This is a genomic window from Algoriphagus boritolerans DSM 17298 = JCM 18970, assembly GCF_900108085.1.
Classification (GTDB): Bacteria; Bacteroidota; Bacteroidia; order Cytophagales; family Cyclobacteriaceae; genus Algoriphagus; species Algoriphagus boritolerans.
On the sequence record NZ_FNVR01000001.1, the window covers coordinates 62712 to 178054 of the forward strand.

Sequence of the window (115343 nt, forward strand, 5' to 3'; positions counted from 1 at the left end):
TCTAAAATGTAGGAACGATGGACCAAAAAAGTAAGAACGTTCCTCTAAAATGTAGGACGATGTACCTGGAGTAAGAACGTTCCTCTAAAATGTAGGAATGATGGACCAAAAAAGTAAGAACGTTCCTGTAAAATGTAGGAACGTTCTTGCTGTAGCTAGACGATTGCTACAAAAAATAGAAATCACGTTACTGTAGCAACGAATAATTCTATTTTTCGAAATAATATGCTGTGTTTGCCGAAATCCGGTAAAACAAACCTATCCCGGCACTTAGGATCTATTTTTGCTTTTTGGGATGTTTGATTTTTCTCATAGCTAGTTAAATCCAACCTGCCCCCAATGCAAGGGAGATCAGGATCAGGAGGATGGCGATGAATTGTTGGAGGAATTTTAAAGTGACCTTTTTAAGCAGCTGATTTCCGATAACTGCCCCCAAGATAGCCGACACGGTGGCTATTGTAACCAACGGCAGGTTTTGGATCAGGCCGGACTCTAAAAAACGGGAGGAATAAACCGTCAGTCGGGAGAAATCAATGAGCGTTCCGATCACTACACCGGTACCAATAAAAGCCTCTTTGCTCAGTCCGGCTTTGATCAGAAAGGCAGATCGAAGTGCTCCCTGATGACCGGATAGGCCGCCAAAAAAACCACTCAGGAAGCCTCCGAATGGCAGGTGTTTTCTCTCAAGTTGGATTCGATCAAAAAACGGAATCAAATCCATCAATGCAAAGCCAATCAGAAGCAGGGAAATAATCAGGTTGATGGGTGTGACTTCAAAGTCATAACCGAAAAGCGGATAGGTAAAAAGCGGCTTCAGGTCGGTAATTTGTAGCAAAATCCACGCTCCGAGAAATGCGGCAAGAATAGCCGGAATACCAAATCGAATCAGAATGGACCGATTAGCGTCTCGGCCTACCAGAAATAGTTTGAAAATATTATTAAAGAAATGAACCACGCCGGTCAGCGCAATGGCCAGATCAATCGGGAAAAAGACGGCAAAAACCGGCGTAAGGATAGTCCCCAGGCCGAAGCCTGAAAAGAAGGTCAGGATGGCAGTAAGGAATGCGGCCAGTGAAATGATTACAATCTCCATCTAGTTCTTGATAAGCATATATACCTGTGGAAAATAACCCGGGGTACCTGTTGCAACCTGAAACAAAACATCCCGGATAAACCAAAAAAAGACCAAAACAGCGGTTAGAAATGCCGCAAAGAAGGTGAATAAGGATCCAAAACTAACCCATAAGATTTTTTTTAGCTACTATAAACAGCAAAAGCTCGTGGCTTTGTCTGATTTGAAAAGTATGACAAATCCCTTTGCAATTGCTGTAAACTGCCAACAATCCACCTGGTTTGGCTTGAGGAAGTATAAATCCGGAGTCTGAATGGGCTACGTTTCCATTTCCACTGGGTGAAATTCTTCCCCTTCGACGATGCAAATCAGCTCAAAATGCCCGTTATGCTTATGCGGTTTGGTTCGCTTGATTACTTCCTTAAACCGGGACACTTTAAATAAACCTTCCGATCCAAGTTTGTCTTTGAGGGTTATTTCGCTTTGGGACATGGGTGTAAAGTTAATTTTCCCACAACTTATCAATCCATTGGGTAAAAATGGAAATTAATTGAGGAAGGGGGAGTTTTGGCTTGTTTACAGAGACTGCATCTCTGAAAGCTTTTGGGAATTTTTTATTTGGCAATAAGGCTATGAATGGGAATGCGGCTTTAGCCCATTCCTAAAAAAACATCCTGAAACAAGTCCGGGCTTTAGCCCAACTGAAAATCTAAATGATTTGGCTGAAGCCGGATTTTAATTCAATCCTTTTTTATCCACCTGCTGAAGCAGGAGGCAATTCAACTGAAAATCTAAATGATTTGGCTAAAGCCGGATTTTAATTCAATCCTTTTTTATCCACCTGCTGAAGCAGGAGGCAATTCAACTGAAAATCTAAATGATTTGGCTAAAGCCGGATTTTAATTCAAACCCTTTTTATCCACCTGCTGAAGCAGGAGGCAATTCATCTGAAAATCTAAATGATTTGGCTGAAGCAGGAGGCAATTCAACTTCTGCCAATAATTCACAAAAGACCTTTTTTCACCAATTCACTTTTTATCTTTAGTGCTCAATTCAGGGATATGTATCGAAAGAATAGAAATAGTCTGTTTGCCATGAGTACAGGTTTATTGCTCTTAGCCTGTCAGGCCGAAACCAAAGTAGAGGAGAAAGTTGCTCCTGTCAAGAAAGTAGCGATTGCTGAAATCGAAGAGGGAATCAAGGATTTTATCGCTCAGAAGACAGAAGAAAATGGCGGTTTTTTTCCGGTCAAAGATGAAAACCACGACCTCAAAATGAAATTGGTTCGGGTGCATACCGAATACCTTTCCAATTTGGGACCCAAGCGGCATTTTGCCTGTGTGGATCTGGTCGATGAAAGCGGAGAGGTGTATGATGTGGATTTTTTTATGGAAGGAGAACCCGGGGCAATGACCGTAACGGAGACGACAGTGCACAAGTTAAACGGAAAGCCTTTTTACAGTTGGAAGCAAAACAAAGAAGATAAAACCTGGTATCGCGTGCCGCTAGAACAATCAAACAACAGCCTACTTGGCGTGGTAGAAGGAAGAGATTCCTTCGAATTTTATTATTCAGTACAGGTTCCCAAGCTGAGCGGACCTGCGAAAATCTGGATTCCGCTCGCTGAATCTGATGATTTTCAGCAAGTCGAAATCCGCTCGATCGACCTTCCCGGAAGTCATCAGAATCTGAAGGAAAAGGTCAACGGCAATACGATCCTTTTTATGGATTTGGGACCGGAGGACAGTGGCAAATCGATTGACATCAGCTACTCCGTCGACCGAAAGGAGAAAGGACCCTATGATGCACCTGCCCCTGATCCGGAGGTTTTCCTGGCATCCAATATCCTGATGCCAAAAGGGGGGCGATTTGAGGAAATTGCCAAAGAAGCCTTGGGTCCAAAGATCCGGGAGAGTCATTTGATTCAGGCGAGAGCCCTGTACGATTACATCATTGACAACATGCGCTACATGAAGTTTGGGGATTTCGGGCGCGGAGATTCCAACTATGCCTGTGATTCCAAGACGGGAAATTGCACGGAGTTTCATTCCTTCTTTATTTCCCTGGCCCGATCGGTGAATATTCCCGCAAGATTTGCGATTGGGGCATCCATTCCCTCAGACCGAAATGAAGGTGGAATCGACGGCTATCACTGTTGGGCGGAGTTTTATGCCGATGGCAAATGGTGGCCGGTGGATATCAGCGAGGCGAATAAATACACCGCTTTGGCTACGTATTATTTTGGACGTCATCCCGCCAATCGGATCGAATTGAGTCGTGGCCGTGACTTGCAAGTCAGTCCCGGACCCGCATCAGGCCCCATTAACTTTCTGGCCTATCCCTATTTGGAAATTGACGGCAAAGAAGTGAAAGCCCAGTCTACCTTTAGCTTCCAGCGATCCTCAGATTTGTAGATGACTTGGTAAAAGAATCCTCTGAAGCGGAGAGATCTCACTTAAACGACGAAAGGCTGTCAATTTTTGACAGCCTTTCGTTTCGATGGGGAAAAATTAATGCTTGTTCTTTGTTTAGTTGTCCGGATTAGCAGGATGCTCCGTGCTGTCACTTGCCGGATGTTCGCCTCCTTCAGCAGGATGTTCGCCCTCTGCTTGTTCGGTGGTTTCTTCGGCACCTTCTTTTTTACCTCCACAGGAAGTGAATGTCACAGCGGCTAAAAAGCCAAGGGCAAATGTCAGGGTGAGAATTGATTTTAGTTTTTTCATTTTTGATTATGTTTTAGGGTTGGTTTTCGATGGACAAGTTAAGAATATTTAAATTAATCGACTTTCAGGTTCTGTTTTTTTGGGCATCCTGAAATGGATGACCAGCGATGATCCCACTGTGATCACTCCTATGAAAACTATAGCAGACTTTAGTCCAAAAATATCAGCAGTAATACCGGATACTATGGCACCGACAGCATATCCCAGATCTCTCCAAAGCCGAAATGTACCGATGCTTTCAGCACGGCGGTTGGGGTGGGTGGCACTTGCAATGGCTGCCAAAAACGTAGGATAAACGATTGCTGTACCTAATCCTAAGCTTACAGACACGGCTACCAGTAAGGGATAAGTCCCGGCAAGCGGAAGAAAAATAATTGCAATTCCCTGCACCAGCATTCCCCAAAACAAAAGTGCTTTCTTGGGAAATAGGTCAGCCATTTTGCCGGTAACTAGTTGGCTGATTCCCCAGACTGTTGGGTAAATCGCAGCTATCAAACCCACTTCATCCAGCCGGAAATCCAGCGAAATCAGCAGCACGGGCAAGAGTCCCCAGATCATACCATCGTTCAGATTGTTGACAAGTCCGGCTTGAGTGACGGAGCTCAGCGTTTTGTTTTTGAAGGTGGTTTCCCAAAAGATTCCCTTCAAGCTGACTTCTGTATGCTTTTCGGATTCTTTCTGGACGTGTTTTCGGGTGTCTTTTACAAAAAACACGGTAAGTACCAGTCCAAGGACTGCGACCAAGGTTCCTAGCAGGAAAGGATAGGGCCTAACCCCAAATTCCTGAGCAATATAGGCACTGATAAAAGCAAAAATACCGACGGCAAAGTAGCCTGCAAACTCATTTAAGCCCATGGCAAAGCCCCGGTCTTTTTCCCCGATCAGGTCAATTTTCATCACTACGGTGCTACTCCAGGTCATTCCCTGACTGATTCCAAGCAGGATATTGGAAGCGATTACCCAATTCCAATTCCCTGTAAACGCCAGAATGAGCGGGACAGGCAGGGCAATTATCCATCCTATAATCAGGAGGTTTTTCCTACCGACCTGATTGGCAAGTTTTCCGGAGAAGTAATTTGCAGCTGCCTTACTAAACCCAAAGGCGGTAATAAACGATAGAATGGCGAGCTTGGACTCTAGACCAAATACTTCGGAGGCGAATTGCGGGAAAATGGAACGTTCCAGTCCGATCATCGCCCCCACAAAAGCATTGATCAGGACGAGCAGTCCAAACTGTCGCCAGTTTTGGCGTAAGCCCAGGACGATCGGTTCTTCCTTATTTTTCACCAGACAAAGGTCACCAGGTGAATTTGCCCGTCCTTTTACAAATGTTAAAAAATCAACGTACAGCAGCCCTGATCCTACTTAGACTCACTTGCGTAATCCCAAGGTAGGAGGCGATGTGTTTTAGGGAAATTCGCTGGATCAGGTTTGGTTTTTCGGCGAGAAGCTGGGCATAGCGCTCTTCTGCAGGATGAAATTGTATGGCCTCCATTCGTATTACCGTATTCACATAGGCTTGTTCGATGATTTTCCGAAAGAGCCGTTCGATTTCAGCAAATTGATCAAAAAGTGAGAAGAGTGCTTCGGCCGGGATGCCTATGAAAACGGTGTTTTCCAATGCCTGAATGGCTTTGGTACTGGGTTTGTCTCGGAAAAGACTTTCCGCCCGGATGATCAGGTCGTTTTCAAAAGCAAAATATTCCGTGACTTCTATTCCGTCTTTTAGGTAAAAGATCCTGGCCAAACCTTCCTTTACGAAGTAGATCGTGTGGCATTTTTGCCCAATATCCTGGAGATTTTGATTCTTGGCAATAGGTACCTGCGAACAAAGCGATAGGATCGCATCCTGCCCTTCGGGAGACAAAGGCTGGATCTTGCACAAAAAATTCAGGAAGCTGTCCAAATCGTTCATAGCCAGGGAATCAAAACGAAATGCTATTTCAAGGCTTGTTTGATCAGTTTCCTTTTGACAAAAACTATGAAAAACCAGGAAATCCATGCTACAATGGTCCCAATAGTAGCGCCGAGTAAAATGTCAAAGGGATAATGGACACCGAGGTAGATTCGCGTATAGCTGACTACTACAGCATATAAATACAGCCAACGGAGGTGCTTCATTTTTCCTTTCAGCTTACGGTTGAGAAATACCGCCAGTCCAAAGGTGTTGGCTGCATGGGAGGAGACGAAACCATAAAGTCCCCCGCAACGACCGTAATTGTGGATGGTTCCTTCCCACCTCGGGTCATGACAGGGTCTCAATCGCTCCATGAGAGGTTTGAGAAATCCCGAGGTAAATTGGTCTGCCGCCAAAATAGTCAGGGCCACACCACCTAGAACCCACCAGGCGTTTGCCCGGTCTACTTTGAAAATCCAATAAATCAAAAAAGCATAAAGTGGAATCCAGGTGACTGTCTCCGTCATCTGAAACATAATAGGATCCAACCAATCGGCATGGAAGGAATTAAGCCAGAGGAAAAGGTCCTCGTCCCATTTTTTCAGCGTTTCGATCATACCTGATAAGTTAGCCAGTCGATGTCTTTTTTCAAGTGCTTGAGTGTGAATTCTTCAGGACTGCCGGCTTTGGTTTCTTGCATATAAGTCCATTCGGCCTGTGGAGGCATGCTCATGAGGATGCTTTCGGTTCTCCCGTTGGTATCAAGCCCAAACTTAGTCCCCGCATCCCACACCAGATTAAATTCCACATAGCGACCTCTTCTGAGATTTTGCCAGGCTTTTTGTTCCGGTCCGAAAGGGATTTTGGAATTTTTCTGCATGAAATAGGAATAGACCCCGGGCAAGAGCCTTCCGATTTCTAGACTAAAGTCCAAAATCTGTTGAAACTGCCTGTCGGAATCTGCACTGAGTCGATCATAGAAAATTCCACCGATACCACGGGTTTCATTTCGATGTTTGATAAAAAAGTATTCATCTGCCCATGATTTAAATTTTGGATAATATGTTCCATCAAACTGATCGCAGACTTTTTTTATTTCCCCATGGAAATATTTTGCATCCTGAGGGTCAAGGTAATGCGGAGTCAAATCTATCCCACCTCCAAACCAATGTACGCCATTTTCCATCTCGAAATACCTGATATTCATATGAATGATCGGTACCATTGGACTGAAGGGGTGAAGTACGATGGATACTCCGGTGGCAAAGAATTCGGCTTGTTCCAACTCTAATTTTTGGAGGATTTTCTCTGGAGTAGAACCATGAACAGCCGAAAAAGCAACGCCTCCTTTTTCTATTATGGCTCCGCCCTCCATTATCCGGGTTCGACCCCCACCTCCGTCTTCCCGAGTCCAGATATCTTCTTTGAATTTGCCTTGTCCATCTCCCAGCTCAAGACCAGCACAGATATGATCCTGTAATTGCTTGTAGATTTCCGCGATTTCGGCTTTTGTTTTTCTACTCATGACGTAATTAGAATGGGTATCCTATCCCAAAATTTAATACGGTTTGTCCTCTCACTCCAAAAGGCCTCCTGAAACTCACGTTGTCAAAAACCCACCGTTCACCGAGCGGCTTGGAAGGGTCAATAGCTTTTGTTGCCAAATCAAGCCTGATGACCAAAAAGTCAAAGTCCATCCGTAGGCCAAATCCTGCTCCAACGGCAATTTCCCTGTAAAACCGATCGTATCGAAAATCAGCTCCAGGTCTGGAAGGATCATAGCCGATCATCCAGCTGTTGCCTGCATCGATGAAGAGTGCCATGTCAAAATAGCCAATCAGTTTTCTGCGGTATTCCAGCATGGTTTCCAAGATCATTTCGGCCGGTTGCTCATTGGTGTAGTCGTATTCTCCTCCTTCTCCAGTCTGGGGAGTGGAGCTTCCCGGCCCGAGTCTCCTTGCCTGCCAAGCGCGGATACTTGTGCCTCCGCCGGCAAAGAAGTATTTTTCATAGGGTAAAATGCCCGCACTTACGCCGTAGGGTTTTGCCCATCCAAAGTTGAATCGATAGGCAAAAGTCTGTTTTTCATTGACCGGATAATACCTTCGGAAATCTACCTGAGTTTTCAGCCACTGAAAGTTTGCAAATTCGATGTCGGGTTCACTGTTGCTCTGGACGTCCATGAAGTTCAGTGTGGTTCCGCCACTTTCGGCAAAGAGCCGCAAAAGCGAAGCTTTGTTTGTGGTGAAATTTCCGTATTTGTTAAAATTGATGATGGTCTGTCCGGACATGCTGCTGATGAACGAAGGGAGAAATGACCAGATCAGGTTATTTCCTTCATTTTGTAAGTCTGTGAGGATCGATAGAAACTCATCCTGAATTTTTGGGGTACGGATATAGCTCAGATCGGCAGCATTGAAGGTATAGAAGATCCGATTATTCGAAGTTGCCCAGGTATAGGAGAGGAGGCTGTTAATAGAGTTTCGGGTATATTCCGGACGATTGGTGTAGTTAAATCCGACTCTTACCCGTGTATTTGGATTATAGCGTCCATATTTCTGGAGTGATCCTGGAGCGAAAGGAATCAGAAACCTGGGAAATATCAGGGTTACGCCAGTATTGATTTCGGAGCTTTGATAGACTCCCTGACCTGTGGCGGATGCCACACCTTCGAGACCGGCACGAAAATTAAATTCCAAAATCTCACCAGCCCGAAAGAAATTTCGGTTTCTAAGCGCGGTACTGAAGAATGGCCCGGGCAATTGTTCAGTGATCGTCATACCGATCTGATTGGTCAGTTGGTATTTTTGGTTAGGCTGTGTGAAAATATTGGCGGTCAGTGAGGTGCCGAGGGTATCGAAGGAAATATTCACAAACCGAAACAAGTCCAAATTGCTGAGCTGACGCTGGGTTTCGATCGCCGAAACTCTACTATAAGCTTGTCCTGGCTTGAAGAAAATACGTGAAGCGAGTAGTTTGGCCGAGTAGCGGTTCCGATAAAAGAAAAAATTGATGTCCCGGAATTTTTCCTGAATTCTCCGGTCAGCAAATTCGTTGCTCGGAGGATTTATTCTAAAAGTAATCGAATCAATAGTATAGATTTCGTGAATTTCAGCAAATGTGGGCTGTTGGATGACTTGCTCGAGTTTGACAGTTTTGGAGGCAGTATCCTTATAGGCGATGTAGTTGATATAGGATTTAGAAAACATGAAAAAGCCGTTGTTTTTCAGTAGGTCTTCGATCCTGTTTCGTTCTGCGGAAATATTATCCTGATTATAGCTGTCCCCTTTTTTGATATGAGAATCTTTAGCTGTTTGGTTGAGGAGTTTGATGATCTCAGTATTGGCTGATCGGGTATAAACAGAGTCCAGCAGGTAAGAACTTTTTTCTGATATCAGGTAGGTTACAAAGGCTTTTTTTTCATTTGTTTCTACCTCATACTGTACTCCCGAGTCAAAAAAGCCATGATTTACTAGGTATCCCTGTAAATTGTCAACTGTGGTCTCTGTCTGAATGCTGTCTAGGAGAACAAGGGGATTTCCGGTCCGCATCAAGGCATTACCGAATTCCAGTTTTTTTTTCAGGCCCTCACCTTTGGAAATCAGTTTGTCTGCTCTTTTTCGGAGTTTGCGATCGTTGGGAATAGTGTCAAGCGCGAGCCTTATTTCTGATAATTCTGCATCAACCAATCCAAGTTTGCTCACCAAACTGAGACTGTCATAGAATTTTTCTCCGAAACGGTAGATTGTGACTCCAAGTGAACTTCCCAAAAATCGGGTATTTGGCTCCTGTTCGATCAGACCGTAAAGTTCCTCTTTGTCAGCTTGATCGATCCCTTTGATCTCATTTTCATAAAGAGCATACTGCCCTTCTTTAAGATTTTTGGTCAAGGAGCAGCCCATGCAAAACCCCAGAAACGCTATAAAAAGTATATATTTGGAGGATTTCAAATCGGAATAAGCTGAAGGGATGCTGAGCAAAAATACGGTTAAGTTTATAAAATCCTTACATCAAAAAAAATACCGAAGTGAGATCGGGAAGTTCTTTGTGGAGGGGGAGAAAAGTGTTCTGGAAGTGCTTCAATCCAATTTCACGGTAGATCTCTTGCTGTCGACAGAATCCTTTGCTCAAAAGAATTCCGGTATGCTTCGAACTTACCGGGGTGAGCTGATCCAAGTGACTCAGAATCAATTGGAGCAAGTCGGTCAGTATCAGTCTAATGATGCTGCATTGGCAGTGGTGAGGATGAAGGAGAATAGCGCATTTGAACCCGCAAATGAAGAGCTGATCCTTGCCCTTGACGATGTTCGTGATCCCGGAAATCTTGGGACAATCATCCGGGTGGCGGATTGGTTCGGGATCAAAAAGCTGGTCTTTTCACCCCAAACTGCGGAATTTTATAATCCCAAGGTGATCCAGGCTACCATGGGGTCATTCACCCGCGTTCAGTTTTTTTATGAGGATTTGGAACGTGTATTTAATCGTTGGCAGGTCCCGGTATATGGAGCTTTTTTGGATGGGAAAAATATTCACAAGCTGGGAAGGCCTAGTCCGGGAGTGCTCCTGATGGGTAATGAAGCCAAAGGGATTTGTGCTGAACTGGAAAAACTTGTGACTCAAAAAGTGACAATTCCGGGCTTTGGAATGGCCGAATCACTCAACGTGGCCATTGCCACAGCCATCCTCTGTGATAATTTCAAACGACTGATGAGCTTATGATTCACAGATTGATTCACACGCTACAGCGAGTAGGAATCAACGGTTTTTTGCTTGGGTTATTTTTTGCAATCGGTATGGCTGCAATTTTTCCTGAAATAGGTGCTGCCGACTCGGGAATTCCTTGGACACCCCTTATTAATTTTGGAATTGCATTTGTGTTTTTTTTCTATGGGGTGAAGCTTGATCCCCGGCAGCTCCGATCCGGACTTTCCAATTGGCGGCTTCACTTATTGATTCAGCTTTCTACTTTCCTGATTTTTCCGGTAATAGTCTTCGGATTGCTCCGATTCATGCCTTGGGTAGACTCAGATTTCAAACTTGGAATAAGTTATTTATCCGCTTTACCCTCCACCGTCAGTGCTTCGGTGGTCATGGTGTCCATTGCCGGTGGAAATTTACCGGCAGCGATTTTTAATGCCAGTATATCCAGTCTGTTGGGGGTGATTTTGACTCCGGCTTGGATGGGGATTCTCGGAACTGGGTCAGAAGGGGAAATTGATTTTTGGTCCACACTCGGTGAACTCACTCTAAAAGTAATTTTACCCGTGATTCTTGGGACTTTAGCGCATGGATGGCTTTTTCCAAAAATAAAAGCAATCCTGCCCAAACTTAAATATGTGGATCAGACAGTAATTATGATCATTGTCTTTACCTCCTTTGCCGAGTCATTTGGTCAAAAACTATTTACTGCCTACCAACTATCAACTCTTGTGACAATCGCGGCCACGATGTTGGGGATTTTTATTTTAATATGGTCCATACTGGAATTGGTGTCCAGATTTCTTCGATTCTCAATTCAGGATAGAATTACCACTTTGTTCTGTGGTTCAAAAAAATCATTGGTTCACGGTGTGGTTATTGGCAAAGTTATTTTTCCGGATGCCGCAGTTTTAGGTTTGGTATTACTTCCGGTGATGCTATATCACATTCAGCAATTAATCTTAGGGAGCGTCTTTGCCGGGTATTTTGGAAGAAGGACTTCCGATCTGAAATAGCGGCCATAGTTCTGAAAAGCAAAAGCCTGAATCATCTTAGGCTTTTGCTTTTCAGGTAAAGGATTTAAGGATTTGAGTTAAATGTACTTTTCCGAAAGTTGGTCCACCAATTCCAAATAAAGCTCAGTTGCTTCTGCTTTACTTTTGCCTTTATAAGTCAGCCAACTGTTGTATTTGGCGGCGGCTTTGAAGTCAAATCCTCCGGGTCTTTCGGCTTCATTGTCTCCTTCAGTTGCCTGCTTGTACAATCCGTATAATTTGAGCAACTCTTCGTTGCTGGGTTTGGAAGTGAATTTTTTTGTCAGCGCGATAGCTTCCTCAAGTGTAGTTGATTTCATTAAAAACTCATTTATTCGATTTCAGTTTCCAAAAATGGTGCTAGCTAGGTTAGTTTGGAAAAATGTGAAAGGAAAAAGCCACCCATGAGGGCGGCTTTTTGATTTTTATCAATTTTTTTACTTATCGTTTGTTCATGCTGACGTAGTCACGCTCATTTTCTCCCACATATACCTGACGTGGACGGCCAATTGGTTCGTTGTTCTCCCGCATTTCTTTCCACTGTGCGATCCAACCCGGAAGTCTACCCAATGCAAACATCACGGTAAACATATCGGTAGGGATGCCCAATGCACGATAGATAATGCCGGAGTAAAAGTCTACGTTTGGATAAAGTTTTCGATCGATAAAATATTGATCATGCAATGCTGCATATTCCAATTCTTTGGCAATTTCCAAAATAGGGTCTTTCACGCCCAGCTTACCCAATACATCGTCAGCTGCTTTTTTGATGATTTTCGCTCTTGGATCAAAGTTTTTGTACACCCGATGACCAAATCCCATCAAACGGAAGGAATCATTTTTATCTTTTGCTTTATCCAAATACTTCTTTGCGTCGCCGCCGTCAGCTTTGATAGCTTCCAGCATTTCGATAACTGATTGGTTTGCACCTCCATGGAGTGGTCCCCAGAGTGCATTTATTCCTGCGGAGATTGATGCGTAGATCGAGGCTTGTGAGGATCCTACGATTCTTACTGTAGAAGTAGAGCAGTTTTGCTCATGGTCTGCATGGAGGATCAATAGTTTGTCCAAAGCAGCCGAAACGATTGGATCCACTTCATACTTTTCAGCTGGAAGTGCAAACATCATTTTCAGAAAGTTACCGCAGTAATCCAAGTTATTGTCCGGGTAGTTTACCGGATGTCCCATTTCATTTTTGTAAGCCCAAGCGGCAAATGTTGGCATTTTGGCCAGCAATCTGATGATGCTCAAGTCTATTTCTTCTTTACTTCTGTTGGGATTGAGTGAATCCGGATAAAAGGCTGTCAATGAGCAAATCAAAGAAGAAAGTACGCCCATTGGGTGCGCATTGGAAGGGAAGCCTTCGAGGATTTTCTTGATATCCTCGTGAACCAGGGTGTGGTGGGTGATTTCTATATTGAATGTTTCATATTCAGACTGGGTGGGCAGTTCCCCGTAGATCAAAAGATAAGCTACTTCGAGAAAGGTGGATTTTTCGGCAAGGTCCTCGATTCGGTAGCCTCTGTATCGTAGTATTCCCTCTTCACCATCTAAAAAAGTTATAGCACTTTTAGTAGCTCCGGTATTCTTGTATCCAGGATCAAGAGTGATCAATCCGGTGGTGTCACGGAGTTTACCTATTTCGATTGCACTTTCGTTTTCTGTGCCTGTGATGACAGGGAATTCGTATTCTTGCCCTTTGTAGGACAATTTGGCGGAATCAGACATATTGCGTTTTTGGATTACTTTTTTATTGAACAACTTCAAAAGATGCCCGAAGTTAATAAAATGGAATCTTTTTCAAGGATATTATTATGTGAGTTGACAGAATATTATTTCGAAAGCTTTTTCGACAGTTCATTGAATAGCAATGACACTATTATTAATAAGGAAGAAGAAAGAAATTGACCTCCAGTCTGTTGTGGATTTGAAACAGCAAATTTTTGGATCAAAAAAAAAGCCCAAAAGGGCTAATATGTTTAATCACAAAAATGTTCGAAAACTTCCACCAAGTGGTCGCCGATCATTTTGGCATTTCTACCTTCGATGTGATGCCGCTCAATAAAATGAACAAGCTCCCCATCTTTGAACAGGGCCATTGCGGGGGAGGAAGGAGGGTAGGGTAGTACCAATTCTCTCAGCTTGGCAACTGCTTCACGGTCATTCCCTGCAAAAACGGTTGCTAGAGTGGTAGGCTTTTTATCAGCGTGCTCTACTGCATACCTCACCCCTGGTCTAGCAGCTCCTGCGGCACAGCCGCAAACAGAATTGACTACAACCAAAGTGGTGCCTTTGTGATTTGGTCCCAAGTGCTCAGCAACCTGCTCGGCTGTTCTGAATTCTTGGAATCCTAGATTTGAAAGTTCTGCCCTCATGGGAGCAATTAGCTCTTCAGGATACATATTGTTGTGTTTTTATTAGTTCAGTATTATAAGAAACCCAGTTCAAGTTTGGCCGCTTCAGACATCATATCCTGGGAATAAGGAGGGTCAAAAGTCACTTCAACTTCGACATTATTCACACCTTGGATTTGCTGAATTTTATCTTTCACCTCTGAGGGGATAAATTCCGCTGAGGGACAATTGGGGGAAGTCAATGTCATCAGAACGTAGATGTTATTAACAGGATATACGGTAATTTCATAAATCAATCCCAAATCATATATGTCCACAGGGATTTCCGGGTCGTAGACTTGTTTGATTGCCATGACTACCTTATCTCTTAGACTGGTGCTATGGCCGTTTTCAGTATTTGTTTGTTCTTCCATTTTAGGCGTTTTGCTTAGTTTGGAATGCAAATGCATACAATTTCATCTGCTTGATCATCGCAGCTAATCCATTGGACCGTTGACTTCCGATGATACTTCCCATTCCAATTCGATCAATAAAATCCAATTGTGCATTTAATATCTCCTCGGGACGGCGATGGTTTAATACTCGAATCAAAAGTGAGATCAATCCTTTGGTAATGTCCGTATTGGAATCTGCCTGATAGTGAATTTTACCACCTTCTTCGTTTGCTACCAACCAGACTTTGGATTGACAGCCTTTAATGATGTTTTCTTCTTTTCGCTCAGCTTCTGGAAATTTCTCCAAACCTCCGCCAAGTTCCATAATGTAAAATATGGTAGACTCCTTGTCATCACCGAGGATTTCAAATTCAGAAACGATCTCGTCTTGTATTTCCTTGATGCTGCTCATTTGTTTTTAAATCTTGCAATTTGGGCTACCCCTTCCGCCAGTTTTTCGATCTCTGATTTAGTATTGTAAACTGCAAAGGAGGCTCTGACAGTTCCTTCGATCCCAAATCTTTTCATAAGGGGCTGCGTACAGTGGTGGCCTGTCCTGACAGCAATTCCTTTTGCATCGAGCAATTGGCCTACATCAAAAGGATGCATTCCATTGATATTGAAAGACAGGACCGAAACTTTATCGGCTGCGGTTCCGACAGGAATAAACCCCTGGATATCCAGCATCGTTTCGTTGGCGTAGGCTAACAATTCGTCTTCGTGTGCCTTGATAGCCGGTTTTCCATATTCGTTGATGAAATCCAAGGCAGACTTGAAAGCGATCACATCTGCGATATTCGGAGTTCCCGCTTCAAATTTGAATGGAATGTTGTTGTAAGTGGTCTTTTCGAACGTCACTTCCTTGATCATCTCCCCACCACCCAAGAAAGGAGGCATGGATTCCAAGACTGCTCTTTTTCCATACAAAACTCCCAGTCCAGTTGGTCCATAGAGCTTATGCGCCGAAAAAGCCAAAAAGTCGCAATCCAGATCCTGGACACCAATTTCTAAATGCGAGGTAGATTGGGCACCGTCAAGCAAAACTTTTGCTCCAACAGCATGCGCAGCATCAATTACATTCTTGACCGGATTGATCGTTCCGAGTGCATTTGAAGCATGAACGATGCTCACCAGCTTGGTTTTCGGTGAAAGTAATTTTTCGAATTCTTCGAAAAGAATTTCTCCTTTCTCACTGATCGGTATGATTTTAAGAATTACGCCTTTTTCCTCGCATAGCATCTGCCATGGCACAATGTTGGAATGATGTTCCATGGTAGAGATGATGATTTCATCATCTTTTCCAATGAATTTCCTTCCAAATGTCTGAGCGACCAGATTGATGCTTTCCGTAGTGCCTTTGGTAAAAATGATCTCGGCAGACTCCCTGGCATTGATAAATTGCTGGACCGACTCCCGCGTACTTTCATAGTAGCGTGTTGCCCGATCTGCTAGCGCATGTGCACCACGGTGAATATTGGAATTGTCATGACCATAATAGTTGGTCAAGGCGTCCAAAACCGCTTGCGGCTTCTGAGTTGTTGCTGCATTATCAAAATAGATCAAAGGCTTCCCATGGACTTCTTGATGAAGCACCGGAAATAAGCCTCGGATCTGATCGATGTTTAAGCTCATGGCTTTAGAATTTGCTGCCTAAGCGCTCCTGAATGAGCGTGTCGCAATAAGTTCGGAAACTTTCTTCTTGTATTTTTTCCAATACTTCTCCTGCGAATGCATAAAGCAAAAGACCTTTTGCCTGCATTTTGTCAATGCCCCTGGCCTGAAGATAGAAAAGTGCCTCTTCATCAAGTTGACCTACCGTACAGCCGTGAGAGCACTTGACATCATCTGCCCAAATCTCCAATTGCGGCTTGGTGTTGATAATGGCATCATCTGAAAGGAGGATGTTATTATTTTGCTGGAAAGCATTAGTCTTCTGCGCATCCTGGCGGACAAAAATCTTCCCGTTGAATACTCCACGACTCTGATCTGCTAAAATTCCTTTATAAAGCTCATGGGATTCAGCATGCGGAATCGTATGATCTACGTTGGTGTGATTGTCAACATGCGACTTACCATTGAGCAAATAGATTCCGTACATGTTTCCCTCAGAATTGCTTCCAAGGAGGTTAAAGCTTAGGTTGTTTCTAACCAAATCTCCTGAGAGGGAAATAGTTACAGAAGTGAATCTCGCGTCCTTTTGAATGTCCGATTCGATGTTGCTTACTTCAAGAACAGGCTTTCCTTCGTTCTGAAGTCTGTAGTAGTGTAGTTGGGTATTAATTCCACCTTTCAACTCTACTACTTTGTTGACAAAATAGGCTGTTTCACCAAGGCTAACGCTCTGTTCGATGAACGTCACTTCCGCAAAATCACCTGCTTCGATCCAAACTCGAGGTTGAATTACTTGACCTTCATTAGCTTGGTTAAAGAAAAGTAAAAGAATTGGCTTTAGGATCTGTGCTTTCTTTGGAATGGAGATAAAAATCCCATTTTCAAAAGAAGCCTGATTTAAGGCAGCAAAGGGATCCTTCTCAGGTTTTGCGATGGATCCCAATGCCAAATCAGATTTTTCGGATAGCACAGAAACTTCTATGCCTTTAATTTTGGCAGAATGAGCTGGTAGGAATTTTCCGTTGGAAAACACCAATACATCTCCTTTAAAACCTTCGAAAATGGAAGATTTTATCAGTTCTTCCGAAACTTCAAAAGAGTCTGCGTTGAAGAAGTTGGTGATGTTTTGCTCCAACTTCTTCCCGACGTTGGTAAACTTATATTCTTCAGCTTTAGCGAGGGGTATACCCTGGGCTAAATAGCATTCTTTTGCCAATATTCTGGCAGCTGTAAAGTTTGTGGGAGCTGACTCTAAAAGACGGCTAAATGGATCTTGTTTTGTCAAGGTACTCATGTGTGTTGGTGTTGAGTTTAGACGGTGGCTGCGGAATCGACTTCTTCTTTGATCCAGTCGTAGCCTTTTTCTTCGAGTTCCAAAGCCAATTCTTTTAACCCGGATTTTACGATTCGTCCATTATAGAGCACGTGCACGTAATCCGGCACGATGTAATCAAGAAGACGCTGATAGTGAGTGACTAAGATCGTCGCATTTTTATCTGATTTCAATTGATTCACACCGTTGGAAACGATTCGCAACGCGTCGATGTCAAGTCCGGAGTCAGTTTCATCCAAAATAGACAGACTCGGATCCAACATTGCCATCTGGAATATCTCGTTTCGCTTCTTTTCTCCTCCGGAAAAACCTTCATTCAGCGATCTGCTGAGTAGTTTCTGATCAATTTCGACAAGTTTCATTTTCTCCTTCATCAAGGTCAAAAACTTCACTGCGTCCAAAGCTTCCAATCCTCTGTATTCACGCACCTGATTCACTGCTGTTCTTAGGAAATTGGTAGAAGAGACTCCGGGAATTTCTACAGGATATTGGAAAGCCAGGAAAACACCTTCGCGAGCGCGATCCTCAGGAGCGAGATCCAATAGATTTTTGCCTTTAAAAATCACTTCTCCTTCGGTCACCTCAAATTCCTCCCGTCCGGCAAGTACAGAAGCTAAAGTTGACTTTCCCGAACCATTGGGTCCCATGATCGCATGCACTTCACCAGCTTTAACTTCCAGATTGATTCCTCTCAGGATTTCTGTTCCTTGGATGGATGCGTGTAGATTTTTTATACTTAACATAATTCGATATTTGACATTTGAAATTTGAGATCGGGTAGCGTTCTATTCCGTTTTGAATTTTTTGCCACGAAACTCACTCTCTTTTAAATATTTAATAAAGTCCGAAATTGATTTATAAATTTCAGAACTGTTAGTTCCCATTTCGTGAAGTTTTCTTCACTAATATCTATTGTCTATCAAAGGTCCTATAGAGTTGCGACCTAGTTTCTCCTGCGGAGCCTTTTGCGATGCTGAAGAAATTGATAAATTTTTTGTTCCCTTCTCTTTCGAAACCTTCGGCGATGTAATCCGGCACAGATCCGGATGAAGAATTTATTTGATTTCTAAGGCTGAAATCCTTTTTAAAACCATTTATTAAGGATAATTCCCAGATTTCTTTGGCAAAGCTTCTGGCCTTTTTCCAAATTTCAACTGCTTTTAGCCGACTGACCCTTCAAGCGTCAACGCCAACAACTTCTGTGCTTCGACTGCAAATTCCATTGGAAGCTGATTAAGGACCTCTTTGGCGTAGCCATTGACGATCAGGGCTACTGCATCTTCAGTGGCGATTCCCCGCTGGTTGCAGTAGAAAATCTGATCTTCTCCAATCTTCGAGGTGGTTGCCTCGTGTTCCACTTTGGCACTGGTGTTATTGATATCGATGTAGGGGAAGGTATGTGCTCCACAGCGATTACCCATTAATAATGAGTCACATTGTGAGAAATTTCGAGCGTTATCGGCTCGCTTCATTACTTGCACTTGGCCCCGATAGGAGTTTTGTGATTTTCCGGCAGATATTCCTTTGGATACGATTCTTGACTTGGTGTTTTTTCCAATGTGAATCATCTTCGTTCCGGTATCTGCCTGCTGATAGTTGTTGGTCACCGCTACAGAATAGAATTCACCGATCGAGTGATCTCCTTTAAGAATACAGGAAGGATACTTCCATGTCACTGCAGAACCAGTCTCTACTTGTGTCCAGGAGATTTTGGAATAGTCACCTGCGCAGATTCCTCGCTTGGTCACGAAGTTATAGATACCGCCTTTACCGTTTTTGTCGCCTGGAAACCAGTTTTGAACGGTTGAATATTTCACTTCTGCATGCGCTCCGGCGTAGATCTCTACCACAGCGGCATGAAGTTGATTCTCGTCACGCTGAGGAGCGGTGCAACCTTCAAGGTAGGAGACATAAGATTCGTCTTCCGCTACGATCAGTGTACGCTCAAACTGACCCGTATTCGCGGCATTGATTCGGAAATAAGTCGAAAGCTCCATTGGACAACGTACCCCCTTTGGTATGTAGCAAAATGACCCGTCAGAGAAGACTGCTGAGTTCAACGCCGCATAATAATTGTCCGTCATCGGTACAACTGAGCCCAGGTATTTTTTCACCAATTCTGGATGCTCTTTGACCGCCTCACTGAATGAGCAGAATACAATACCAAGCTTGGAAAGTGTACCTCTAAAAGTCGTCGCTACAGAGACAGAATCAAGTACCGCGTCTACGGCAATCCCTTCCAATCTCTTTTGCTCGTTGAGGGAGATTCCCAATCGCTCATAAATTGCTATCAATTCAGGATCAACTTCATCCAGGTTTTTTGCACTCTTTTTTTGTTTTGGAGCAGAATAATAACGGAGTGCCTGAAGATCGATTTTTGGATAATGGACATTTGCCCACTTCGGTTCGGTCATGGTCAGCCACGTCCTAAAAGCTTTTAACCTCCATTCCAATAGCCATTTAGGTTCTTCTTTTTTCGCAGAAATCCATTGGATGATTCCTTCATTAAGACCTAGCGGGGCTTCATCGGCCTCGTAATTGACCGACCAGCCATGTTCATATTCCTTGGATGTTAATTCCTCTAAAATCGTGTTGTCTTTGCTCATGGTCTGAGTTATTTAGACTAATTACATTTTAAATGCGAAGGTATAACATTATATCAAAATATTATGTTCGCAGCGATTCGAAAAATCTATGAGAGATATAAAAACAAATCTAAAAATAGCCTAAAATCCCCCATTTAGCCGTTTTTAGAAATAAAAAAAATATGAATCCGGCTTAGGCTGAATTCATATTACGATATGCTATTGGCAATAATTTATTTATCTAGATTTAATCTAAATAGTGTTATTTCTCTTTATCAAAGAATTGAATCGGTCTATTTATACTTTCTTCCAAAACAATTAATGTTTCGGTTCTGTCGATTCCTTCTACTTTTTGGATACTATCGAGTACCAAACGCAGGTGGTTGGTGTCTCTGCAGATGATCTTAGCGAAAATGGAATAATTTCCAGTCGTGTAGTAGCCGCTCACCACTTCTGGAATTTCTTTCAGTTTCTCGATGACATTATCGTACAAAGAACTCTTTTCGAGATAAATTCCCAGAAATGCTGAAATGTCATAGCCAAGCTTCGAAAAGTCAATGTTTAAAGTCGCGCTTTTGACTATACCCATGTCCTCCAGTTTTTTCATTCTCACATGGACAGTACCTGAGGATACAAATACCTTTTTGGCGATTTCGGTGTAAGGAGTTTTCGCATCCTCATTTAACAATGAGATTATTTTCAAGTCTACGTTGTCAATATCTAAAATTTTGTCCATTTTCTTGCAGAGGATTTAGATGATTTATAATAAATGAGCCTGTAAATTAGAGATTGTTCAAAATATTGCAAAATTATTTTTTCAATTTGTAATTAATCTCAAAATCCATTTACTTTGGGCTATCTTATTAAATACGATTGAAAATTTGGTTTTGAAATAATTAATTTGTATTTAAGTTTATAATTGCTTCAAAAACCGAAGATTTAATTTTAAGTTCGAAAACTTTTAATCTCTAAAGTTATATTTGGGTTTATATTCTGAAAAGAGTCTTGTCTTTGGCAAGACTTTTTTGTTTTCAGAAAAAAAATTTAAAATACAAAAAATTGCATTTTAAATTTTTAAAAACGCATAATTCATTCTACTTTTGGTTTATGCAAAAAATGTTGCTTTTCAAAAGACTAATTGCCTGTGCTATTTGGGGTTTTGCAATGACTTTTCCCAATGGGAACGGTGATGCGAGGGCGCAGCAAAATTCCGAATCTGCTGAATATTTGGGTTTTGTTCAGTTTCAAAGACTCACCATTCACAAGCTTCTGTCGGTTGCTCATTCGGAGGATTTTTCCAGGCCCGAAGAATTGAAGCGCTCTCCCCTATCCCAGTTAGAAGAAAATAATGCCAAAAACCTTAACTCGCATTGGGCATGGCCTGAGCAAACACTGGAGATGATCGATAGCTATTCTCCCTTTTTGTTCAGAACTAAGAAAAGCCAGGAATTGGACGAGGTTAAAATTTTGCTGGACGTGAACTCAAAAGGACGAGTCTCCGGTTTTGAAGTTTTGGGTGAAGTGGACAAAGGGCTCAAGGAACGATTGGACCACATGATCCGCAAATTACCGGATTGTAAGCCTGTTCCGGGATATGAAAACTACAGATCGGAACGATTTGAGTTAACAATAAAAAAATAGTTAGACTGGTTAATCCGGTCTTTTTTTTGAGCGGTTGGTTCTGCATTGTGGAGCTTTCTTATTTTTAAGCTTACAATTCTATCCAGCCATGAGAAAAACCACCATTTTACCAATTCTATGCTTCGCTTCGGGTATAACAATGGCTCAAGTCCGAAGCTTTGAAGCCGAAAAACTTTTTCCCGAGAAAAATGAAAAATTGAAGTTCCATACGGTTTCTGGAGAGCGCCACGGTCCCTCATTTTTCAAAAAGTTCGTTTTTCCCGAAGTAGAATATACACCGGGTGAAACACTCACCTTTGAAAAATATCATACGGTGGATGTGATGTACGCCTGGTATGAAAAATGGGCGACCCAATTTCCTGATATAGTCGACTTGTATGTGATTGGGGAGTCCTTTGAAGGACGGCCGGTCTATCAAATGACCTTGACCAATAAAAAAACAGGAAAAGATACAGACAAACCTGCGGCCTATTTTGAAGGAGGAAGACATTCCGGTGAAATCACCTCCAGTGAATCCATCCTCTGGCTGACCCAGCATTTGCTGGAGAACTACGGCAAAGATCCGGAAATCACTGCCCTGATTGATACCAAAGCAATTTACCTCCGTCCTCAGAATAATCCGGATGGATCTAACCTTTATTTGTTTACAGAGCAGCGGAACAGAAGTACCGTGCGGCCTTACGACAATGACCGAGATGGGCTTTTGGATGAAGATCCTGAAGAAGATCTGGATGGGGATGGAATCATCTACCAGATAAGAAAAAAGGCCATCACTCCTGAGGAGAAAGAAAAGGCCAATTTCATTATTGACCCAAAGGATTCTAAAGGCAGATTAATGAAGCGGACTTTTCCCGGAAAAGGGGAATATTTGGGTTATACAGAGGGAATTGACAACGATGGTGACGGCAATTTCAATGAAGATGGTATTGGTGGGCTGGACTTACACAGAAATTATCCCGAAAACTGGAGGCCCAACTCAGGTGGAGATCTTACGGGTAGAGGATATACGCAAGGCGGTGCTGGAGAATACCCCCTCAGTGAGCTCGAAACACGATCCACAGCACTTTGGATGCTCAGCCACCCGAATATCTCAGTGGTAAATTCCATGGACACCCGAGTGCCTATGCACCTTCGTCCACCATCCACCTCCAAGTCTGAAGAACGCATGTACCCTCAGGATCTTGCTATATATAAAGAGATGGATGAGCTGGGACTTTCTTTTACCGGATATCCTTGGGCCGGTGATGTATATGAGACTTATTCCACCCGATACAAAGTCAATTCCATGACTGGAGATCCATTGAAGCCCGAACCACTTTTTGGGCATGGACCCGATTTTGGGTACTTCTATTATGGTAGTATTTGGTATGGGGATGAACTCTGGAACGGCGGTGCGATGAAAGATTATGACAGCGATGGCATTTATGACGAATACGATGGACTGATGTGGGATGACGAAGAAAATGGAAGCCGAGGATTCAAGCCATGGACTTCATTCAATCATCCTCAGCTGGGAGAAGTAGAAATCGGCGGGTTTCACCCCAAGTTTTTTGCACAGAATGGTCCCGCCTGGCAGTTGGAAAACTGGGCGAAAAAGCAAGCGCTATTCAATCTCGCCATGGCCAAAAGACTTCCTCAGTTGACTATTTCCGATCTGAGAGTAAAGAAACTATCAGAAGGTGAATTTGAAGTCACACTCGAATGGACCAATTCCGGTCAATTACCTGTGGCATTGGAACAAGCCAAATTGGTGAAAATTGTGCAGGAAGACAGAGTGTCACTGGATTTTGACAAAGAATGGACCAAAGGCTATGAAAATGCCAAAGTAAAAATCACGACTCCATCCCTCTACGATAAGACCATTTACTCCGGTTACACTGAAGTTGGAGAGAAAAAGACAGCCACATTTAAGGTTAAAGTGGAAGGAAATGAAGCTGTAAAAGGTAAAATCAGACTTTCCTCTACCCGAGGTGGCTATTTTGAGAGAGAATTTACCCTAAACCAATAAGTGAATATTATTATGTTATTAGTGAAGCGATGGACTTGGGTTTTTGGCTTGGTTTTGTCGGTGCAATTTTCTTTTGCACAGCAAAAACGGTCCTTGACCCATGCAGATTATGATGGATGGGAGAGTCTTTCTTCTGTAAAAATCACCAACAACGGCCAATTTGTCGGCTACCAGATTTCCCCTCAGGATGGAGATGGTCGATTGGAAGTGTTCCCGTATCAAACTCCCAATCAAAAGACCATCATCCCAAGGGCTTCGGGCTTCAACTTTACTCCTGATGATGCCTATGTTGTCGGCAAGATTGTCGCTCAAAAAGATTCCGTCAGAGCACTGAAGCTTCAAAAAAAGAAAGCGGATGACTTGCCAAAAGACAGTTTGTTCATCATGAACCTGACCTCTGGAAAAGTAGAAAAACTTCCTCGGGTGAAATCTTTTGCGATTCCTACCGAAAAGGGAAACTGGATTGCCATTCATTTTGAAAAAGAATTGCCCAAAAAATCCGATCCTGCCGACTCTTCCGCAAAAGCCGAAAAACCTAAAAAAACTGACGGGACCAAGCTGCTGGTGCGGAACTTGGAGGGCACCAAATTCTGGGAGTTTGATCGGGTGAAAAGCTTTGGTTTTGCTCCAAATGGAGATTTTTTCCAGTACACCTTGGCAGAAGAAGACACCTTGGACAACGCAGCGATTTATATCCTGAATCTTACTTCCGGAGAAAGTAAGTTGGTGCATGAAAAGATGACCACTTACTCGAATGTTGCTTTTTCCCCGAAGTCCAAGTATTTGTCTTTCATTGCCACAGCTGATTCTCTGAAGTCTAAAAAACCGGTTCATACACTTTATTTGTATCAGATTTCATCAGGGTCTTTTTCTCATCGGATAGAGAAAACTACCCCGGGAATCCTCGCTGGAGGCAGAATAAGCCCGGATGGTAATGTTCGATTTTCTGAGGACGAAAGCAGAATGTTTTTTGGCGTAGCCAAGGATTATGTAGACTATGCCTATGCCAACGATACCACGATTTTGGATGAAGAGCGTGTGAGCTTGGATATTTGGGGTTGGCAGGACTCAGAGATTCAGCCCATGCAGCTGGTCAATCGGTCATCTGAAGAGAAAAAGACCTTTACCGCAGTCTTGGAAACCGGTACAGGAAAAGTCATCCAACTGGCCACTCCCGAACTGGACAATGTCATGCTGGAGAATAAAATCACCAAAGGCATCGCTTTGGCCTGGACTAATGATCCTTACAGACGAGCCTATAGTTGGGATATTCAAATCGGTCGTGATGTCTATTGGGTCGATTTGAAAACAGGAGCAAAAACGCTTATCGAGAAAAATGCCTCCGGATCGCCGAGGCTTTCTCCTGAAGGAAAATATGCTTATTGGTATGATTCAAGAGACAGTTCCTGGGTGGCCTTTGACATCCAATCCAACGCGAAAATCAATCTCACCAAAGCCCTACCTGTTCCTTTTTTCGAAGAATTGCATGATTCACCCTCTTTACCGGGTAGTTATGGAAGTATAGGCTGGTTGGCAGGTGATGCTGCGATCCTGATCAATGACCGCTTTGACATCTGGAAGATCGATCCTAAAAGCCCTTCGGAAGCCATAAACTTGACCCTGGGGGAAGGCCGAAATAAGCAAATCACTTTCCGAAGAGAGCGCCTGAAAGCAGATGAAACGTCCATCGATCCGAATGAGCCTTTGATTCTTTCAGCTTTTAATGAAGTGAACAAGGACAATGGCTTTTTTACAAGTTCTTACGATGGAAAAACGGCTCCCAAGCAATTGATTATGTCGGCACATCGCTACATGGGGTTGACCAAAGCCAAAGAATCCAACCGGATTTTGGTAAGAAGATCAACTTACCGTGAAAATCCAGATGTCTACCTGACTGATCTGACATTCAAAAACCTTACAAAGGCCTCCAATCTCAATCCACAGCAGGCAGGAATAAATTGGGGAAGTGTGGAATTGATTTCTTACCTGGCCAATGACGGGACTCCGCTTCAAGGATTGCTTTTCAAGCCGGAAGGATTTGATTCTTCCAAAAAGTACCCCATGATGGTGTATTTCTATGAGCGAAACAGCGATACCTACCACAACTATCGGGCTCCTGCACCAAGTAGATCCACAATCAACATTCCTTTCTTCGTGAGTAATGACTACCTGGTTTTCGTGCCGGATATCAAGTATGACCTCGGCCTACCGGGACCAAGTGCCTACAACTGCATCATTCCTGGAGTACAGGCTGTGATTGCCAAGGGAGGAGTGGATACCGAAAATATGGCGATCCAAGGCCAAAGTTGGGGAGGGTATCAGGTTGCTTACCTCATCACCAAAACGAATATGTTTAAAGCCGCAGGTGCCGGTGCGCCGGTAGTCAATATGACATCAGCCTATGGTGGAATCCGTTGGGGAACAGGAATGAGCAGGATGTTCCAGTATGAGCAAACTCAATCCAGAATTGGGGGAACCCTCTGGGAAAAACCGCTTTATTTCCTCGAAAACTCTCCTCTGTTCACAATGGACCGGGTGCAGACGCCCGTATTGATCATGCACAATGATGCCGATGGGGCGGTGCCTTGGTATCAGGGTATTGAGATGTTTATGGCTTTGAAGCGATTGAACAAACCGGCTTGGTTGCTTCAGTACAATGGAGAGGATCACAATTTGACACAGCGAAAAAATGCCAAAGACCTCTCCATCCGTTTGAGTCAATTCTTTGATCATTATCTCAAAGGTGCACCTGCTCCGCTTTGGATGACCGAAGGGGTTTCCGCTGTGGAAAAAGGGAAAACCCTCAAATATGAGTTAGGAAACTAAAAGGCAAAAGCCCCGGATTTTAAACAATTCGGGGCTTTTCATTTTTGGGGAAAGCTTTTTATTTCAGGAAAAATCCTCAATTTCTGAAATTTTTGAATCTGTAAATTTGAAAATCGATTTCCCTTTTAACTCAATCTCTTGCCCTTTATTGATTCCATTTGGAAAATCTACTGCTGCAATCGCCCAATAGGAAATACGAACTTCACTTTCACCTTCCCGGTGAGTAATGAACTCAACAGTTTGCTTCCGTTCTGAAAAATAATCCAAGGCCTCTTCTGCCTGCTTTTTGAATGCGTTTTTCCCTTCAAAAAAATGTGTTAACGCTCCTGACGAAAAATTTTTAAAGACAACACGTTCATCCAAATGCTCGATCATGCCTTTTACATCCTTGCTATTGTATGCTGCAAGGTAAGCCTCGATCAGTTTTTCCCGTTTTTCATTTTCCATAGCTAAAACAGTTAATGGCTTAATGACCTTCGCGGCCATAGGGTTATTTGTCGGTGAATCTTTGGTAAGTGAAAACCATTCGTAGTGGCTTGGGCTCAGTGGATACCCGATTTCAACTAAAATTTCAAATTATAAATTCCCTTTTTATCAAACCGCCACTGCCGCTTTGATATGCGGATGCGGGTCATAATTGAGGAGTTCGAAATCCTCATACTTGAATCCGAAAATATCCTTGACGTTGGGGTTGATTTTCATGGTGGGCAGGGGACGGATGTCCCTGCTGAGTTGAAGTTCTGCCTGCTCCAAATGGTTAAGATACAGGTGTGCGTCTCCAAATGTGTGGACAAAATCTCCGGGAATCAAGTCACAAACTTGTGCCACCATCATCGTGAAAAGTGCATAGGAAGCGATATTGAATGGCACTCCCAAAAACACATCGGCACTGCGCTGATAGAGTTGGCAGGAAAGCTTGCCGTCTGCCACATAAAACTGGAAAATCGTATGGCAAGGAGGTAGGGCCATGTGATCCACATCGGCTACATTCCATGCGCTGACGATGTGCCGTCGGCTATCCGGCTTGGTTTTGATTTGGTGGATCAGATTTTTGATCTGGTCGATTTCACCGCCTTTTCCGTCAGGCCAGTGTCTCCACTGATAGCCATAGACAGGTCCGAGATCCCCATTTTCATCAGCCCACTCGTCCCAAATGGACACGCCGTTTTCTTTGAGCCAGGTGATGTTACTTTCTCCTCTGAGAAACCAAAGTAGCTCCACAATGATGGAGCGGAGATGTAGCTTTTTGGTGGTCACTACCGGAAAGCCCTCGGCCAGATTAAACCGCATCTGATGTCCAAAAACAGAGATGGTTCCGGTTCCTGTTCGGTCTGATTTTTTAACTCCTTCAGCGAGGATTCGCTTCATCAAATCGTGGTACTGCTGCATATTTCGAGCGGAAATTCTTTGTTGGCAAGTTAAGTGATTCGAATAATTTATAAACAATTTGTGTGCTTTGCTTTTTTAAAAAAGTACCTTCATAAAACCGATAATTTACATTCCCTGCACCCGAATGTTCAGAAAACAACCTGCTTTTGCCCTCCTTGGATTTGGGGTTTTATTGAGCATTTTTATTTTGGTTTTTCCGCCGATTCCTTCCTTTGATTACGATTTTGAACAGTTTTTTCCACAGGATGATTCGGATTTAGCTTTCTATCAACAGTTTGAGAAAGACTTCGAAAGCGATAATGACTACTTACTCATTGCACTACAGAATGAAAATGGAAATCTGATAGCAAAATCTTTTCTCGAAAAATGTGACTTGATAAAGGAAGGCATTTCACAACTCAGCGGTGTGGATACCTTGATTTCTATACTGGATTTGGAGCTGCCGGTGATTGGTCTTTTCGGTATCAGTTATTCCAAAGTCTTCGACTGGGAAAATGAAGATAAGTTAAAGCAGACTTCGACTAAACTGAGTCAGTTCAAAGGTTCACTTATTTCCAGTGATGGGGAAAGTTTGCTTTTTTTGATCAAAAATGATTCAAATCTCAGTAAAGAACAGGGAGATACGCTCTATCATCAGATTCAAGAAGTCTTTAGAGCGAATGAAATTATTCCTAAAGCAATTGCAGGAAAAATTCAAACTCAGGGCGATTTTGTGACCCTGATGCAGGCAGAATTTGGACTTTTTCTGGGGGCATCACTCGTGTTGATTTTGCTGACACTGGTTTTAATATTTCGAAGTGGGTGGGGAGTGATCGTACCGATTTTGGTTTTGGGTATGGGAATTTTGTGGACATTTGCCCTGATTCTCTACGCCGGGAGATCACTCGATATCATGTCAGTCATGCAGCCGACGATATTTTTGATCGTGGGATTAAGTGCTTTGGTACATTACTTCACCCAACTCACAAAAAAGCTCCGCGAAGGCTATCCAAAGGACGTGGCGATATTCGAGACATTCCAGGAGCTCACATTTGCGGTGGGGTTGACGATTTTGACGACTGCAGTCGGTTTTTTGTCACTTTATTTCACTTCGATTCCAGCTCTGAAAGGGTTTGGCCTATGGACAGGAATCGGAATTTTGCTCAACTTTTTGGTCATACTTCTTCTCACTCCCGGATTACTCTATCTTTTTCCCCTTTCTGGCAAACAAGCGACCCAAGCGAAGTCATTTTCAACACTGAATGGATTGTTCTTGTGGATTTTAAAACATAGGAGGTTGGTGCTTTCCGCTTTTTTTGGTGTGACAGTATTAGCCGTGATATTCGGTGGGCAGCTTAAGGTGAATGGTTTTCTCTTGGACAACCTTCCGACTGATCATCCAATACAGGAGAATTTCAAGTATTTCGATAGCGAGTTTGGCGGATCTAATCCGATGGAGATTTACCTGGAAGCAGGACAGCGTGTGTCCTCACTACTTGACTTCGAAGCATTAAAAGAAATTGAAAAATTGGAAGGGAAGCTTTCGGAAACATTGGGTGAAAGGCAATATGTCTCCCCACTGAGCCTCATCAAAACGCTGAATCAAGCTCAAAACCAGGGAAGCACCGCTGCATTTACTTTTCCATCTCAGGGACAATACCTCAGAATGCGCCGCTATTTTGATCAGCTAGTCAAAATAGAGGGGCCAAAAGTGCTGAGTTCTGATCAGCAATCTGGCCGAATCAGTTCAAGAGTGGAAGATCTGGGAAGTCTGGAAATGGGAAAAAGACGAGCTGAAATCCTGGATTTCGTCCAAAGAGAAATCAACCCTGATTTCCTGAAAGTTAGATGGACAGGAACAGCCTATCTGATCGACCGGGGACACGAATCGGTGACAAAACAAATGCTGCAAGGGCTAATAGTCGCATTTGCTGTGGTGGGGCTGATCGCAGGATTTTTGTTTCGTTCTTGGAGACTTTCCTTTATTCTCCTGATTCCCAATGTCATCCCATTAGTTTGGATGCTGGGGCTGATGTATTTGCTCGGCATTGAATTCAAGTTGACCACTTCGATACTTTTTACCGTTGCATTTGGTATCGCGGTGGATGATTCCATCCACTTTATGGCTAAGCTAAAGACAGAATTGGACAGAGGGAAAAACTTACTTTACGCCATCAAGCGCACTTTTTTGGAGGCTGGACGTGCCATTTTCCTTACCACAGTTATTCTGGTCGTGGGTTTTGCATTACTGAGTTTCAGCCAATTCGGAGTGACACACTTTACGGGATTACTGATTAGTGTAACCTTGATTTTTGCGCTTTTGGCTGATTTATTTCTTTTGCCAATTCTACTTTTCCCGCTGAAAAAAGCTTGGGATAAGAAGTCCAAAGCAAGAATTAAGGATTGAACCCTTCCCAGGTAAATGTGGCTGTCACCGGATAATGATCAGAATAGTCTACTTCCCGATGGGTATTGAAATGGACCGGAGTCAGCGATGGATCAGCGAAAATATGGTCTATACGAAGAAAAAATAGGACGCGATTATAGGTGAATTCAAATCCTCTTCCGGCTTTTTCGAAGGCATTGACCAATTTTTGGCTCAGTTTGAAATACGCATACGAATAAGGAATCTCGTTTAGATCGCCCATTAGGATTACCGGATGCGGACTGTTGTTGAGGTGCTCAAAAAGAATGGAAAGTTGCTGGGATCGGGCAAGACTCCCTCGATGTAGTTTTCCTAAAGTTTGTCTGTAGACAAGCTTCGCCTTTTCATAACTTTCCAGCGACTCGGCCTCGATAGCCATGGACTGCAAGTGGGTATTGTAGATGCGGATCGTGTCTCCTCCCACTTGGATATCGGCGAAAATCGTCCCGTTGTTTCTCTGGTTGTCAAATATCACCCCCTCATTTACAATTGGGTATTTGGAAAAAATAGCCATTCCAAAGGATCTTCTCTTTTTGTTACCATTTACAATATGATAAGAGTGCTCGTATTCTCCATTTTTACCGATGATTTTGATTGCATTTCTACCGGCAGAAGTATGGTCTTGATAGAATTCCTGGATTGCTTTCACGTCAGCAGGATGGTCTGCCAGCCAGGTAAAGACGTTGGGTTCTCCTTCCGTGGTTTCTTCTTTTTTATAGAAAAAACCGTGTGCATTATAGCTTAAGACTTTCAGCCCTTCGGCTTGGTCATCTTTTGTATGATACTGAAAAGTGATTAGTAAAAATCGATAACCAATGATCAGAGTAATAAGTGGTAAAAATGCCAGTCTTCTCCAGGCTAAAATCAAAATTGCCAAAAGGAAAAAGTTGACAATAAGGATAGGAGGAATAAGGAAAGGGAGTAATCCTGCATAAGGAAATACCTCCGGCGAAATAAAAACACTCAAAAAAAGAAGGAGAGATATCAAAAATACCAGTCCGGTTACAAATTTCATTTGAATAGGGTTGAGTGCATGTAAACGATCCTGAAACCAAAAATGGCAATTTTTGAACCAAATTCCCCATTTAGAATCGGATTTAGGATCAAAATCCGTACAAAGGGATAAACTTTCTCAGGTTATCCTATCAATCAAATAAAATCAGAAAAAGAAAAAACCAATTCGTGTCTATTATTTGGAATCAAGCGAATTGGATTATTTTTACGTCCTTACCTACTCATTAATCATCTACTCTATGAAAAAGCTTTTCAATATCTGGTTGATCGCCCTGGCTTTCGGATTATTTTTAGCCTGCCAGCCAAAAACTCCTGAAACCTCGGAAGGATCTTCAAACGAAGGGGCCGTTTCTACGGAAGTTGCTTCGGAAGAACAACGTCCAAGTCCTCTGGAAATCAAAGAAGGTCAAATAGCCGGCAAAAAAATAAGCATTCACTATGGATCCCCTTCCGTGAAAGGCCGGACAATTTGGGGTGATCTGGTGCCCTACAATGTTGTATGGCGAACAGGTGCAAATGAGGCGACCTACATCGATATTCCTCAGGATATTAGTGTCGAAGGCAAAACACTTCCTGCTGGAAAATATTCCCTTTTCACCATACCAAAAGAAAGCGGGCCTTGGACCGTGATTTTTAACTCTGACTGGGAGCTTGAACATGGTCACTTTCAATACGATGAAAAAAATGACGTCCTAAGAGTACAGGTTTCGCCAACTTGGGAAAGCTCATCGGCAGAGAAACTGTCCATCGACATTGAATCTCCGGGATTAGTAATTCGATGGGAAAAACTCAAGTTACCGATTGCTGTTCAATAGTCTTGACTGTTAAGAATCAGGCTGTATCAAAAGGACCGAATGTCACATAGGGCGAAGTCGAAATGTCATCCAATTCCCTCGAAATGGCCTTTGCCTCCACTCAGGCTCACACTGAAATTTCTTTTGAGACAGCCTCATTTGTTTTGGTTTTATCGTAGAGCTAAACCTTCCAATCCAAACGTGTTTTATTATTCAGTGCCTCCTTTATCAATCATTTATCCAAGTCCATACTCCGATGAAGTACGTTTCATTCTTTTTGGTTTTGGCCATCAGCATTTCTTTGGCAGTAATTGTTTCAATTCCCATTGGTCAAATCCCACCGATTGCTCCATTGCTCGATCCTAATCATGGTTTTTGGCAGAATACGCTAAGTGAAGATCAGCTTGCCAGGAATGAGATGCATCTGGCAAATCTCAATGGCCCTGTCGAAGTGGTATATGATAAAAATCTGATTCCGCACATTTTTGCCGGAGATGAGTTGGATCTTTATCGGGCTCAGGGTTATGTGACGGCCCAGCACCGACTTTGGCAAATGGAATTTCAGACGATGGCTGCTGCCGGAAGAATTTCTGAATTTGTAGGTCCCATTGCTCTGGAGTTGGATCGGATGACCCGTAGAAAAGGGTTGACCTATGGTGCCGAAATGGGGTTGCAGTATATCCAAGAGAATGATCCGGAGACACTACGACTGATAGAAGCCTATGCAGATGGGGTAAATCAATACATCGCGGAGCTTTCAGACGCGAGACTTTCCGTGGAATATAAAATCCTAAATTATCGACCGGAATCTTGGTCTGCCTACAAAACGCTCCTGCTTCTCAAATATATGTCTGATATGTTGGTAGGAGATCGGGATCTTGAGTATACCAACCTTCGAAAAATTCTTGGCGAAGCGGGTCTGAACAGGCTATTTCCTGAATTTCCCTCCGAAAATGATCCTATCATTGAGGCTGAAAAAGTATGGGATTTTACTCCGGTTCCAATTTCAAAACCTGACTCCCTTAATTATCCCGATGAAACGCTCCTGATCAATCCGCTTAATCAGCCCATCGAAGGAACAGGTTCCAATAATTGGGCTGTAGCGGGTAAAAAGACCAAGAATGGGAATCCCATCCTGGCAAATGATCCTCATTTAAGTTTGAATTTACCTTCGCTATGGTATGCGATGCAGTTGAGTACTCCCACGCACAGTGTAAAAGGAGCCACACTTCCCGGTGCCTTGGGCGTGATCTCCGGTTTCAATGAGCATATTGCCTGGGGTGTAACCAATGCCACAAAGGATGCGCGGGATTGGTACAAAATCACTTTTCAGGACGATACCCGAAAAGCTTATAAATACGGGAATGAATGGAGACAGTCGTCCTACAGAATTGAAGAAATAAAAGTAAAGGGACAGGAAGTGTTTTTGGACACGGTGATCTATACCCATCATGGTCCGGTGGTCTATGACCGAACCTTTGGAAGCGAAAGACAGGATGTGAATTTCGCATTGAAGTGGACTGTCCATATGGGTTCAAATGAGCAAAAAACATTCATTCTCCTGAATAAGGCCAAAAATTTTGGTGACTATAACTCCGCTCTGGATTATTATACTTCACCGGCTCAAAACTTTGGATTTGCCTCCGTATCCGGAGATATCGGGATGCGGATTCAGGGTAAATTTCCCCTGAAATGGACCGAACAAGGCAAGTTTTTTATGGATGGAGCCAATCCACAAATGGAATGGCAGGGATACATTCCAAACGAACACAATCCGGCCACCCTGAACCCCGAGCGTGGGTTTGTATCTTCAAGCAATCAGCATCCCGTCGACCCCTCCTATCCGTACTATGTTTTCGATAATTCTTACGAGCACTACAGAAATAGGCGACTAAACAGTAGACTTCGAGAGATGGAGCAGATTACCGTTGAGGATATGAAAACCTTACAATTCGACGATTTTAATCTTCAGGCGGCAGAAGCACTTCCGGTGATGATCAACTTGCTCGGTACGCATAAGGTGGATGATCCCGCGGCAGAAAAATACCTTCAAGAGCTGAGATCATGGGATTATTTTGCAGATCCAAATCAAAAGGGGCAAACATTATATTCGATTTGGTCTTCGGAAGTATTCGAAAGTATCTGGAGGGAATTTAGGGAAATAGGGGTTCCAGTTGTCCTGCCAAACAGTTACCAAACTGTGGAATTATTGACCAAATCTCCCAACGATTCAATCTTTGATATAAAATCAACAGAAGGCATCGAAACAGCGGCAGATCATGTTAAACGTGGTTTTGATTCCTTACTTGTTGCCATGAAAAAGTGGGAACTTGAGGAGGGAGATTATTCTTGGGCTAATTTCAAAAAAACCACCATACAGCATCTGGTTCCTAATTTCAACTCATTTTCTGTTACCAATGTCTACACCGGAGGAGGCTCCGGTATGCTAAATGCAACGGGAAGTAGACATGGGGCAAGTTGGAGAATGATCGTGGAGTTGGGGCCGGAGATCGAAGCCATTGGAGTCTATCCAGGTGGTCAATCAGGTAATCCGGGAAGCAAGTTTTACGCTAATTTTATTCCCATCTGGGCAAATGGTGAATATTTGAACTTTAACCTTAGAACCATAGAAAATCAAGAAGATATCCTTTTCAAAACTTCCTTAAAGTAAACAGCGATGAGATTTATATTTTTAACACTATTGACAGCGATTGTGGTTGTGTTTCTGAATCCAATTGCCCCCTTTTGGGTAGTGATGATCGCAATTGGGGCGTTAAGCGCATTGGTCTACCCCAATGGCATTGGTGGGTTTCTGGGAGGTGGACTCGGAATGGGACTTACCTGGCTTGGTCAGAGCATCTATCTGGGAGTCACCACAGGTAGTTCATTGCCGGATAGGATGGGGGATTTGATGGGGCTTGGTTCAGGGATGACTTTGGTTGGAATCACCGGTTTGGTCGGGTTTATTCTTGGGGCATTTAGTGGATGGACTGGGGTATTGTTTCGTATTATGCTCCGGAAAACCCCTCAAAATGTGTACAAGGGCTAATTGAAGTCAGGCTGAAAAATCTTCGTTTTATTAAACGAAAATATCCTTTTTATTTTCTCAGTTAATCGGAATGAGTACCTTTGTTACTCATTATTTAACCGATTTTTTATGCTTGAATCTTTAATCACATCCAAGACCCGACTACGGCTCTTGATTAAATTTTTCGTTAATTCCCAAAACCACAGCCATCTCCGTGGTTTGGCGGATGAATTTGGTGAATCTACCAATGCAATTAGAAAAGAGCTTAATAATCTTACCGGTGCAGGGATTTTGATCAAGCATTCCGATAAAAATAAGATAGAATACCAAGCGAATATCAGACACCCGTTTTATACCAACATTCGAGATATCATCAGAAAATATCTGGGACTGGATATGCTTTTGGAACAGATTCTGGAAAGAATGGGAGAGGTGGAGCAAGTGGTGTTAACCGGAGATATTGCCAGAGGTAGCGATACCGGTACAATCGACGTTCTGGTCACGGGAGCTAATCTCAACGATGATTACATCAATTATCTCACAAATCGTTTGGAGCAATTAATTGAGCGAAAAGTGGTCTTCACTTTGGCTACCGGCCGGATTTCATCCGGCGGATTGATTCTTTTTGACCGAGAGGCAGGGATTTAATTTTTTTTAACTGTTAAATTAAAAAATGCTGTATGCTAGGCACACTATGTGACTGACTGGGCGAAGCTGTATCCAGTGCAAAGAATTAAAGTAAAAGATGCAATTTTGGCATCGCTAAAATGAGAATCTGTTATTTTCAAGAAAAAAAAGTGAAAGACTTTCATAATCAATATATACCCAGAATTCTGGTTCTTTGGATTATCTTCTTCTTTATGTTTTTGGGCGCTGCGTCAGCTCAAAACCTAAGTGATTTAAGAAATTTAGAAGTCGATAAATTATCTGATGCGCAGATTGAGCAGTTGATCAAGCGAGCTGAAGGAAGTGGAATGACCACCGCCCAGCTGGAAGCTATGGCTCGAGAGCAAGGACTGTCTCCCATTGAAGCGAACAAGCTGCGCCAACGGATTTTGCAACTGCAGGATACTGTGAATCCTCAGAGTGGCATTTCAGGATCACAACAGGGAAGGGGCGCCGGTGATCAAACGCAAAATGATTTGTTTGATTCCTTGCGTAGATCAGATCCGTACTATGATTTGACTCCCTATCAAAAGAAGATTTTTGGGTTTAAATTGTTTCACAACAGAGAATTGGATTTTAATCCCAGCCTGAATATCCCCACGCCGCAGGGATATATAGTAGGATCAGGCGATCAGCTTTTAATTGATGTTTATGGAGCTTCCCAGCAATCATTTGATGTAAATGTTTCTCCAGAAGGCATGATTTTGATTCCAAATGTAGGTCCTGTTCAAGTGGGAGGAGCATCTATTGAAGCAGTTTCAGCAAGATTGAGGTCATCCCTTGGTCGGATTTATTCAGGGCTTTTAGGATCAAATCCCAATACATTCCTTCAAGTAAGGTTGGGAAATATTCGCTCCATCAAAGTTTCAATGGTCGGAGAACTTTCCCGACCCGGAACCTATACTTTGCCTTCTTTTGCATCTGTTTTCAACGGACTTTTTGCAGCAGGTGGGCCGAATGAAAATGGGTCTTTCAGAAATATCCAGGTTTATCGGGATAGCCGGCTAGTAGCTTCAGTTGATATTTACGAGTTCGTTTCCAAAGGAAATTCTCAGTCCAATATTACACTCCAGGATAACGATGTCGTTATTGTTCCTCCTCTTCAGGCTCGTGTAGAAATAATAGGGCCTGTGCGCCGAGAGGGATTTTTTGAAGTAAAACCCGAGGAAACTCTTTCAGACTTATATGTTTACACAGGTGGATTTACCAGTCAGGCATACCGGGATCGTCTTACAGTCAGAAGAATTGAAAATAATGAGCGAAAAGTAATTGATGTCCAGCAGGCGGATTTTGATTCATTCAATCCCAAAGATGGCGATGAGATTCTAGTGGGAGAATCATTGGACCGGTTTGTCAATCGGGTACAAGTCTCAGGCGCAGTCAATCGTCCCGGTGAATATGCCCTTGAAAATGGTTCCTCGGTAAAAAGCCTCATTGAAAAATCTCAAGGACTTAAGCCGGAGGCTTTTCGTACTAGGGCAACGCTGTACCGTACGAGTGAGGATTTGACTTTAGCTGCCACTACCTTGGATCTGCAGGGCATTTTGGATGGTTCTGAGGAAGATGTCCAGCTGAAAAATGAAGACTTGCTATTCATTCCAAGTCGATATGATATTCAGGAAGAAACCTATGTGAAAATATCCGGAGAGGTGAATATTCCGGGGACTTTTCCTTACGCAGCCTCAATGACCGTTGGCGATTTGATCCTTCAGGCAGGCGGCTTACTCCAGTCAGCATCAAATTCATCTATTGAGATTGCCAGAAGGGTAAGGGATGCGAGAACGGGTAGGTTGGCAGAATTGTACACACTGACAATCGACCCGGATTTAAAGCTTTCTGAGCAGGAAAGTAATCAGCCGCTGATGCCGTTTGATCATGTGTTTATCCGAAAAAGTCCCGGTTTTGAACGAGAGCAACTGATCAAAGTCGAAGGAGAGGTAAACTATCCCGGGGAATTTGCAATTGCATCAGCAAACGAGCGGATTTCCGATGTGATCAAACGTGCGGGTGGCCTGAATCAATTTGCCTATCCCAAAGGAGCTAGCTTGGTGAGAAGAACCATTTATTTTGAAGAACTCTCTCCGGAAGAATTGAAGGAAAAAAACTTAAGAGACATTCGTGAAAAAGTTGACCCCGAGAAGAGGGCACAATTGAATCAAGCTGAATTGTTGCTATTTGAGCGATTGGATGGAAAAGTAAATGCAATCGAAGAAAGAAAGCTAATTGAAGAACAAAAGAAAATTCTGGAAAATCTCTCCGAAAGTTCCGATTTTGATTCGGTTTTTACAGATACAGTTTTCAATAAGGTAAGATTTAAAAAGCAAGATGTAATCGGGATTAACTTAGAGGAAATCTTAAGAAATCCAGGTACCGGAGAAGACTTGATTCTAAGGGAAGGAGATATTTTAAGGATCCCCAAAGAACTTCAAACTATCCGTATGGTAGGAGAGGTGCTGATGCCCACCACCACTCGTTTTGTTCGAAATAACAACCTAAAAAACTATATTTCTCAAGCCGGGGGCTTTACCGAAGATGCGAGAAGAAGCAAATCCTATGTGATCTATGCAAATGGTGACGCAAGAAGCACGCGTTCTTTTTTAGGTATAAACTTTTATCCCAAAATTGAGCCGGGTGCTGAAATCGTTGTTCCAAAGAAACCACAGCGTGAGAGAATCACACCGGCCACTTGGATAGGGATTGCCTCGAGTTTGGCCACATTGGGGATTTTGATTGAACGTTTAATACAATAACACTCTAATTAGTTAAAATTTATGAAAATTGCCGTAATAGGAACAGGTTATGTAGGCTTGGTATCCGGTGCTTGTTTTGCTGATGTTGGGATCGAAGTCACCTGTGTGGACATCGACCAGAAGAAAATCGAAAAACTCAAAAACGGTATCATGCCGATTTATGAGCCAGGTTTGGAAGAATTGGTTGTGAGAAACTTCACTAGTGGCCGCCTTCAATTTAGTACCGATCTGGGTGAGTCTATCCAGGGTGCCGAAGTTGCGTTTATTGCCGTTGGGACACCTCCGGGTGAAGATGGCTCAGCGGATTTAAAATATGTGCTGGCAGTCGCTGATGAAATCGGTCAAAAAATGACTGATTATATTGTTGTGGCTACCAAAAGTACGGTGCCTGTGACTACCGGTGAGAAGGTCAGGGCGGCAATCAAAGCTGCTTTAGATAAACGGGGTTCTGACCTTCCGTTTGCCGTGGCCTCCAACCCTGAATTCTTAAAAGAAGGTGCAGCCGTAGAAGATTTTCTGAAACCTGATCGAATTGTAATTGGAGTGGATGATGAGCGAGCCGAAGAAATTATGAGGCGGTTATACAAGCCGTTCCAATTAAGTGGGGATCGGATGATCTATATGGACATTCCTTCTGCTGAGATGACCAAGTATGCTGCCAACGCCATGCTGGCCACCAAAATCTCCTTCATGAATGACATTGCCAATCTTTGTGAAAAAGTAGGGGCGGATGCAGCTATGGTTAGAAGAGGCATCGGCTCAGATTCAAGAATTGGCAATAAATTCATCTATCCCGGTGTAGGATATGGTGGCTCATGCTTTCCAAAGGATGTGAAAGCCATCATCAAAACAGCCAAGCAATATGGCTATGATCTGAAAGTCCTTCAGGCAGTGGAAGATGTAAATGATGCCCAAAAACATGTCTTGGCCAACAAAGTGAAGGCTTATTTTGGGGATGATCTGAGCGGAATGACCTTTGCCATGTGGGGTTTAAGCTTCAAACCGAACACAGATGATATGCGTGAGGCACCTGCAGGTATCATCATAGATGAACTAAGAGCCGCGGGGGCTACAGTTAGAGCCTATGATCCAGTAGCTATGGAAGAAGCCAAAGCACATTACCTCTTTGATAAGGTGACTTATTGCAAAGACGCTTATGATGCCTTGGTAGATGCGGATGCATTGCTTTTGGTCACCGAATGGTCAGAATTCCGAATCCCTAGCTGGGATGTGGTTGGTAAACTCCTGAAAAATAAGGTGATTTTCGATGGAAGAAACATCTATGACAAAAAATACCTTGAATCTTTAGGCTTCAACCACTTTGGAATCGGGGCTAAATAGTGGGTTACTTCAGGTAAAATAAGAATTCTATGCTGATAGCAGGAGCAGGAGGTCATGCACAGGAAATAAAAGACGAATTGGAAAGGCAAAATCCTTCTCTTCTTTTTGAGTTTTTTGATGATGCAGATTACAAGGACAATTCGCCCTTAAAATCCTACCCTTTGATTCAGGATCTGAGTTCTTTGAGTTTTAGGTTTCAATATAATCCCTCGTTTGCTTTAGGTGTGGGTAGACCCGAGTACCGGGAAAAATTCATCAACAACTTTGAAGCAAATGAGGGTAAATATTTTCCGGTTCATTCCGAAACTGCTCAGATAAGTAACTCAGCTGAGGGCTTGTTCGATGCCATGGCCTTTTCATTTGTGGGTCCAAATACAAAAATTGGAAAAGCCGTTTTAATAAATACCCGTGCAAATGTTCATCACGAGGCCGAAATTGGTGATTTCACAGAAATAGGGCCCGGAGCTTTGATTTTGGGACAGGTTAAGATTGGTAAAAAATGCAGAGTCGGTGCCGGAGCTGTTCTACTTCCGGGTGTTCATATCGGCGATTTCGTCGTAGTTGGAGCCGGAGCTGTGGTGACAAAAAACGTGGAGGATAATCAAACTATCATCGGGGTTCCGGCAGCACCAATTAAATAATTAGAGTCGCCATGTCTATTAACTCAACCGGTAATCTATCTTCTGAAACTATGAATTACCTGGCATTGATCCAGTCGATTTTCCGTAAAAAAAGGAATCTGTTGACTTTTGGTGCAATAGGTTTGTTTCTGGGAATTTTGATTGCTTTTACTACACCTAAAGAATACCAATCCTCCTCCTATATTCTACTGGAATCAGAGGGAGGGGGAAGTTCATTAGGACAAATGGGGGCATTGGCTGGATTAGCCGGTATTAACATGTCCCAGCTTCAACCGGATCAAATGGCCTTGACCTCTGAGATTTTTCCTGATGTGATCCATAGCAGAGATTTTCTGAGAGAAATTTCAAAAGAGGAATTTAGGTTTGAGTCCAAAGCAGGTCAAGTCCAAACTTTGGGTGAATATTATCATCAAGAAAGACCCTCAAACATTGTAAAGAAAACTCTTAATTTCATCATTAATTTACCCGCAATGGTGTCGGGATGGTTTGCAAAACCTGATCCCCTACCTTCTAATTTAGCCGATGCGGTTGATTTACAAGATGATTTTTTGCGTTTGACTAGCCAGGAGTTATTTGCAATTGGTGAACTAAAAAAAAGAATTCTTATTGAGCAAAAAGGAAAACTGATTCGCCTGAATGTTTCCATGCCTGAACCTTTGATCGCTGCACAAGTCAACTCAATGGTGTTGGAGCGATTAATCGCTTATGTGACTGAATACAAAGTAGGTAGGCAGCGAAAGAATATAGAATTCATCGAAGAGCGGGTTATGGAGATGGAGCAGAAATTCAATGAAGCTCAAATGAAACTTGCGTCATTTAGGGATTCCAATCAAGGTCTGGTATCACAGCGGGCGAGGACACGCGAAGAGCAACTTCAGTTTGAATTCAGCATTGCATACAACGTCTACAACTCCCTCAAGCAGGAATTGGAGCAGGCAGCCATTCAGCTTAAAAAAGAGACACCTATTTTCACAGTTTTAGAAAAAGCCGCCATACCGATCGGTCCATCAAAACCCAACAAACCGCTGATACTTATTTTCTCTATTTTCCTTGGGCTATTCATGGGAGTCCTTTTTAATCTGTATAAAATTTTAACAAGCCAAATCAACTTTAGCAATAAATGAAATCTATTCAAATGGTTGATCTCCGTACTCAGTATGACTGTATCAAATCAGAGGTCGATCATGCCATCCAGCAAGTATTGTCCAGTACGGCTTTTATCAACGGACCTGATGTCAAACAATTTGCCGAGGAATTAGCTCATTATACCGGTGCAAATCATGTGATTCCCTGTGCCAATGGAACCGATGCCTTGCAAATTGCCATGATGGCACTAGATTTTGAGCCAGGTGCCGAAGTGATTGTCCCTGCCTTTACCTATGTAGCAACTGTTGAGGTGATTTCGTTATTGGGGTTGAGGCCGAGATTCGTTGATGTTTTGTCAGATACCTTTGAACTGGATCCCGAGTCATTGGAAAAGGTAGTAAATCCAAAAGTAGTCGGAATAGTACCTGTCCACCTTTTTGGACAGTGTTCTAATATGGAGTTCATCTTGAATTTTGCACAGAAATATGATTTGAAAGTAATTGAGGATACAGCTCAGGCAATTGGTGCTGTTTATACTTTTTCTGATGGAAGAAAATCACAGGCAGGAACAATGGGTGCTGTCGGAACAACTTCTTTTTTTCCTTCGAAAAATCTGGGATGCTATGGTGATGGAGGAGCCATGTTTACCAATGACTCTGAGTTGGCTGAAAAGCTAAGAATAATTGCCAACCATGGCCAAAGGAAGAAATACTACCATGAATCAATCGGTGTCAATTCCAGATTGGATACGCTTCAGGCAGCGATATTAAGAATAAAACTCAAACACCTGGATAAGTATTCCGCTTCCAGAAACGAAGTGGCTGACCGATATGATCAGGCATTTTTGGATCATCCAAATATTAAAACACCCAAACGAGCAGCTAATTCTACCCATGTGTTCCATCAGTACACAGTTCAGGTCGAAGGCTACGCCCGGGAGGAATTGAAAAATTACCTTCAGGAAAAAGGAGTGCCCACGATGGTTTATTATCCCGTTCCCCTTCACCTTCAGCAGGCCTATGTGCAATATGGAAATCAGGAAGGTGATTTTCCTGTGGCGGAATCACTTTGTAAGAAAGTTCTGTCCCTTCCCATTCATACCGAAATGGAAAAAGACCAACAGGACTATATCATTGAAACAATAAAGAGTTTTTTCAGACAATGAAAGAATATTATTCTCACGAAACAGCCATCATCGATGAAGGCTGTGAAATCGGAAAAGGAACCAAAATCTGGCACTTTTCCCATATAATGCCCAACTGCAAGCTTGGTGAAAACTGCAACATAGGCCAAAATGTGGTGATTTCTCCCGAAGTGGTTTTGGGTAAAAATGTGAAAGTTCAAAACAACGTGTCCATTTATACCGGAGTCACTTGCGATGATGATGTTTTTTTGGGACCGTCTATGGTTTTCACCAACGTGATCAATCCAAGAAGTGCAGTAAATAGACGTGGTCAATATTCAAAGACGCATGTCGGTAGAGGTGCGTCTATTGGAGCCAACGCGACGATTGTATGCGGACATGATATTGGGGAGTATGCTTTTATCGGTGCTGGAGCAGTGGTGACCAAAACGATCCCTTCCTATGCACTGGTGGTGGGTAATCCTTCCCGTCAAATCGGCTGGATGAGTGAGTACGGACATAAATTGGTATTTGATCAGGAAGGGTTTGCTACTTGTCCGGAGTCAGGAGAAAAATATCAACTCAAAAGCGGAACAGTGTCCAAAATCAATTAATTAAACGAAGGTTTTTTGAAGTAGAAAAAAATCCCTTCAGTTGAATTTCAACTAACTAAATAATGAAAAATTTCGCACTAATAGGCGCTGCAGGCTATATCGCTCCACGACACATGAAGGCAATAAAAGACACCGGAAATAGACTGTTGGCTGCCTTTGACAAATTTGACAGTGTTGGTGTAATGGATAGTTATTTTCCTGACGCTGATTTTTTTACCGAATTCGAACGTTTTGACCGCCATGTGGAAAAGTTGAAGCGAACTGAAAACAAGATTGATTACGTCAGTATTTGCTCCCCCAATTACCTGCATGATTCTCACATTCGATTCGGACTCAGAGTAGGAGCAAATGTGATCTGTGAGAAGCCTTTGGTATTGAATCCTTGGAATATTGATGCGTTGAAAGAGGTGGAAAAAGAGCACGGGAAAAAAGTTTACAATATTCTTCAGCTGAGACTTCATCCATCTATTATTGCTTTGAAGGAGCGGATTCAAAACGGTCCGAAGGACAAAATCTATGATATTGATTTGGCCTACATCACCTCCAGAGGACATTGGTACTACACCTCCTGGAAAGGTGACGTGAGCAAATCAGGTGGTATTGCGACCAATATCGGGGTACATTTCTACGATATGCTGACTTGGGTTTTTGGCCCAGTCAAAACCAATCAGGTCCACATTCATACCCATGATCGTGCTGCAGGATATCTGGAACTCGAAAAGGCCCGCGTGAGATGGTTTTTAAGTATCAATGCAGACACCCTACCCGATTCGGTAAAAGCCAAGGGAGGAAGAACTTTCCGTTCCCTCTCTTTGGAAGGAGAAGAGATAGAGTTTAGCGACGGGTTTACGGAGTTGCATACCCACAGTTACCAGCATATTTTAGATGGAAATGGTTTTGGCTTGGATGAAGCCATGAATAGTATCCAGCTGGTTCATGATATCCGACACATGAAGCCACTAGGCCTGGTGGGAGAATATCATCCTTTTGCCAAACTTAATTTGGCTAAACATCCTTTTGAAAATTAATTAAGAACATATATAATGGAATTGAAAGATTCAAAAATCCTCGTAATTGGTGGGGCTGGTTTTATTGGCAGTTTTGTCGTTTCAGAACTTTTAAAGGAGCCAGTGGCTGAGGTAGTTGTCTATGATAACTTTGCCAGAGGAAAGAAAGATTATTTGGTAGAGCAATTAAAAGACCCTAGATGCAGCATTTTTCCAATAGGTGGGGATGTGAGAGAAATTGACATTCTCGACACCGCCATGCAAGGAAAAGATTATGTGGTTTGCCTGGCGGCTATGTGGTTGCTTCACTGTAAAGATTATCCAAGAACGGCCTTCGAGGTAAATATTGCCGGAACCTTTAATGTCTTGGAGGCTTGTGTGAAGCACAAGATCAAAAAGTTAATCTGGTCTTCTTCAGCCTCTGTTTACGGAGATGCCGTAGAATTGCCGATGACTGAATCTCATCCATTCAACAATAAGAATTTTTACGGTGCAACAAAGATTGCCGGTGAAGCCATGGCTACAGCATTTCATGACCGCTATGGACTTCAGGTGATAGGATTACGCTACATGAATGTCTATGGTCCTCATCAAGACCAAACTGCCGCTTACACCGGTGTCGTTCCCATTATGTTAAATAAAATCGAGTCCAACGAATCTCCGGTAATTAATGGTGATGGAAGTCAGGCTTATGATTTTATCTATGTGGAGGATGTCGCAAGATGTAATGTTCAGGCATTGAAAAGTGATATGAAGTTTGGAATGTACAATGTTGGCACAGAAGTCCAAACCTCCATCCGGGAGCTTTGCAACCTGATTCTTGAGCTTAAAAATTCCAAACTGGAGGTTACCTACAAGCCGTATTCTGCTGATGATGCCAGAGCTTTGGTGCAAAATCGAATTGGTTCTAGAAAAAAGGCGGAGGAAGAACTGGGCTTTTTGTACAAATACACCTTAAGAGAAGGTCTGCTTAAATTGATCGATTGGAGAATTGCCACTGGTGTTGACAAAGCAAAAGTTTAGAAATAAGTCAGGGTCAAGGAGAATTTACTGAAAAATGAGTCTTGTAGAAAAAAGAAATATACCCATTTCACTTCCTGTAACAGGATTAGAAGAATGGGAAGCAACTAAGGAACCGCTAATGAGTGGCTGGATTACATCCGGTCCAAAAGTAAGGGAGTTTGAGCAGCTTTTTGCCGAAAGACATCAAGTCAAACACGCCTTGGCAGTCACCAGTGCGACGACGGCTTTGCACTTGGCTCTAGTCGCTTTGGAAGTAGGACCAGGTGACGAGGTCATTGTTCCTGCATTTACTTGGGTTTCTACTGCAAACGTAGTCTTGTACTGCGGAGCAAAAGTGGTTTTCGCGGATATAGATCCATTTACTTTTAATATTGATCCCAAAGACCTCGCTAAGCGAATTTCCTCAAAAACCAAAGCGATCATACCTGTCCATTTATTTGGACTGTGTGCCGACATGGATGAAATCAAGCGGATTGCAGGGAATATTCCCTTGGTAGAGGATGGGGCCTGTGCAGCTGGTGCTGCATATAAAGGAACTCCTGCCGGAGCTTTGGGTACCATCGGATGTTTCTCATTCCACCCCAGAAAGTCCGTGACCACCGGTGAAGGTGGGATGCTTACTACCAATGATGATCACTTAGCAGAGTTGATGGGAATGCTTCGCAATCACGGAGCGTCCATCTCAGAGGAACAGCGCCACCATGGGCCTAAACCGTATATCCTTCCGGATTTCAACCTTTTGGGTTATAACTATCGAATGACTGACCTCCAAGGGGCTGTCGGTGTGGTTCAAATTAAAAAATTGGATCAATTCATTCAGGAAAGATCCAAATGGGCGGCCTATTATTCTGATCAGCTTAAAGACTTGGATTGGTTGAGAACTCCTTCTTTCGGTTCTGATTACCACCATGGCTGGCAGTCTTATGTCACTTTTGTGGACGAATCCAAAGCTCCTGCTTCCAGAAATCAAATCATGGAACTGCTGCAGGAAAGAGGAATCTCTACCAGACCTGGGACCCATGCCGTTCACATGCTCAACTTTTATAAAGAAAAATATCAAATCCAGCCATCTGACTTTCCAGGTGCACAGGCGGCCAATGACTTCTCTATGGCAATTCCATTGCATAATAGAATGTCAGAAGAGGATTTTAACTATGTGGTTCAGGTTCTAAAAGAACTATGATAAAAGTCAAGTTTTCCCGATTAAAGATGAGTTTGGTTTATTTAATCGGAAGTATTGTTTTTTTTTCATGGGGACTTGGTGTAGGTAAATTCCAGGTGTTTCCCTACCAATATCTCGAAGAGGTAAATGCCCTATTATTACCACATTCCCAAGAACCTCCGGGTCTTGGAAATGAAGTAAGTTTATTGGACTTAGCTTTTACAGATGAGATCATCGAGTCTGAGTTGCTTTATAGCCCTCTAACAACAATTGAAGGTATTCAAGAAAAAAATAGCCAAATTTTTGTTGAATTAGATAATTTTGAGTCTATCTATGATGATATTGAAGTAGTTGATGCTCAGCTGCTTTCATTAGATAGTGGGGCGACTTCTATACAAAAGGTAAGTTTTAACTTCAGAGGGAAACACTTTGATGCTTTTGCTTATGCTTTGATTAATCAAGAAGGAGGCTCAAAAACTTCAACTTTGGTCATACCGGGAAGTGGATTAAATCAAGCCTCCATGATTTTCAAAAAAAATCCGAATAATTACCATTTCAGTCTTTTTGAAATTTTGGCAGAACTGAAAAATAATGATTCTTATATTTTTATTCATCCTAATGAGGGAGTCTTGGCTTTCCATAATGGTAGCCATAAGTTAAATTATAACTTCATTACCAATTATCAAATAAATAATGGAGGCTCATATTCTGCGAGTTATTTAATACAGACAATTGCATTTGAAAAATACCTGAAGCTTAAATACTCTCAAACAATTATAATGGGCTTATCTCAAGGAGGATTAGCTACGATGATTAATGCGCTGGAATCTGAACCAGATATCGCAATCGTATCTTCGGGATATTCTGTGTTAAATGAGAAAATTGAATGGAGTGGACACGATCAGATTATTATTCCTGGAATATCAAAGAGGCTTAGGGCGGAGAATGTGAAAGATGAATTGGCTCAAAGTAAAACCTCCTGGCTTTTTACATATGGATTAAAGGAAAAAGGAATTTATAAAATGGAAGCAAATCAATCGTTAACTGCTTCATTAATAGATGATTTACCAAATGTTGATGTAGATATCCATCAGGAAGGTCATCAGTTTCCGGTAAAAGAGATAAATAGATTTTTACAGAACAAATTGAAATAAATGTGTGGGATAGTAGGGGTATTTAATCTTGATGGTCAACCATTTTCCAGAAATCACATCCAGAGAATGAATGATTCTTTAGCCCATCGTGGACCAGATGGTGAGGGTTATTTTATCAAAGAAAATATTGCTCTGGCCCATAAGAGACTAGCAATTTTGGATACATCCACTAAAGGATTACAACCCATGACTTCCAAAAATGGCAATTGGGTAATAACCTTCAACGGATGTATCTATAATTATTTGGAATTGAAGCAAGAACTAAAAGCTAAAGGTCATTCATTTGTTTCTACTACTGATACAGAGGTAATCGTTGAAGGTCTTGAGGCTTATGGTCCTACCTTTTTTGAGCGGTTGGATGGAATGTTTGCAGTAGGTGCATGGAACAAAGAGGAAAAGACAATTTATTTAAGTAGGGATAGATATGGTATTAAACCTTTGTACTATTGGTTTTCCGGAAAAACATTAGTTTTTGCTTCAGAAGTAAAAGCTATACTTGCCCATCCAGACTTTTCATTGAAATTGAATTTTTCTGCCTTGAATGAGTATTTCTCATTTCAAAATATGTTCTCATACAATACACTTTTTGAGGGTGTAATTATGTTGCCTCCAGCCAATACTGTTAAAGTTTCGAGTACCTCAACCTTTGTTAAGCATTATTCTTGGTGGGATTATGACTATTCAAATCCTGACGAAACAATGTCTTTCGAAGAAGCGAAAATTGAAACTGAGAGACTTTTTAAAAATGCAGTAGCCAAACAGATGATATCCGATGTGCCTGTTGGTTCGTATTTGTCTGGCGGAATGGACTCAGGTTCCATTACAGCACTTGCTTCAAGGCATGTAGATCGACTTTCTACTTTTACTTGTGGTTTTGACATGAGTGAAGTCACCGGTGTCGAAGCCAATTATGATGAAAGAAGGGATGCTGAGTTAATGGCAAATTATTTCAAAACCGAACACTATGAGCAGGTTTTAAACGCAGGTGATATTAAATGGTCACTCCCTAAGCTCGTGTATCATTTGGAAGACTTAAGGGTGGGCATGTCCTATCCCAATTATTATATTTCTAGACTTGCTTCCAAGTTTGTCAAAGTTTGTCTCCAAGGCACTGGAGGCGATGAATTGTTTGGTGGCTATCCTTGGCGATATTACCGGATTTTTAAATCCGTCAGCCAAAGAGAATACTTTGACTTATATTATCAATTTTGGCAGCGACTTGTCTCTGATCATCAAAAAAAAGACTTATTTAACCCAAATGTATATTCCAAAATTAACACGGAAGAACCCAGGGAAATTTTTGAGCGAGTTTTTACGTTTAACAAAAAGTTAAATTATGAAAGCCCGGAACAACATATAAATAACTCACTCTATTTCGAAAGCAAGACATTTCTTCCAGGGCTTTTATTGGTAGGCGATAAGCTTTCCATGGCAAATGGACTGGAAGAGCGATTCCCTTTTATGGACAATGATTTGGTTAATTTTGCACAAAAAATTCCTGTTCGCCACAAATTGGGAAACCTGGAGCAAATGAAGAAACTAGATGAAAATGTCTTCGGTAATAAGCGGAAGCAGTACCAGGAATTTGATGATGGCAAAAATGTTTTGAGAAAAGCAATGATGGATTTTATCCCTGAGAAAATTATCAAAAGGAAAAAGCAAGGGTTTTCTGCTCCAGACGAAAGCTGGTACAGAGGGGAAAATGCAGATTATATCAAAGAATTGCTGTTGAACAAAAAAACCGTTTCCTCCGAGTTTATTTCTCAAGATTTCATCAAGAAAATTGTTGATGAGCATATCAATGACAGAATAAACCATAGGCTGCTCATCTGGAGCTTTATGAATTTCGAATGGTGGTGCAGAATCTTTTTAAATAATGAAAAACTGGATGGACAGAGATAAAATAGAATTCAAATCAACCGAACTCAGAGAACTTTATGAAAAATTAGTCGATATAAAGACAACTTTTGATCAGGAGTTCGTTGCGCAATTCAAGCGGTCTCTTCCATTTGCAGAACTGTTGTTTGATCGATGGGAAAGAGCTAAGGCCTTGGGTTTTGGTATCGGTTCTTCTATTTATGATTCCAGTCTGGTTATTGGAAAAGTTGTGGTCGGTGAAAATACATGGATAGGTCCAAACACGATTTTGGATGGCTCAGGTGGGTTGAAAATTGGAAGCTATTGTTCTATATCTGCAGGTGTCCAACTTTATTCCCATGACACGGTGGAGTGGGCAATTAGTGGTGGTGAGGCTGAATATAAATACGCAGAGACTAGCATTGGGGATAACTGTTACCTAGGACCGAATGTGATTGTTTCCAAAGGTGTGACCCTAGGCGAAAAGACAATAGTTGGGGCAAATAGCTTTGTGAATCAATCATTTCCTCCAAACTCAAAAATTGCGGGCAATCCTGCAAAACCAATTTGAATCCTTATATTCTTTATTCCTTAGATCAACAGGCTTTGACCTGTTTAAAGTGACAATTTTTAATCCAAGCATTCTGTGAAAGAAAAAAAAGTTTTTATTGGCATGACTGAGATTGCGGGTTACTACCATAACCTGGCGATAGGACTTCGTGAAAATGGGATTTGTGTATCCGAATTTTATTTAAGCAATCATGCTTTTAAATACAATGAAGAAAATTCAACATCACCTTTATTATTTCGAATTTACCGACGACTTAAATTAAAAAGAAAGGAAGTTCGGTCAAATGTGATCTCGAGAATTTTTTATTATTCATTTGGGAGTTTAATATCCTACTGTTTTCTTTTTTGGGCATTATTGAAGTTTGATATCTTCGTATTTGGTTTTGGAACCTCAATACTAAACGACAACAAGGATTTAAAACTTCTCAGAAAGCTAAACAAAAAGGTGATTTCAGTCATTATTCATGGTTCTGAATCAAGACCTCCTTATATAAATGGTGCTAAGAGATTACCCAATGGTAATTTTTATTCACCTAGTGAACTGAGTAGGATGAGTCAATTGATGAAAGCTCAATTAGAGGTCATTGAACAAAACTCTGATTTTGTACTTGCGGCTCCATTCACCAGTCAATTTCTAGAAAAACCCTTCATTAATCATTTTTGTATCGGGTTGCCTTTTAAATCCAAAATAACCCATTTGTTAAATAATGATGTCACTGGTGATTCCTCAGTAAGGATCTTGCACTCCCCATCCAAACCGGAGGCCAAAGGAACATTTGCCATTAGAGAAATTATCCAGTCATTGAAGGACAAAGGATACAACATAGATTATATTGAAATCATAAATAAGCCAAATTCAGTTGTTATTGATGAGTTGCAAAAATGTGATTTTGTAATTGATCAATTGTACAGTGATACACCATTGGCTGGATTTGCTACAGAGGCAGCATTTTATGGGAAGCCCGCAATAGTTGGTGGATATGGATGGGAAACGCTAAAATCGTTGTTGCCTAGAAATATTTTTCCGCCCAGTGAGATCTGCCAACCCATGCAGTTGGAAGATTCAATTATCAAATTAATAGTCAATAAGCAATATAGATTGGAATTGGGGAGACAAGCTTTTGAATTTGTAACCGAACATTGGGAGGCAAAAGTGGTATCCGCCAAGTTTGCTAAACTTTTTTCAGGAGAAATTGATCCAGATTGGTATATAAATCCTTCAGAAGTAAATTATGTATTCGGAGCGGGGGTATCAGCGTCCGAAGGTAAATATTTGGTTTCCGAGATTATAAAGCAAAGAGGGAAAGAGGGGCTTTCATTGAAAGGCAATAAATCCTTGGAATCTGCTTTTATAAATTTTGCAAATGAAAGAAGTCAAGTTGATTTATCAGAGTCGACTTTTTGATCGGATATGCTTAAAAAACTTCTTGGCGAATCCGCCATTTACGGAATATCATCAATTATTACCAGATTTATCAGTATTTTTCTTGTTCCAATATATACTCAGGTTTTTTCTCCCAGTGATTATGGTATTATCGCACTCACGATAGCTTCATTTTCTTTATTAGGGTTATTTGTTGTTTTTGGTTTGGATAGTGCTTCGGCCCTATATTTTTATGAATTTAAAGATCCTGAGGAACAGAAAAAACCAATCGCTACTTGGTTTTGGACTCAACTCACTATATCTATTTTTTTTTCAATGGTTATTATTTCATTTTCGAAATCATTATCTGCTATTCTTTTTGATTCACCTAATTATTACGGTATTTTAATCTTGGGTAGCTTGCAAATGATATTTTATACATTCACTAGCGTATTGCAAAAGTGGCTGAGATTCCAACGAAAGGCATTTACAACAGTATCTTTAACTTTGGCCACTTCCTTATTAAACATCGCGTTAACCATTCTATTTGTCATTTACTTTGAATGGGGAATTGAGGGTATTTTTTTAGCAATGCTAGTCAGTTCATTCTTGAACTTTTTACTTTGTTTATTTATGATGAAAGGGTGGCTCTCATTTTCAAATTACGATAGAAAGCTACATAAAAAAATGATTAGTTTTGGGTTGCCACTCGTGCCAGCTTCTATTGCATATTGGGTTTCTAATTCTTCAGCTTCCTATTTCTTAAATTTCTCATTGGATCAAACAGACGTTGGTTTATTTCAGGTCGGAGCTAGTTTGGCTACTGGAGTTCTTTTGGTTACCGGGGCTTTCCAAATGGCAATTGGTCCTTTCATCTTTTCTCAAAAGGATGGCCCTGACATTAAACTTCTTATCAATAGGGTATTTTTGGGATATATTTCCATCACTACCATTATTGTATCAGCTATATCTATTTTTGCTTATGAAATTTTGGTTATATTAACTAGAGAAGCTTACTATCCCTCCAAATCGGTTGTTCCTGTCTTAGCTTTTAATTTTCTTCTTTTAGGATTAAATTATATTGGTGCATTAGGTTTAAATATGACTAAGGATAATAAGCCGTACATGTACGCTGTCATTTCTGGTGCTATTTTGAATGTTTTATTCTTTTTTCTATTAATCCCAATTTTCGGAATTGTTGGTGCTGCATGGTCCATGACTCTTTCTAACATAGTTGCGACAAGTATTATTTTTAATTCTTCCATAAAAAGATATCCTATTAAATTCTATTTTTCTCGTGGACTTCAAATAGTAATTATTGGTGCCATTGTTAGTTTTTTGGCAAACCCTTGGGTTCCTGAACAATTTTGGATTGGAGTACTTTGGAAAGTTTTATTGGTTCTGATATTGGTTTTGGTAATTGGATTAATATCATTCCCCAAACTAAAATTGAATTCAAAAATCGTTACTACCGTCTGAATTTAGTCTTTTGAGAGCAGCTGTTGTTAACACCCCTACATTGGCTTATTTAGCTATTTTAAATAAGGATCAAAGCCCTGGTGTATATAATAAAATTCTTGGTACAATAGCCGGTGCTCAAAAAAACGGATTTAGTGGTCGAATCTGGTGTGATACCTTTAGTCCAGGTTTTTTGAGACGAATGTCTGAAATGATTATTAATTCAAAGGAGAAAAATTTAATAATAAGAAGTCTTTGCCAATATAATTTTTATTTAATTTACGCTTTTATTCTTGCTAGAATACAAGGTAAACGAATAATAATAGATGTTCCTACTCCAAATCGAGTGGCTATCCATGAAATAGCTAATGGTAATCAAGGCGTATTAGGTAAATTAAAATCCTTATTTTATCTCACAGTCTTCGGACCTATTCCTTATTGGTTTACTTCTGGTGTATTACAGTACTCCAATGAAAGTGCTTGGTTTTTATTGGGAAATCGGTCTAAGACTAAGTTGATTGGTAACGGTATAGAAGTAAGTGCTTTACCTGTGAGGCCTAAAGTGCCCAAATGGACCGGGGATAGGCTCGATCTTATTTGTGTAGCATCATTAAATTATTGGCATGGTTTAGACAGATTGATTTCTGCTATTTCTATTGTGAATTCATGTGACCAACAACTGAAGATTTATCTGAAAATAGTAGGGAAAGGAGCTGTTTTCGATCAGTTGAAATCACAGGTAGAGGAATTAAACCTAATCAAATACGTTCAATTTTTAGGTTTTTTGAAGGGAGAGTCACTTTATTCACAGTATTCTACTGCACATCTCGGGGTTGGTTCGCTGGGATTATTTCGTAAGAAACTGAATACCGCTTCTGAACTTAAATCCAGAGAATATTGCGCGGTAGGTATTCCGTTCATTACGGTGGGAGAGGATCCTGATTTTGGAAAGGATGCCAAATTTAGAATCCAGCTTTCGAATGAAGAGTCCATAATGGATTTGATTCAATTTTTTAAAAACTTCAAACCTGAACAAATCAATTTTTCTCCTTCCGAGATAAGAGCTTACGCTGTGCAGCACCTCGATTTTTCAGTGAAAATCGCTCAGATATTGAAGTAATTCTGACAATGCTTCCCCAATCAACACTTCTTCTTTTGACTCAGAAATTCCCCTTCGAATCGGGAGAGGAATTTTTGGTCCCTGAATTGAAGCGATTGAATCGGGAATTTGATCGGATTATTTTGATTCCTACCGCGGTTAGAGATTTCTCCATACAGCGTGCTACGCCTAAAAATGTCTTGGTTCACAAAATAAAAAACCCCGAAAACCCAGTAGAAGTAGCTTTTCTTATAGTAAAACATCTTCTGGAGTTTCTTCCTCTAGTGAGGGGGCAGTTGAAAAATGGCGTGTGGAACTTAGGTCTCTTGAAGTATTGGGCTTATCACATCCCATTTGCGCTGCAGATCAGAAATGAGTTGGAGGCCTTTTTGAAAAAGGAGGAAAATTTGACTTTTTATTCTTATTGGGTGGATACCAATGCTTTTGCACTTTCGCTTTTAAAGTTGAGGTATCCTCAGATCACGTATGTGGTGAGGACGCATGGAGGCGACCTTTACGATGAAAGGAGCTCCACTGGCCAGATTGCCTTTCGAAAGAGTATTTATGAAGGAGCAGCTGCTATTTGGCCGATTTCTGCTCATGGTGAAGAATATATTGGAAGGAATTACCCTGAATATCAGAGAAAAGTAAAGCTGGCAAGATTGGGTTCAGAGGATTTTGGAATTGGTCCTCTTTCTACAGAAGATCAGTTTTACCAAATCGTCTCCTGTTCTTCCACTATTCCACTCAAACGGGTCGACCTGATTGCTCAGTTGATGCTCAAATCTGAATTACCAATCCGTTGGATTCATTTTGGAGGAGAAAAGGAACCTTTTGATCAGCTATTGAAAACCCTTGGAGATGGAAGACTTGGACTCGAAGTGGTTTGGAAGGGGAAAGTTGCCAATGAGGCGCTGATGGACTTTTATTCAAGCAATTTTGTAGATGCCTTGATTAATTTGAGTATTTCGGAAGGTGTCCCGGTGTCTATGATGGAGGCGATTTCTTTTGGGATTCCGGTATTCGCCAATCGGGTAGGAGGAATCGGAGAAATTGTGGTGGAGGATACAGGATGCCTAGTGGAAAATGGGCTGACGGTGAAAGAACTTGTGGCGGTTTTTGATCACTGGATCAAGTCAGGGAAAACTCGGGAATCGGCTTTTCGTCTGGGAGTCAGAAGGTTTTGGGAATTGAATTTCAACGCTGAGGTCAATCATTCCGGCTTTTTCCAAAAATTGAATGAATCGCCAGAAGATACCCAATTCTGATTCTTTGAAAAAGATTTTACTTCTTTCACACTATTTTCAGCCATGCACTCTTACCCCAGCCCAGAGAATCACCTATTGGGCTCAAAATTTTCATAAACTGGGTTACTATCCTGTAGTGGTCACGAGAGTTTGGAATCCTGAGATCCGAATGCATCATGACACCAAATTGCCCTTTGGTAATGAGGTGAAGATTGAGAAATTTCCAACACATGAGGTTCATTATTTGCCTTTCAGACCAGGAATGCTGGATTGGTCATACCTCCATTTTGGGGAGACTTGGTTACGACCGCTATTTTTATCAATAAGGCTACTTGATGTCGTTTTTGTTGGGTTTTCACTGCATTTTACCTCTTTTGCCAATTATCTGCCTTATCTAAAGGGTTTGCTTAGAAATCAACATTTCGACAAAATGATCATTTCTGGTGAGCCTTTTTATCTCTTCAGATTGGGGTTTTCACTTCATAGGAGATTTGGAATTTCCTGGATGGCTGACTACCGAGATGATTGGAGTACCAACGAACTCCAAATGGAAAAAGGAGGAAGCGGTGTCCGAAAGTGGGTTGCCAAATTGGAATCTAACTTTGAAAAAAAGTGGGTAGGAACGGCCGATTCGATCATTTCGGTATCCGAACCCTACACCAAAAGAATTTGTGATTTTTTGAATAAGCCGGGTATTACCATCCAAAATGGATTTGAGGAAAGTTTGCTGGACTTACCCGAGGTAGGACCATACGATCAATTTACAGTCACTTACAGTGGGGTGCTTTATCCCTCCCAGGACATTAGCATGATTTTGGAAGTTTTGGATCGCTGTCACAGGTTGAATCAGCCCTTTCGGTTACTTTTCTTAGGAGCTGGGTTTGATGTAAAAGAGAAAAAGCGAATTGAGGCCAAGGTACCGGAACATCTCAAGCCATGGGTTGAAATAACCGATCGATATCCTAGAAGCCAAGCTTTGGAAATGCTTCAAAAATCGCATGTCTTTCTGGGAATTGCCTATGGTAAAATGAAAGGAATTCCTTCCTCTAAGCTTTACGAATACATCGCCCTGGGTAAGCCGGTACTTTTGTGTCCTACTGACCAGGATCTAATGGAAGAAATTTTGACCGAATCAGGACTGGGTTTTTTTGCAATGAATTCCTCAGATGGGAAAGAACTCCTGCTTGAATTGCAGAATCTCTACCGGGAAGTCGAACAACTGTCAAAAATGAAAGCAAATTCCCGAAGGACAATTTTAAGGTATTCCAGATTTGAACAATTGAAAAAATTAGCAGAACACATTGGATAGAAGTGTTTCAATTTCGGTTTGGTCTTTAAACAAATTGGCTAAAGCAGGATTGATCCTATTCCTGTTTTTGACCTCCTGTACGCAGCTGGTGAGTTTTCAACTTGACAAAGCATTGATGACTCTATTTGTAGGAGTATTGCTATTTCATTCTTTTTTTTTAGAAAAAAAGGTACCTACAAACTCCTTTTTTGTCCTAATAGTCAGTCTTGGGTTGATTTTGTTTTCCTACCTTCTAAATCTGCCCGAATCTTCCCTGATTATTTTCTTCCCTGTCATAGGATTGGCCTATGTGACTTTGATTGGTGAAGAGGAGAGTTTTTTGAATTTGATCTATTGGGCCTTATTTATTCACATCTCTTTGGGAATTTTCTTCGTCATTTCCAGCTATATTTTTGGGATGAACTCCTTTGTCCATCCGATGTATGATAAAGGCTTACCATTTTTGCATGCGGCAAAAGGGTTCACTACAACAGTCCAGACTTTTGGTACACTCATCATTGGGTGGTTTTTGATTTATTATTGGAAAAAAGACGATTCAAAAGCAGGTTTTGTAGATCAATTGGCCTATATAATCGTTCTATTGGGGCTGGTTTTGACATTCAACAGAAATAGCCTGCTGATCTACTACATAATTTTATTTTTTAAGCACAAGAGAATCTTTTGGTTAAGTGTTATTGCAGGCCTGGCCTTTGTGGTTTATTTCTTCGAATTCATCAACAAATTGATTTTTAATCTCAACACACTGACTTCGAGGTCGGATTTACTGGAAGCTTTCCGAATTGCATTTTTTGAGCAAACTGATTGGCTGGGTTACCTCATTGGACATGGGAATAACATGGTCGATGAAAGTATTGCAAGAGGTACTTATTACCGTACAGGATATATCGAAAATGGAACTTCTGTTTTGCTATATACTTATGGGTTTGTTGGATATTTCTTCTATCTCGTATCCGTATTTGTATTTTCTTTTCTGTTTTGGATGAAAGAGAAGTTCTTTTACGCGGCGATGCTGTTTTACATTTTCATCGTTGCCCAGCAGTTCACCCACGAGTTTTATTCCACTACGATTTATATTCTCTTGTCAGTTTTTATCCTGATTTTCAACAGCTATCCAAGAATTGAAAAAAAAGCTCATCTTCTTTCACCTGTTGAATAATTTCACAGGCAGTCCACAGATCCTCAGAAATGTGATCGAGACTGCTGTAAAAGACGGCTTTGAAGTTCAACTCTATACCAGTTCTTCACGAGGCTTTCTTACAGCAATTCCCGGTGTAGTTTATCGGCCAAATTATTACAGAAGATCTTCGAAGCGCTGGATTACGCTTTTTACTTTTTTTTTCAGTCAGTTTATTCTTGGGATGGTGATTTTTAGGCATTTGCTGGAGAAGTCTACCTTTTACACAAATACGATCTTACCTTTTTCAGCAATCCTGGCTGGTAGGATGATGGGCAAAAGAGTAATCACTCACGTACATGAAAATAAAGTCAGCCCAGCGGTTTTGGATAAATTTTTATTCTGGATTGTCAGGAACTTCAGTAGCGAAAAAATAGTGGTTTCAGGATTTTTGGCGGGAAATCCAAAATTGGGAGGTAGGTCGATCAGCCTTATTCCCAATGCGGTGAATTCCAGAATTTCTGAACAAGCAAATCCAGTTGATTGGTTTCCCGGGAATTTTACTGTACTGATGCTAGCTTCTCTAAGACCGTATAAGGGAACTCAGGAATTTGTAAATCTGGCCAATAGACTTTCTAATATTCATTTCATGTTGGTCCTGAGTGATCCTGCCGAGGAGGTAGAGAAATGGCAGGGTACGCTGGATGTTGGCCCGAATATTGAAATTTTCCCAGTGCAGGAGGATGTCATTTCATTCTATCAAAGGTCTCAGCTACTCCTTAATCTTGCACATCCTGATAAATGGCTCGAGACATTTGGGATGACAGTTTTAGAGGGGTTTTGTTTTGGTATTCCAGCTATAGTACCTACCCAAGGTGGTGTAGCTGAACTCGTCGAGGAGGATCTAAATGGCTACAAAATTGACTATACCGATCCCGACTTGATGGCAAATAAAGTATTGGAGCTCGCTCAAAATCAGTTTCTTTGGGAAAGACTCAGCAGAGGGGCTCTAATAAAGTCCAAGGAATATTCACTTCCTGAATTCGAACGAAAAGTACTTGAAATTTTAACCGCATGAGATGGATCTTTCTTTACTTTTTGCTTTTATCCTTTCCTACTTTGGGTCAAAAAGCTGAATTTATCAAGCTTGAAAAGCTCTATGCTCCAGAGACTTCATTAGGAATATTTTCCGGCTGGCGGCAGGAAAGCCTTTTGATCCCAATCCGATTTGAATCTTTAAGTGTTGCTGCTGTTGACATTCAGATTTCGATTCCCGGTCTTCAGCCTAAGATGGATTGGTTTGAGATTCATTCGGTTTGGGCAGATTTTTCAGCGGGCGAATGTGGTCAGGCCAAAGCGAATGGCTTCTTCGAGAAGGCTTTGATTCCTGATCGGGCAAGACCCTTATCGACTCCCAAGCTGGAAGCGGATTCTACTGTGAAATGGGCGTTATTAAAAATGACCATCCCCAGATGGGCCAAATCAGGAGACTTTGACCTAGCTATCACTTTCAGCCAAAACGAAAAATCTATCCAGCTAAAAGGAATCGTCAAAGTCCTCGAACGCGTAGCTCCATTGGTGGAAGAGGTGGCGTTTGAAATGGATTTTTGGCAATTCCCGATCAGTGTGGCAGATTATTATGGGGTGAAGCCATGGACCGAGGCACATTGGCTCAGGATGGATGAAATGTTTCAATCTCTTCGTGGGATAAACCAAAGGTCGCTGACCGTTTCTATATTTTGGGATCTTTACAACACGAAAATCAGACCCTTGGATGAAATGATGATCCAAGTGACTCGAAAGGAGGATAATTCCTACAGCTACGATTTTTCCAACTTAGAAAACTACATTACCAGAGCTGAGAAAGCAGGTCTACTCAAACAGATTTCCATTCATAATCTGTTTCCTTGGAATAAGAATTTTTATTTCTTTGACGAAAAGACCAACCAAATCAAAACCATCAATGCAGGTCCTAATTCGGAAGCTTTTCGTGCTTTTTTCAAACCTCTGATTCAGGCGACTTCCAGATTTTTAGAGGATAATAACTGGAAATCAAAAACCTTCTGGGTCATAGATGAACGGGATCCAAGTCTAACCATCACTTTGAAAAATTGGATCGATGAGATAGCTCCCGGGTTTCAATATTCATATGCAGGTAGATTGAACTCAGCACTTGCAAGGCAAATGGAGGAGTATGCGCTTCCAGTCAATGTGAGTTTGGATGAGGCTCGGTTTTCCTCCCGCGTAGCCATCAATGGACGCACCCTGATGTACACCTCATGCTTTGAGCAGGCAAATCAGCCTAATTCACTGATGACATCAGATCTCAGAGATATTTATTTCTTGGCCCATTTGGCAGATGTCAGGGGGTATCAGGGAATTCTGCATTGGGCATATAATCTTTGGTCAAAGCAAATAAAAACCTCAGGGATTTATTCTGATGTTCCTTCTGGGGATGCGCACTTTGTATATCCTGACGGCGAACTTTCGGTAAGATACCTGGTATTTCAGGATGCGATAGAGCAGATCGGAAAATTTCGATTAATTTCGCAGGTCAAAAATCCAAGCGCAATCAAGCAGTCCTTGGGGCGTTATTTTTTAATTAATGTCGAAAAGGAAAGATTTCAGGCAATGGAGGCCATGAAGATGTATTTAAATGATTAAGAAAAAACTTGCTATTCTCGGAATCGTGGGAGTTCCTGCAAACTACGGAGGATTTGAAACCCTTGTGGACAATTTGTTGGATCTTTTGCCTAAATTTTTCGATGTCACGGTTTTTTGCGAAAGCAGATCCTATCCGGAAAAAGTGGAAAGCTATAAAGGAGCTAAACTGATCTATATTAACAAAAAGGCAAATGGTGTGCAGAGCATAATTTATGATTCGGTATCCCTTCTGAAATCCTACAAAAGTCAGGACTACATTCTCTTACTTGGTGTATCGGGTGCTGTGATGCTGCCTTTTCTCAGACCTTTCACCTCTGCCAAAATTGTCACACATATTGATGGCTTAGAGTGGAAGCGGGACAAATGGGGATGGTTTGCAAAGAAGTTTCTCAAATTTTCCGAAGGGCTTGCGGTGCGATATTCTCATGGTGTCATCGCTGACAATAAACATATCCAGAATTATATCACCAAAGAATACCAAAAACCTTCCTTCCTTATTGCTTATGGAGCAGACCACGTGTCCCCAGTCGAGCCGGATGCCTACAAAAAGAAATTTTCTTTTTTAGGAAGCCCCTACATTTTTACAGTGTGTAGGATCGAACCGGAAAATAATGTGGAAATGCAACTCATGGCATTTAAAGAATGTGAGATAGGCATGCCTTATGTGGTAGTTGGAAACTGGAACGCGAATGACTATGGCATGAATCTCTATCATAAATATTCCAAAGTCCAAAATATTATTCTTTACAATCCGATCTATGAGATGGAGGAATTGAATGTCCTTCGGTCCAATTGCTTTTTTTACCTGCATGGACATAGTGCCGGTGGAACAAATCCATCCCTTGTAGAAGCGATGTATCTTGGACTACCTGTGATTGCCTACGGAGTTAACTACAATCGAGAAACGACTTTTGGTAGAGCGTTGTACTTTGATAGTTTCAAGGAATTAAAGAGTTTACTTTTTCAAATCAGGGAATTGGACAGAGAGGAGATGATAGGGGACCTCTCTAAGCTCGCTAAGAAAAATTATTCCTGGAGAGCGATTACAAAAAAATATGTGAAGATGTTCCAATCCCTTTGATCTGGATTCAAAGCTATGAATCGGTCCTATTTTTTCTTTCTTCTCTCCTTTTTTATACTTCCTGGGACCTTAAGGTCTCAGACTTTACCCGCAGGTTTTCCTGTTTGGGAAGAAGTCGCCAGAAGAAGCCAACTTTTGGGTACGGGTTACCACAAATACTCTTTTGGATCTAGGCCAATAATTTGGGAACAGCAAATTTCAGATTCATTGATTGCCAAAGAAATTAAAAAAGATAGTTTGATAAATTATTTAAAAATCCCAAGAAAATCAGTAAAGATTCTTCCGCTGTTAAACACGACCGTATATAATTCCAACCGACCTTTTGGTTGGGGAAATTATGGGCTTCAAAATGGAGCTGGATTTCAGACAATGGTCTCGCCGGGTGCTTTTCTCAAATTTCATTTTCTCGAGATTCAGCTCAGGCCAGAGTTTGTATTTAGTCAAAATAAAAATTTTCAAGGGTTTTCAGGTGAATTCTCAGATAATTCAAATTTCGCTCGATTCAGGTTTTGGAATTTTGGCGATCATCCCGAGCGCTTTCAAGGAGCAGAATTCAATCGGTTTGCTTCCTGGGGTCAATCTTACGTTTCATTGACTTTTGGTAAGGCTGAGCTGGGTTTTAGTACGCAGAATATTTGGTGGGGACCGGGTCAGTTTTCAGCACTCATTTTCAGCGACAATGCGAGAGGAATGAAGCACTTTTTCATTAAGACAAAATCGCCTGCGAATATTGGAATTGGTTTTTTGGAGGCTCAAATGATATTTGGACGGGCAGAGGATTCGGGTTTGGAACCTACTCAAAACAATCTGTTAAATGACCAATATTTCAGGCCTTTCAATGGAGACTGGAGGTATGTGAATGGAATTTCAGTTGCTTACCAACCTTCATTTCTGAAAAACATAACCCTAGGGTTTAACCGCACTTTTCAACAATACAATAAAGATGTAGTGAAAACCTTTCAGGGCAGAGTGCCTGTATTTGAGACATTCCAAAAGGAAAAGTTATTTACCTCAGGGAATTCCGTCATCTATGATCAGTTAGCTCAAGATCAGCAGGTATCTGTTTTTTTTAGGTTTAAAAGTGTCAAGGGCAAATTTGAAGTATACTCTGAATTTGGAAGAAGAGACCATAATTTTAACTGGCGTGAGTTTATTCTCAATCCTGAACATGCCCGAGCATATCTCATGGGATTTCAAAAATTGATGCAGCTGCCCCAATCTGGGAAATTCGTTCAGATTCGTGGGGAAATTATTCACCAGCAAGAATCAGTCAATCGGTATATCCGATACGAGCAGTTAGGTGTGATTAATACTAGTTGGAATACACACTATCAGGTAAGAGGCTTTTCCAACTTTGGGGAGTCAATGGGTGCTGGAATCGGAGTAGGAGCCAATGCCCAAATCCTGGAGGCCTCAATTGTAAAAGGAATATCCAAGGTTGGACTTTTATTACAGCGAATAGAAAATCATCAGGATTTTTATTACCAAATTCAATCTGAAATTTCTAGTCAATTGCCCTGGATTGATTTTTCGGCTGGGATCCTGTGGGATTTTAAGTGGAATGGGTTGGTTGTTAGCTCCTCTAATCACTTGGTCAGCTCCTCAAATTACCAATGGAAAGGATTACCATCCTCTACTGTGGATTTCAAAGGAGGGAGTCAGAAATTCACTTTTTCCTCCTCCCTGAAATTGATTTATAATTTTCGGTAAGAAATTTCAGATTTAAGAAGAAATCAACTTCCGGGTCTATCAAAAATGAGTAATTTTGGTACTCATTATAAAGCCCAAGAACTGCCACCTCTGTCAATCTTCATCCCACAAGTTTGAAGACCTTCCTGGCAAAAAAAATCAGTTCTAAATGAGATTTTCGGCTAAGTCATTTTGTGACCGAAAGGGCGAAGCTTTAATTTTAACAGTGTTTTTAACTATCAAACCAAATTCAAATTCATGTTGACACCAATAAAGGATTGTAAAATTGCAATTATAGGTTTAGGGTATGTTGGTCTGCCATTGGCAGTAGAGTTTGCTAAGAAATTTTCCGTGGTAGGGTTTGATATTGATCAAAAGAGAATAGCAGATCTTCATTTAGGAAAGGATCTCACACTTGAAGTAGAAGAGGACTTGCTTAACTCGGTTTTGCTGAAAAGTAGGGTTAATGAAAGGCAAAATGGACTTTTTCCTACGTTTGATTCTGCGGAGCTTCAAGATTGCCAGATCTTTATAGTGACAGTGCCCACTCCGACTGATAAGTACAACCGGCCGGTTCTCACCCCAATGCTCAAGGCGTCTGAAAACATTGGTAAATACCTCAAAAAGGGGGATGTGGTGATTTATGAATCGACGGTTTATCCGGGTGTCACCGAAGATGAGTGTGTTCCTGTATTGGAAAAAGTCTCGGGTTTAAAATTTAACGTGGATTTTTTTGCGGGATATTCCCCAGAGCGCATCAATCCCGGAGATAAAGAACACACGGTTGCAAAAATTCTAAAAGTTACTTCAGGCAGTACCCCAGAAGTCGCTGAATATGTGGATCAGCTTTACAAAACAGTGATCACTGCAGGTACTCATAAGGCATCCTCTATCAAAGTGGCGGAAGCTGCCAAAGTCATTGAAAACTCCCAGCGCGATATCAACATTGCTTTTGTCAATGAACTGTCAAAAATATTCAACCTCTTGGGTATCGATACTCATGAGGTATTGGAGGCAGCTGGAACCAAGTGGAACTTCCTGAAATTTAAGCCTGGGTTGGTGGGCGGACATTGTATTGGTGTCGATCCATTTTATTTGGCACAAAAAGCGCAGGAAGTTGGCTATCATCCTGAAATCATTCTTGCTGGGCGCCGGCTCAATGACAGCATGGGAAAACATGTAGCCACTGAAGTGATCAAACTCATGATGCGAAAGGACATTAAAGTGATTGATTCGAAAGTATTGATTCTTGGATTTACATTCAAAGAGGACTGTCCTGATGTGAGAAACACCCGAGTGATAGATATTTACACTGAGCTGAGGTCTTTTGATATGGAAGTCGATGTGTATGATCCATGGGCTGATCCTTCCCAAGTCAAACATGAATATGGGATAAGCATTATTTCAGGAGAAAAAGCGCCATCTTTGCAAAATTATTCGGCAGTGATCTTAGCTGTGGCTCATAAGGAATTTTTGACTTTAAACATTGAAAAATCCAGTTCACAAGTGGTGTTTGACGTGAAAGGTATTTTGGGAAAAAGTAAGGTAGATGCAAGATTATAAGGCATCCTGAAGCGGTAAACGAGTTTTTGTTTAGATAAAAAAATGATTTACTTCACGGAAAATTTGAAACTTTTAAAATGAAAAAATATTCATTATTATTGATTGTAATAGCTGTTCTGGGATTTTCCTCTTGTGTATCGAATAAAAAATTGATTTATATGCAGGATTTGGGTTCCCAAAGCCCTAAAGTTTCTTCAAGTGAAAAGTTCCCCTATGCAGAGGAATTGTATCGGCTTCAAAACTATGACATCGTTGAAATAACAATTAAAACTGCCAGTGAAGAGCTAAACCAGATCTTTAGTATTGTTTCTGGGGACCAGACCAACATGGCAATGAATATGGGGCAAAATGGAGGAGATTTGTTTTATATGAACGGATACACATTGGACGAACAGGGATATGTGGATATTCCGCTTGTAGGGGAAGTCAAACTTGTAGGATTGACAGCTGAGGAGTCCAAAAATCTTATTGAGGAGAAGGTTAGAAACTTTGTTCCGGATGATTTTTTCGTCAGAGTAAGATTAGGAGGAATCAGATTCAGTTCCCTCGGAGAATTTAATAATCCAGGAAAAGTGACCATCCTTCAAAACAGAGTGACAATTTTTGAAGCAATAGCTGCATCAGGGGATATGACAACAATTGCAAAAAGAGACGAGGTCATTATGTTACGTCAATATCCTGATGGATCTCAGATTCACAAGGTTAATTTGAATGATAAAAGTTTGTTATCATCTGAGTTTTACTTCATTCGTTCGAATGATGTGCTCTATGCGACTCCATTGAAGGTGAGAGAATTGGGAGCGGGTACAAATTTCATACAGACTCTTGCCTTGATTACCTCCACGGTTTCTACTTTTGCACTTATCGTTGCCCTTATAAGACAATAATATTATGAATTTTGAAAGTAATGAGAATGATTTTGCTGTTGAAGATTCATCATTTGAATTAAAAAACATCTACAGAAAAATCCTTCAAAAATGGCTCTATATAGCCATTTCAATTTTTATTTGTTTATTGTTAGGATGGTTCTATACTAAAATTTCAAGTCCATTATATAAGGTTAACAGTCTTTTTTTTATTAAAGAAAAAGAAAGTCCACTTGCCTTATTTGGACAGACCTCTTTAATTGATAATTCAGGAATGGGACTCCAAAATGAGGTGATCATTCTTAAATCTAGGCCAATCGCAATGCGAGTTCTGGAAACATTGGACTTTCAGGTAGAATACTTCCAAGAGGGATCATTTACTAATACCGAAATCTATCTTAACAATCCTGTGGTGGTGGAAGTAGACTGGAAGTTTCCTCAGACTATCGATGGCTTGATTAAAGTGGTTTGGCTAGATGATAAGTCCTTCACTCTGGAATTTATCGATGAGAATTACACCAAGCTCCTTCCTGATGGAAGTAAAGTTGGGTTTGGCTTTCAACCTGAGCCTATCAAGGGCGCTTTTAATGAGTGGATTGAAACCAATGAACTAAAAATCAATATTCATAAGGTCACTCCAGATCCGAAAGGTTCTATCCTTATTAAGTTGAGAGATCTCAATTCGTTGGCAAATTCCTACTCAGCATCATTGGAAGTAGAGCCGGTCGAGCGAGGTGCTTCGATCATGCAATTGAACTTGGTTTGTTCTAATCTCAACAAAGGGCAGCTTTATCTTAATACCTTGATGAACTCAGTCCTTGAAATGGAACTTGAGCAAAAAAATATCTCTGCTAGCAAGACCGTTGATTTTATCGATTCGCAGGTAGCAGGCGTGGCAGATTCCCTTCGTTTCTTCGAAAATCAACTTCAAAACTTTAGGTCAGCTAACAAAATTTACAACCTAAGTTCAGAGAGTAGTTCTGTTTACGAGCGATTGATTGAATTTGAAAACCAATTAACCCAAGAGAAATTCAAAAGAAACTACTATCGGAATCTAAAAACCTATTTGACTAGTGAGAACTACTCTGAAGTAATTGTTCCTTCCGGAATCGGAATCGAAGATCCATTCCTAAACGGATTGATCAAAAACCTCTTGGAACTACAGTCGGAAAAATCAAGAATGCTTGCCACGCAAACTGAAGCATCTCCTGCTGTGAAGGAAGCCAACAGAAAAATCAGTGACTTAAACAAGTCAATCATTGAAAACTTGGAGAATGTGGACGTCAATTCCCAATCATTGATGGCCGATATTCAATCCAGAATTACTGAAATAGAAAACTCATTTAAAAGCCTACCCGAAACCGAGCAGAACTTAATTCGGATCCAGCGGGAATTTTCACTCAGCGAAAATATCTACAATTACCTGATGGAAAGACGTGCTGAAGCTGCTATTTCCAAGGCTTCAAATGAGGCCAATAATAAGATTGTTGAACTTGCAAGGGGTGGCATACAAATCAGCCCAACTCCGATTAAAAACTACCTTTTTGCTTTATTAGCCGGATTGTTTTTCCCCATATCAATTATTGCAACTCGGGAATTATTTAGAACAAAAATCGAAGATGCCCAGTTTTTTGAAAGCAAATTGAAGATTCCAATGTTGGGTACCATTTTGAAGAATAAGTCTGATTCAGATTTGGTGGTTTTTGAAAGTAAGAAATCCGGGATTTCCGAATCCTTCCGGTCTCTAAGAGCAAATATGAAATTCGTCCTTCCCAAGGATAAGCAATTGACTTTTTTGGTAACCTCTACAATTTCGGGAGAGGGAAAAACCTTCTGTGCTATGAACTTGGCTGCAGCCTATAGTTTGACTGGAAAGAAAACTATCCTTGTGGGTTGTGATATGAGAAAACCAAAAATCTTCTCCAGTTTTGGTCTTACAAACGAAATTGGACTGTCCTCTTACTTAAGTGGTCAGGTAGAGACATGGGAAGAGATTATTTCTACTACCAAATATCCAAATCTGGATATTGTAGTCTCCGGCCCAATCCCTCCAAACCCTGCCGAATTGATGTTTGCTGAGGGATTTGAAATTATGATCAAGAATCTGAAGGAACTATACGATGTGGTAATTCTCGATACACCTCCTGTTGGATTGGTCAGCGAGACATTGGATCTTATGGCTATTGTGGATTGCAGTTTGTTTATTTTTAGGCAAAATTACTCTCAAAGATCATTTGTGGATGCTGTAAATGGTCTTAAAACCAATAAAGGGCTTAAGAATATATTAGCCGTGTTTAATGGTGTAGAATCAACTAATGTCACTTATGGCTATGGATATTCTTACGGCTATGGTTACGGCTATTATGATGATGAAAAGAAGAAATAACAGAGAATAATCAATAGAAAAAGGGTATTATCAATACCCTTTTTTCATCTTATGGGTCTAAAAAAAGTAGTAAAAAAGAACTTTAAGTACTTCGCTTATTTCTTTGGGTATCTGAGATACAAAATTTTGGTTTTGATACTCCTGAGTGTTCTAGTTGGCGTTTTAGATGGATTTGGTCTGGCATTGTTTATCCCTCTTTTTGAGGTAGCTGTTGATCCAGAACTTAATTCCACTTCAGAATCACTTGGAGAGTTTGCATTTTTGCTTGATTTTCTGGCGAATTGGGGGATAGGAATCACTTTAGGGAATATCCTGATTTTTATGACTTTTTTGTTCTTGGTTAAAGGGTTTTTTAAATTTCTAGACTCCTATTTCAAAGTTTCACTTCAGATCGCTTTTGTCAAGAAATTGAGATTTCAAATGTTGGATGGTTTGGGCCAAGTAAGCTATCAACACTTTGTGGGCTTAGATGCCGGCAGAATTCAAAATACGCTTTCAGGCGAAGTCTATAAAGTGACCGGTGCGTTTATCAGTTACTTCAATACCCTTCAGCATGCTGTCCTGTTGTTTGTTTATACCGGAATGGCGTTTATCTCGGATTGGAAGTTTGCGCTTTTGGTCAGTTTTGGGGGATTTCTTTCCAACCTGGTGTTTAAAATACTCTTTAAGAAAACTGAAGTCGCTTCCATTAATATTTCAGCAAAGGGACACCTTTTTCAATCTTTTTTAATTCAGGCAGTTCAACACTTCAAATACTTAAAGGCCACTTCCTATTTTGGGAAGTACAAAAACAAGTTAGTCAACCAAATCCATGACATTGAAAATCTTCAGAAGCGGATTGGATTTTATAATTCACTATTAAATGGTCTAAGAGAACCTTTCATTTTGGTCATTGTAGTCGTTGTGATCATTATCCAAATTAATTTTTTTGGAGGCACATTATCCAGCATTCTGCTTAGTTTGATGTTCTTTTATCGAGCACTCAATTATGTGATCAGTATTCAAAGTAGTTGGCAAATGTTCATTTCCCAATTTGGAGGTATTGTGGCTACCACCGAAATGATTTCAATGTTTGATGGTGGAAAAGAAGATGAAAAAGTTTACGATGATTTTACAGGTATCGGTGAAATCAGCCTACAGGGAGTTGGATTCAAATTCAAAGATGGTATCGAAATCCTTAAAGACATATGGGTCACCATCCAACCCAAAGAAGCCATAGCCTTCGTTGGTCCAAGCGGAAGCGGAAAAACGACTTTGGTCAATTTAATAGTCGGACTATTGGAACCTACTGCCGGAATTTTGAAAGTAAATCAAACGGATCGTTCAAAGATTAACCTAAATGACCTGAGAAAAAAAGTGGGCTATATTACCCAAGAACCGGTAATTTTTAATGATACTATCTTCAACAATGTTACTTTTTGGGCTGAAAAAAATCCTCAAAACCTTGAAAAATTCGAAATGGCCATTCGCCTGGCCAACCTAAACGAATTTATTAATAACCTGGAATTGAGGGAGGATACTCCGCTTGGTGACAATGGCGTCAGAGCCAGTGGAGGTCAAAAACAACGGATTTCAATTGCCAGAGAATTATTCAAAGAGGTCGAAATTATAGTGTTCGATGAAGCAACTTCTGCCTTGGACAGTGATTCGGAAAAGGTAATTCAGGAAAATATCAATTCACTTCAGGGAAGATATACTCTGCTCCTCATTGCTCATCGATTGAGTACCATAAAAAATGTCAATAGGATCTATCTCGTCAAGGAGGGTGAGATTAGTGCTTCCGGAGATTTTGATACCCTGGTCCGGGATGACGTTTATTTTTCCAGAATGGTGAAGCTGCAGGAATTTTGAAAATGAAATCCAAAATTCTGTTGGTTGGGCCGATTAATGACCAAGGTATTGGCGGAAGGTTTGAAGAAATGCGGGTTTGGGTCAGGTTTTTGGAAGAAGAACAGTTCAATGTTTCTGTCTTTTCCATGTTTAATAGCCGATTTGGGTTGGAAAATGCAAAAATGGTCGAATCGGTTCATTTGGTTTTTCCAAATTTTTGGAGTTGGTTCCCAGGACTTAGAAATCTCATTTTGAGAGTTTGGTCTTCAAGATTTTTTCGAAACCAGCGGGATAATTTTTATGCTTCAAAAAAATGGTTAGTTTTCGCCCGTTCATTTAATCACATCATCTTATTCATTACCCACCAATCAAGGGAGATCAAAATTTTTGACTCATCCTTGCCTGTCGCGGTTTCAATCCGATTTACAGGAACTGTCCATGACTTTTCAATATTGAAAAATCACCACAAAAAATTAAGTAAAGCTGCAAGAAATTATGTCATTCACGCACCTGGATTGTTTTATGGATTTGAAAATAGTATTCCAAAAGTTTACATAGATCAAACCACACTTGCTGAAAAACTTCTTCTGCATTTGAAAATAGATGCTAATCTTAAGGTTTTTGCCATGATTGGACTCTTTATGGAAGTAAAACAGATGGAGGAAGTTATCAATGTTTTTGCCAAACTCCCCAACCTTAATTTGATCCTTTTTGGAACCGGTGAACTTCAAACTTCTTATCAGAACCAAATCGATACTTTGGGTTTATCCAACGTGAAAATCGCTGGCTTTGTAGCTCCTGATCAAATTGCATTGCTCTACGCACAAATAGATGCCCTGATAATCAACAGTTCGGAAGAAACTGGCCCTATGACCGGAATAGAAGCGATGGCCTCAGGAAAACTCATTCTCTCCAGACCCGTAGGAGCAATGCGGGAGAGGCTTAGAGACCCTGAAATGATTTTTGATAAGGCAGAAGATTTGATAGAAAAGATTAAAAGGTATTCGTCCCTTCCGCCTGAAAAAATTATTGAATATAAAACTACACTTCGTACCCGGTACTTGGAGAATTATTCCAACCTTCAGGTTAAAAAACAAATAAAAAATATGTTGGAAGGAGTGTCTGATACGTGAGACAAGGTATAAACCCCTCAAAAACCGATAACAGAATTCAACTTGAGTCCACACATCGGGTAATACTTTCTGTTTACATTCCTAATCTGGAAGAGGAATATTTTAAGCATGCCGAAAAAGTATTTAAGCTTTGTCTTGAATCCGTATTGTATACAAGTCACGACAAAACAAGAATTTCTATCATTATCAACGGTTGCTGTAAAGAGGTAGAGCAATTGATTTATTCCTATAAAGAAGACTACCCTCTGATAGATCAGGTTTTTTATACCAAAGAAAATCTTGGGAAAATAAATGCCATTTATTCGATAGTCAAAAGCAACTTGGAGCCTCTTGTAACCATATCGGACTCTGATGTTTTATTTCTGAAGGACTGGCAAGATGAAACTTATGCCGTTTTCGAGAATTTTCCTGAGGCAGGAATGGTCTCCCCAGTTCCCAGTAGCAAAGGGTATTTATACAGTACCGGGAGCACTTTGTACTATGGGCTGTTCAAGGGTAAAATCCGATTTAGGGATGTGCAGGATCCTGAAGGAATGGATAATTTTCAAAAAAGTGTCGGCTCAAAACTTTACGATCCCATTCACCTTCAAAAGTATTTGGTCATTTCCAATCCTAAAAATAGAGAAGCCGTAATCGGCTGTGGACACTTTGTGGGCACTTTTAGAAAGGAAGTATTCGAAAAAAGTCCTACCAAAGTATGTGAATTTAGAGTACAAGGTGGCAGTGAAGAAGCATATTTGGATGATCCAAATGACCGTTCAGGGTTTCTTAGATTAGCGACCCTAGGTAATTTTGCCTACCATATGGGCAATACTCCCGCTCCTTGGATGTGGGACAAACTTGCCGATTTAAAGTCATTTGAAAAATCAAACCTACAAACGTATTCCATCCCCTCAGCTAAACCCCTCTCAAAGCTGGCTGTCCTTGTAGGAAAATTTCTGTGGGTCAATCTTTTTTATAGATTCAGAAGGCAGTTCTTTGGATTTTTAGGGATGAAGGAGAAATACTAAATGGCACTATCAGACAAAATCAGACGTTTTTTACAGCGTATATCCAAACCTACCTATACCGTAGGTAAGGGTAATCAAGTCTCTTTTTGGACCACCGGCGTTCACCATGTCCAATTTGGGGGTGGAAATTTAATCCCTGAAAATTGTGCCTTTGCTGATAAAACTCTGTTGGGTTTCCGCACCACTTTAGGGACAAATAATTATTTTGGAGGTAAAGCCATTCTCGGTAAATATTGCCAGATAGGAAGAGATGTCGCTTTCCATTCCACCAATCACCCGATTTCCCATTTAACCACTTACATCAACAGACAACTCTTTAATGGGGAACTGAAAGCTCTAAAGACAGAACAGCCTATCCGTATCGGGAATGATGTATGGGTAGGCCATGGAGTTATAGTTTTGGCTGGGGTAGAAGTCGGGGATGGTGCTATTTTGGCTGCAGGTTCGGTGGTTACGCAAAATGTGGAACCTTATACCATTGTAGCAGGAAATCCGGCAAAACCTTTAAGAAAACGGTTTTCAGATAAAATTATAGGAGAGCTGCTGCTCCTAAAATGGTGGGATTTGCCAGAAGATCAAATTCTGAAACTCAAACCACTTTTTTTTCAAACTTTAGACGAAGTCCAGTCAATACAAGACTTCTTAATTCCCCTAAAATGAGAGTTTGTTTTTTGATTCCTGATGGAGTAGGTATTCGAAACTACCTTTATTCGCCTATTCTGCCAATTCTCAATGCTGCCGGAGCAGAGATTGTGATCTGGCATGGCTTGGATCCGGAGGTTATCACCCAGTCAAAAAAACTGCATACAGGATTCTTTCCCGGTGAATTCCCTTTTGTAAATCATCGGGAGGACCCTATTGCTCAGCTTTTGCGTGACAGTGTCAGCTATGCCCGACTGGCACTTAATTCCAGAAAATTGGCAAATCCAACCCTAATGGACAATTGGCTTCCTAAAAAAACAACCAAGGGGAAAGTATCGAATTTTGTAGCAACCCTGCTTGGTAAAACCATCAAATCAGATAAGCAAATCATTGCGGTTGAGAACATAGTGAAATCCCAAAACCGAAAATCTGACGCCTACTTTAAATACAAAAAGGAACTCAAAAATATTAATCCGGACATCCTTTTCTGTACACATCAGCGGATGCCAAATGCCGGTATTGCGATGTTGGCTGCTCAGGATATGGGCATCAAAACGGTAGCAGCAATATTTTCTTGGGATAACTTGCCCAAGGGTCGGCTTCCTGTCCGTGCGGATGACTACTTGGTATGGTCCGCTTATATGAAGGAGGAATTGGCATGTTATTTTCCCAATATAGACCAGCAACGTGTTCATATCGTAGGGACACCACAATTTGACTTTTATAAAAATCAAGAGGTTTTCCAGTCTCGGGAAGAATTTGCCGCAAGCAATGGATTAGACGCTCATAAACACTGGGTTTGTTTCTCAGGAGATGATAGCCTGACTTCCCCTCATGACCCGCTCTATCTAAATGACTTGGCAGAAAATTTAAAAGTCCATAAAAATATTCAAATTCTGTTTAGGCCGGTTCCAGTTGAAGGACATCATCGATATGTGGATGTCTTGGAAAAGCACCCCAATATTGTCTTAATGAAGCCAAAATGGAAGCAAGGAAATATGTGGAACACTTTCTTCCCATACTATGAGGATATCGCGGTATTGGTAAATCTAGCCCGACATAGTGCCGCAGTCATCAATGTAGGATCAACCATGGCCTTGGATTTTGCACAATTTGATAAACCGGGTCTCTATGTTAACTACGATGTAAAGCCGGACCATCATTGGTCCATCAAACGAACTTATCAATTCCAACATTTCAGGACCATGGACGGCTTGAATCCTGTCGGGTGGATCAACTCCCCGCAAGAAATAGAATCCAAAATCATTCAGGCTATTGAGTCTCCGTTCCTAGTTGGCCCGGATCGAATTAAATGGAAACAAAAAATAGTGTTTGAGGAGGAAGGAATCTTAGCATCTCAAAAAATTGCTGATTGGTTATTCCAACTTCAAAAAAAATAACTATGAATATCTGTTTTTTAACGCATGAATATCCAAAGCCAGGTCTTAATCCCGGAGGAGTCGGCGTATTTTTGAAAACTTTTCTTCCTATCCTTGCCAAAAATGGGATCAACGTGACTGTTTTAGGAGCAAATAACTCTAATGCCTTGGAAGATACTGTAGTTGAGGGAGTTAGAGTTATCCGGATTCCTAACCCTAAAATAAAAGGAATCAACTGGTGGTTTATTGCAAAAGGATTAAACCAAAAACTTCAAGAAATTCATGCAGATACTCCCTTGAACATAGTGGAAGGATCTGAGCTGGCATTTGCTTTCTTGAAAAAACCCAAAGGTGTGAAATTTATCATCCGACTTCATGGAGGGCATCACTTTTTTGCAGAATCCGAAAACAGGAAAATACAGTTTTGGAAGGGCTTTCAGGAAAAACGATCTTTTAAAAAAGCCGATGCCTTTATCGCTGTATCTGACTATGTAAAAGTGCATACCGGTAATCTTTTAAGTTTTGATAATAAGCCCATAAAGAAAATTAGATATGGGATTGATACCGATAAATTCAATTTCACCTCGGATGCTTTTAATTCGAATCCGCACAGTTTGGTTTTCGTAGGTACTGTTTGTGAAAAGAAAGGTGTTAAGAATTTGGTTTTGGCAATTGATCAGGTCAAAGATCAATTTCCAAATGTCCACCTAGACATCTATGGCAAAGACTGGTACTTCTCAAATGGTGACTCATATAAAGATATGATCCGGGAGATGATTAAGGGAAGGCTGGAATCTCATATCCAACTTCACGATCCAGTACCTCATGATCAGATCCCTGAGATTTATGAAAGTGCTGAAATTTGTATTTTTCCTTCCTTCATGGAAACTCAGGGATTGGTGGCCCCAGAGGCGATGGCGATGGGCAAGCTTGTGATTTTTACCGATAAAGGACCTGGTCCCGAAACAATCCAACACGGTATAGACGGATTTCTTTGCAATCCGTTGGAGGTTTCGAGTATCGCTGAGGCAATCAGGGAAGCGTTTCAGGCACTGGGAAGAAAGAAGGAAATATCCCGGGCAGCAAGAAAAACGATTGAAGAAAATTTTGGCTTGAGTAAAATTCTCAAAGAAAACGTTAACTTTTATAATCAAGTAATTCATGCGTAATTTTTTAATTATAACCTGTGTACATCATTATGCAAAAAATGGGAAATACTATGCATATGGACCTTACGTAAGAGAGATAAATCTCTGGATTCGAAATAAGGAGAAGGTTACTGTCCTCGCCCCGTTGATCAGTTCACAACAGCCTGGAAAGATCGATTTGGCGTATGTCCATCCCAATTTAAAATTTGAATCTGTACCTGCCTACCATATTCAGTCTTGGACAGCCAGATTCAAATCACTGGTACAAGTACCCTATATTCTCATTCGGATTTTTATGGAAATGTGGAAATCTGACCACATCCATATCAGAATCCCGGGCAATATGGGGCTCTTGGCGATGTTTGTTCAGGTACTCTTTCCTTTTAAATTCAAAACCATCAAATATGCAGGAAATTGGGATCCTAAATCTATCCAACCCCTGACGTACAAAATCCAACGATGGATTGCCAATTCAACCCGTTTTACGCGAAATGCCAGAGTACTGGTGTATGGAAATTGGCCCGATAATTCCTCCAATGTTGTTCCTTTTTTTACAGCCAGTTACCGAAAAGAGGAGGAAGAACCTGTATTTAAAATTCCTCTGAGAAAGAAACTGAAATTGGTTTACATCGGGGCTATCTATGATGGGAAGAATCCTGAAATAGGAATTTATTTAAGTAAAATATTAGTTGAAAATGAGATTGATTTTGAGTTTACCTATTGTGGAGATGGGGTGATGCGTCGGGAATTGGAGGAACTTTCGGAAGAATTAGGACTTTCAGATCATGTTACTTTTTTGGGGAATGTCACCGCAGCTGAAATCAAAGAAATCCTAAAAGAATCTCATTTTTTGATATTTATCTCTCAGACTGAAGGTTGGCCCAAAGCAGTGGCTGAGGCTATGTTTTGGGGATGTGTGCCGTTTACCTCCGCCGTAAGCTGTGTTCCGGAGATGGTCGGTAAAAACGGTGAACGGGGTGTCCTTCTTTCCAAAGATCCTGAAAAAATCTATCAGACAATCCGCTCTTTTTTGAAAGATGAAATGCTATTTCAGAAGACCAGTACAGCAGCCATGAATTGGGCAAGAGCCTATAATTTAGAGAAATTTCAGGCCGAAATCGAAAAATTTGAATGAGAGTCGTTCAACTGATAGACTCGCTTGATATCGGGGGAGGAGAAAGAATGGCCGTAAATTTGGCTAATTTATTGACTGAAAAGGGAATTCCTAATTTGCTCATTTCTTCCCGAAAAGGAGGCCCTTTGGAAGTTTTAGTCAAAGATCAAAGTTCCTTATTGATTCTTTCCAAAAAGGGAACCTTGGATTTTCTTACATTCTTTGATTTACTGAAAAAAATCAGAGCGTTTGATCCTTCTGTAATCCATGCACATGACTCTTCTATTTTTTGGGCATCGATCCTAGGGGTTTTCCTCCCTAAAACTCAGATTTTATGGCACGCTCACTATGGAGGATTTTCGTCTGAAAATGGTCGTTTTGGGAAACAGGTAAAATTTGTCCAAAATAGAATTGACATTGTGATTGCAGTTAATTTGGATTTATTGGACTGGGTCAAAAAAGAACTTCCCCGTATTCCCAAATGTAAATTTATTGGTAATTTTCCTGACAAGATTTCTGATCAACCAGTAGACCGAAGGAGAAATAATTGGATCATCTCCTTGGCTAATCTCAAAAAGCCCAAAAATCACAGGAGTTTGGTTTTAGCTTTTTCTAAAGTGGCTAAATTAAATCCTGCGCTAAAGCTAGCCTTGATTGGTACCTGCGAGGATGAAGAGTACCTTAGGGATTTAAAAATATTAATTCAGTCAGAAAATTTGGAAGAAAAAACAACAATTACAGGACCAGTAATTTCACTAAAAAATTGGTTTGATAAAGCAAGGTTTGCGGTGCTTTCTTCTGATGTAGAAGGGTTACCAGTTTCTATTTTGGAGCTTGGAATCAGTGGTGTTCCCGTTTTGTGTTCTGCGGTTGGAGCTTGTCCTGAGTTGTTGGGTGATGGGCGTTATGGATATTTGGCTGCTCCAAATGATCCAATTTCTTTAGAAAGCCAAATGATGGAGATGATTAAAAACCAGGAAGAGGCCTTATTTAAAGCGGAAGGCTTTAAAGAAAAAGTAATATCCGAGTTTGGGGGTGACAATTTTTTTAAAGAGTATAGCACATTATTAAATCAGAACTAAAAAATGAGCGTTTTTTTAGCAGAACTTAAAAAATTTAAATTTTCTTTTTTCTGGTTTCTAGTTCATATTTTGTTGGGAGTGGCTTCAACCATCAATAAGTTCCCTGTAATTGGGTTCTTCTATTTAGCACTCCTATATTCTTCTATTAATCTTTTTAGTGTTAGTTCCAAAGATCGTCCAAGACTAGTCGCAGAAATCATTATTTACTTTGCCTCATTTGAAGCTTTGGGAAGGTTGGCGCAAGCAGATCCTTTTTTGCCCTATGAGTTAGGCAAATACATTTTACTTTTTTTATGTCCCTTTGGATTGATGATTTCCAGAAATTTTACAGCAAAGGGGAGTCTGGGTCTTATTATTGTCATTTTGGCGCTCCCCGCAGCATTTTTTGATGAAAGCGGTAACGTGGTATTTAATGATATCAAATTCAATCTTTTAGGTCTTTTGAATATTGGAGTAGCAGTTTGGTTTTTCTCCTCTTTGAAAATCAGTCTCAAAATACTCATTAGTTGGTCTAAACTTATGCTTTATCCAATCCTATCCGTTTTGGTTTATACTATTATCAAGACACCTGATTTGGATTCAGTGGAGTTTAGCTTGGGAGCAAATTTTGCAACCGCAGGAGGATTTGGTTCCAATCAGGTATCTACTATCCTTGGTCTAGGAGTTTTTTTGATGGCTTCCTGTATTCTTTTGAGTTATCGGGTTACCGGATATAAAATGCTGGATATCGTAGTCCTTGCATTACTTACTATTCAAGGTCTGCTTACCTTTTCCAGAGGGGGTATGATTGGAGGTTTCTTCGGGATATTAATCTTAATGTATTACCTCACAAGACTTTCTTTAAAAGAGCGAAGGAGTTTAGCAATCCCGAATTTTAAAAAATATGTGATTCCTCTTGGCGTGATGCTTTTTGTGGTAATGATCGTCGCCAACAGCATTACAGGAGGAATGCTTTTGCTTAGATATCAAGGGGAAACTCAGGGAACCTTGGCTGGCAGTGCGGATAAAAATCTGAATAAAATTACCACCAATAGATCAGACATCTTCCTTGAGGATGTTAAGCTCTTTGCAGAATATCCCGGGATGGGAGTAGGAGTAGGGGCCTCCGCCTTTCTGAGAGATGACTACAAAGGCTATGCGCCCCACGTAGAACTTTCTCGACTTTTGGCTGAGCATGGTTCTTTAGGTCTGATCATCTTTCTCTTATTCTTAGGAATATTTGTTCTTAATAGAAATAGGGCTCCTGAAAATATTAGTAAGGGATTATTAGTTGCATTTTTCATTATTGGTTTTTTGGCAACATTCCATTCAGCTACCAGAACTTATATCACACCACTTTTGATGGGGATCTCTTGCGTGGGAATCAGTCAGGCCGCTAAACCAAAGAATCTACCTGTACAACAAGAAGATCTTACTTACAAAATTTTGGAAGTTAAATAATCAAGATTTTTAATTTTTAGGATTAGTTCTATGAAGATTTTTGCTTATAACGATTTTATTCTCAAAAAAAAGAATACTTCAATTTATGCCGACGATTCTCACATTCTTTTTATTAAAGCTACCTGCCAAGATCATTTTGAAAGTTTTAAGTTAGGCTCTAGGCTTTCCCCTGAATCTTCAGAAGGATTTTACTTTTTTTCGGATCAAGCCAATCACTTTCTGGAACTTCCCTATTATTCCAGCGTGGCTGATTTCCTGAAGAATCCTGGACTTCTCTGGAAATCCTATAAACTCTTGAAAAGTCAGCTGAAGGATTTTGACCTTTTTTGGCTTACTTGGCCTCATCCCATCAGTTTTCTAATCCTTTGGATGATTGGGTCAAAAAAACCCGTTGTTCTTTTTGTCAGGCAAAACTTGGAAGCACTGATTCGGGTGCGGTATAGCGGAATCCAACGGGCAATCGGAATTCTTTTTACTCGAATAGTTTATCGATACGCTTCATTTTTTCACCCTGACGCTATATTAGTTACTGTGGGGAAAGAAATGTATCAAAGACTTTCGCCTGACTTTAAAGCCTCCACCTTTATCAGCGATTCCATTGTTCCAAAAGAGTTTGCAGTTTTACCCAGAAGTGGACAGAATTTTGACTCAGTTAAACTATTATTTGTAGGCAGACTTGAACCAGAAAAGGGATTGAATATCCTGATTCAGGCAGTAAAATTGATTGCCCAAAAGAAAAATGTTAGTCTCAGCATCATTGGCGAAGGCATCTCAAAAGAAGCAGCGACAAAACAGGTGGAATTCCTCGGACTAAGTAACTTAATCACCTTTAAAGGCTATGTGCCTTTCGGTACTACACTTTTTGATGCTTACAGAGACCACGACCTTTTGATGATATCCTCCTATAGCGAAGGACTGCCAAAGATCATTAATGAAGCTCGAGCCTTCGCTTTACCGGTGGTTTCCACTGAGGTGGGAGGTATAGCAAATGAACTTAAGCATGAAGATACCTGTCTTTTTGTGAGACCCGGAGAACCTGAAGAACTGGCTGAAGCAGCCCTCAGACTCTCCTCCGATCCTGAGCTTTATTTCCGAATTAGCAAAAACCTCAGTGAGGAATTTCAAAAAAACTCCCTTCAATTCTGGAGCAAAGCTTTTGCGGATTTTGTTAAAAAATCCATAGAAATTCAGACCTCTCAATGAGCCAAAGCCCCTTGATTTCTGTAATCGTTCCGGTGTTCAATACCGATAAATTTGTCGGGATGACGATTGATTCAGTCATTAATCAAACTTATACCCATTGGGAGCTATTGTTAATTGACGACTGCTCGACTGACAATTCTGTAGAAGTATGTAGGGGATACGCGGACTCGGATCCAAGAATCAAAGTCATTTCCCTAGATCGAAACAGTGGCGCTCTTGTAGCCAGAAACGTTGGAATTAAAACCGCAACAGGTAGATTCCTTTGCTTCTTGGATTCAGACGATACCTTTGAACCGGAAAAACTAAGCACTCAAGTCGCCTTTATGCTAGCTGGAAATATACCGGTTTCCTTTACCATGTTTCAGCGGATAACTGAGGCTGGAGATTTCATGGGCAAAGGAAATGTCCAGTTTCAGGAAGAAGTCAGCTACAGGCAATTGCTCGGAAATCCAGCGTTTTCCATAATCACCCTGATGATCGATAGAGATCAGGTTGAAATCCCAATTGTGGAGGCCAATGTGGTTAAAGCCGAAGATTATGTGTTTCATCTTCGAATATTGAAACAGGGTTTTAAAGCCAAAGGAATTAATCTTCCACTTTCAAATTATCGATTCAGACAGGGTTCACAGTCCACTTCGTTTTTTGGAAATGCTGCAGACTTATGGAAAGTATTAACAGAAATTGAAAAAATCGCTTTTCCGGTGGCTGCTTTTTATTTTGGGAGATATCTCTGGAAGGGTGTCGGTAAAAGGCTCATCTTACTCAAACAACTATCTGATTTAAACAAATCGAACAATTGAATTTCTTCGATAAAGTAAGAGCTAAATCCATAACCTACATTGAGGCTATTATTACCCGATTTTTTCGAGTTTTAAATCGATTTTATCCTGCTTATTTCAACCTCTCGGAACAGAAAAAATACATCTATCCTTTTGGATATTCTTTTCCCTCTGAGCTATTTGTAGATTCTATTCCTTTTAAGAATAAAGTTTGGGCTGAAGTCATTCCCGGATTTAGAGAAACCTACAGGTTTGAAACACAAGAGGCCTATTTTGAAATGTATCAGTCTGCACGATTTGCATTCACCTGGAAAAAAGGGGGATGGGATTGCTTGAGACATCTTGAAATCATAGCTAATGGATGCTTGCCAGTATTTCGAGACATTGATTCCTGCCCTAATGGGACTTTGGAAAATCTTCCTAAAAAATTACTTAAGCAGGTTAATCAGGACTTAGTCCCATGGAAAGATACCCAAGAACAGAAAGAACAATATCAGGAAATAGCTTCACAAATTTTGGAATATTCCAGAAATCACGCTTCTACCGAGGCAATGGGAAAAAGGTTTTTGGAAATAACAAAGCTTCCAACTCATGCTAAGATACTCTTATTGACCTGTGATCCTCGTCCTAACTACTCCAGGGAGTTTACTTTCATAGGACTCAATCGGGTTTTGAAGGAATCAGGGGGAGTCTGTATTTCCTATCCTGAATTGAAATTTAGTTACGAAGATTTTCCGGAAGAAGAAGCTTCAAAACTTTATGGAAGAGGTTTCGGCTTTACAAGGAGACTTCAGCGAATTCATCCTGAGGAATTGATTGATTGGAGCGATGAGGAAATTAAAAGTTCTATTTTGGAGAAAAAGTGGGACTTTATCCTTTTTGGTAAAATTGGGTTGGACGAACCCGCCTTAGGAAGCCTTCCTGATTTACCTTTTTGGAAGGAAGTCAATCAAAATTATTCCAAAATCCAGATTGGATTTCTATACGGAGGTGATCATATCCAGGATTTGAAAGATACAGGAAGTGCTCATACCCGACATTTAATCCATCATTCCCGCTTTGGGATATGTTTTGTAAGAGAACTTAACGTCTGAGATAGTTGGATTGGAACATGTTATGTTTACTTTATATCCACTTACTAGCAAATAGTTAACTCCAATAAAAGGATGAATACTCAAATTCTAATTTCAAACCCTATTCGGTCTTCGATCTTTTAGCCTATCTTAATGAGAACTTTCGTGTAATAACAGAATAGCATATATCCATATTTCCAACCAACTGAAATTGAATAAAAAGGAATTTCCAATACCGATTGTATTTTGCGCGGACGGAAAGTTCAAAAACTTTGCAATAGTCACCATGACATCGGTAATGGCTAATCACCCGAGTTATTTCTTTAGGTTTTACCTGCTTTGCTCTTCTGATGATGGCGACTGGACAGAAAAAGTAAACCGTAAGATCCTTTCCCAAGGATCTACGATTACCGTAGTTCTCGTTGATGAATCCACTTTTTCGGATTTTCCCATTTTACACCATTTTTCACCTGCCAATTATTTTCGGATTTTGATCCCTCAATTGATTTCAGACCCAAAGTATATTTATTTGGATTCGGATATCATTTGTTACGGATCTCTTCTTCCGCTTTTGGATGTAAACCTCTCAGACCAAGTACTTGCAGCGGTGGAAGATCCTATATTCAAGTGGAAAAAGGAATTGGGAATGAGTGTGGGAGCCAGATATTTTAATTCCGGGGTGATGCTGGTCGATTCCGAGGCTTGGAAAAAGCAGGAGATAGGCTCCAAAGCCATTGCATTCATCTCCCAAAATCCCGAGAAAATAAGATTTGTGGATCAATGTGCCTTAAATGCTGTTTTAGATGGAAACTGGCAAAGGTTACCGCCGGCATTGAATCAACAGTCCATTGTTTACAGGGAAGACTTTGACTTAAATTGTACAGACTGGACAGCAGAAGAAATCCATGAAGCTAAAAATACCCCCATATTGATCCATTTTACAGGTCCAAGTAAGCCATGGCATTATACTAACCCCCATCCACTTAAATCATTGTATTGGAAGTATCAGAAGGATTCGCCCTTTGCCATGAGTTTTCCCGAAGGCATGACTCCATTGGATCATATCAAAAGACTTTTTCCTAACAGTCTGAAGCAAAACATAAAAAATTGGATTTTTCAGAGAAGGGATTGAAATACTTCCAAATTTTGAATTTAAGCGAACATACCTTTAAGATCTGTGAGGGTTTATTGTAAGCAGAGCTAATTGATTAATTAAATTCACAATTGGACAGAGGCCTACTTGGACCTATTTAAACTGGTTTTTTGATGGCTTTAATGACCATTTACTCCAACGTATTCCTAGGTTTCATCCCAATTGACATGGTTAAATTGAGGAATTTTACCATCGTTGGCTACGAGGTAAAAAAAAAGAATATTGTCTCTGAACACGTGTCATTCCCAATTGAGATTTGGTGTCTTTGTTATTAAAACTAATAAGATAATTTTACTGAATAGAGGGTATGTTCAATCCTAACCAAAACAAGGAAGAAACTATAATTGCTTTGTTTTCCTTTCAAAAAATCTTCCTATGGAAATAAACAAAAATCAAATCCGCCACTATTACTGAGAGATAGATCACCGCCGTCTGTCTTGTAAAAGGAAATTCACCACCGAAACCAAGGCATATCGGAGAATTCTTTTTTTTCTTTTCGTCAGTATTAAATAATCTTCGATTAATTGAGGAATAAAGCCATCAACCCTTCATATCCTGCTCATGTCATCACAAAATAAATCCAACATAAAACACCTAAAAAATATATATCAATACACTTGGTTTTAATACTTTGCAGGCAGTAGTAGCCTCAATCCTTCTTGATTTTTAAAAGTTTTTTGGTAATAATATTGGTTTAAATTAAAAAAAATGAAATTTTCTATCAATCAATACTGTAAAAAATCAATCTAAGTTGAATACTTCAGTCAATATTATAGTGATAGGGTTGGGTTCTATTGGTGTTAGACACGTTTCTAATTTGCTGTCTTTAGGTTTCAAAAACATAACCCTGATCACCCAAAGACAAGTTTTTCCCTCTCATTGGCCTGATTTCCCCGTTTATTCTAAATTTCAAGAAATTCCTAACACGATTGATTTCACTCATGCACTGATTTGTTCACCTACAGCCAAGCATTTGAATGATCTGATTCCTGTTTTACAAGCAGGAATTCCCTCGGTTTTTTTGGAAAAGCCTGTCAGCCACTCATTGGAAGGGATAGAGGATGTGATGAATATTCTCCAGCCTCACCAAAATATTTTCTTGGGTTTTGATCTTCGTTTTGATCCCGGATTAAATAAAGTCAATGAAATTCTGAAAGAAGGTGGAATTGGTCGGGTACTGAGCGCAACAGCATTTGTCGGTCAATACCTTCCTGATTGGAGACCACATGAAGATCATCGGCTCGGCAGCAGTGCCCTCAAAACAAAAGGAGGTGGAGTGCTACTCGACTTAGTGCATGAGTTTGATTACCTCTTTTGGCTTTTTGGACCTGTCTCGACTTTAGCTGCATTTTATCAGTCTAACCCCGAACTTGAAATTGAGACAGAGGATCTCGCTGACGTTCTGATTAAGTATGATTCAGGTCTGACAGCAACGCTTCATCTGGATTATCATCAGCGTAATCTGACCCGATTTTGCCATATTACAGGGACTAAGGGTTCACTACTTTGGGATCTTGCCACAAAAAAAGTGCTTTGGACTGACGAAAAGGGAACTATTCAAACCTTTGATTTTAGTAACTTTGAAAGGAATGACAGATTTTTGAGAATTATTCAGGCCTTTATGCAAAAGCAGGAGGATGAACGGTTAACTGGTTTTTCAGAAGGATTGGAGACTTTAAAAATGGTCTTGGCTGCAAAGAAATCTTCAGAATCCCATATTTTTGTCAGGTTGTAATTTCCCTTTCCAAACCGTAGACTTTAGCTTTGACATTTAACCTGATTCTTCCCAATAATTGCCTGCTGTTAATTGGTAATTTTGAATGTCTGAAATTTGCGTTGTCTTTTCCAAGTACCCTCTTATCAAAATCCTTTTTTCGAAATAATAAATGATCCTTGCTACAATTTGTTGCCGGGGAGGCTCTAAGGGCGTTCCTGAAAAAAACATCAAACTACTTGACGGTATTCCTCTCATAGTGCACTCCATACGTCAGTCGCAAGGCTGTAGCTTGATTCAGGATTTGATTATTTCTACAGATGATGATCGTATAGCACAGATTGCATCGGAAGCAGGGGCAAAAGTCCCTTTTAAAAGACCTGCAGACTTGGCCTCGGATACATCGAGTAAATGGCCTGTTTTTATTCATGCGCTCGAATTTTATGAAAAAGAATATGGAGTTCAAGTAGACTATCTGGTGGATTTGGATGTCACAGTACCACTAAAATCCCCCCAGGATATCGATGGCGCCATTCAATTGGCCTTGGATCATCCCGAGACGGAAGTGATAATCACTGGATACGAACCTGAAAGAAATCCATATTTCAACATGATGGAAGTCAGACAGGATGGATTGGCTGAAATCGTCAAGAAATCGGAAACACCAATAGTCCGAAGACAGGATGCTCCTCAGGTTTACAGCCTTTCTCCTGCAGCATTTGTAATAAAAAAATCAGCGCTCTACAACTATCCGCATTGGAGCAAAGCACCTTGCCGAATCTATCCCATGCCCAGAGAGCGGGCAATTGATATAGATTCAAATTTGGATTTCGAATTGATCGAATTTTTAATGCATAAAAAAAATGAGTAAAGATCTATTTGACCTGTCGGGCCGTGTTGCTCTGATCACAGGAGGGGCCGGATTGTTGGGCCCTGAGATGGCTTCTGCATTAGTAGAGAAAGGTGCCAAAGTGATATTGGCAGATCTTTCTCTGGAAAAATGTCAAGATACGATCGATAAACTGAGAATCTCCGCCGAGATGACAATTCCATTGCGTCTGGATGTGGCTTCTTCCACTTCGTGGAAGAAGGCACTTGCCGATGGAATCGAACATTTTGGAAAAATTGACATCTTGGTCAATGGAGCTGCCAGTACCAACCAATCCAAAACAGCAAGCTTTGAAGCGGGATTCGAAAATTTCCCCGAAGAAGACTGGGATCGAATCATGGATATTAACCTCAAAGGTACCTTTCTGGGCTGCCAAATAATCGGTCAGCATATGGTTCAAAATGGAGGGGGTTCGATCATCAATATCGGAAGTCTCTATGGAGTGGTAAGTCCAAATCATAGAATTTATCCGGGAACAGGTATTTTTCAGCCAGTAGCCTATAGTGTAAGCAAACACGCTGTTGTCTCTCTTACTAAATATTTGGCAACACTTTGGGCGGATAAGCATGTTCGTGTGAATGCCCTTTCGCCGGGAGGAGTTTGGAATGGTCATGAGGGCTTATTTTATGAGCGATACAAGCAACTCAATCCTTCAGGAGACATGGCCAACAAATCTGACATGAATGGAGGAATTGTATTTTTGGCCTCTGATGCTTCAAAACATGTAATTGGACATAATTTAATCATTGATGGAGGTTACTCTGTCTGGTAAAAGAAAAAGAAAATGAATAATCCATTTATAGAAATTGCCGGTAGAAAAATCGGATATGATTACCCCCCATTGGTAATTGCCGAAATCGGGATCAATCATGGTGGATCCCTTACCATCGCCAAAGAAATGGTCGATGCCGCCAAAAGAGCAGGTGTAGAAATGGTTAAACATCAGACTCACATCGTGGATGATGAGATGAGCAGCGCCGCTAAAAATACCATCCCGGCACATACCAAGGAAAGTATTTACGAAATCATGCAGTCCTGTGCCCTTTCTGCCTCTGATGAGCTTGAATTGAAAAACTACGTTGAACAGCAGGGAATGATTTTTATCAGCACCCCATTCTCAAGAGCAGCTGCTGACCTCTTGATCTCTTGGGATGTGCCTGCCTTCAAAATCGGATCAGGTGAATGCAATAACCACCCCCTGTTGGAGCACATAGCCTCCTTCGGAAAGCCAATGATCCTTAGCACAGGTATGAATGACTTGGAGAGTGTTCGAAAATCTGTCAAAATTCTGGAGAAACATCAAGTACCATTCGCACTTCTGCACACGACTAATCTTTATCCAACACCTGATCATCTAGTGAGACTGGGTGCGATGGTTCAGATTCAGCAGGCATTTCCCCAAGCCGTGGTGGGATTGAGTGACCATACGCTAAGTAATCATGCCTGCTTCGGCGCTGTAGCTTTGGGAGGATCCATTCTCGAAAGACATTTCACAGATCACATGCAAAGAATAGGCCCCGACATTGTATGTTCGATGGACGAACAAGCCTGTAGGGAGTTGATTGAAGGTGCCAATATTCTGCAATTGCAGCGGGGAGGAGAGAAGAAACCTGTCGCAGAAGAGCAGCCCACCATTGATTTTGCATTTGCTACAATCTGTACCATCAAATCCATTGCTGCCGGTGAAGAATTTACCAGGGAAAATATATGGGTAAAAAGACCCGGAAAGGGAGGGATTCTTGCCGAACATTATGAGTCAGTCCTGGGTAAGAAAGCATCCAAAGCCTTGGAAGTGGATATCCAAGTAGTTTGGGAAAATATTGAATAGAAAAATAGAATTGAATTTTCAAAACTGTTTAATAACTAATAAATGAAAGTATTTGTATTGATTGAGCGAAGAGCTGACTATAGTAGATATAAGCCTATTTTGGAGAAAATGAAGGCTGACCCTTTTTTTGAAATCTACCTGGTAGTCACAGGTATTTGTCTTTTGGATCTGCACGGGAAAGATGTCAATTACATTGAAAATGATGGCTTTACCATCGATGCCAAAATTCCCATGTTTGATTCCAATGCCCCGGATTCCGGTGCTGAGATGGTTAGATCCATGGCTAGAGTACTGAGAGATGTCACCTTCGAACTTGAAAAATCCAAGCCGGATCTTGTGCTATCTGGGTTTGATATCGGAGGCAATTTCGCAGTGACAGTAGCGGCAGCCCACATGAATATCCCTGTAGCTCACATTCAAGGAGGAGAAGTTACCGGCAGTATCGATGAATCCATCAGGCATGCTATGTCCAAATTCTCCCACATCCACTTCCCCGCAACAGAGGACGCGCGCAATAGGTTGGTTAGATTGGGTGAAAATCCAAAGGATATTTATGTAGTGGGTTGCCCATCCATTGATGTCTTGGTCAATACCCCGAGTATCAACCCTAAAGAACTTGAAGAAGAATTTGGACTCGATTTCGCTAAGCCATTTGTGCTGGTTATCCAACATCCGGTGACTACAGAAGCAATGTCTTCCATTGACCAGATTAGAGAAACGATGAAGGCGCTTCAGACTATTGAAGCACAGGTAGTTTTTCTTCTTCCCAATAACGATGCAGGACACTCCAAAATCATCGAGGAAATCAAATCCTCCGGCTTTACCTGGATCCCTTCGTTGCCTACCCTCAAGTTCGTTAACTTGTACCGAAATGCCTGGGCATTGGTGGGTAATTCAAGTTCCGGAATTCACGAAACCCCAACCTTGAAAATTCCGGCGGTAAACATCGGGAACAGACAAATGGGAAGGGAACGTGCGGCCAACGTAATTGATGTCCCCAATGATGCATCCCAAATACAACTAGCAATAAAAAAAGCGCTTTTTGATCAGGATTTCCGAAAGATGGTTAGCCAAATTAAAAATCCCTATGGGGAAGGCCAATCAGCTGATCAAATTGTCCAAATTCTAAAAAACCTGGACCTTGCCACTGTCAGTATTCAGAAAATCTTTTACGAAGGAAAGTAAAATCCTGCTTTTGGGTGGAGAAGGGTACATCGGTTCCCATCTTTTCCAACGGTTGAATAACTATGGGTTTTCTAAGGTATTCTCCGCCTCAAGGTCCGCAAAAAATCCCGGTAGCTTTAGGGTTAATGTAGAAAATTCTCCCGATTTTGACCAGATCAGGAATGCGAAATTCGATGTTGTGATCAATTTGACAGGTCAAATTACCCGACCTATCGAATCGTGCCTTGCCCAGAATACAGTGGGAATTCAGCATTTGGTCTCGGCCTGTGCAGACTCAACTGTACTGATCCAGCTTTCAAGTGTTGGTGTTTATGGATCTGGAGAATTTGCAGAAGAAAACTCTCCCTGCAACCCCGAGACACCTTATTCCACGCTTAAATTGGTTGCGGAACGATTGATTATGAATGGATTACCGGATGATAGAAGGTTAATTCTTCGACTATCAAACATCTATGGGTCCACTCAACCCAAAGGTATATTTGCTTATCTCAAAAGAGCAGCAGGATCAGATCGGGTTTTAGATTTCAACAACGATGGCTCTTTGTTGAGATTCTTTCTGCATGTGGAAGACCTTTGCCAGGCTATCGTTCAGGTTTTGGCTAACTATGACAAAATCAAAGACCCTATCCTAAATATTATTGGAAAAGATAAATTCAATATTCACCAATTGATAGACCTTTTTGAAGAGAAATTTAAGGTGAAATACCGGCGTAACTTTGAGCCTGTCAAACCCTATGACAACATGTGCTCAATTTCTGATGATCGTTTAAGAAAATTGACCAATTTTGAAGAAATGTTTACGCTGGAGTCCTATGTACACGAATTGGTAAACTATGCTCATTGATAAAAAAAGGATGGAAGAATTCATTGCCTTCCCTTCCAGTACGGTAAGAGAGGCAATGGGGAGAATCGAAAAAAACAAGAAGGGATTGTTGTTTGTAATCGACTCCGAGAAAAAGCTCATTGGTTCTTTAAGCGATGGTGATATCCGAAGGGGAATTTTAAATGGTGCCCAACTGGATGAACCCATCCTCGCCTTGATGAACGCTCATCCATTCTTTATTTCCACACACGAACAAGGTTCAGTTGATTTGAGATTTTTTGAGGAAAAGGGTTTTAAAATGATTCCGGTGTGTGATCAGGAGGGAAAAATTTTACACTTGCTTTCTTCCGACCCCGAAAAAAGCTTTCCGCCTGTTGAAAATCCTGTCGTCCTTATGGTAGGAGGTAGAGGAATAAGACTGGAGCCACTGACTCAAAATATCCCTAAACCCCTGCTCAAAGTAGGGAATAAACCTATTCTCCAGACTATCCTGGAGCGACTGCATCTCTTTGGCTTCCGGAATATTTTCCTTTGCACCAATTACCTCTCTGACCATATCGAAGAGTTTTGCGGAGATGGATCTGAATTTGGTTTGAACATCCGCTATTTCAAAGAAGAGATCAAACTGGGTACAATCGGCGCGGTCAAATATTTGCAAGATCAGTTGAATCTGCCTTTTCTGGTTATGAACGGAGACCTGCTCACTTCCCTTAACTATAAGACAGTCCTGGATTTTCATGTGGAGCAACGGGCTGAGTTGACCATAGGAAGTGCTTCCTATTCGACTAAAGTTCCCTATGGTGTGATCCAGACAGAAGGACATCAAGTGATATCTATTTTGGAAAAGCCCACTTATTCGTTTCGTATCAGTGGAGGAATTTACGCGTTGAGTCCCAAAGTTTTGGAACTTATCCCAAAGGGAACCTTCTACGATATCACCGATCTGATGGAGAGTCTGCTTCGAAAAAATCATCCTGTAGTGGCATTCCCAATCGAGGAATATTGGCTCGATATCGGGCAACACCAAGATTATGAAAAGGCAAATTTGGATTATAAGAATCTTTTTAATTGAAGAAAATAATGAATTATACAGGTAAAAAAGTCCTAGTAACTGGAGCAGGTGGCTTTATAGGTAGCCACCTAACTGAAGAACTTGTAAAAGCAGGTGCTGATGTTACAGCCTTGGTACATTACAACTCCAATTCGCATATCTCTAATTTAAGATTCCTTGAGAAAGACTTGCTAAACTCAATTCGTATAGTCTTTGGTGATATTCAAGATGGATTTTTGATGAATCAGCTATCCGAAGGAAAGGACATCGTATTTCATTTAGCAGCCTTGATCGGAATTCCCTATTCTTATGTGGCACCTTCAGCGTATGTGTCAGCAAATATTACGGGTACGCTTAATATGCTGGAGGCTGCCCGCACACATAGAGTCGGTAAACTTTTGGTAACTTCCACCTCCGAAACGTACGGCACAGCCCTCTATACCCCTATAGACGAAAAACATCCTATGCAGGGTCAATCTCCTTATTCTGCTACCAAAATTGGTGCAGATAAGATTGCCGAGAGTTATTTCCTTTCTTTTGGACTTCCTGTGTGCATTTTCAGGCCTTTTAATACCTTCGGTCCCAGACAATCCACACGGGCCGTTATCCCCACAATCATTTCCCAAGTTCTCAGTGATTCCCCGGAAATCCGCTTAGGTTCCTTAGATCCTGTGAGAGATATGCTCTATGTCAAAGACACTGCAAGGGGGTTTATGATGGCAGCCTCGGTTGATAATACTTCAGGGGAAGTGGTTAGTGTAGGAACAGGAAGAGGTGTGACGATAGGTGAAATAGTGGAAATGGTTCAAAAAATCTGTGGAACCAGCAAACCCGTCATCGAAGAAAATCAAAGAATCCGTCCTGAAAAAAGCGAAGTGATGAAGCTTATTTGTGATTATTCCAAGGCTCAAAGTTTATTTGCCTGGGAACCTCAAATCTCACTTGAACAGGGACTCTCTAATGCTGTGGAGTTTATGCGAGTCAACAAACCTGAAATCGACCCATCTGTTTATGCACTATAATTTCCCTTCCGGGGATAAATTCTTTTCAACTTTTGACCCCGTTTTTATAAACATAACCTATTTATAATCAATATTTTATGATTTTTATGGACAAAAAAAGGACTGCTACATACATGAATGTAGTAGCCCTTTTTGTTTTTTATTCCCGCTTCCCTCTTAACAACTAGTCAATTCAACTATTAAATAGTTTGCACTGCTAAACCCTTAACTTCAAAAATCTACCATGGATTTTCCAAATCCGCAGCACTATACTTTTTATTGATTACTTGATAAGCTGAGTCATTCGGCTTCTTTAATAGAAACGAGTCTTTCTTGGCAAATAAGGAAGCCAAAAAGGCAATTGGGGTGAGAAATAAAAAGAAGATCACGCCCAATAAGATATTGGGCACGATCAGACCTAGTAAATAGGTAAGTTTAAACCAAACCCATTCTACATTCTTGCTGATCCAGGTAGAAAGGATACTCAAGAGTCCCAGTCCAAAGGCCAAATAAAGAACCCAGCGCAAATCAAAAATAAAATAGACCAACACCAGACAGGTACAAATGACCAAGACTGTTTGTGTAGGATTACTTTTTAAAGGTTTCATGGGTAGCTTAAATTAAAATAAGGTGTAGATAAACGGTGCTAATGCACTTCCTCCACCAAAAATAATCAGGACTCCCAACAGCAACAGAATAAAGATCACAGGAGCAAGCCAAAACTTTTTCCTTTCTTTTATAAATGACCAGAGATCTTTGAGAAAATCCATATTAATCAGTTTTAAAATTTGATACTATCGAAGCCGTAATCAATTCGGCACTTTTACTAATTCCACCCTTATTAAAATGACAATCGTCATAGAAATAATCAGAAGTTTTGGGGATTTCTTTTTCGAGATCCAACACTGCAATGTTTTGCTCCTCCGCAATACCAAGTAAAATCCCATTAATCTGCCCCAATGCCATGGCTAACTTTGATTCAGGATACCTGACATTTCCCACACCGACCATCCAATGATTGGATTTAAGAAACTCGTCTGAAATATCACCCCAAGTATGGGTTTGTGTCAGTAGGAGCATATCCGTGTCCTGAGCCTTTAATATTCCCACAAAACTTAAAATATTCCTTCTGAATATCCCAAAATCCGCTTCAGGAAGTTCCTCCACCAAAGGCAATTCCATTACATCTTTTACCTTTTCGGTATAATTTGTTTTTAGAAAAATAGAAGTCCGGGCATCTGGTTTTTCTTGATTGAGTACGTTGATTAATCTCCTAAACAATTGGAAATTGCTCAGGAAAAACTTTAAACTTTTAAGCGTCGAGGTTTTTTCCGAAGCACTGCTGATTGGAAAATGTAAATAATCATATCCCCCAAAAAGTCGGTTTAAGTCATTTATTCCCGGAAATAAAACAACCAAGTCAGGTTGTAAGTGTGTAATACGATGTGCTAACATCGCCAGATGATCCGGACTGCCATCACCTGATTTTCCTGCATTGTAAACCTTAACTGTTTTAGGTTTTAAAGAGTCTTGGAGTGCCTCCTGAACTTTTCTTTCCAGGCCCCAAGAATCATCGATTAATAAATTCTCAGTTGTGCTTCCACCCACTATGAAAATCCTATACTCTTCCTTTGGCTTGGGTTGAATAATAGAATCGCCTCTAAACCCCATATTGTTGGTGGTAAACACTACCACCGAATCCATATCAGGAAGTCTCTGCTCGATTTCAAAGGTGAATTTGGAATTGGGCTTAAACTGAGACTCTATGTAATTTGACTGCGTTTGATCCGGATTCTTATACCTTTCAAAAGGATCAGCTACAGGAGCTAACCATGTAAGAACAAGTTCTACTATAATCAACATTATCAAAATAGTCGGTAGTGTAATCAAGAAAAGAGACCGAATATCTTCCTTATTTACAAGTGACATTTTAGTCCATTTTGAAATTTACAACCCATTTTTCTCGATTTTCCCAATCTGGCTGCTCTTGCTTCATAAAAACAAAATTATTGATGACTAATACGTCCATTTCTGTGCTCATAAAGCAGCGGTAGGCATCATGTGGAGTACAGACGATAGGCTCTCCTCTCACGTTGAAACTGGTGTTGACGACCAATCCAAATCCGGTCTGTCGCTGAAATTCCTTAATCAATGCATGATACCTTGGGTTGGTTTCTTTATGGACAGTTTGAATTCTGGCAGAAAAATCAAGGTGAGTTACGGACTGAATATCACTCCGCTCATGGTAAAGCTTTTCCCATAGCCCTAAATCGTGATAATCAGTAGGCAAGATAGTCCTTCGGGATTCCTTCACAGGGGAAACCAACAACATATAAGGTGAAGGTTGGTCCAAATCAAAATAATTGCCTACTTCCTCCGCCAAAACGGACGGGGCAAAAGGCCGGAATCCCTCTCGGTATTTGATTTTTAAATTGAGCCTTTTTTGCATTTCGGGGTTTCTGGCATCCCCCAGAATACTCCTGTTTCCCAAGGCACGGGGTCCAAATTCCATTCTTCCCTGAAACCATCCCACTACCTGACCTTTTGCCAGTTCACCTGCAACCAACTCATTCATCTTATTGAGATCGGTAAAGTGATGGTAGACAGCTTTCACCTTTCGGATGACTTGAAGCACTTCTTTGTCAGAATAAGAAGGACCTAAATATGAACCTTCCATAGAATCCGGACGGGTGACTTTTCTTTCTTCTTTCGAAAAATACAAATGATAAGCTGCCAACGCTGCACCCAATGCCCCCCCCGCATCACCTGCGGCGGGTTGAATGTAAATCTCATCAAAAATACCGGCTTCCTGAAGCTTTCCATTGGCTACACAGTTGAGGGCTACTCCACCCGCCATGCAAAGATTCTTGGAACCTGTAAGTTTTTTGGCTTCCAATGCCATTTTTAGGACGATTTCCTCTGTCACTCGTTGGATGGCAAGGGCAAGATTGCAGTGGTGCTGCTGGAGCTCATCTTCAGAATCCCTTCGATCAAAACCAAATAGGGCTTTCCATTTATCATCCTTGACCATCCGAAGCCCGGTAGCATAGTTGAAATAACTTTGATCTAGCCAAATGGAGCCATCATCAAAGATTTTAATTAAATTTTCTTTGATGAGCCTTTCAAAATTCAAAGTTTCCTTAGCCTCAGGATTTCCATAAGGGGCCAAGCCCATTAATTTATATTCTCCGGAATTGACCATGAAACCCAGAAAATAGGTGAAAGCGCTGTAAAGTAATCCGACCGAGTGTGGGAAATTTAACTCCTTGAGTACTTTTATCGATGAACCTTTTCCATGACTGATCGAAGCCGTGCTCCATTCACCCACGCCGTCAATGGTTAAAATTGCCGATTCCTTAAAAGGAGAGGGATAATAGGCACTTGCACTGTGAGAAAGATGATGCTCAGGGAAAAGTAACTTTAGATTTCTAATGCTGTAAGGCTCAATTTCTCTGAGTCCTTCGCGAATGATTTTCTTAAAAAACATTTTTTCATTTAACCATACCGGCATTGCCTTGGCAAATGAAAGAAATCCTTTGGGAGAAAACTTATAGTAGGTTTCTAACAACCGCTCGAATTTAAGTAGTGGTTTATCATAAAAAACTACTGCATCCAGCTCATCAATGCTGAAACCAGATTCATCAAGGCAGTATCGAATTGCCCCTAAAGGAAAGTCAGGGGTATGCTTGTCTCGGGTAAACCGTTCTTCCTGAGCTGCTGCAATGATCTTCCCATCCTCGATGATCGCTGCGGCTGAATCATGGTAAAAGGCCGAAATCCCCAATATTTTTCTTGATGTATTAGCCATAGTAGAATGTTACAAAAAGGGCTTAGGCTTTTTGATTGTTCATCTGTGTTAATTGCTCCAATGTATCTACCGTAAACCATTTGTCTGGTAATACAGAAGAACTGAAGAGTTGGCGTTTTTGGATTAGTTGTGACCATAAGTCTCCAAAGTCTTCGACCGGTTCAATCAGTTGGTTGACTTTGGCCGGGTTCAAAACCTGAATTCCTGAACAATAGGTAGGAGCGGGATCATTTCTGTCCAGCTTTGAAACCAAATTATCTATATGATGAATAAAATCACCCACCAGCCCTTCCAGGGGAATTACAGGTACTACCATGCAGGCAGGTTGTCCTAGTCTTTCATATTCACCTAGGATCAGCTCAATGTTCAGGTCAGTAACATTGTCTGAGGTTAAGACCAAAACAGGTTCATCTACTTTTTTCATCAGAGTATTAAAAATCCACCAGGAATTGCCCTTGCCTTCCGTGTTGAACACAGAGTGAACACCCAGCTCTATGACGTGCTTCGCTAGCTCAGCCCCTTTGTAGCCCACCGTGATATGGAGGTGTGGGATATGAGGTAAAAGTTTCTGAATTCCATGGGCAATTAACGTAGAACCCCATAATGGAGCCATAGGCTTAGGAATGATATGGGTGAGGGGAGCCATTCTTGTCCCCCGACCTGCAGCCATGATTAGTGCATGATTTAATTTGCCCATCCGGATATTATCTTTCTTCGATTGGAGGATTGTTGATGATAGACAGGATTTCTTCCCTGCTTAATCTATCCGTATTGGCCGACGAAAGCCCAAATGGAATTGGATTTACCACCTTATTATTGAAGGAAATGAGATAATGCTTGATTCCTCCCAATTGTAATTCTTCGGTGTAAGGAAGCTCCAGGTCTCCAATGAGAAACTCATCTTCTCGCTCTCCCGGCCGACCTTCTATTTTTTCCCATTTACCACCCCGCTCTTCGATCCAGGTTTGAAGAATATCTTCAATTTGAGCCGCTTTCATATACCTTGAAAGTACCTTTCCTTTGACCAGATCAATATTGTCCATGGCTGTGATAACCAATTGAACCGCCTCGTCTACGCTGAAGAAAAATCTTCTCATTTCAGGACCCGTTGTTCCAATAATTCCTGTCTCTTCATGCATTTTTTTCCAAATAGGCAATACAGACCCTGTGGACCAAGCTACGTTTCCATACCTTACAGCAGTGAATTTCGTGCTGGTCTTGCCATCCATGGCACAAAATATACGTTCCATTATACTCTTGGACATCCCGTAAATGTTACGAACCGGAGGGGCCGCTTTATCAGTGGAAATACCAACCACTGTAGTAATTTCCCGTTCTACTGCAACCCGAGCTACATTCTGAGATCCCAAGACGTTCACGTCCACGCATTCCATCGGATATTTTTCGGCTAGGTCAACAAATTTTGTGGCAGCTGCATGGATAACAATATCCGGCTTGAATTCAACAAAAACGTCCCGCACCGACTCAATATTCGTAATATCTAGCGGGGCTACTTGACATCCCGTATATTTGGAGGCAAAAAGGTTCTGCTTGTTGTTTCGTCCGGTCAAAATCACGCGGTACTCGTTCTTTAGCTTCAGAGCCAGATTCCTGCCTAAAAATCCCGTGCCACCAGTTATCAAAATTGTTTTCATCTAAGAATTTATTTTATAATATTTCTACTGCAAATCTAATCAATCATAGCAATTATAGACCCCTTCCACCGTATTTATTCATATTTACCAAAAAGTCAAACTATATTTAACCTAACTCCGAATCATGTATAAATCAGCGAAAATTAAATTTAAAACATTAATTATGAGTGTTTTAAGTAATAATGTTATATGGAATTTTTTACATCCATTAGCTGAAGTTTTTGCAGATCTCTATCAAAACGAATTAAAAGAGCGCAATCAAAAATACCAAGAAGATTTCAAACAAAAATATCTTTACCTCCTGTCAAATGGGGTGAGAAGAGGGCCTTTTAAAGGTCTTAAATACCCATTTCTCTCTTCGATCTATTCTGCTTTTTATCCTAAAGTTCTGGGCTATTATGAAATGGAACTTCATCCCATTTTGGATAAATTAAAAAGTAAAAAATTCAATTCTATCCTCGATATCGGATGTGCAGAAGGGTACTATGCTGTGGGATTGGCTAAGATGTTCCCAAATTCAAAGATTGTTGCCTACGACATAGATCCTTTGGCGAGGCAAAGAACCCAAGAAATGGCTTCCGCAAACCAAATCAGGGTTGGAGATCGGTTTGAGTTAAAGGAATACTGCACTGCCAATGATCTGCTTGGACTTGACCCTACTTCAAGACATCTGATTTTTTCAGATTGTGAGGGTTTTGAAGGTGAACTGTTCAGCGTGGAGGTGATTTCGCATCTCTCCAAATCTGACTTTATCATCGAAGTGCATGATTTTGAAATACCCGGTCTCTGTGATCGGCTGTATGCCGGATTTTCTGCCACACACCTGGTTGAGCTTATAAAAAGTATCGATGACCTTTATAGGTATCGATACATTGAAGATCCTGAACTACTAAGTTTGAACTTGACAGATCAAATTCAACTTTTAGCCGAAAAAAGACCCGCCCAGATGGAATGGTTGTACTGCACATCACTACCTTTAGGTATCTAAAATTCCACTTTGAGCTGAATGCCTTCAAAATGGTTCTATTTTTGATACATTTTATTGTTGATTAATTTGAAGAATGTGCTAAAACTATTCTTTGCAACTGACAGACAGTAGGTTATAATACATGGGAGTAAAGGTCTACAAAAAAATTGGAGTATTAATCGCCTTACTGTTAAGTATTTGGGGGATAAGCTTTGCCTTAAATCCTGCGCTTACCTGGAAATTAGCAGAAGCACCCTTTCCTCTGAAAGATTTTTTTTCCTCCTCCTTAGACGAAAAAGTCCTAGTCAATATCCCACAATCCCGAGATACGCTGATTCAATCAGAAAATGCACGGGTTTTTAATACCGATGACATCGTAATTCCGATCCGGGAAGGATTTCCTTTTTGTGAGACTTTTATTGGATTTGATTTGAGGGATAATATTGTCCTTGGAGGAAATGCCGCCGCTGATCTTGAGCTGACAGGAAACTCCCTTCAGTTGACTGGTATTTCCAATGACGAAAGTGGGTACATGTTCGTTGATATTCCCTTCTCATCTTTGTTTGGTCTGAAAGTATCCTTCGAGTTTTCCAATTTCGGAGGAACTGGGGCTGATGGGGTAAGCTTTTTTATGTTCGATGGATCCATTTCTGCCAGTGATTTTCAGATTGGAGGAACCGGTGGAGCACTGGGATATACCTCTGTGAGAGCGACTTTAAATGAGGCCACCCTTATTAGCCCAGGACTAAGAGGGGCTTATTTGGGAATTGGATTTGATGAATTGGGAAATTTTGGCAACTCCCGAACTGGAAAATTTGGAGGTTTTGAGGATCCTAATAATGACGATGCTCTTTCGAATACACCTCTTTTTCCACATTCAGTTGTTGTGAGGGGTCCCGTGGATGGTCCTCCTCCTTTGGCACCAGGGACACCATTTAGAGATTGGGATAGAATCAATGATTCTAAGAATGTTTCTGGGTCATTGACTCCCCCAAGATATCAGTCTTACAAGTTCATAGACGGAAGAATTTTTGATCCGGCAAGTACCGGAATTGCAGGTACTTTTCCTCCTGTTTCAGTAGCCCCATATCTTCATCCTGAAAAATTTGAAATTGATACGGATTCTTTTTCAGACTCTTGTCCTGATGAAGGTTTCAGAAAGGTTTTCCTTGACCTTAATCCTGTCGATGTCAATGATCCAACTCAGGGGTATACCATAGAGATCCAGATGCTGATCAATGTGGGAGGAGTTATTAAGTTAGTCAATGTTTTTGATGGTCCTATTAATTATCCTTTTGCAGCCCCCGAGCTCCTGAAAGTCGGGTTTGCCGCGTCAACAGGTTTGCAAACAAATTACCATCAAATCCGAAATGTTACCGTACAAGTTTCCAATCAAAATGCATTGGAAAAACCAATTGTTGAGCCACTTAGGAAGGAAGTTTGCGAGGGCGAAGTCAATACATTTGACTTGGAAGTTGAATTACGAAATGATGCTGCCAATGCATTTATTCGATGTATGCAGTTGTATTACTCTGAGAAGGATGCTTTGAATGTATTAGCAGCAAGTGGTACCAGTATTCCTTTTCCTCCTGCTGCTAATGTGAATTCGCTTTGTTCTACAGGTAATTGCATCGATCTACTCTGTCGGCCCGAGAGAGCATCCATAACAGCCTATGATAAGGTAACCGGCGAAGTTGCCGGGGAATTTCAGGTCTTGCTTGTTGATGAAGGTGGGGTAGAGGTACCTCGGGTAAGATTTGCCCCACAGCCCGGATATTCCGGCGAGACTACCATCTATTATACTGCCACCGATAACTTCGGTCAAGTATCCGATCCAGAGTCCATCACGATTATCATCAATCCCCAGCCAGACCCGGTGATCACTACGCTGGATCCATTGGATTGGGAACAGCAGGAAGGGACTGATGTTCAGGTACTTTTGGAGTCCAGTGTGACCGATCCTGCCAATGATTACCAATGGATAAGAGATGGAGTCGAAATTCCGGGTGCTAATGGCACTACTTACCTGGCTACACAGGCTGGAGAATATGCGGTTGAAGTGACAACACCTCTAAACTGCGTCGGTATTTCTCAGGAGTCTGTTACGATCAGTATTGTTGAAAACCTCGATCCTGATTTTGAGAATTCTCCATTGCCCGAAACTTGCGCCGATCTGGGAATAATTGAGGTCAAATTAAATAACCTCGCAGTCATCGGAATAGCATCAGATGGGACGACAGGCAATGAAAAGTGGAGAATAGTCGATTCCGAAGGAAATATCATCATCGATTGGACCTTCCTTGCAGCAGGGCAAAATGAAATCCTTCAGGGAGATTTGGTTGCAGGAGATTATATTTTCCAATTGGGAGATGAATTTCGGTCCGGTCAGCCGGGAAGTGATGGAAAGCCACTTTACAGGCATCAACTCCCTTTTACCATTTTACCGATTCAGTCACCCCTTCAGATTGCCGGAATTGGGGTGAGTCCCGAACTCTGCTTCGGAGAAGGAGGGACAGTGGAATTTACGGCATCAGGAGGGGAAGGGTCAGCTTCCTACACATTCAGCCTGACTAATACGTCCACTGGACAAGTTTTGAATCCAACTTCCGTCAACGGTAGCACCGCTGTATTTGAAGATGTTATGCAGGGAGATTACAACGCTGTCGTAAGTTCGGCTACTCGGTGTACTGCATCCGAACCCCTTACCATTACAGGTCCAGCTTCCCCAATAGCGCTCAATTTTGTGAATTCTGAGGGGATCTCCTGCGGTATCGCCGACAGTGGATTTATTACTTGGGAAGCAAGCGGAGGCACACCTCCTTATTCTCTCGTTAACCTGACTAGAGATGGCATGACAGTGTCTAGCCCAGTCTTAACCCAGAACCCAAATCAGCAATTTGCCTTCACAAATCTTACCGTCGGCCAGTATATTTTGACCGTCTCGGATGCCAATGGATGTGAAATATCCTCAGCACCGGTAGACCTGACCGAACTCCCGGCGCCGGTTTATGAGGTGAATGATTTGATCATTTGTGAAGGTGAAACAGCCAGCGTTCAGCCTCAAATTATAGAATTGAGTAATTCTCAGCCTGTATTCACTTGGACGACCCCTCTCGGTGATGTGCTTACAGGAAATACAACTCTAGCCGGAGTAACCTATACATTTCAGGATGATGGAGACCCTCAGACACCGCTTCTGCTTCAGATTACAGGTTTGAATCCTGGGACGTACAACTTCACCCTATCCATCACAGGTACTAATATTTGTACCCAACCCGATCAGATTGTCGAAATCACTGTTTCACCGGATCCGGTCGTTGCACAGGTTGACAAAACAAATCTTACCTGTTTCCAAAGTGGGGACGGAGTGTTGGAAGTGATCTTGGATCCAGGATTGGATCCGGCTGATTATACCTATGAACTCTTGGGTTATACAGGTGCCCAGGATTCGAACTTATTTGAAAATCTTCAGGCAGGAATGTATCAGATTCGGGTGGTAGATAAATTCAGCAATTGCGATACTGTAATAACTGACCTTGAAATTACCGAACCTCCGATTTTGGAGATCGTGGATTTGGTTCAAAATAATCCAAGCTGCAACCTTGAAAATGGTTCTTTTTCGTTTTCGGTTCAAGGGGGTACGCCGGATTATTCCCTGGAAATCAACAATACACCAATTGCCGACTTCGATCTTACCAAGACAGGTGAAAATTACCTGATCGAAAATCTGCTACCCGGAAACTATACCGTACAGGTGACAGACTCCAAAAGCTGTGTAGTCAATTTACCTCAGCCAGTGGCTTTAGTCAATGATCAATTGGACCCGATTACTGTGGCACCTTTGGATACTCAAGTTTGTGAAGGAAATACTGCCACAATTACTCCGGCTGTGACTACCCCAGGGACTTTCCAGATCCGCTGGTTTAAAGATCCGGCGGCAAGTGTTGAACTAGTATCCGGCCAGACAGATGCCGATGGGATTTCTTACCAGATCGTATCGGGAACCGGGGCTTTGAGTATTTCAGGACTTCAGTTGGGTCAGGTGTACCAGTATTTCATGGAAATTTCAGGTCCCCAGCTTTGCACTCTTGTGGAAATGGCCCAAGTAGAAGTGGTAGAGCCCATCTCCGCGGTGGTGGATGTCTCACCAATTACTTGTTTTGGCGATACAGACGGCACGCTTACGATTTTACCTTCTGGAGGCAATGGGAATTACGAAGTAAGTATCAACGGTTCTCCCTTTGTCACAAACTTGTTTTATGATAATCTTGCTCCAGGGGATTACACGGTCGATATCAGAAACGATATTTTCTGTGAATACTCCACTTCAGTGGCAATTGAAAGTCCTGCAAATCCCATTGCGATCAATGAACCAACAATCGAAAGATCCTCTTGTGGCCAGGATAACGGTGCTATTAGAGATCTTATAATTACGGGAGGTTGGGGAGAATACCAGGTGGAATGGAGAAAGGGTTCTCTTACAGGGACACTTGTAACAGGTACTATTTCCGAAGCATTAAACTTGGCACCTGATACTTATTATTTGATAGTTAAAGATAAAGAAGGCTGTGTGGTCAGCTTTGATTTCATAATTGAAGAATCCTCAGATCCTGTCTATGACTTGGTTCCTCCCATCAATTCCTGTACTTCCGATCAGGTAATAATAAGACCGATTCATTTGGCTCCGGATCCTTCCCTTCCTCCTGCAGCAGCTACAGAGGTAAGATGGTACACAGGTCCCGGACAAACTGGCTTAATTCAAAACGGAGCCGATCCAACCCTGCCAGCTGTGGTGTACACGATTGACGATTCAGATTGGTTAAATCCTGAATTGGTCATTGAAGGACTTCCTGCGGGGAATCATGATTTTTACTTTTATGTGGTTTGTACCGGACAGGAACTTAAAGTGGATGTAGGAGTTTTTGAAACCCCTTCTGTCCAAATAGAGACAGATCCAGTCCTTTGTTTTGGAGACAGCAATGGAAAAATCCGGATTACTAATGATCTTCCTGAATACACATTTAGCCTAAATTCAGCTGCACCTACTACAAAATCAGCAATCGAAGCGCTGAACCTGCCCGCAGGAAACTATACACTGGTGGTCAACACACCGGCAGGTTCTTGCCCTCAAACCGTTTCCTTTGCCATCGATGGTCCTCAGGCAGCCTTGACTACCACTCCCTTAACTAAAATAGATCCGGGATGCGGCGCCCCTAATGGTAAACTCGAACTCACAGTGACCGGTGGTTGGTTGCCACATACCTTAGAAATATTTAAAGATGGAGCCAGTCAGGGAACTCAGACTGCCACTCAGTCCAATATTGTTCTCAATGGATACCGTCCGGGAGAATATTATATCATCATTACAGATGCTGAGGGCTGTACCCTAACTACAAATACCGTGAATTTGGTGGATGGACCTACCCAAGTTCTGGTTGATAAAGTTGAAATTTGCCTTGGGGAGACTGTCGTATTGTCTCCTGAGCTTGCCCCGGTTGCCCCGGGAGCCGTGTTTGAATGGTTTTTTGATGCTGCAAAAACTCAACCTATCATCAGCAATCCAGCCCCTGCACCAGATGGAGTAATCTATCAAATTAACCCGACCACAGGACAGCTTACAATTTCCCAACTACCCGCAACTGATTTTAACTTTTACGTCACAGCATCCGGACCGGGTGTATGTCCGGGATTTACAGGCATTGGCGCTGTCGAGGTACACGAAATACCCACCGCTACCACGCAAATAGATAATGAGGTTTGCTATGGTGATGGGGGTACTATTACTGTCATTGCCAGCGGAGGATCGGGTAATTATACGTATAGTTTAAATGGTGCTGCATTTGTTAATTCCAATAGTTTCCAGGTACCCATAGGGATTCATACTATTGAGGTGTTGACGGCCGAAGGCTGTAGCTTTGTTCTTGATAACATTTCCGTGACGGGCCCATCCGAAGCATTACTGGTTGAGAATATCGAGCAGGACAACCCATCATGTGATACGGATAATGGTCAGGTAAGATTTGAAATAAGAGGAGGATATGAGCCTTACTCAATCACTGTAATCCAAAACGGAAATGTCACCCGCAACTTGACATTGCCATCTGCGGGACCAATGAGTATCCCAAATTTGGGTGAAGGGACTTATACCTTTGAGATCACAGATGATCAGGGTTGCGTGTACCAAGTTCCGGGTACCCTCGATCTGAAAGAGGTTCCCAGCCTGATAACCGCGCCGAATGACGTGATTTGTGAAGGTGAAACCTCAGTGTTGACCCCTAGCTTACCTCAAAATATCTCGAACCCAAATTATACTTGGTCTTTCGATGCAGCCGGAAATAATCAGATAACTTCAGGCGTAGTCAATAATGTGACTTTCTCTCTAGCACCCAATGGCGAATTAAGTATTGAAGGGCTACCTCCATCCAATACTCCTTATACGTATTATATCATGGCTTCTGGTCCGGGAATCTGTGGGATTTCTCCAATGCCAGTACAGGTGATAGTGCATGCTTTGCCAAATTTAAGAGTCTCAAATCCTTCCATTGTTTGTGATCCTGCAGGTACGGTGGATTTATCGGATTACATCGAAGGATTTAATCCATCAGTTTACGACTACAATGTGGTAAGCCCAAATGGTTCGGCACTGAGACTTGACGAAATTGATCATGTGAATCTTTCTGGAGATTATAGAGTAAGTTCTTCATTGAAAGGTACAAGCTGCTGGAACCCCGCCCAAAGAATTCGAGTCCTCATAGCCGAAGAGGAGTTGATTGCTAATTTTGAATATGAATTTGATTTGGGAGATGGTGTCCTTGTTCCCAATACAATTGTTCAGATACAGGAGGATGTCTTGTTCAAAGATCTTTCTGTAGGTAATGTGATGATTTGGAATTGGGATTTCGGCGATGGAAATTCCAGTGGTGAACAAAATCCGGTGCATCAATTTCAGGAAAAAGGAACCTACACCGTGACACTGACAGCTATTGATTCGATAGGTTGTATTTCTACTTATCAGATCGTAATTACAGTCAACGCGGATTATAATATTATGATTCCTAACGCCTTTACTCCTGATGGTTTTAAAAATCAGTACTTTAAACCGTATTACAGAGGGATTGCATCTATGGAATTCTACATCTTCAATACTTGGGGAGAGCTTATCTATAAGGCTGAATCCTTGGAAGATTTAGGATGGGATGGCTATCATAATGGAAGGCCTGCGATCAATGGCAATTACGTGTTTAGGGGAGTCTTCATGACTAGGGGCGGTGATAGGGTAGAGAAGTCGGGAGTATTCATCCTAATTAGATAGACCATAAGTAGGTTTCTTAATATTTATTTGAAATGATCTTATAGAGTTTGACTGGAAATAAATCATCTACCTCCATTTTAGGAAACTCATCGGGTTTCCTTTTGATATTAAATTTATTGCTGCCTTTATTCTTGGGCTTTCTGGCGATTCTAAAGGGATTGAATAGGGATTGGAGACTTTTTCTAATAGTTTTGTAAAATGATTTTAAGCTATTCACTTATCTTTTTGGTGCTTTTGCTTATTGGACTTGTCTATTATCGAATAGCAAACCACTATGGAATAGTCGATGAACCAAACCAACGTTCTTCTCACACAAAAGTAACAGTTCGGGGAGGGGGGATACTGTTTCCGGCTGCTGTAATTTTTTGGTGGGTAAGCACAGACTTTATGAATACATGGATGGTTTTGGGAATCATCTGGATATCAACCATCAGCATGTTGGATGATATGTTCACGGTATCTCGGAAACTCCGTTTTGGAGTTCAGTTTTTGGCACTTTCTATGGCATTTTTTGATTTGGGTGTATTTGAACAAGAACCTTGGTGGGTACTTCCCATCCTTTATTTTGTGGCACTTGGGATTATCAATGCTATCAATTTTATGGATGGAATTAATGGAATGTCAGGTGTTTATGGCTTGGTTTTTTTCGGGTCCCTATTAAGTATCTATGAGTACATGCCTATATTTGATGAAACCCTCATCAGATATGTCTTACTGGCAATTCTTGTCTTTCTGATTTTCAACTTTCGAAAAAAAGCCTTCATGTTTGCCGGCGATATCGGAAGCATTTCATTGGCCTATCTCATGATTTATTTTCTGGTTCAATGGTACCTCGCAGCACACAATTGGACCATTGTCTTTTTGCTTTTAGTTTATGGTGCAGATAGCTTTATCACCCTGGGACAGCGGCTCCTTCGTGGACAAAATGTGGCTTTACCCCACAGAACTCACCTTTACCAGATTTTTGCGAATGAACTCAATAAGGATCACGTTTTGATTGCCTTGGTTTATGGACTTTTGCAACTCGCCTTTAATGTCGTTTTTTTCATTTTTCCCCAATCTTACCCTAATTCACTGGTCGGTGCCCTGGTCCTGATAGTTACTGCCCTGATCTACCTGACCATCAAAACCCCATTGATCAAGAGATTTAAAGTCTTTGAAGAATAACCTATCCTTAACAGGTTCTTTTCTGAGTGATCAGTATTAAATCAAAAACAATAACCTTGGACTTTTGGACCCCGAACCTCTTGTTAATTCTTCGAGGGTTGATAAGGTTCTCGAACCGTTAGTCAATTCATCGGTTAACCAATTAGTCACTCCCATTAACAGCTTCAACAAGCCCTGCATCCCTAGCATTCAGCCCAAAAGAAAAGACCTTTGGATCCCAAAGGTCTTTTTAATTAGGCGAATGCCTGACTTAAAACTTAACACATTTCAAATTTCACTGAAAAAAAGGGCTTTGGAAATACCCTCTATAGGGTATTTTTTGAATGTTTTAAAAGTTTAAGATATCTTTTTCTTTGTTTTTTCACATTTTCGGCCGATGAATGAACACTCCCATCACTTCCAAACCCCTTAACCCTTGAACCCCAAACTTTGAACAATTAGTCAACTCAACCATTCAACAGTTAATCAATTTGTCGGTGCTACAATTAACCCTTAACCGATCCCAACCCTTGAGCCCTTAACACTTCTATAATTCCTAAATTTGAAAGTTTACCATTTTCAAAGAAACCTACCAATCTTTAGAAAAATTAACCAACCCGACCAAGTTAATTTATCTCCTTTTAAAATATCGCTTCCGTTTGGAATAGCCTTTGCCTTAATTTGGTCAGTTTTTATTTACTTTACACCACAATTTATCGCCCAAATCTGACACCTTATAATTCACTTAACAAAACTAATTTACAAAAAGATGAAACAATCCATGTTCGCTTTTTCACTCAAAAAAATCCTCTTTCTGGCCTTATTCATAACACTGGCCATAGGTGCCTGTAAGAGTAAAAAGAAAGCTGCCACACCTGCACCTGCTCCAGCAACCGTAGAGCAGCCAGTTCAGCAAGCTCCTCCACCTGCTCCTACAAGATCCGCAGAAGAAATCGCCGCAGAAAAACTCGAGAATTACTTCAATTCAGTTGCTGCAGCAGGAAATGCTTCGATGGCCAACCAGTCCATTCAGGAAACTTTGGCAATGTTTTCCAATCAAGAAACTCCCGTTTTGATCGTGATCCACGAGGAAAATGGCATCAAAGATTACGATGAGCCTACTACTATTAAAAAGTACCTCGAATACCTAAAAGATACCAAGAAAAACCTTAACTACATCTCTGATATCAGAATGGATGCAGGGGGTAAGGTTTCCGAACTGGAACTGAGAAGAAAATAATCATCATCTAGCTAACCTGAAATTAAAATGAACAATAAATTAATACTCTTTCTGGGACTGTTCCTTTCTACCTCCATGGTGGCTTTGGCACAGGACAACATCAGTCCGGCACGAAAGCAAGCCATTGATTCACTTGCTTTGGAAAAAGTAAAGGACCTTTCTAAATACATCTCCATTATCGGTAGCAAAGAAACCCAATTCTCTGAGGCTAATCGTGTAATGGACCGTGCTGAGGAGCTTTTTGCACCTGGTGCCGAAATGGGAGTCTCTTCCATCAATACACAGGAAATCGCTTACTACAAGGTAAGAAGATACTTCGAGCGTCTTATGGCTCTCAACTATGACCGCGTGAATATTACCTGGTACGATATCCAGTACATCTCTGACTTGGAAAGACAGCCTGATGGACGATATGTGGGAGTAATCACCATTTATCAGCGATTCGAAGGTACCTCGATCGAGACAGGTATGAACTATAAAGATACCACCAAGAAGGACATCACCATCTACGTGGAGAAAAAACAAACTCAGATAGCCGGTCGTACGATTGAATTCTGGGACGTCATGCTTGGAGACGTACGAGTGACCGAAACTTCCGCATGAGAAAAACCTATTTGATTTTTGCGTTTTTTATCGCAATCATTTCTAATGTTCCGGGGCAAGGATTAGGCAGCCCCGGAACTATTAAGGATGACGGCAGATTCGCAGCTTCAACCAAACAACTCAATCAATTTTTTAGACGGTTCAACGGGGAAGAATCCATCGATGGAGGCACTCGCTTTAATCCAGGCGATTCGCTCTATAGGAATATACCCCTAAGAAAAGGATACCTAAACATTCTCTTCGATAATCAAACCACTTCGATCACCGCTGACCTGAAGAATCAATTCATTCAGAATGTCCTGTCTGAAGCGTATCCCCAATACCTGGTGTTTCACCGGGAAGGTTGGTATGCTGAAGTGGAGACCGAATTTATGTTTAAAGGTAAAAGAGAAAAGGCTACCCTCTTCATGAAACTTCAGGCCGAAGGCCTGGGATACGAATGGGTAATCGATCAGGTAAGCTTCGCCCCATTTAAAAACCTATTCAACAAGCCTGTGGGTGATCAGAAAGATTTCCTCCATCCCTTAAGTCATGAATTGGGCTTCATGAACCTCAGAAAAGCACTCCAGGATTCCAATCTGCCTGAATCTTTTACCGCCAATTCTTACAAACCGGATTATTTGGCCATCTTCTTGTATGAGATGAAGCAAAATAATCTTCGATTTATTACAGTTTCGGGACTGAAATTTCATTTCTTCCAAGTCCAGGGCTGGTATTTCGAAGTCAATCAATTCAATAGGCCGGGCTTCAATACCGGATGGCTGATTTCTAATCTGGTCAAGCTTGGGCCGGGAGATAAAGAGACCATTCTCAAATACATCTATGATCAGGAGTAAGAAATTTCTAGTAGGCAGTATTTTCTTTTTACTCAACCTTTCGGGGACTGCCCAGACTATCAAAGGCTATACCAAAGAACAGGTGTCTGAATTTTCTTCCAAAGTAGAAGATCAGGTGAGATTTTTAGAATACCTGTTGAATACGATCGGCAACGGGGAAACTTCTCCCCGGGATAAAGATGTAATCATCAGGGAAAGCTACCTTAAGATTTTCAGAGACGAAAAAGTCCAAGTGGAAGATGACCTCCTGCTCGATCGTAAAGTAGTCACCAATAAAGATGTTACCGCCTACCTCAAAGACATCGAATTTTTTTATAAAAATGTAGAGTTCAAGTTCAAAATCCGGGAAGTAAAACCTTCCCAAAAAGAAAATGGCGAGGTCTATTTCCTGGCAGCATTGGATCGGACGATCTCAGCAACGACGCTTTCCGGTGAAAAAATCACCAATACCAAACCCCGCTTCGTGGAGGTAAACCTCGATGACAAATCTCAGGAACTCAAAATTGTGAGTGTTTACACTACCAAAATCAGTCGTGACGAAGAGCTGACCGCCTGGTGGGAATCCCTCGATTCGCCTTGGAGAAATTACTTCACCGACAGATTCGGTCTTTCGGAGTCGGATTCGGTCAACTTGGATTGGTTCTATCGGTTTGTGAGCATCGATTCTCTGGACATTTCCGGAAATCCTCAAATCAGAACCTTAAACCCACTTTCTGAACTGCGGGATTTGAAAGTGATCGATATCTCAAACACTGGAATAACCGATCTTGGCCCCATCTCCAATGTCACTTTTTTGGAGAGCCTCGATATTTCCAATACCCCAACTGAAGACATTCAATTTATCAAGTATTCGGATCGACTGAAACACCTCGACATCTCGCAAACTCAAATTACAGACATTTCTCAACTGCTCAATTTAAAGAGTCTTGTTTCCCTAAAGGTCCAAAAAACACCCATCCTGAGTTTTGCCGTATTGAATGAATTCAAAAATCTCACACAATTGGATCTGTCTGAATCGGGATTCAACAATGTGGAAAACATCAAGGATCTAAATCAACTTCAAACTCTAAACTTGAGTGGGAATTACATGATCAACCTGTCTGCCTTAGCAGGTCTGTCATCCCTGACTTCCCTCAACCTGGCTCAAACAAACATTCAGGATCTATCTCCAATTGCAAGTCTTCAAAAACTGGAGTTGTTGGATATCACTGGTAGCCAAGTGGCAGATATTTCATCGTTGGACTCACTCACTGTTCTGAAGAAGATTTTGGCTGATGAAACGCAACTCTCCCCTTTGGCTGCAGATGTTTTTATCCGTAAAAATCCAGAAGTCCTTCTGATTCATCATGTAAAAGACCTTGAAAGCTGGTGGGCGGGTCTCTCATCTGAATGGAAAGCCGCTTTAAAAAGAAACAACCCCATTATTACAGACGACAACCCGGGGATTGAAACGCTCACTCAGACAATCACCGTTACCGAGCTCAATTTGGATAGCGCCCAACTGGAGAACCTAACGCCGATCACCCGATTTGTCAATCTTTCAACGCTCAACTTTTCAAACAATCCCATTGCCGACTTACTTCCTTTGAGTGAAGTGAAAACGCTTGTCCACTTGGTAGGTAAAAATACCCAGGTAGCAGACCTATCTGCCCTCACAGAAAATGACCTGCTTGAATCTCTGGACCTTGAATTCAGTCCGGTGAAAAGCATTCAGGAACTCGCCGGACTACCCAATCTGACCTATTTGAATGTGAATGGGGCAGATTTTGACCCTACTAGCGTTCCTGATATTTTGATCAGAAAGCCCGAGATGAATATCCTTTTCAGGACGGAGGAACTCCAATCTTGGTGGAACGAGATGGATGATCAATGGAAAGATATCTTGAGAAGCCAATTTTCACTTTCTGAAAATCCCGATACGGAAAAGCTTCATCAGCTCACTGGTAGGGCAGAACTTACCCTTCGTAGTGTCCCGGTTTCGGACTTGATTCCCTTGTCTGCATTTGTGAACCTAAGAAGTTTGGAGGTATTTGATGCGCCTATTGCTTCAGTTGCTCCCTTGAGTGCGATGAGATTACTGACCAAACTTAAACTTTCCCAAGTCCCCGTTACCGATTTCCTTCCGCTTTCAGGCCTTAGCCTTTTGGAGGAGCTGGATCTTTCCAATACCGGAATTGAGGGCTTGACACCGCTGAGTAATTTGAGTGAACTGAAAAAGCTAAATATCTCAGGTACCAATCTAAGGACACTCAAAGGTATTGAGTCACTTCATGCACTTGAAGAACTGGATGTAGCCAGTACCAATCTTAGAAATCTAAAACCCATTGATGGCTTGCAAAATCTTAAAAAACTGTCCTGCTTTAATACCAATTTGACTACCAGAGCTGTGGAATCCTTCAAAGCAAGCCATCCCGACTGTGAAGTACGATTCTATTGATCAGTAATCCTGAGATTTGTTTTGGAATACCATAGCCAGGAATGAAGTCCATTTTTCGCTCGGGTTTCATTCTTTGAAAGAAAAATCTATCCTCTCACTTAGCCAAATAATCAGTATTCAGTCTCAGTGTTCAGTCCCGATTCACCAGTTTGTGGTGAGCGGAGTCGAACCATTAAGCAGTTCTACGATTCAACAATGGTTGGTGCGCTCGGTCACTGAGCCCGGTTGGTGAGCATGGCTGCACTGAACTATGTCGGAGCATCGGTCATCCGACATTTCAAAAATTAATCATCTAACATCCGGAATAGCGACTATCCTATTGGAAGTCTGCCAAAAGCAAAAAGGGAGTCAAAAGTGCTGAAAAAAATCCCTTTAATATTTTCTAGAAAAAGTTCTGAGAAAAGTTGCTTAATCACCCTGATCAAAATTACAGCATGTCAAACTCCAAAAAATACCCAGAACTGGGTATTTTTTGGTTTTATAGGCAGAAAGTTTTCCACAAAATTGTATATTATTTATAATCTTTTGTATTATAAATGTAAAGGATGTATCGCTACTTCTAGTTGGGATTTGCAATCGCGACCCAATATTTTCAGTATTTGTATTTCCGAAATACTGCAATTAGGGCAAGTCTTCCTCGCCTCCATGAATGTTCATTCACCAAGCACTGCTTACAATTGGCGCTAGTTTTTTTGATTTACTTCAGCGTAAGGTAGATTTGTACCCGTAATTATTCAGTCTTTAGGGCCCTAAACAACTAACCAATTCAATCTTTCAAACGTCTTAACCTCCCATCTTCCACACCCTTTTTTTCACAACCTTGTAGCGAATCCCAATGGCATTTTCGTCTTGAGAAAAAAAACAAGCAATGGTCTCGGTATTCCGATTTCTCCTTTTGTTATTCCTTTGTAGTTGCTCACTGGGAGATGAAGATCCTGCGTTGGGATTCTCCGATTTCTATCAAATCCAAGGACCGGGATATCGATTTACAGTTGACCCGAGAAAATATCAGCAGTTGGACTTCAATCGGAAAAATCCATCGCTTTGCCCGCTTAGTTTTGAAATTAAAAGTATAAATCGGGAGGAAACCGAACTTACCCTCGAAATAGAACGTCCAAAAGGATGCAATGCAATCTATGAACTGGTATGGGATGGGAGATGGCAGGAATCCGCTCCGCGAAGAATGCAAATCTACCTGACGGCGAACTTCAATTCCTGTTCTCCTGCATCGGAGACAGAGATTGACATAGTTAAAGTGGATTTGGCAAAAGCACTCCGCGAGACCACCACAGACCTGTTTACCATTTATCTGAGAGAGCATTGCAGTTTTCGGGATTTCAACTGTGTAGGAAATTGTCGGCTGAGTATATAAGAAGCAACGTAGCGTAATTTGATTTGAACTGGTCTGACCAAGAGTTGATCGAAGGTTGCAAACTTCGGTCAAAAAAGCATGAGGAGTACTTTTTTAAAAAATACTATGGCTATGTCATGGGGATCAGTCTGTCCTATTCCAAAAGTAGAGACCTGGCACAGGAGATCACTAATGATTCATTTATGAAATGTTTTGATTCCTTCAAAAAAATGGATCAAACCCCACCCCTTAAGGCCTGGCTCAGAAGGATTACCGTAAACACCGCCATAGATTATTACAGGAAGGACAAACGGATTAAAAATCACCAGGAAGCGGATGGCGAAACTCCGGTGTTCGATGAAATATATGCCCCGGATCAGCTGGCTTTTGAGGATATCCTCAAACTCCTCCATCAGTTGCCCGAGGATCAGCAAGTGGTATTCAACCTCTATGAGGTCGAAGGTTATAGTCACAGGGAAGTAGCAGATCGGCTGGAAATCACCGAAAGCTCCTCCCGAGTTTACCTGACGCGCGCAAAGACCAAACTGCGTCAGTTGATTCAACATCACATGAAAGAATATGCAGGAAGATAAAACACCAAAAAGGTTGGCCTACATGCTGCGTAAGCAGCAGGAAGAAAACCCTCTTCCGTACGAATTGGGAGCCTGGGAGGCTTTTTCCAAAAAAAGAGCTGCTAACACCGGAAAGAAAACAGCCTACTGGATAGCCGGAATTGCTGCATCCCTAGCCTTATTATTAGTGGCAGGAGGCCTTTGGCTTTCCAATGATTTGGAAATGGACAATGCACTGCCATCCCAAGAGATGGCTTTGGAAGAAAAGCTGCCTTCACCGGATTCTGAAAAATCAGAATTAGGTAATTCCAGGAATCCTGAAAATGAAGATTCCGAAAAATCTGAAGGCATAAATCCAGTTTCCTCGCAAGAAAGGGGGGTTCAGGACACAAACTCTCAAAGCTTTAATTCAAGCAAAGGGGGGTTGGTTATCCATGAAACTATAAAATCAGCAGCCACTGAAACTATTTTTAGTGTTCCAGATACAAATGCTATTGCTAAAGCACAGCAAGAGCCTGATAAAAAGACTTTTCCGACCCTGATGGAACGTGGGAAATCTACTCAAGACCTCACGAAAACAGGAATTCAGCAATCTTTTATTGCAACCCAAGAAATGGGAGAAAGGGAAAAGGAAGCGCTGAAAACGGAAATTCCTGAAGAGAAAGTCATTACACAGCCTGATTTGGCTAAGGAACCCCAACTGACTGATGCCGAGATTGAAGAAATCCTCGAAACTCCCTCTTTTGCCAGACTGGCATTGGGACTCTCTCCCGGCTATGGCGCATCGCAAAGCAGTGCCCAGGCTACGAGTGGATCCAGTCTGGGCTTCGGCGTGATGATAGACAAGGATATAGTTGGCAAACTTAGCATAGGCTCCGGTCTTGCCGTCAATTACCTCAATCAGGCTAGCGAAAGCCAAAGCTATGCACAGGTGGCCGGCTTTTCTTCTCCGGTAACTGAAAAGAATGAGATTGCGCAAGTGCAGGTGGATATTCCTTTGTATTTCAAATATCCCATCACCCGAAACAATTCGATCTCCCTGCAGGCGGGATTTTCCAATCTGGTGACTTTCAATCAGGCCGCGGAGACAGAGTTTACTTACACCCGACAGGTAGCTGTCTTCAATTCAAATGCAGCTATCCCGTCCAACTCTTTTACCTTAAAATCTGAGTCAGCTAGCCTGTCTTCTGATTTGAATGTGCCTCAAAACCGATTTTATCCTTTTGCCACAGCTAATTTGGGTGTGAATTTTCGGCTTCTGGAGTCCAAGAAAACCAGCTATGAAGTGATGCCTTTTTATAACTATCCACTACAGGAATTTTCCGGTTATGGTGAGAAGTTGGGAATGTTCGGAGCCTCCTTTAAAGTGAATTTTGGTACAATTAAAAGATAATTATTAAAAACAGATTACTAAACCAACTGAATCCACCCGGGAACGATCTTGGGTGGATTTTTTTGCCCAAGGTTATTTTTTCAAGTAGCTAAATTTCGAGAAAGTTAAATTCAAGGTATTTCTAATCTTGAACAAATGGAACTGGGCTAAATCTATTCTGTTTTGACTACACCTATGGGAATGAAAATTTTTTTATTTCAGGAAGATGATACCAATCGGTTTTGCTTTTCATCCAGGCCTGGTAGCTTTCTCACATTCAACCAGGTCTTTTCTTTAACTCAAAAAAAATCCCGAAGCTCACCCAAGCTTCGGGAGAAAAAAAAAAAAATAAGGCGTCTTTTTTCTGATTAGTACTTGATGTAATTGGTTACCAGTTGTAGGTCCAGCTTTTTATCTCCGGTACTTTCTGAATTTAGTCCCCTCATAACCAAGGTATACACTCGGTTCCCTTTTAGTTCCAATGTTCCGGTTTGGATTAGGGTCTCATCCGTCTTGGTAGATTTTACAGTGAGCGTGACATTTCCTTTTGGCAATTCCTCAAATCCCGATACTGACTTGAAAGTGGAACCGGTTCCCAGTGCTGTGGTGGAGCCAGAAGCCTCCAAATAAACTGATTCCGTATCTCTTGAAAGATGGACAAAGCGCAGTTGTGCCTTTGCTTCAGTTGGGTCTTCCCAGATGTCCTTGACCAAAATCGCATCGATTCCTTGGGTGGCATCTGCCACAAAAACCGAGTACACAGAATCCGCCTTCAGCTCAAAATTTTTCTCCAGAAGTGCAGAGGCAGAATTGAAGGCTGAAAATCTGAAATCTCGCCTGCCCGGAAAATAAGCGCTGTAGGGTAACACTTGGGTGTACTCAAGTGGGG

96 protein-coding genes (1 of these 96 only partly in view) are annotated in these 115343 nt (G+C 41.3%); 67 read left to right on the forward strand and 29 right to left on the reverse strand.

From position 1 onward, the window contains the following. Nucleotides 1-319 precede the first annotated feature (319 nt). Nucleotides 320-1093: a sulfite exporter TauE/SafE family protein gene (locus tag C4S61_RS00270; protein ID WP_103922798.1), complete on the reverse strand. Its 774-nt coding sequence runs from the start codon at nt 1091-1093 to the stop codon at nt 320-322. Between the two features lie 297 nt (nt 1094-1390). After that, entirely contained in the window at nt 1391-1564 is a 174-nt protein-coding gene (locus tag C4S61_RS21745) for a hypothetical protein (protein ID WP_160111180.1), read from the reverse strand. A gap of 467 nt (nt 1565-2031) precedes the next feature. On the opposite strand from C4S61_RS21745, the gene C4S61_RS00275 reads away from it, so the two are divergent. Beyond that, complete coding sequence (locus tag C4S61_RS00275) at nt 2032-3486, forward strand: transglutaminase-like domain-containing protein (RefSeq protein ID WP_235009703.1); 1455 nt, start codon at nt 2032-2034, stop codon at nt 3484-3486. 114 nt (nt 3487-3600) lie between these two features. Here the strand turns inward: C4S61_RS00275 and C4S61_RS00280 are convergent, their stop codons facing one another. The 6 genes from C4S61_RS00280 to tamL are packed head-to-tail and all read right to left on the reverse strand — an operon-like array spanning nt 3601 to nt 9672. Further along, a complete protein-coding gene (locus C4S61_RS00280) occupies nt 3601-3795 on the reverse strand; it encodes a hypothetical protein (protein WP_103922800.1) in 195 nt (64 codons plus the stop codon). Nucleotides 3796-3843: 48 nt separating this feature from the next. Further along, nucleotides 3844-5082, reverse strand: a complete 1239-nt coding sequence (locus tag C4S61_RS00285; protein WP_235009705.1) for an MFS transporter — start codon at nt 5080-5082, stop codon at nt 3844-3846. Nucleotides 5083-5134: 52 nt separating this feature from the next. Then, the gene (locus C4S61_RS00290) at nt 5135-5710 is read right to left on the reverse strand and encodes a Crp/Fnr family transcriptional regulator (RefSeq protein WP_103922801.1); all 576 of its coding nucleotides are present in this window, start codon (nt 5708-5710) and stop codon (nt 5135-5137) included. Between the two features lie 23 nt (nt 5711-5733). Next, the gene (locus C4S61_RS00295) at nt 5734-6309 is read right to left on the reverse strand and encodes a phosphatase PAP2 family protein (RefSeq protein WP_103922802.1); all 576 of its coding nucleotides are present in this window, start codon (nt 6307-6309) and stop codon (nt 5734-5736) included. Further along, nucleotides 6306-7217 carry an oxygen-dependent coproporphyrinogen oxidase gene (hemF, locus tag C4S61_RS00300; protein ID WP_103922803.1) on the reverse strand — a complete coding sequence of 304 codons (912 nt, stop codon included), beginning with the start codon at nt 7215-7217 and terminating at the stop codon, nt 6306-6308. Before hemF ends, C4S61_RS00295 begins: the two co-directional genes overlap by 4 nt. 7 nt (nt 7218-7224) lie before the next feature. After that, nucleotides 7225-9672 carry a translocation and assembly module lipoprotein TamL gene (gene tamL, locus C4S61_RS00305; protein ID WP_317046033.1) on the reverse strand — a complete coding sequence of 816 codons (2448 nt, stop codon included), beginning with the start codon at nt 9670-9672 and terminating at the stop codon, nt 7225-7227. Here tamL and C4S61_RS00310 point away from each other — a divergent pair. Next, entirely contained in the window at nt 9662-10411 is a 750-nt protein-coding gene (locus C4S61_RS00310; protein ID WP_103922805.1) for a TrmH family RNA methyltransferase, read from the forward strand. The genes tamL and C4S61_RS00310 overlap by 11 nt on opposite strands. Continuing rightward, nucleotides 10408-11406 carry a bile acid:sodium symporter family protein gene (locus C4S61_RS00315; RefSeq protein ID WP_103922806.1) on the forward strand — a complete coding sequence of 333 codons (999 nt, stop codon included), beginning with the start codon at nt 10408-10410 and terminating at the stop codon, nt 11404-11406. The genes C4S61_RS00310 and C4S61_RS00315 overlap by 4 nt, the downstream gene beginning before the upstream one ends. A 77-nt stretch (nt 11407-11483) precedes the next feature. Here the strand turns inward: C4S61_RS00315 and C4S61_RS00320 are convergent, their stop codons facing one another. From C4S61_RS00320 to C4S61_RS00370, 11 genes are all read right to left on the reverse strand, one after another. Then, complete coding sequence (locus C4S61_RS00320; RefSeq protein WP_103922807.1) at nt 11484-11744, reverse strand: acyl-CoA-binding protein; 261 nt, start codon at nt 11742-11744, stop codon at nt 11484-11486. 121 nt (nt 11745-11865) lie between these two features. After that, entirely contained in the window at nt 11866-13152 is a 1287-nt protein-coding gene (locus C4S61_RS00325; RefSeq protein WP_103922808.1) for a citrate synthase, read from the reverse strand. A 251-nt stretch (nt 13153-13403) separates the two neighbouring features. Further along, nucleotides 13404-13826 carry a BrxA/BrxB family bacilliredoxin gene (locus C4S61_RS00330; protein WP_103922809.1) on the reverse strand — a complete coding sequence of 141 codons (423 nt, stop codon included), beginning with the start codon at nt 13824-13826 and terminating at the stop codon, nt 13404-13406. A gap of 26 nt (nt 13827-13852) precedes the next feature. Beyond that, nucleotides 13853-14191 (reverse strand): DUF59 domain-containing protein, encoded by a 339-nt coding sequence (locus C4S61_RS00335; protein ID WP_103922810.1) that lies wholly within the window; start codon nt 14189-14191, stop codon nt 13853-13855. A 1-nt stretch (nt 14192) separates the two neighbouring features. Then, on the reverse strand, nt 14193-14624 hold the full coding sequence (locus C4S61_RS00340; protein ID WP_103922811.1) for a SufE family protein: 432 nt from the start codon (nt 14622-14624) through the stop codon (nt 14193-14195). Then, a complete protein-coding gene (locus C4S61_RS00345) occupies nt 14621-15844 on the reverse strand; it encodes a cysteine desulfurase (protein ID WP_103922812.1) in 1224 nt (407 codons plus the stop codon). Before C4S61_RS00345 ends, C4S61_RS00340 begins: the two co-directional genes overlap by 4 nt. A gap of 4 nt (nt 15845-15848) precedes the next feature. Next, nucleotides 15849-17117 (reverse strand): Fe-S cluster assembly protein SufD, encoded by a 1269-nt coding sequence (gene sufD, locus C4S61_RS00350; RefSeq protein ID WP_103922813.1) that lies wholly within the window; start codon nt 17115-17117, stop codon nt 15849-15851. Nucleotides 17118-17134: 17 nt separating this feature from the next. Next, on the reverse strand, nt 17135-17899 hold the full coding sequence (gene sufC / locus C4S61_RS00355; protein WP_103922814.1) for a Fe-S cluster assembly ATPase SufC: 765 nt from the start codon (nt 17897-17899) through the stop codon (nt 17135-17137). Nucleotides 17900-18065: 166 nt separating this feature from the next. After that, nucleotides 18066-18305: a four helix bundle protein gene (locus C4S61_RS00360; RefSeq protein WP_103922815.1), complete on the reverse strand. Its 240-nt coding sequence runs from the start codon at nt 18303-18305 to the stop codon at nt 18066-18068. An 11-nt stretch (nt 18306-18316) separates the two neighbouring features. Further along, entirely contained in the window at nt 18317-19762 is a 1446-nt protein-coding gene (sufB, locus tag C4S61_RS00365) for a Fe-S cluster assembly protein SufB (RefSeq protein WP_103922816.1), read from the reverse strand. Nucleotides 19763-20003: 241 nt separating this feature from the next. After that, nucleotides 20004-20477: an Lrp/AsnC ligand binding domain-containing protein gene (locus tag C4S61_RS00370; RefSeq protein WP_103922817.1), complete on the reverse strand. Its 474-nt coding sequence runs from the start codon at nt 20475-20477 to the stop codon at nt 20004-20006. Nucleotides 20478-20857: 380 nt separating this feature from the next. On the opposite strand from C4S61_RS00370, the gene C4S61_RS00375 reads away from it, so the two are divergent. The 3 genes from C4S61_RS00375 to C4S61_RS00385 all read left to right on the forward strand — a co-directional run bounded on the left by C4S61_RS00375 (nt 20858) and on the right by C4S61_RS00385 (nt 26216). Continuing rightward, the gene (locus C4S61_RS00375; protein ID WP_146064318.1) at nt 20858-21382 is read left to right on the forward strand and encodes a hypothetical protein; all 525 of its coding nucleotides are present in this window, start codon (nt 20858-20860) and stop codon (nt 21380-21382) included. Between the two features lie 88 nt (nt 21383-21470). Continuing rightward, nucleotides 21471-23390, forward strand: coding sequence for a M14 family metallopeptidase (locus C4S61_RS00380; RefSeq protein ID WP_103922819.1), 1920 nt, complete (start codon nt 21471-21473; stop codon nt 23388-23390). A gap of 12 nt (nt 23391-23402) precedes the next feature. Next, nucleotides 23403-26216: a S9 family peptidase gene (locus tag C4S61_RS00385; protein WP_103922820.1), complete on the forward strand. Its 2814-nt coding sequence runs from the start codon at nt 23403-23405 to the stop codon at nt 26214-26216. Nucleotides 26217-26279: 63 nt separating this feature from the next. Here the strand turns inward: C4S61_RS00385 and C4S61_RS00390 are convergent, their stop codons facing one another. Both C4S61_RS00390 and C4S61_RS00395 read right to left on the reverse strand, forming a co-directional pair. Continuing rightward, nucleotides 26280-26663 carry a nuclear transport factor 2 family protein gene (locus C4S61_RS00390; RefSeq protein ID WP_160111181.1) on the reverse strand — a complete coding sequence of 128 codons (384 nt, stop codon included), beginning with the start codon at nt 26661-26663 and terminating at the stop codon, nt 26280-26282. Between the two features lie 147 nt (nt 26664-26810). Then, nucleotides 26811-27605 carry a thymidylate synthase gene (locus tag C4S61_RS00395; protein ID WP_103922822.1) on the reverse strand — a complete coding sequence of 265 codons (795 nt, stop codon included), beginning with the start codon at nt 27603-27605 and terminating at the stop codon, nt 26811-26813. A gap of 124 nt (nt 27606-27729) precedes the next feature. Here C4S61_RS00395 and C4S61_RS00400 point away from each other — a divergent pair, with 124 nt between their 5' ends. Next, complete coding sequence (locus tag C4S61_RS00400) at nt 27730-29991, forward strand: efflux RND transporter permease subunit (RefSeq protein WP_103922823.1); 2262 nt, start codon at nt 27730-27732, stop codon at nt 29989-29991. On the opposite strand, the gene C4S61_RS00405 is transcribed toward C4S61_RS00400, so the two are convergent. Next, the gene (locus C4S61_RS00405; protein ID WP_103922824.1) at nt 29981-31024 is read right to left on the reverse strand and encodes an endonuclease/exonuclease/phosphatase family protein; all 1044 of its coding nucleotides are present in this window, start codon (nt 31022-31024) and stop codon (nt 29981-29983) included. The two genes, C4S61_RS00400 and C4S61_RS00405, sit on opposite strands and share 11 nt — an antisense overlap. Before the next feature lie 238 nt (nt 31025-31262). Between C4S61_RS00405 and C4S61_RS00410 the strand changes: the two genes are divergently transcribed. The 50 genes from C4S61_RS00410 to C4S61_RS00655 all read left to right on the forward strand — a co-directional run bounded on the left by C4S61_RS00410 (nt 31263) and on the right by C4S61_RS00655 (nt 91176). Then, a complete protein-coding gene (locus tag C4S61_RS00410; RefSeq protein WP_103923139.1) occupies nt 31263-31838 on the forward strand; it encodes a DUF2911 domain-containing protein in 576 nt (191 codons plus the stop codon). Nucleotides 31839-32073: 235 nt separating this feature from the next. Continuing rightward, nucleotides 32074-34488, forward strand: coding sequence for a penicillin acylase family protein (locus C4S61_RS00415; protein WP_103922825.1), 2415 nt, complete (start codon nt 32074-32076; stop codon nt 34486-34488). Between the two features lie 6 nt (nt 34489-34494). Then, nucleotides 34495-34866: a hypothetical protein gene (locus tag C4S61_RS00420; protein WP_103922826.1), complete on the forward strand. Its 372-nt coding sequence runs from the start codon at nt 34495-34497 to the stop codon at nt 34864-34866. 108 nt (nt 34867-34974) lie between these two features. Further along, nucleotides 34975-35493: a DeoR family transcriptional regulator gene (locus C4S61_RS00425; protein WP_103922827.1), complete on the forward strand. Its 519-nt coding sequence runs from the start codon at nt 34975-34977 to the stop codon at nt 35491-35493. 212 nt (nt 35494-35705) lie between these two features. Beyond that, nucleotides 35706-38261, forward strand: a complete 2556-nt coding sequence (locus tag C4S61_RS00430; RefSeq protein WP_103923140.1) for an SLBB domain-containing protein — start codon at nt 35706-35708, stop codon at nt 38259-38261. 21 nt (nt 38262-38282) lie between these two features. Next, nucleotides 38283-39602, forward strand: coding sequence for a UDP-glucose dehydrogenase family protein (locus C4S61_RS00435; RefSeq protein ID WP_103922828.1), 1320 nt, complete (start codon nt 38283-38285; stop codon nt 39600-39602). Nucleotides 39603-39631: 29 nt separating this feature from the next. Further along, a complete protein-coding gene (locus C4S61_RS00440; protein WP_103922829.1) occupies nt 39632-40243 on the forward strand; it encodes an acetyltransferase in 612 nt (203 codons plus the stop codon). 11 nt (nt 40244-40254) lie between these two features. After that, nucleotides 40255-41367, forward strand: coding sequence for a GNVR domain-containing protein (locus C4S61_RS00445; protein WP_103922830.1), 1113 nt, complete (start codon nt 40255-40257; stop codon nt 41365-41367). Continuing rightward, nucleotides 41364-42494, forward strand: a complete 1131-nt coding sequence (locus C4S61_RS00450; protein WP_103922831.1) for a DegT/DnrJ/EryC1/StrS family aminotransferase — start codon at nt 41364-41366, stop codon at nt 42492-42494. The genes C4S61_RS00445 and C4S61_RS00450 overlap by 4 nt, the downstream gene beginning before the upstream one ends. Beyond that, entirely contained in the window at nt 42491-43066 is a 576-nt protein-coding gene (locus tag C4S61_RS00455; protein ID WP_103922832.1) for an acyltransferase, read from the forward strand. The genes C4S61_RS00450 and C4S61_RS00455 overlap by 4 nt, the downstream gene beginning before the upstream one ends. A 62-nt stretch (nt 43067-43128) precedes the next feature. Beyond that, the gene (locus tag C4S61_RS00460; RefSeq protein ID WP_103922833.1) at nt 43129-44094 is read left to right on the forward strand and encodes a Gfo/Idh/MocA family protein; all 966 of its coding nucleotides are present in this window, start codon (nt 43129-43131) and stop codon (nt 44092-44094) included. 15 nt (nt 44095-44109) lie between these two features. Then, on the forward strand, nt 44110-45096 hold the full coding sequence (locus C4S61_RS00465; protein WP_103922834.1) for an NAD-dependent epimerase/dehydratase family protein: 987 nt from the start codon (nt 44110-44112) through the stop codon (nt 45094-45096). 34 nt (nt 45097-45130) lie between these two features. Beyond that, on the forward strand, nt 45131-46279 hold the full coding sequence (locus C4S61_RS00470; RefSeq protein ID WP_103922835.1) for a DegT/DnrJ/EryC1/StrS family aminotransferase: 1149 nt from the start codon (nt 45131-45133) through the stop codon (nt 46277-46279). After that, the gene (locus tag C4S61_RS00475) at nt 46276-47412 is read left to right on the forward strand and encodes a hypothetical protein (protein WP_103922836.1); all 1137 of its coding nucleotides are present in this window, start codon (nt 46276-46278) and stop codon (nt 47410-47412) included. Before C4S61_RS00470 ends, C4S61_RS00475 begins: the two co-directional genes overlap by 4 nt. Beyond that, nucleotides 47413-49314 carry an asparagine synthase (glutamine-hydrolyzing) gene (gene asnB, locus C4S61_RS00480; RefSeq protein ID WP_103922837.1) on the forward strand — a complete coding sequence of 634 codons (1902 nt, stop codon included), beginning with the start codon at nt 47413-47415 and terminating at the stop codon, nt 49312-49314. After that, nucleotides 49289-49840 (forward strand): acyltransferase, encoded by a 552-nt coding sequence (locus tag C4S61_RS00485; RefSeq protein ID WP_200820513.1) that lies wholly within the window; start codon nt 49289-49291, stop codon nt 49838-49840. The genes asnB and C4S61_RS00485 overlap by 26 nt, the downstream gene beginning before the upstream one ends. 75 nt (nt 49841-49915) lie before the next feature. Next, nucleotides 49916-51244 carry a glycosyltransferase gene (locus C4S61_RS00490; protein ID WP_103922838.1) on the forward strand — a complete coding sequence of 443 codons (1329 nt, stop codon included), beginning with the start codon at nt 49916-49918 and terminating at the stop codon, nt 51242-51244. Between the two features lie 6 nt (nt 51245-51250). Further along, nucleotides 51251-52681, forward strand: a complete 1431-nt coding sequence (locus C4S61_RS00495; RefSeq protein ID WP_103922839.1) for an oligosaccharide flippase family protein — start codon at nt 51251-51253, stop codon at nt 52679-52681. Nucleotides 52682-52691: 10 nt separating this feature from the next. Then, entirely contained in the window at nt 52692-53780 is a 1089-nt protein-coding gene (locus tag C4S61_RS00500; protein WP_103922840.1) for a glycosyltransferase, read from the forward strand. Between the two features lie 35 nt (nt 53781-53815). Further along, nucleotides 53816-55027 (forward strand): glycosyltransferase, encoded by a 1212-nt coding sequence (locus tag C4S61_RS00505; RefSeq protein ID WP_160111182.1) that lies wholly within the window; start codon nt 53816-53818, stop codon nt 55025-55027. Nucleotides 55028-55031: 4 nt separating this feature from the next. Beyond that, entirely contained in the window at nt 55032-56315 is a 1284-nt protein-coding gene (locus C4S61_RS00510) for a glycosyltransferase family protein (RefSeq protein ID WP_103923142.1), read from the forward strand. A gap of 34 nt (nt 56316-56349) precedes the next feature. Continuing rightward, nucleotides 56350-57471 (forward strand): hypothetical protein, encoded by a 1122-nt coding sequence (locus tag C4S61_RS00515; RefSeq protein ID WP_146064319.1) that lies wholly within the window; start codon nt 56350-56352, stop codon nt 57469-57471. Then, a complete protein-coding gene (locus tag C4S61_RS00520) occupies nt 57434-58507 on the forward strand; it encodes a glycosyltransferase family 4 protein (protein ID WP_103922843.1) in 1074 nt (357 codons plus the stop codon). Before C4S61_RS00515 ends, C4S61_RS00520 begins: the two co-directional genes overlap by 38 nt. Beyond that, the gene (locus C4S61_RS00525) at nt 58504-60093 is read left to right on the forward strand and encodes a DUF4091 domain-containing protein (protein WP_103922844.1); all 1590 of its coding nucleotides are present in this window, start codon (nt 58504-58506) and stop codon (nt 60091-60093) included. Before C4S61_RS00520 ends, C4S61_RS00525 begins: the two co-directional genes overlap by 4 nt. Beyond that, nucleotides 60086-61174: a DUF1972 domain-containing protein gene (locus tag C4S61_RS00530; RefSeq protein WP_103922845.1), complete on the forward strand. Its 1089-nt coding sequence runs from the start codon at nt 60086-60088 to the stop codon at nt 61172-61174. Before C4S61_RS00525 ends, C4S61_RS00530 begins: the two co-directional genes overlap by 8 nt. Before the next feature lie 15 nt (nt 61175-61189). Continuing rightward, nucleotides 61190-62884: a capsule assembly Wzi family protein gene (locus C4S61_RS00535; protein WP_103922846.1), complete on the forward strand. Its 1695-nt coding sequence runs from the start codon at nt 61190-61192 to the stop codon at nt 62882-62884. A 237-nt stretch (nt 62885-63121) separates the two neighbouring features. Next, nucleotides 63122-64426, forward strand: coding sequence for a nucleotide sugar dehydrogenase (locus C4S61_RS00540; RefSeq protein WP_103922847.1), 1305 nt, complete (start codon nt 63122-63124; stop codon nt 64424-64426). A gap of 77 nt (nt 64427-64503) precedes the next feature. Next, the gene (locus tag C4S61_RS00545; protein WP_235009707.1) at nt 64504-65313 is read left to right on the forward strand and encodes a polysaccharide biosynthesis/export family protein; all 810 of its coding nucleotides are present in this window, start codon (nt 64504-64506) and stop codon (nt 65311-65313) included. Nucleotides 65314-65317: 4 nt separating this feature from the next. Next, nucleotides 65318-67678 (forward strand): GumC family protein, encoded by a 2361-nt coding sequence (locus C4S61_RS00550; RefSeq protein WP_103922848.1) that lies wholly within the window; start codon nt 65318-65320, stop codon nt 67676-67678. Nucleotides 67679-67729: 51 nt separating this feature from the next. Further along, entirely contained in the window at nt 67730-69529 is a 1800-nt protein-coding gene (locus tag C4S61_RS00555) for an ABC transporter ATP-binding protein (protein WP_103922849.1), read from the forward strand. Between the two features lie 2 nt (nt 69530-69531). Beyond that, entirely contained in the window at nt 69532-70641 is a 1110-nt protein-coding gene (locus C4S61_RS00560) for a glycosyltransferase family 4 protein (protein WP_200820514.1), read from the forward strand. After that, a complete protein-coding gene (locus tag C4S61_RS00565) occupies nt 70638-71651 on the forward strand; it encodes a glycosyltransferase family A protein (RefSeq protein WP_103922850.1) in 1014 nt (337 codons plus the stop codon). Before C4S61_RS00560 ends, C4S61_RS00565 begins: the two co-directional genes overlap by 4 nt. Next, nucleotides 71652-72311: a CatB-related O-acetyltransferase gene (locus C4S61_RS00570; protein WP_103922851.1), complete on the forward strand. Its 660-nt coding sequence runs from the start codon at nt 71652-71654 to the stop codon at nt 72309-72311. Then, a complete protein-coding gene (locus C4S61_RS00575) occupies nt 72308-73693 on the forward strand; it encodes a hypothetical protein (protein WP_103922852.1) in 1386 nt (461 codons plus the stop codon). Before C4S61_RS00570 ends, C4S61_RS00575 begins: the two co-directional genes overlap by 4 nt. A 2-nt stretch (nt 73694-73695) precedes the next feature. Next, nucleotides 73696-74841: a glycosyltransferase family 4 protein gene (locus C4S61_RS00580; protein WP_103922853.1), complete on the forward strand. Its 1146-nt coding sequence runs from the start codon at nt 73696-73698 to the stop codon at nt 74839-74841. Next, nucleotides 74834-75955, forward strand: coding sequence for a glycosyltransferase family 4 protein (locus C4S61_RS00585; protein WP_103922854.1), 1122 nt, complete (start codon nt 74834-74836; stop codon nt 75953-75955). The genes C4S61_RS00580 and C4S61_RS00585 overlap by 8 nt, the downstream gene beginning before the upstream one ends. Next, nucleotides 75952-77016, forward strand: coding sequence for a glycosyltransferase (locus C4S61_RS00590; protein WP_103922855.1), 1065 nt, complete (start codon nt 75952-75954; stop codon nt 77014-77016). The genes C4S61_RS00585 and C4S61_RS00590 overlap by 4 nt, the downstream gene beginning before the upstream one ends. 3 nt (nt 77017-77019) lie before the next feature. Next, nucleotides 77020-78456: an O-antigen ligase family protein gene (locus C4S61_RS00595; protein ID WP_103922856.1), complete on the forward strand. Its 1437-nt coding sequence runs from the start codon at nt 77020-77022 to the stop codon at nt 78454-78456. A gap of 30 nt (nt 78457-78486) precedes the next feature. Continuing rightward, the gene (locus C4S61_RS00600; protein WP_103922857.1) at nt 78487-79659 is read left to right on the forward strand and encodes a glycosyltransferase family 4 protein; all 1173 of its coding nucleotides are present in this window, start codon (nt 78487-78489) and stop codon (nt 79657-79659) included. After that, the gene (locus C4S61_RS00605) at nt 79656-80459 is read left to right on the forward strand and encodes a glycosyltransferase family 2 protein (protein ID WP_103922858.1); all 804 of its coding nucleotides are present in this window, start codon (nt 79656-79658) and stop codon (nt 80457-80459) included. The genes C4S61_RS00600 and C4S61_RS00605 overlap by 4 nt, the downstream gene beginning before the upstream one ends. Next, the gene (locus tag C4S61_RS00610) at nt 80456-81532 is read left to right on the forward strand and encodes a hypothetical protein (RefSeq protein ID WP_103922859.1); all 1077 of its coding nucleotides are present in this window, start codon (nt 80456-80458) and stop codon (nt 81530-81532) included. Before C4S61_RS00605 ends, C4S61_RS00610 begins: the two co-directional genes overlap by 4 nt. Nucleotides 81533-81722: 190 nt before the next feature. After that, complete coding sequence (locus tag C4S61_RS00615; RefSeq protein ID WP_160111183.1) at nt 81723-82643, forward strand: glycosyltransferase family 8 protein; 921 nt, start codon at nt 81723-81725, stop codon at nt 82641-82643. A gap of 772 nt (nt 82644-83415) precedes the next feature. Next, nucleotides 83416-84399 (forward strand): Gfo/Idh/MocA family protein, encoded by a 984-nt coding sequence (locus C4S61_RS00620; RefSeq protein ID WP_103922861.1) that lies wholly within the window; start codon nt 83416-83418, stop codon nt 84397-84399. A 151-nt stretch (nt 84400-84550) separates the two neighbouring features. Then, complete coding sequence (locus tag C4S61_RS00625; RefSeq protein WP_103922862.1) at nt 84551-85249, forward strand: acylneuraminate cytidylyltransferase family protein; 699 nt, start codon at nt 84551-84553, stop codon at nt 85247-85249. Then, nucleotides 85242-86039: an SDR family oxidoreductase gene (locus tag C4S61_RS00630; RefSeq protein ID WP_103922863.1), complete on the forward strand. Its 798-nt coding sequence runs from the start codon at nt 85242-85244 to the stop codon at nt 86037-86039. Before C4S61_RS00625 ends, C4S61_RS00630 begins: the two co-directional genes overlap by 8 nt. 12 nt (nt 86040-86051) lie before the next feature. Further along, entirely contained in the window at nt 86052-87095 is a 1044-nt protein-coding gene (locus C4S61_RS00635; RefSeq protein WP_103922864.1) for an N-acetylneuraminate synthase family protein, read from the forward strand. Between the two features lie 42 nt (nt 87096-87137). Further along, nucleotides 87138-88280 (forward strand): UDP-N-acetylglucosamine 2-epimerase, encoded by a 1143-nt coding sequence (gene neuC / locus C4S61_RS00640; protein ID WP_103922865.1) that lies wholly within the window; start codon nt 87138-87140, stop codon nt 88278-88280. Continuing rightward, on the forward strand, nt 88237-89124 hold the full coding sequence (locus C4S61_RS00645) for an NAD-dependent epimerase/dehydratase family protein (protein WP_103922866.1): 888 nt from the start codon (nt 88237-88239) through the stop codon (nt 89122-89124). The genes neuC and C4S61_RS00645 overlap by 44 nt, the downstream gene beginning before the upstream one ends. Next, entirely contained in the window at nt 89114-90175 is a 1062-nt protein-coding gene (locus C4S61_RS00650) for a nucleotidyltransferase family protein (protein WP_103922867.1), read from the forward strand. The genes C4S61_RS00645 and C4S61_RS00650 overlap by 11 nt, the downstream gene beginning before the upstream one ends. Before the next feature lie 8 nt (nt 90176-90183). Next, the gene (locus C4S61_RS00655; protein WP_103923145.1) at nt 90184-91176 is read left to right on the forward strand and encodes a GDP-mannose 4,6-dehydratase; all 993 of its coding nucleotides are present in this window, start codon (nt 90184-90186) and stop codon (nt 91174-91176) included. Between the two features lie 218 nt (nt 91177-91394). Here the strand turns inward: C4S61_RS00655 and C4S61_RS00660 are convergent, their stop codons facing one another. The 6 genes from C4S61_RS00660 to C4S61_RS00680 are packed head-to-tail and all read right to left on the reverse strand — an operon-like array spanning nt 91395 to nt 96618. Then, nucleotides 91395-91763: a hypothetical protein gene (locus C4S61_RS00660; RefSeq protein WP_103922868.1), complete on the reverse strand. Its 369-nt coding sequence runs from the start codon at nt 91761-91763 to the stop codon at nt 91395-91397. Nucleotides 91764-91775: 12 nt separating this feature from the next. Then, the gene (locus C4S61_RS22005; RefSeq protein ID WP_200820515.1) at nt 91776-91925 is read right to left on the reverse strand and encodes a DUF5989 family protein; all 150 of its coding nucleotides are present in this window, start codon (nt 91923-91925) and stop codon (nt 91776-91778) included. 1 nt (nt 91926) lies between these two features. Beyond that, the gene (locus C4S61_RS00665) at nt 91927-93084 is read right to left on the reverse strand and encodes an SGNH/GDSL hydrolase family protein (RefSeq protein ID WP_103922869.1); all 1158 of its coding nucleotides are present in this window, start codon (nt 93082-93084) and stop codon (nt 91927-91929) included. A gap of 1 nt (nt 93085) precedes the next feature. Then, nucleotides 93086-94963 carry a carbamoyltransferase family protein gene (locus tag C4S61_RS00670; RefSeq protein WP_103922870.1) on the reverse strand — a complete coding sequence of 626 codons (1878 nt, stop codon included), beginning with the start codon at nt 94961-94963 and terminating at the stop codon, nt 93086-93088. 22 nt (nt 94964-94985) lie between these two features. Continuing rightward, complete coding sequence (locus C4S61_RS00675; RefSeq protein ID WP_103922871.1) at nt 94986-95660, reverse strand: nucleotidyltransferase family protein; 675 nt, start codon at nt 95658-95660, stop codon at nt 94986-94988. A 7-nt stretch (nt 95661-95667) separates the two neighbouring features. Continuing rightward, nucleotides 95668-96618: a polysaccharide biosynthesis protein gene (locus C4S61_RS00680; protein WP_103922872.1), complete on the reverse strand. Its 951-nt coding sequence runs from the start codon at nt 96616-96618 to the stop codon at nt 95668-95670. Nucleotides 96619-96781: 163 nt separating this feature from the next. Between C4S61_RS00680 and C4S61_RS00685 the strand changes: the two genes are divergently transcribed. The 10 genes from C4S61_RS00685 (at nt 96782) to C4S61_RS00740 (ending at nt 114475) form a co-directional block, all read left to right on the forward strand. Next, entirely contained in the window at nt 96782-97606 is an 825-nt protein-coding gene (locus C4S61_RS00685) for a methyltransferase domain-containing protein (protein WP_160111184.1), read from the forward strand. A 121-nt stretch (nt 97607-97727) separates the two neighbouring features. Beyond that, nucleotides 97728-104897 (forward strand): PKD domain-containing protein, encoded by a 7170-nt coding sequence (locus C4S61_RS00690; protein ID WP_103922874.1) that lies wholly within the window; start codon nt 97728-97730, stop codon nt 104895-104897. 198 nt (nt 104898-105095) lie between these two features. After that, a complete protein-coding gene (locus C4S61_RS00700) occupies nt 105096-106064 on the forward strand; it encodes an MraY family glycosyltransferase (RefSeq protein WP_103922876.1) in 969 nt (322 codons plus the stop codon). Between the two features lie 748 nt (nt 106065-106812). Further along, nucleotides 106813-107283: a nucleoid-structuring protein H-NS gene (locus C4S61_RS00710; RefSeq protein WP_103922878.1), complete on the forward strand. Its 471-nt coding sequence runs from the start codon at nt 106813-106815 to the stop codon at nt 107281-107283. A 27-nt stretch (nt 107284-107310) separates the two neighbouring features. Further along, a complete protein-coding gene (locus tag C4S61_RS00715) occupies nt 107311-107886 on the forward strand; it encodes a hypothetical protein (RefSeq protein ID WP_103922879.1) in 576 nt (191 codons plus the stop codon). Then, nucleotides 107883-108722, forward strand: a complete 840-nt coding sequence (locus tag C4S61_RS00720; RefSeq protein WP_103922880.1) for a hypothetical protein — start codon at nt 107883-107885, stop codon at nt 108720-108722. Before C4S61_RS00715 ends, C4S61_RS00720 begins: the two co-directional genes overlap by 4 nt. Further along, nucleotides 108709-111159: a leucine-rich repeat domain-containing protein gene (locus tag C4S61_RS00725; RefSeq protein ID WP_103922881.1), complete on the forward strand. Its 2451-nt coding sequence runs from the start codon at nt 108709-108711 to the stop codon at nt 111157-111159. Before C4S61_RS00720 ends, C4S61_RS00725 begins: the two co-directional genes overlap by 14 nt. Before the next feature lie 868 nt (nt 111160-112027). Then, entirely contained in the window at nt 112028-112531 is a 504-nt protein-coding gene (locus C4S61_RS00730; RefSeq protein ID WP_103922882.1) for a hypothetical protein, read from the forward strand. Nucleotides 112532-112554: 23 nt separating this feature from the next. Beyond that, nucleotides 112555-113103 (forward strand): RNA polymerase sigma factor, encoded by a 549-nt coding sequence (locus C4S61_RS00735; protein WP_103922883.1) that lies wholly within the window; start codon nt 112555-112557, stop codon nt 113101-113103. Next, nucleotides 113090-114475, forward strand: coding sequence for a hypothetical protein (locus C4S61_RS00740; RefSeq protein WP_103922884.1), 1386 nt, complete (start codon nt 113090-113092; stop codon nt 114473-114475). Before C4S61_RS00735 ends, C4S61_RS00740 begins: the two co-directional genes overlap by 14 nt. Nucleotides 114476-114822: 347 nt before the next feature. Here the strand turns inward: C4S61_RS00740 and C4S61_RS00745 are convergent, their stop codons facing one another. Then, nucleotides 114823-115343 carry the 3' portion of a DUF4397 domain-containing protein gene (locus C4S61_RS00745; protein WP_103922885.1) on the reverse strand. 208 nt of this gene lie beyond the right edge of the window, so 521 of the gene's 729 nt are visible here — the last part of the coding sequence; the start codon falls outside the window, past its right edge; its stop codon occupies nt 114823-114825.

Coding starts and splice junctions, on each gene's coding strand:
- C4S61_RS00445 (WP_103922830.1), top strand. CDS start 40,255: ATGTCTATTAACTCAACCGGTAATCTATCTTCTGAAACTATGAATTAC.
- C4S61_RS00435 (WP_103922828.1), top strand. CDS start 38,283: ATGAAAATTGCCGTAATAGGAACAGGTTATGTAGGCTTGGTATCCGGT.
- C4S61_RS00665 (WP_103922869.1), bottom strand. CDS start 93,084: ATGTCACTTGTAAATAAGGAAGATATTCGGTCTCTTTTCTTGATTACA.
- C4S61_RS00635 (WP_103922864.1), top strand. CDS start 86,052: ATGAATAATCCATTTATAGAAATTGCCGGTAGAAAAATCGGATATGAT.
- C4S61_RS00310 (WP_103922805.1), top strand. CDS start 9,662: ATGCTGAGCAAAAATACGGTTAAGTTTATAAAATCCTTACATCAAAAA.
- C4S61_RS00570 (WP_103922851.1), top strand. CDS start 71,652: ATGGCACTATCAGACAAAATCAGACGTTTTTTACAGCGTATATCCAAA.
- C4S61_RS00540 (WP_103922847.1), top strand. CDS start 63,122: ATGTTGACACCAATAAAGGATTGTAAAATTGCAATTATAGGTTTAGGG.
- C4S61_RS00605 (WP_103922858.1), top strand. CDS start 79,656: ATGAGCCAAAGCCCCTTGATTTCTGTAATCGTTCCGGTGTTCAATACC.
- C4S61_RS00470 (WP_103922835.1), top strand. CDS start 45,131: ATGAGTCTTGTAGAAAAAAGAAATATACCCATTTCACTTCCTGTAACA.
- C4S61_RS00295 (WP_103922802.1), bottom strand. CDS start 6,309: ATGATCGAAACGCTGAAAAAATGGGACGAGGACCTTTTCCTCTGGCTT.
- C4S61_RS00455 (WP_103922832.1), top strand. CDS start 42,491: ATGAAAGAATATTATTCTCACGAAACAGCCATCATCGATGAAGGCTGT.
- C4S61_RS00385 (WP_103922820.1), top strand. CDS start 23,403: ATGTTATTAGTGAAGCGATGGACTTGGGTTTTTGGCTTGGTTTTGTCG.
- C4S61_RS00395 (WP_103922822.1), bottom strand. CDS start 27,605: ATGCAGCAGTACCACGATTTGATGAAGCGAATCCTCGCTGAAGGAGTT.
- C4S61_RS00670 (WP_103922870.1), bottom strand. CDS start 94,963: ATGGCTAATACATCAAGAAAAATATTGGGGATTTCGGCCTTTTACCAT.
- C4S61_RS00625 (WP_103922862.1), top strand. CDS start 84,551: ATGATCCTTGCTACAATTTGTTGCCGGGGAGGCTCTAAGGGCGTTCCT.
- C4S61_RS00485 (WP_200820513.1), top strand. CDS start 49,289: ATGAAAAACTGGATGGACAGAGATAAAATAGAATTCAAATCAACCGAA.
- C4S61_RS00495 (WP_103922839.1), top strand. CDS start 51,251: ATGCTTAAAAAACTTCTTGGCGAATCCGCCATTTACGGAATATCATCA.
- C4S61_RS00330 (WP_103922809.1), bottom strand. CDS start 13,826: ATGTATCCTGAAGAGCTAATTGCTCCCATGAGGGCAGAACTTTCAAAT.
- C4S61_RS00390 (WP_160111181.1), bottom strand. CDS start 26,663: ATGGAAAATGAAAAACGGGAAAAACTGATCGAGGCTTACCTTGCAGCA.
- C4S61_RS00600 (WP_103922857.1), top strand. CDS start 78,487: ATGAAGATTTTTGCTTATAACGATTTTATTCTCAAAAAAAAGAATACT.
- C4S61_RS00290 (WP_103922801.1), bottom strand. CDS start 5,710: ATGAACGATTTGGACAGCTTCCTGAATTTTTTGTGCAAGATCCAGCCT.
- C4S61_RS00375 (WP_146064318.1), top strand. CDS start 20,858: ATGTTGCTTTTCAAAAGACTAATTGCCTGTGCTATTTGGGGTTTTGCA.
- C4S61_RS00700 (WP_103922876.1), top strand. CDS start 105,096: ATGATTTTAAGCTATTCACTTATCTTTTTGGTGCTTTTGCTTATTGGA.
- C4S61_RS21745 (WP_160111180.1), bottom strand. CDS start 1,564: ATGTCCCAAAGCGAAATAACCCTCAAAGACAAACTTGGATCGGAAGGT.
- C4S61_RS00340 (WP_103922811.1), bottom strand. CDS start 14,624: ATGAGCAGCATCAAGGAAATACAAGACGAGATCGTTTCTGAATTTGAA.
- C4S61_RS00425 (WP_103922827.1), top strand. CDS start 34,975: ATGCTTGAATCTTTAATCACATCCAAGACCCGACTACGGCTCTTGATT.
- C4S61_RS00400 (WP_103922823.1), top strand. CDS start 27,730: ATGTTCAGAAAACAACCTGCTTTTGCCCTCCTTGGATTTGGGGTTTTA.
- C4S61_RS00525 (WP_103922844.1), top strand. CDS start 58,504: ATGAGATGGATCTTTCTTTACTTTTTGCTTTTATCCTTTCCTACTTTG.
- C4S61_RS00345 (WP_103922812.1), bottom strand. CDS start 15,844: ATGAGCTTAAACATCGATCAGATCCGAGGCTTATTTCCGGTGCTTCAT.
- C4S61_RS00465 (WP_103922834.1), top strand. CDS start 44,110: ATGGAATTGAAAGATTCAAAAATCCTCGTAATTGGTGGGGCTGGTTTT.
- C4S61_RS00545 (WP_235009707.1), top strand. CDS start 64,504: ATGAAAAAATATTCATTATTATTGATTGTAATAGCTGTTCTGGGATTT.
- C4S61_RS00555 (WP_103922849.1), top strand. CDS start 67,730: ATGGGTCTAAAAAAAGTAGTAAAAAAGAACTTTAAGTACTTCGCTTAT.
- C4S61_RS00720 (WP_103922880.1), top strand. CDS start 107,883: ATGAGAAAAACCTATTTGATTTTTGCGTTTTTTATCGCAATCATTTCT.
- sufB (WP_103922816.1), bottom strand. CDS start 19,762: ATGAGCAAAGACAACACGATTTTAGAGGAATTAACATCCAAGGAATAT.
- C4S61_RS00660 (WP_103922868.1), bottom strand. CDS start 91,763: ATGAAACCTTTAAAAAGTAATCCTACACAAACAGTCTTGGTCATTTGT.
- sufD (WP_103922813.1), bottom strand. CDS start 17,117: ATGAGTACCTTGACAAAACAAGATCCATTTAGCCGTCTTTTAGAGTCA.
- C4S61_RS00575 (WP_103922852.1), top strand. CDS start 72,308: ATGAGAGTTTGTTTTTTGATTCCTGATGGAGTAGGTATTCGAAACTAC.
- C4S61_RS00460 (WP_103922833.1), top strand. CDS start 43,129: ATGAAAAATTTCGCACTAATAGGCGCTGCAGGCTATATCGCTCCACGA.
- C4S61_RS00560 (WP_200820514.1), top strand. CDS start 69,532: ATGAAATCCAAAATTCTGTTGGTTGGGCCGATTAATGACCAAGGTATT.
- C4S61_RS00270 (WP_103922798.1), bottom strand. CDS start 1,093: ATGGAGATTGTAATCATTTCACTGGCCGCATTCCTTACTGCCATCCTG.
- C4S61_RS00450 (WP_103922831.1), top strand. CDS start 41,364: ATGAAATCTATTCAAATGGTTGATCTCCGTACTCAGTATGACTGTATC.
- C4S61_RS00740 (WP_103922884.1), top strand. CDS start 113,090: ATGCAGGAAGATAAAACACCAAAAAGGTTGGCCTACATGCTGCGTAAG.
- C4S61_RS00710 (WP_103922878.1), top strand. CDS start 106,813: ATGAAACAATCCATGTTCGCTTTTTCACTCAAAAAAATCCTCTTTCTG.
- hemF (WP_103922803.1), bottom strand. CDS start 7,217: ATGAGTAGAAAAACAAAAGCCGAAATCGCGGAAATCTACAAGCAATTA.
- asnB (WP_103922837.1), top strand. CDS start 47,413: ATGTGTGGGATAGTAGGGGTATTTAATCTTGATGGTCAACCATTTTCC.
- C4S61_RS00380 (WP_103922819.1), top strand. CDS start 21,471: ATGAGAAAAACCACCATTTTACCAATTCTATGCTTCGCTTCGGGTATA.
- C4S61_RS00675 (WP_103922871.1), bottom strand. CDS start 95,660: ATGGGCAAATTAAATCATGCACTAATCATGGCTGCAGGTCGGGGGACA.
- C4S61_RS00550 (WP_103922848.1), top strand. CDS start 65,318: ATGAATTTTGAAAGTAATGAGAATGATTTTGCTGTTGAAGATTCATCA.
- C4S61_RS00430 (WP_103923140.1), top strand. CDS start 35,706: ATGTTTTTGGGCGCTGCGTCAGCTCAAAACCTAAGTGATTTAAGAAAT.
- C4S61_RS00650 (WP_103922867.1), top strand. CDS start 89,114: ATGCTCATTGATAAAAAAAGGATGGAAGAATTCATTGCCTTCCCTTCC.
- C4S61_RS00370 (WP_103922817.1), bottom strand. CDS start 20,477: ATGGACAAAATTTTAGATATTGACAACGTAGACTTGAAAATAATCTCA.
- C4S61_RS00730 (WP_103922882.1), top strand. CDS start 112,028: ATGGTCTCGGTATTCCGATTTCTCCTTTTGTTATTCCTTTGTAGTTGC.
- C4S61_RS00595 (WP_103922856.1), top strand. CDS start 77,020: ATGAGCGTTTTTTTAGCAGAACTTAAAAAATTTAAATTTTCTTTTTTC.
- C4S61_RS00680 (WP_103922872.1), bottom strand. CDS start 96,618: ATGAAAACAATTTTGATAACTGGTGGCACGGGATTTTTAGGCAGGAAT.
- C4S61_RS00405 (WP_103922824.1), bottom strand. CDS start 31,024: ATGAAATTTGTAACCGGACTGGTATTTTTGATATCTCTCCTTCTTTTT.
- C4S61_RS00335 (WP_103922810.1), bottom strand. CDS start 14,191: ATGGAAGAACAAACAAATACTGAAAACGGCCATAGCACCAGTCTAAGA.
- C4S61_RS00275 (WP_235009703.1), top strand. CDS start 2,032: ATGATTTGGCTGAAGCAGGAGGCAATTCAACTTCTGCCAATAATTCAC.
- C4S61_RS00725 (WP_103922881.1), top strand. CDS start 108,709: ATGATCAGGAGTAAGAAATTTCTAGTAGGCAGTATTTTCTTTTTACTC.
- C4S61_RS00580 (WP_103922853.1), top strand. CDS start 73,696: ATGAATATCTGTTTTTTAACGCATGAATATCCAAAGCCAGGTCTTAAT.
- C4S61_RS00475 (WP_103922836.1), top strand. CDS start 46,276: ATGATAAAAGTCAAGTTTTCCCGATTAAAGATGAGTTTGGTTTATTTA.
- C4S61_RS00315 (WP_103922806.1), top strand. CDS start 10,408: ATGATTCACAGATTGATTCACACGCTACAGCGAGTAGGAATCAACGGT.
- C4S61_RS00325 (WP_103922808.1), bottom strand. CDS start 13,152: ATGTCTGATTCCGCCAAATTGTCCTACAAAGGGCAAGAATACGAATTC.
- C4S61_RS00715 (WP_103922879.1), top strand. CDS start 107,311: ATGAACAATAAATTAATACTCTTTCTGGGACTGTTCCTTTCTACCTCC.
- sufC (WP_103922814.1), bottom strand. CDS start 17,899: ATGTTAAGTATAAAAAATCTACACGCATCCATCCAAGGAACAGAAATC.
- C4S61_RS00690 (WP_103922874.1), top strand. CDS start 97,728: ATGGGAGTAAAGGTCTACAAAAAAATTGGAGTATTAATCGCCTTACTG.
- C4S61_RS00655 (WP_103923145.1), top strand. CDS start 90,184: ATGAATTATACAGGTAAAAAAGTCCTAGTAACTGGAGCAGGTGGCTTT.
- C4S61_RS00415 (WP_103922825.1), top strand. CDS start 32,074: ATGAAGTACGTTTCATTCTTTTTGGTTTTGGCCATCAGCATTTCTTTG.
- C4S61_RS00440 (WP_103922829.1), top strand. CDS start 39,632: ATGCTGATAGCAGGAGCAGGAGGTCATGCACAGGAAATAAAAGACGAA.
- C4S61_RS00410 (WP_103923139.1), top strand. CDS start 31,263: ATGAAAAAGCTTTTCAATATCTGGTTGATCGCCCTGGCTTTCGGATTA.
- C4S61_RS00320 (WP_103922807.1), bottom strand. CDS start 11,744: ATGAAATCAACTACACTTGAGGAAGCTATCGCGCTGACAAAAAAATTC.
- C4S61_RS00535 (WP_103922846.1), top strand. CDS start 61,190: ATGAATCGGTCCTATTTTTTCTTTCTTCTCTCCTTTTTTATACTTCCT.
- C4S61_RS00630 (WP_103922863.1), top strand. CDS start 85,242: ATGAGTAAAGATCTATTTGACCTGTCGGGCCGTGTTGCTCTGATCACA.
- C4S61_RS00280 (WP_103922800.1), bottom strand. CDS start 3,795: ATGAAAAAACTAAAATCAATTCTCACCCTGACATTTGCCCTTGGCTTT.
- C4S61_RS00590 (WP_103922855.1), top strand. CDS start 75,952: ATGAGAGTCGTTCAACTGATAGACTCGCTTGATATCGGGGGAGGAGAA.
- C4S61_RS00685 (WP_160111184.1), top strand. CDS start 96,782: ATGAGTGTTTTAAGTAATAATGTTATATGGAATTTTTTACATCCATTA.
- neuC (WP_103922865.1), top strand. CDS start 87,138: ATGAAAGTATTTGTATTGATTGAGCGAAGAGCTGACTATAGTAGATAT.
- C4S61_RS00420 (WP_103922826.1), top strand. CDS start 34,495: ATGAGATTTATATTTTTAACACTATTGACAGCGATTGTGGTTGTGTTT.
- C4S61_RS00530 (WP_103922845.1), top strand. CDS start 60,086: ATGATTAAGAAAAAACTTGCTATTCTCGGAATCGTGGGAGTTCCTGCA.
- C4S61_RS00585 (WP_103922854.1), top strand. CDS start 74,834: ATGCGTAATTTTTTAATTATAACCTGTGTACATCATTATGCAAAAAAT.
- C4S61_RS22005 (WP_200820515.1), bottom strand. CDS start 91,925: ATGGATTTTCTCAAAGATCTCTGGTCATTTATAAAAGAAAGGAAAAAG.